This window comes from Delftia sp. Cs1-4, from assembly GCF_000214395.1.
In the GTDB taxonomy this organism is placed as follows: domain Bacteria; phylum Pseudomonadota; class Gammaproteobacteria; order Burkholderiales; family Burkholderiaceae_C; genus Comamonas; species Comamonas acidovorans.
The window spans coordinates 787,844-898,156 of sequence record NC_015563.1; the positions used below are offsets into that span (position 1 = coordinate 787,844).

Consider the following 110,313-nt stretch of genomic DNA (forward strand, 5'->3'; position numbering starts at 1 on the left):
CGTCTCGCCGGGCCGGCCGAACACGCCCTGGTGGAAGGCGGGCACCAGTGGCGCACCCTGGCCGCCCGCGGCCACATCGCGGCTGCGCAGGTCGGCCACCACGGCAACGCCGCTGAGCTCGGCCAGCAGGGCCGGGCTGTTGAGCTGCAAGGTGTAGCCCGTGCCGTCGAACATCTGCGGCCGGTGGCGCACGGTCTGGCCGTGGGCGCCAATGGCGGCGATCTGCGCGGGCGCCAGGCCCGTGGCCTGCAGCAGTTCCCGCACCACCTCGGCATAGCTGCGCGCCAGCGCATTGGCCGCCAGCGCCGCGCGGTGGAGCTCGTCGCGGCCATCGGGGGTGTTGAGGGCCAGCAGCTCGGCGCGCAGCGCGGCGTCGAACCCCCGGCTGGCATGCCACAGCACCTGCGTGCCTTCGGCAAAGTCCACAAGCACGCCGTCCACCCCGTCGAGCGAGGTGCCGGACATCAGGCCTATGCAGTAGCGGTGGGCGATGGGGGAGGGGATGGGCTGGTTCATGCCGGCAATGGTAGCCCTGCGGCCTGGGGACCGCGATCACAAAAGGATGCGCCTGAAACAACAAAGGCTGCCAGGGCAGCCTTTGCGGGATGGGAGCGCGGTGGCTCAGCGTTCGCTGGCCAGGGCCAGTGCTTCGTTCGATGCCTGCAGCTCGATGCGCATCTGCGCGGCCATCTTGTCGAAGGCGGCGCGGCCGGCCTTGGAGACGGGGCGGGCGGCATCGGTGGCCTGGACGATGGTCATGGGATCGCGGTGCTCGCCGTTGACGCGGAACTCGAAGTGCAGGTGCGGGCCGGTGGCCCAGCCCGTGGAGCCCACGTTGCCGATGATGTCGCCTTGCTCCACGCGCTGGCCGCGCGTGACGCCGATGTGGCTCAGGTGGGCGTAGACCGTGGTGTGGTTGTTGGCGTGGTCCACGAAGATCACGTTGCCATAGCCGTTCTGCACACCCGCGAAGGAGACGGTGCCGTCGCCCACGGTACGCACCTTGGTGCCCGTGGCAGCGGCGAAGTCCGTGCCCAGGTGGGCGCGCCAGGTCTTGTGGATGGGGTGCATGCGCATGGCAAAGCCGCTGCTGATGCGCGAGAACTCCACAGGCGAGGTCAGGTAGGCCTGGCGGCGGCTCTTGCCGTCCATGGTGTAGTAGTCGCCCTTGGCCTTGCCTTCGTCCTGGAACCACAGCGCCTGCACGACCTTGCCGTTGTTGTGGAATTCGGCGCTGAGCACGCGGCCCGCGCGCAGCGGCTCGCCATCGGCTTCCAGCGATTCGTAGACCACGGAGAAGCGGTCGCCCTTGCGCAGGCTGCGGCGGAAGTCCACGTCGCCCTGGAAGATGTCGGCCATCTGCATGGCCACGGCATCGGGGATGGAGGCCGCGTCGGTGGCGGCGAACAGCGAGCTGCGGATGATGCCGCCGGCCAGGCGGGGCGAGGCCGTCAGCTTGCCCGTCTCGATGCGGGTGCTCAGTTCATTGTTCTTGCGCTCGACCACGAGGCGGCGGAAGCTGCCGTCCTCGTCGGGCGCCCAGCGCACGGTCAGCTGCGACAGCTGGTGGTCAGGCGTGGTCTCGGCCGTCACCAGGCGGCCGGCGCGGCCCAGCACATGCTGGCGAACCTGGTCGTTGCCGCGCATGAAGGCGGCGGCGGCCGGATCGGCCACGCCCAGGCGCTGGAGCAGGGTTTCGGCCGTGTCGCTGCCGCGCGTGTATTCGGAACGGTACAGGGACATGCCCTGCACGCTGTCGGTCAGCTCGGCCAGGGTCTGGCCTTCGGCCAGCGATTCCACGGGCGTGGAGAGCATGCGCACCGGCAGGTCGGCAGGATCGGGTCCCAGGTTGGCCACGGCGAAGGCACCGCCGCCGCCCGTGAGCAAGATGGCTGCCAGTGCTGCGGTGACACGCTTGGGGTGTTGCTGGATCACGGAGGTCAGCCGCGCAACAAGAGCACCGCTGGCATGGTTCAAGCCATATTTCACAACATCAGATCCTTGGGTTGCGCGCATCCGGCCCTGCGGGGGACGGACAGCATCGCAGCGGCGGGATACGCTCTCCAGACGGGCAACAAGTCCGCGCTCTGCGGTGCGGATAGGCGGGCGTCTAGAATTCGCCGCAGCGGGAAAATCCCCGGAGTATACCGACGCAGTCCTACGCGGCCTGGCGAAAAACCCTTATGAATCAATCTGCTGTTACAACATACCCGGTCACCGACGGTGTAAGCCAAGCGCTTGAAACCACCCTGCGCGGCGTGGATGAGCTGCTGCCCCAGGCGGACTGGGTGCAAAAGCTGGCCCGTTCCGAGGCCACCGGCGTGCCGCTGCGCATCAAGCTGGGCCTGGACCCGACGGCGCCCGACATCCATCTGGGCCACACCGTGGTGCTCAACAAGATGCGCCAGCTGCAGGACCTGGGCCACCAGGTGATCTTCCTGATCGGCGACTTCACCACCCTGATCGGCGATCCTTCGGGCCGCAACAGCACGCGCCCGCCGCTGACGGCCGAGCAGATCAAGGTCAACGCCGAGACCTACTACACCCAGGCCGCCAAGGTGCTGGACCCCGCCCGCACCGAGGTGCGCTACAACAGCGAGTGGTGCGACAAGCTGGGCGCGCGCGGCATGATCGAGCTGTCGGCCAAGTACACCGTGGCCCGCATGATGGAGCGCAACGACTTCCACCAGCGCTTCACCGACGGCAGCTCCATCAGCCTGCACGAGTTCCTCTACCCGCTGCTGCAGGGCTATGACTCGGTGGCGCTGCGCGCCGACCTGGAAATGGGCGGCACGGACCAGAAGTTCAACCTGCTCATGGGCCGCCATCTGCAGCAGGAATACGGGCAGGACACGCAGTGCGTGCTCACCATGCCGCTGCTGGTGGGCCTGGACGGCGAGCACAAGATGTCCAAGTCCAAGAACAACTACATCGGCATCACCGAGGACGCCAACACCATGTTCGCCAAGGTGCTGAGCATCTCGGACACGCTGATGTGGAACTGGTACACCCTGCTGTCGTTCAAGAGCCTGGCCGAGATCGCCGCGCTCAAGGCCGAGGTGGAAGGCGGGCGCAATCCCAAGGACGCCAAGGTGCTGCTGGCCAAGGAAATCACGGCGCGCTTTCACAGCGCGGCGCTGGCCGATGCGGCCGAGCAGGATTTCAACAACCGCAGCAAGGGCGGCATTCCCGACCAGATCGACGAGGTCAGCCTGTCGGGTGCGCCGCTGGGCATCGGTGCCCTGCTCAAGCAGGCCAACCTGGCGCCTTCGACCAGCGAGGCCAACCGCCTGATCGACGGCGGCGGCGTGCGCGTGGACGGCACGGCCATCAGCGACCGGGGCCTCAAGCTCGAAGCCGGCACCTATGTGGTGCAGGTGGGCAAGCGCAAGTTTGCGCGCGTGACGCTGGGCTGATGACCGCGCCGGACCATGCGCCCGGCTGCACAGGAATGAAGGACGCCGGCATGCCCGCGTCCTTTTTTCATCGCCGGGCCGCCCCAAGGTGAAAACGGCCCCCTCGGGGGGCAGCGAACCTTGCACAGCAAGGGGCGCGTGGGGGGGCATTTTTCAAGCCGGGGGCGATTCGACGGTTTCGCGCGTGACCTCGGCCTGCTCCTGCAGCCACCGGCAGAAGGCGGCCACCTCGGGACGCGCTGCGCTGCGCGGGCCCACGATCAGCCAGTAGGCCAGCGGCGATTCCAGCCGGTGCGCGGGCAGCACCTCGACCAGGTCGCCAGCCGCCAGCGCATCGGCCACCAGCGGCAGCCGCGCAATCGCCAGGCCCTGGCCGGCCAGTGCGGCCTGCACGATCTGGTGGGCGTAGTTGAAGTACAGCCAGCGCGGCGGCTGCAGCTGGTCGCAGCCCTGCACGCCGAACCAGCGCTGCCAGCCCAGCCATTCCAGCTGGGGCATGCGGTGGGCGTCGCCGGTCTCGATCAGCGTGTAGCGCGCGGCATCGGCCGGCGTCCTGAGCGGCGGGCCGTCGGCCAGCAGGCGCGGGCTGGCCACCACGGCCAGCTGTTCGCCGAACAGGCGCTGCGCCTGGGGCCAGCCATCGCCCGCGCGGCCGTAGCGCAGGGCCAGGTCCACATCGGTGGTGTCCAGGTCCATCACGGTGTCGCTGGTGTCGATGCGGATGTCGATATCGGGCCAGGCGCGCTGGAAGGACTCCAGGCGCGGGATCAGCCACATGGCGGCAAAGCTGGCCCAGGTGGTGATGGCCACGCTCTTGCGGCCCACGGTCTGGCGGATCTGGCGCACCGAGGCGTCGATCTGCTCCAGCGCGGGCGCCACCGAGCGCAGCAGCTGGGCGCCGGCCCCGGTCAGCTCCACGGCGCGCGTATGGCGCAGGAACAGGGGCACGCCGACTTCATCCTCCAGCGACTGGATCTGGCGGCTCACGGCCGACTGCGTCAGCGACAGCTCGTCGGCTGCCGCGCGGAAATTCAGGTGCCGGGCCACGGCCAGGAAGGCACGCAGATGGCCGGCTCCGATGGCGCGTGTGCGCAGCAGGGGAACGGGGGCAGTGGTGGCATGGGGCATGGCGCCGCCAGCATACGTCAATCGTGTGACCGGCCGCAGCCCTTGGCGGGCAGATAATCGGCGGCGTTGCCGGCACAGGTTCTGGCGTTTTGGATGAATCACCTATGACAGCACCTCTGGATCTCGTCATCATGGCCGCGGGCAAGGGCACGCGCATGAAAAGCCGCCTTCCCAAAGTCCTGCAGCGCCTGGCGGGGCGCCCGTTGCTGGGCCATGTGCTGTCCACGGCGGCGCAGCTGGATGCGCGCTCGGCCGTGGTGGTCACGGGCCACGGCGCGGACCAGGTGGAGCCCGCCATGGCGGCGGCCTGCCAGGGCGGCTCCATGGCGCTGAAGTTCGTGCGCCAGGAGCCGCAGCTGGGCACGGGCCACGCGGTGCAGCAGGCCGTGCCCGCGCTGGCGGGCGATGGCATGGTCATCGTGCTCTCGGGCGATGTGCCGCTGACGCAGGCCGACACGCTGCGCGCCCTGGTCGATGCGGCCGATGGCCAGCGGCTGGCGCTGCTGACCGTGCGCCTGCCCGATCCCACAGGCTACGGCCGCATCGTGCGCGGCGAAGACGGCACGGTGCAGCGCATCGTCGAGCAAAAGGATGCCAATGACGCCCAGCGCGCCATCCAGGAAATCTACAGCGGCATCATGGCCGTGCCGGCCCGCCACCTGGCCGGCTGGCTGGCCCGCCTGACCAATGACAACGCCCAGGGCGAGTACTACCTGACCGATGTGGTCGCCATGGCCGTGGCCGACGGCGTGCCCGTGGTCGCGCACTGCATTGCCGACCCGGTGCAGGTGGCGGGCGTCAACAGCCCGCTGCAACTGGCCGAGCTGGAGCGCGCCCACCAGGGCGCCCAGGCCCGTGCGCTGATGGAGCAGGGCGTGCGCCTGGCCGACCCCGCGCGCTTTGACCTGCGCGACGACCCGCGCACGGGCCGCGCGGCACGCCTGGCCTGCGGGCAGGATGTGGAGATCGACGTGGGCTGCATCTTCAGCGGCCATGTGGAGATTGGCGAAGGCGCGCGCATCGGCGCCTATTGCAGCATTGCCAACGCCACGATTGCGGCGGGTGCCGTCATCCATCCGTACACGCATGTCGATGGCGAGAAGGCCGGCGTCAGCGTGGGCGAGGGCGCCCTGGTCGGCCCGTTTGCGCGCCTGCGCCCCGGAGCGCAACTGGGCCGCGAAGTGCACATCGGCAACTTCGTCGAGGTCAAGAACTCCGTGCTGGCCGATGGCGCCAAGGCCAACCACCTGGCCTACCTGGGCGATGCCACGGTGGGCGAGCGCGTCAACTACGGCGCCGGCTCCATCACGGCCAACTACGACGGCGTGAACAAGCACCGCACGGTGATCGAGGCCGACGTGCACATCGGCAGCAACTGCGTGCTGGTGGCGCCCGTCACCATTGGCGCGGGTGGCACGGTGGGCGGCGGCTCCACGGTCACCAAGAGCACCGAGCCCGGCGTGCTCACGGTATCGCGGGGCAGGCAGGTGAGCATCACCAGCTGGAAGCGCCCAGTCAAACTGCCCAAGTCCTGAGACTTCCGAGACACGTGGGCTCGAGGGCCCGCATCGCCGGCGGGTCCCGTACGGGGTACGCCGATTTGCCGAATCTCCTGACCCTGTCCATGCCATGACGGAACCTTTCGCACCCCATCCGCCCCCCGACCCCGCCGCCGACCTGCAGGGCCCTCCTCGCACGCTGCAGGATGCGCTGGAGCGCCTGGCCCAGCGCGAGCAGGAACTGCAGGCCCTGCGCGCCGCGCAGCAGGAATGGCTGCATGCGGTGTCGCACGACCTGCGCGCGCCGCTGCGCCATGTGCTGTCCTTCGGCCCCCTGGTCGATGAGCTGCTGTCGCAGGCCGCGCCTTCGCCGCAGGAGCTGCAGGAGGCGCGCGGCTTCCTGCAGACCATGGACCAGTCGGCGCGCCGCATGGGCGGCATGCTCGACGGCCTGCTGGCCCTGTCGCGCGCCGCGCGCACGCCCATGCAGTGGCAGCCCGTCGCCTTGCAGGAGCTGCTGGAGCAGGCGCGCACGGCCGTGCTGGCGCAGCCGCGCTGGGCGGCCTGCGGCGCGGCGGCGCGGCTGCAATGGAGCCTGCCGCAGCAAAGTCCCGCCGTGCGTGCCGACGCGGCCCTGCTGCGCCAGGTGCTGGAGGCGCTGCTGGACAACGCCGTCAAGTTCACCCGGCCCGTGGACCAGCCGCGCATTGCCATCGATGTGGAGCGCCATGCCGACGGCGGCATCACGCTCAGCGTGACGGACAACGGCGTGGGGTTCGATCCCTCGCGTGCGGGAGCGCTGTTCGGCATCTTCCAGCGCATGCACCGCGAATCCGAGTTCCCCGGCCTGGGCACGGGCCTGGCCCTGGTGCGTGGCGTCATGCGCCGCCACGGCGGCGAGGCCACCATCCGCGCCACGCCCGCGGGCGGCTGCTGCGTTTGCCTGAACTGGCCCGGCGGCGAAGTGCGGCGCGCCGATCGCGGGCTCTGAGACCGCCTGCCGCTGGCGCCTGCCCTCAGATCAGCGTGTCGTCCGGCTCGGGCTGGTGCGTGGGGCGGGAGTCCCTGGTGTCCGGGCCTATGTCGGAGCCAGTATCGGGGTCTGTGTCCGAGCCTGTTCCCGCTCGGGCAGGCGCGCTGCCGGCCATCAGCGGCGCGGCGGGAATCACCTGGTCGCGCCCGGCATCCTTGGCGCTGTAGAGCGCGCTGTCGGCCGCATTGATCCAGTCCTTGACCGACAGAAAGCTCGGGTCCGCCGCCGCCACGCCAATGCTGGCGCTCACGCGCAGCTGGGGATGCTCGCGCACGCGCAGCTGGCTCAACTGGTTGCGTATGCGCAGCGCCACCGCATAGGCGTCGTCCAGCTGGGTGTGCATGCACAGCACGGCGAACTCGTCACCGCCATAGCGGCCCGCCGCGTCGTGCGAGCGCAGGCAGTGCCGGATGGTCAGGCCTATGGCCTGCAGCACCTCGTCGCCCACGGTGTGGCCAAAGCTGTCGTTGATGCGCTTGAAGTGGTCTATGTCCACGATCAGCAGGCAGGCCGAGGCCTGCGTCTGCCGGTAGTCGCGCAGCGCGGCGCGGGCCTTTTGCCACCAGTAGTCCCGGCTGTACAGCGTGGTCAGCGGGTCGATGCGGCTGAGCACCTGCAGCTTCACGTTCTGGCGCGCCAGCTTGCGCACCAGCTGGCGCGTGGACCAGCTGGAGAACACGCTGTGCAGCAGGAGCAGGGGCAGCATGCTCAGCTGCACGGCCAGGCTGGCCTCCCAGTCGGGCACGGGTCGCAGCAGCAGGGCCACCAGCGCGGCGGCCAGCAAGGTGGCCACCAGCGATTGCAGCCAGCCGTCGCGCGTGGCCGTGTGGTTGCGGTCGGCAATGCTGATGGCCAGCAGCGCAATGCTGGGCAATGCGCAGAAATGCATCACGGGAATCCAGCTGCCGATGATCAGCGCGTCTATCTGCAGATTGGCGTGTTCGGCGCGGTGGCTGTCACGGCTGTGGCGGGCGTGCAAAAAGGCGATGTGCGGCCAGACCAGGGCGCTCACCAGCACAAAGCCCCAGACCGCCGGGCTGGCGCCCATCTCCGTCATGGCCGTGCCCACGACGAGGCCGCCCAATGCCATGCTGGAGACGCGCAAGGGGTAGGTTCGGCGATGGATGCGCTGGCGCAAGGACATGGCGGTGCGAGCCGAGTGCGCGCCGATTGCCTAGCGCGTCAGAAAGTGTTGTTGCATCAATTTGTATCATTGTCCCCGTGCGTGCGCAACGCCTTAAAGTTTAACGTTGCCCAAAGTTGGCGTTCGGGACACATTGCAGGCCTCTTGTCCTACGCGGACCGGATGCAGCGTAGCTTCCTGATGAGCACAAATACTCACAAAATCAAGGCTCCTGGCCTCATTCGGCGGCTGTTCCGGGATTTGTGGACGGCAGCGGCATGGCGGTGGAAAACTTGGCGCGCTTGACGCTGAAAAAACTCTTGACATTGCGCACGTTGGCGTCGCCCGTGAATAGCGCGCGGCTCAACTCCAGGTAGGCCGGCATGTCGGGCGCGGCCACCACAAGGATGAAATCAGGCCCGGCCGACACGCGCCAGCACTGCTGCACGGCGTCCAGCGCCACGGCGCGGCGCTCGAAGCTGTCCAGCGAATCACTGTCCTGGCGGTCCAGCGAGACTTCCACGATGGCCTGCAGCCCGTGGCCCAGGGCGGCGGCCAGGCGTTCCGGCTGGAGGATGGCCACCTGCCGCTCGATCAGCCCGGTCTCCTGCAACCGCCGCACGCGGCGCAGGCAGGTGGGCGGCGACAGCTGCAGCAGCGCGGCCAGGGCCTGGTTGCTGCGGCTGGCATCGACCTGCAGCAATTGCAGCAACCGCAGATCGGTGGCGTCCAGTTCTATGGAATTTTGTGTCATTGAATTCTATGAATTGAAATAATATTTCTTGTACTGGTTTTTATGAAATATTAGTTCAATAGACAAAGAAATTTGGTGAGAAATTTCTTTTCAACCTGCGTAGCATCCGTCGTCATCTCGAAACAAGGAGCTTGTCCATGTGTGGCATCGTCGCAGCGGTTTCCTTCCGCGATATCGTCCCCGTTCTCGTCCAGGGCCTGCAGCGCCTGGAATATCGCGGCTATGACTCCTGCGGCGTGGCCGTGCAGGCGCTGGACGCCCAGGGCGTGCACAGCCAGGGCCTGCAGCGCGCCCGTTCCACGGCGCGCGTGGCCGAACTCATGGCCCAGGTGCAGCAGGACAAGGTCATCGGCCACACCGGCATTGCCCACACGCGCTGGGCCACGCATGGCGAGCCGGCCGTGCGCAACGCCCATCCGCATTTCAGCCACGGCCCTGGCGTCTCGCCCGTGGCCGACACCGACCAGCCGGCCCGCGTGGCCCTGGTGCACAACGGCATCATCGAAAACTACGAAGCCCTGCGCGCCGAGCTGCAGTCCAAGGGCTATGTCTTCGCCAGCCAGACCGATACCGAGGTCATCGCCCACCTGGTGGACAGCCTCTACGGCGGCGACCTGTTCGAGGCCGTGCAGGCCGCCACGCAGCGGCTGCATGGTGCCTTCGCCATCGCCGTCATGCACAAGGATGAGCCGCAGCGCGTGGTCGGCTCGCGCGCCGGCTCACCGCTGATCCTGGGCGTGGGCCAGGACGGCGCCGAGCATTTCCTGGCCAGCGATGCCATGGCCCTGGCCGGCGTGACCGACCAGATCGTCTACCTGGAAGAGGGCGACATCGTGGACCTGCAGCCCGGCCGCTACTGGCTGGTGGGCAAGGGCGGCGAGCGCCTGGCGCCCGAGCAGCGCCCCGTGCGCACCGTGCACGCCCACAGCGGCGCGGCCGAGCTGGGCCCCTACCGCCACTACATGCAAAAGGAAATCTTCGAGCAGCCGCGCGCCATTGCCGACACGCTGGAAGGCGTGCAGGCCATCGTGCCCGAGCTGTTCGACGGCGCGGGCTCGGACGGCAAGGCCGGCACCTCGGCCTGGCGCGTGTTCAAGGAAATCGACCGCGTGCTCATCCTGGCCTGCGGCACCAGCTACTACAGCGGCTGCACGGCCAAGTACTGGATCGAAGCGCTGGCCGGCCTGCCCTGCAGCGTGGAAGTGGCCAGCGAGTACCGCTACCGCACCAGCGTTCCCCATCCCAAGACCCTGGTCGTCACCATCAGCCAGTCGGGCGAGACCGCCGACACCCTGGCCGCGCTGCGCCACGCGCAGAGCCTGGGCATGAAGCACACGCTGACCGTCTGCAACGTGGCCACCAGCGCCATGGTGCGCGAATGCGAGCTGGCCTACATCACGCGCGCCGGCGTGGAGATCGGCGTGGCCTCCACCAAGGCCTTCACCACCCAGCTGGCCGGCCTGTTCCTGCTGACCCTGGCCCTGGCGCAGTCGCAAGGGCGCCTGAGCGAGGAAAAGGAGCAGCAGTACCTGGCCGCCATGCGCCACCTGCCCGTGGCCCTGCAATCGGTGCTGGCGCTGGAGCCCCAGGTCATCAGCTGGTCCGAGGACTTCGCCAAGCGCGAGAACGCGCTCTTCCTGGGCCGTGGCATCCACTACCCGATTGCGCTGGAAGGCGCGCTCAAGCTCAAGGAAATCAGCTACATCCACGCCGAGGCCTATCCGGCGGGCGAGCTCAAGCACGGCCCGCTGGCCCTGGTGGACAGCGCCATGCCCGTGGTCACGGTCGCGCCCAATGACGAGCTGCTGGAAAAGCTCAAGAGCAACATGCAGGAAGTGCGCGCGCGCGGCGGCGTGCTCTATGTGCTGGCCGATGCCAAGACCAACATCGAGAGCAGCGAAGGCATGCACGTCATCCGCATGCCCGAGAACTACGGCGCCCTGAGCCCCATCCTGCACGTGGTCCCGCTGCAACTGCTGGCCTACCACACGGCCTGCGCACGCGGCACCGACGTGGACAAGCCGCGCAATCTGGCCAAGAGCGTGACGGTGGAGTGAGGCAGAGGGCCGGGGGCGGCAAGGCACAGGTCTTGACCTGCCCTGGTCCTTCGTTGCCCATGTGCGAAATGTCCGTCGGACACCCGGCGGCTGGCCTACCTGCGGTATCGCAACATGGGGCTGCGCACGCTCTGGCCGGTCCTACGGCTGAGCCGCATGCCTGGTCCCACACTGGTTACCAGCGCAGTGCATATCTGCGCTGCAGTCGGGCGCTTCGTTTGACGCGCCTCTTTGACCACCATGTGAAGGAGATACCCATGGCTCAGCAAAACGACCAGCAACAGCAGCAGCAAAACAACCCGCAGCAGCAGAACCCGAACCAGCAAAAACCGGGACAGCAGCAGCAGGACAACCCCCAGCACAAGCAACCTGGCCAGAACCAGCCAGGCCAGCAGCAGCCCAATCAGCCCCGCTGACGGGCTGGGCGGCGTTCCGTTTGACGTGAGGATGGAACCATGAAACAGCTTCTTCCCACGAGAGGCCCGCAGCATCCGGTCCATGTTCCCATGCAGATGGGGCAACCCATCACGGACAGGAACTACAGCCAGATGCAGTGCAAGGCGAACGTCCGCCAACAAGGGCAGCCTTTGCGCCAGCCACAGCAACGCTGATTGATCGCAGCCAGCGCTGGTGCAGCGCTCCCTGGAACCGGCCGCCTTCGGGCGGCTTTTCCGTGTCGAGGGCCTGCCCCCTGGCCGGGGCCGCCGGAGATCTCCCCGCAAAATGACGCCTTTCCAGCATCAACCCCCAAGGATTTCAACGATGACACTGCAGCGCCCCTGTTTCGTTTTGCCGACCCTGGTGCTCGCCCTGGGATTGTCAGGGTGTGCCGCGCCGCCTTCCAGCGGGCAACTCGAGAAGGAGGAAGCGGAGCAGGCAAAGACGCTGTGGGTGATCAGCGAAGCCTTGAAGGCCAACATGGCCGTGGTGCTGGTGGCTGATCTGACGCCGCACAAGTCGCTGGCCGACGCCGATGGCATGTCGAAGTGGACTCCCAACGTGGTCTGGACCCATGAGGACAAGCCGGAGATCGTGTTTGGCCGCAAGTTCCAGAACAACGCGCTGCAGCGCGACCCCAAGACCACCTATCTGTTCAAGGCCTTCGAGGTCCATGTGCTGCCGCCGGGCAAGTACCTGATGACGGGGGGTGACGACTACCGTCTCAATGCCCAGCTTGACCAGCTGGGCGCCAAGGCCGGGGCCACCGGCTCAGGCCGCGGCACCCTTGGAACGGCCACGTTGTCGCCGGAAACCTATCGCCAGTTCTATACCGAGATGAACTGGAAGGAAGGCACGACGCACTCGCAGAGCCGGATCGAGAAGTACTGCACCACGGTGCACCGCGCCTCGGGCAATTGCGTGGCCTGGGGCGAGCGCATGGTCACCGACAGCACGCCGGGCATGGCGGCGGGCTACTACCAGGACACGGATTCGCGCGACATTCCCGCACTCAAGGTCCAGGTGCGCGTGCCGCCCAGGCAGGCGCTGGCCAGCTTCACGCTGGAGGGCGGCCAACTGGTGCTGAGCCAGCGTTCGCACCTGAAGACGCCCAGCTACCAGTTCCGCCAGGCCGGCTGCCGCAAGGTGGCGGCCGAGAAGGTGGAATGCCCGCTGGAAGACTTCACCGTCCACACACTGCCGCCGCCCATGGAGTTCACGCGCAACTATCTGGCCACGCGCGCCAATCTCAACGACGAGCAGGAAAAGCTGATGGCACGCCTGGTGCCCATGCAGGTCACCACGCTGGGCCGCCAGGGCGCGGCCGACCCGGTCTGGGGCACGCCGATCTCGCTGCGCAAGGGGCCATGAAGCCGGGGCGCAGCCGGCGCCCGCCTATCGGCGCCGCCGGGTTGCGCACCTTTGCTGAAAGGCTCGCATGCTTGAAGGAGCCAGCCAGCCTCAGTACTTGAACCTGGCACTCACCATCAGCGTGCGCGGGCTGCCGAAGCTCAGCAGCTGCGCGTTCGGCGTTGTGCCCTGGACGTAGTCCTTGTCCAGCAGGTTTTTGATGGCCAGGCTCAGGCCCCATGACTTCGCTTCATAGCCCAGGTTCAGGTCGAGCAGGGTGTACTTGGCCAGGTTGACGAAGGCCGTGCCGCGCTGTGCCGTGCGGGCACCCTGCATGCGCAGGCCTGCGCCCATGTTCCAGCCCAGGCGGTCGGGGTTGAAGTAGTACTGCGTGAAGACGGAGCCTGCGTTCTTGGGCACATGGTTGATGCGCTTGCCGATTTCGCTGGCCGTCAGGCTTTGGGAGGTCCGGGCCGAGGGGATGTAGCTGTAGGCGGCCGAGACATTCCATTGCCGCGTCAGCGAGGCGACGACTTCCGCTTCGAAACCCTTGGTGGTCTGCTCGCCGGTCTGGACGGCGTAGCCCAGCGTGGCGTCGTTCTCGGTGACGTTCTTGCGCCGCAGGTCATACACCGCCAGATAGCCTTGCACGCGCCGGTCCAGGGCCTGGAATTTCACGCCCAGTTCGGTCTGCTTGCCCTCTTCGGGATTGAGCAGCGTGCCGTTGATGCCGGCATCCGTCACGGGCATGAAGGAGGTGGAGTAGCTGACGTAGGGTGCCAGGAACTCGCTGGCCTGGTACATCAGCGAGGCGCTGCCCGTGAAGGCGGTGTTGCTGTTGCTGACCGAGCCGCCGGCCAGCCTGTCCTGGATTTCCACGCGCGTCCAGTCATGGCGACCATTCAGGCCGGCGATCCATTTCTCATCGATCTTGATGGTGTTGCGCAGGTACAGGCCCACGTACTGGCTGTAGGTCAGGTTGTGGGAGGGCTTGCCCTCCTTGATGGACGTGACGCCATAGACCGGGTTGTCGGCGTTGAAGGGGTTGATGTTGTCCACGCGCTGGTAGTAGTCGCTGCGCTCTCGCATCATGTCGATGCCGGCGGTCAGCTCGTAGTTCACGCGATCAAACTTGAAGTTGCGCTGCAGGTAGTTGTCCAGGGCGATGTTGACGTCCTGCTTGTCCTGGTAGTTGATCTGGCGCGCGACCAGGGGGAACCTGGCATTGGCCGCCGCAAAGACCGAGTTGCTCAGGCTGCTGCCCTTGGTGAGCGCGAAGTTCTGGCGGAACACCCATTCGTTGTCGAAGTAGTGCGCGTAGTTGGCTCCCAGGCGGTAGGAGTCCACCTCGTAGCTGCGGTCGGGTTCGCCGATGAAGACATTGCGCCCGTACTTCTCGTAGTTCTGCGGAATGCCCTGGTTGCGGATGTAGTTGCGGTGCTGGTAGCTGGCGATGACGGACAGCTCGTTCCTGCCGTCCAGGTCGAAGTTGTACGAGCCCGCCAGGTACTGGTTCTTGAAGTAGACGTAGTCCGTGGGATCGTTCTGGTCGGATGCGCGGCCCACGATGCGAAAGGCGCCCTTGCGGCTTGCGTCGGGCGAGTAGTTCAGGTCGAAGTTGGCCTCCTTCAATCCATAGCTGCCCACGCTGATGCCGGCGCGCGAGAACGACTCGGCCTGCGGGCGCTTGGTGGTCAGGTTGACCAGGCCGCCCGGCAGGGCCAGGCCGAAGCCCACCGAGGTGGGGCCCTTGACCACTTCGATGGAGCCGATGCCGAAGATGTCCTCGGAGCGCAGCACGTTGGTGGAGGTCTGCGCCCGCAGTCCGTCCACATAGGTTTGCGCGCTGGAGATCTGGCCGCGGATGATGAAGTCATCCCAGCCGCGCCGGCCGTACGAGCCGGACGCAACGCCGGCCACGCTCTCCAGCGCCTCGGCCACGGACCTGACCTGTTTTTCCTCGATCTGCCGCTGGGTCACCACGCTGATGGACTGCGCGGTCTCGAACAGCGGCGCATCGGAGCGCAGCACGCCCGTGGTTTTGCGGGCGACGAAGTTGTCTTCGTTGTTCTGCTGCTTCTCGGCCTGGATCTGCACGGTTTCCAGTTGCGTGGACGGTGCGTCGGCGGCCTGGGAGAAGGCCATCACGGGGATGGCAGCCAGGGCAAGGCACAGGCAGGAGCGGGGCATGCCGGCAATGGGGGGGAGGGTGTGGAAGGAGGAAGGCATGCGCAATGGCCAGTCAATAGAGGAAAAAAGCGTTTGGCGGGGCGTTCGGCGAGGCGATAAGCGGGGAGATAAGTTCATGGAGGTGATGCGTGATGCGTGATGCGCGGCATCGCATGCGGCTGCGGGCCGGGACAGACACAGAAAAAGGAAAGGCCGGGGGCCGGGCTGGCGCCCGCTCAGAACTCGACCGTGGCGCGCAGCAGCACTTGGCGCGCGTCGCCCATCGAGATGAAGTAGGTGTTGGCGCTCGACGGGTAGTAGGTGCGGTCGAACAGGTTCTTCACGTTGAGCTGAAAGCGCGTCCTGTAGCCGTTGATCCGCGTGTCATACGTGGCAAAGGCATGGGCCACGGTGTAGCCCGGCAGCCAGAAGGAGTTGGCCGAGTCGCCGGGCCGCCTGCCCACGTACTGCAGGCCGCCGCCCACGCGCAGCCGGCCTTCGCCCAGCACATCGCCCAGGACACCGCCCAGCACTTGGCCAAAGTCGTACACGGCCGACAGCGAGGCCGTCTGCCGCGCCACGTTCCACAGCTGGTTGCCCTGGTAGAGCGGGTCCTGCGTGGTCTTGGCATCCACATAGGCAAAGGCCGCGATGGCGCTCCAGTGGCGGCCCAGCTCGCCGGCCACATCCACCTCCAGCCCGCGCGATCGCGCCGCGCCCGAGGTGCGCCAGTCGGTCAGCTTGGTGGCGTCGTTGAACTGCGAGACCAGCACGTTCTTCTTGCGGATGTCGAACAGCGCCAGCGTGCCGGTGAGCTGCCCTGGCAGGTCCAGCTTGGCGCCGGCTTCCCAGGACCGGGCCTCCTCGGGCGCCACGCCCGAGTCGATCACGGCGCCGCTGGCCAGCGGCGCGATGGTGGAGGTGGGCCTGAGCGATTGCGAGTAGTTGCCGTAGAGCGACAGGCCGCTGGCCAGTTGATAGACCAGGCCGGCGCGCGGCAGCCAGGCCGTGCCGTGGGCCTGGGTGTTGGCCTTGAACGGGCGGCCCCGGCCGGCGGTCTGGCGCCAGGTCTGGTAGCGCAGGCCGGTCGTCAGCACCCAGCGGTCGCCCAGGTGGATGGCGTCCTGCAGGAACAGCGACTGGTTGTGCAACTGGTCCCTCTGGTCGCTGTCGCTGGCCGAGACGGTGGCCGAGGGCTGCTCCAGCCCGTAGACGGGGTTGGTGTAGCTGAAGGTGGAGGTGACGGCCTGGCGCAGCAGGTCGGAGCGGTAGATCAGCCGGTACTCGGCATCGGCGCCGAACTGCAGGTCATGGCGCAGGCCCGCCAGCTGCACGCTGCCGTCCACATAGGCCGAGCCATAGCTGTCGGTGCTGAGTGCGCCGTGCGTGGCGTCGTTGCTGCGCTGCAGGGTGCCGCGCGCGGTGTTCACGCCGTTCACGCGCAGCTGGTTGGCGTCGTAGATCTCGCGGTTGTAGCTCAGGTTCAGGTGGGCGGCCCAGCCGCTGCCCAGGCGGTGGTCCACGGAGAGCTGGGCCAGGTGGGTCTCGCCCGTCATCTGGTTGAAGGGCTCGTCCAGCCGGCGCGTGGCCGGAAGGTCCAGCGGGCGCCGGGTGACCGGGTCCAGCGCCGTGCCGCGATCGAAGGGCGTCAGGTACTTGCGGTACTCGTACCAGAGCACGGCCTGCGTGTCGTCGCCATACCAGGCCAGCGACGGCGCCACCAGCGTCTCGCGGTGCTGGCCGAAGTTGCGCCAGTAGTCCTCGTCCACATGGTCGACGACCAGGCGGTAGGCCAGACCGTTCTCACCGATGGGGCCGGTGGTGTCCAGCGTGGCGCCCGTGCCGTTGCGCCCGCCCGCGTAGCCCGAACCCTGCAGCGACAGCGCCGTGCGCTGGCGCAGCTGCGGCTTCTTGCTGACCACGTTGATCACGCCGCCCGGGTCCATGAGGCCGTACAGCAGCGAGGACGGGCCCTTGATCACTTCCACGCTCTCGGCGGCGGCGTTCATGCCGCGCCCCTGCACCAGGGGCATGCCGTTGTGCATGACGGAGCCGTCGCGGTTGGTGCCGAAGCCGCGCTTCATGATGGTGTCCTGCGTGCTGGCCAGGGTGTTGCCCTGGGTGACGCCGCTGACATTGGACAGCGCCTCGTCCAGGTTGCGCGGGCGCTGGTCGCGGATCACCTGGGCCGGCACCACGTTGACCACCTGCGGGATCTCCAGCACGGGCGCCGTGGTGCGCAGGCTGGAGGCATCGGGCGTGGGCTGGTAGCGCTCGTCGGCATCGACCGGGGCAGGGGCCGCACGGGCCACGACGCGCACGGCGGGCAGCTCGGTGGCGTCGGCCGCTGCAGCGCCTGCCGTGGCGGGCATGGCCGCCTTGCGCACGATGAATTCACCCGCGCCGCCTTCCACCGCCTCCAGCCCGGAGCCCGCCAGGATGGCCGCAAAGCCCGCGCCCACGGTATAGCTGCCGCGCAGGCCGCCCGACTGCCGCTGGCGCGTGCTGGCCGGGTCATAGGACAGGGCCACGCCTGCGGCCGCCGCAAACTGGCCCAGCACCGAGGCCAGCGGGCCGGCCCCGATCTCATAGGCCCTGGCGGCCTGGCGGGTCTGCGCCAGGGGCTCGGCCGCATGGCCGGGGGGCGCACATGCCACCGCCGCAGCCAGCAGGCAGGTCAGCGCCGCGCGGGCGGGTGTCGGTGTGAAGGGCGTTTGCATTCGGGTTTCCTGGCCATGAACAGCGGTGAGACAAGGGCTTTCATGAAGGGAGCCGAACGAGATCGCAAAAGATGAAAATGGGCCGCGAAGTTTTTTGTGCGGCATGGGGAAATGGCTGGCCCTAGACGGGCACCAGGGTCAGCCAGTAGCGCGACAGGCCGGCCGCGCGCACCGGGAAGGCGCGGGTGATGACGGCCAGCGCCTTGTCCGTGTCGGCCAGGGGAAACACGCCGGACACGCGCAGGCCGGCCACGGCCGGGTCGCAGGCCAGGCGGCCGGGCCGGTAGCGTGCGAGTTCGCGCACCACGTCGTCCAGCCGCCAGCCGTCCACGATGAGGCTGCCGCCCACCCAGTTGACCAGGGCCGGGTCGGCGGCCTGGGCGGGCAGCATGCCGTTGCGGCTGAAGCTGGCCTGCTGGCCGGCCTGCAGCCGCAGACTGCGGCTGGGGTCCTGCAGGGGCTGGATTTCCACGGCGTCCTGCAGCACGCTCACCACGGTGTCACCGCCCTCGCCGCCCTCGCTGCGCACGGTGAAGCGCGTGCCCAGCGCCAGGATGCGGCCCTGCGGCGTGTGCACCATGAACGGGCGGCCATCCTTGGCGCCTGCGCCGGGTCCGGCCAGGGAATGGGCGGTCTGCACCAGGATCTCGCCCTCGCGCAGCACCAGCAGCCGGCGCGTGGGGTCCATGGACACATCCACCGAGGTCCGCGTGTTCAGCGTCAGCTCGGACCCGTCGGCCAGCGTGACGGTGCGGCGCTCGCCTGTGCCGGTGCGGTAGTCGGCCAGCCAGGAGCGCACGCCGCCCTGTCCGCCGGCCAGCTGCCATGACAGGCCCGCCACGGCCCCGCTGCCCACCAGTGCGCCGATGCCGCGCAGCACCCGGCGGCGGCTGCGCCGGCTGGCCTGCAGCGTGGAGGCGGCCAGATGGCCCGGCACGCGCTGCAGCATGGACTGCAGGGCGTCGAAATGCCGCCATGCGCGCTGGTGCTCGGGGTGGGACTCATGCCAGCGCTGCCAGGCGGCACGGTCGGCGTCGGTGGCATCGCCGGAGCAAAGTCGGGCGTACCAGGCAATCGCTTCCTGGCGGATGCGGGCCTGGGCCTGGGCTGGGGTGGGGGTGGGGGTGGGCGAATGTGCAGCCGCGTCCAGGGCGCTGTCGCTGTTCGAGGGCAAGGCCGTCATGCGCCGTCTGCCACGATGAGGTAGCAGTGCTCCAGCGCCTTGAGCATGTAGTTGTTGACGGTGCGCACGGTCACCTGCAGCCGCGCGGCGATCTGCGCATAGGTCAGGCCTTCGAGCTGGGAGAGGATGAAGGCCTGGCGCACGGCGGGCTTCATGCCGTCGAGCATGGCGTCGATGGCCACCAGGGCCTCCAGCACGATGGCCCGCGCCTCGGGCGAGGGCGCCTGCGGCTCGGGCAGGGCCGCCAGCGATTCCAGATAGGCCCGCTCCAGCGCCCGGCGCCGGTGGAAATCCACCACCAGGCCGTGGGCGATGGTGGCCAGGTAGGCGCGGGGGTCCACCGGGTCCGCCCGCTCCTTGCGGCCGAGCAGGCGCACGAAGGTGTCGTGGGCCAAGTCGGCGGCATGGTGGGAACAGCCCAGTTTTCTGCGCAGCCAATCGCGCAGCCATCGGTGATGGTCACGATAGAGCGACTGGACCTCGTTGTGCAGCGCGAATTCGCCGGATGACATGCTGACCCCCACCATCGCAAGGAGGATCCCCTTGGCATCAATGACTCAATGCGATTGGTTCTCATTCTATCCGCTGGCGTGCGCACTACCGAGGCGCCGGGGGCTATCCCCTTTTGCGATGTCGAAGGCCGCCTGCCACCAGGCCTGCAATGGCCAGGGACAGCAGCGCCAGTGAACCAGGTCCGGTGGCCGGCACGGTGGCCGGCGTGGCGGAGGCCGCGGGCACGGCAATCATGATCGGATCGTCGATGCTGCCGGGCGCGGGATCGTTGTCCCCGGTGGCCCGTGCGGTGGAGCTGCCATCGTTGTCGGTGACCGCAAACCCGATGCTCGCGCCGTTCACGCTCGCATCCCATGGCAGCCATTGCCCGTCCACCAGCTTGTAGAGCACGGCGCCCGGGGGCACTTGCCTGGGCAGCGTGAGCGCCACGCGGAGTGTTCCGCCGTTCGTGCAGCCGGTGGCCTTGAAGGCGATCTGGCCGTACGGAAAGCCGAAGCCCGGGGGGGCGCCGCTGGACGGCGCTGCCGCATTCGTCGGCATGCCATCGAAGCCGCAGTCCGCGCCGGACAGGTGCATCGCCACGGTCCCTGCGGCAAGCTGCAATGAGGCCGAGTCCGCCTGGTAGCTGAACTGTGCCGTCGCGCTTGCGGGGCTGGTGCCCTCGGGGGTCGTTACCGAAACCGCCACGGTGCCCAGGGAACCCGCGGGAGCGGTGGCCGTGATCCGGGTGGCGCTGTCCACCGTGAAGCCCGTGGCTTGGACCGCGCCAAACCGGACCTCGGTCGCTCCCGTGAAGTCGCTGCCGGACAGGATCACCGAACTGCCTCCCGAGGCTGGGCCGCGTTGCGTGGACAGGCCCGTGATGGCGGGAGCGCCCGCATAGCTGAACCGGGCCGAGCCCGTGACCGCAGAAGTGCCGCCGGGACTGGTCACCGTCAGATCGACGGTCCCGCTGCCGGGGGGTGAAATCGCGGTGAGCTGCGTATCGCTGAGCACCGAAACGCCGCTGGCGTATTGATGGCCGAATTTCACCGTGCTGGCGGCGCTCAGGTGGGTTCCGGTGAGGGTGACCTGTGTGCCTCCCGCGCTCGGGCCCGTCGCCGGGGCCAGCGAGGCGACGGTCGGTGCCTCGGCATAGGTGAAACGGTCTCCGGCGCTGGCGGCGGAGGTGCCGCCGATGGTGGCCACGGTGACATCGACGGTGCCGGCGGCGCCCGCAGGCGCCATGGCGGTGATCTGCGTGTCGCTGAGCACCGTGTAGGCGGCAGCGGCGGCGCCGAACCGCACGGCTCCCGTGGCCGGTGCTGCAGCGAATCCCGTGCCGATCAGGGTCACCGGGCTGCCCCCGGCGGTGGGGCCGGCCACGGGGCTGATGGCCGTGATGGCAGGGGCTGCCACATAGGTGAAGCTGCCGCTGATGGATGCGCCATTGGCGGCGGTCATGAGTTTGATGCCCACGGCACCCGGTGAATGAGCAGGTGATGTCGCCGTGATCTGCGTGTCGCTATCCACCTGGAAGTGAAGCGCGTCCGTATCGCCGAATTGGACGCCGGTGGCGTCCAGAAATCCTGTGCCATCGAGCCTGACCGGCGTGCTTCCTGTGGCCGGGCCGGCAGAGGGAAGAATCTGGTTGACGGTCGGCATGGCAATGGCATCCACCTTGACCGCGAATAGATAGCCGAAGGCACTGGAGGATGCCCCGGGAATGACCCTGGGTCCGAGATAGATGCCGTATCCGGCGCTGCCACTGCAATTGCAGTCGAAGATGATGCGCACAGATGTGTTGGCATACGCAGGGTAGGCACCTGTGAACCTGTAGGTATCGCCGATGGTTTCCTGGTAATCGAGCTGTTGGCAGTTGGCAGAGGCGCTGTCGCAAAGTTTCAGTCGCGGGAATCCGCCGCCAAATACTTCAAAAATGCGAACGGATACATCGGAGATGATGACATTGGTTTCACCCGTCCTGAATTCCTGGTATCTGGGATAGCTGCCGTTCGCCCAGACATTGCCTGTGGCCGCATCGAGAGTGGACAGCAGTGTCCTGATCGTGGCCGCATGGGCACCGGACGCCGATAGAAGGATGGCAAGCAGTACCCATGAGATGGGCAGCCAACGCAGCGCATGGATGGAAAGATGCCTTCTGTTTTTTTCTGGCATGGTGTTCTTGGCTGTTGGATGTCGGGTGGATTGGGGACGGCCGGGCGCGGCCGCCATGCAGGCTGCAAACCGGGCGCGGCTGCCTGCGGCTATCTTGCGGGAGGGGCGGCCCGAAGGCTTGACCGTGCGTTGGTCCGCCGCTTGACCCAGCATCCGGCGCTCAGGCCATGAGCCCGAGAAGCCAGTCTGCGTATTCCACCGATGCCGCCGTGCTGGCGGCGGACGGTGACATGCGCGCCGCGTGCGCCGCCTCGGCCATGGCCCGCACATCGCTGGGCGTGTGGCTGAACGCGGCACGGAAGGCGCGGCTGAAGTGCGCCTCGCTGGCAAAGCCCAGGCGTGCAGCCACCTCGGCAATGCGCAGGCGCCGGTAGGCGGGATTGGACAGCGTGTGGAAGGCCCGCTGCAGGCGGCGCTGCTGCACATAGCGCATCACGCCGCCCAGGGGCTCGAAGAGGTGGTAGAGCCGGTGGCGCGAAATGCCGAAGCAGCGGCACAGTGCCTCGGGCGAGAGCGGCGTGCCCAGGTTCCGCGCGATATGGCGCTGGATGCGCTCCAGCGTGGCGGCATGCACCTCGGCGCGGGCTTCGGCCAGGGTGCGCTGGCTGGGGCGCAGGCAGGCGGCCAGCATTTGCAGGGTGGCGTGCACCACGTCATCGGCCTGCGCCGGGCCGATGGAGGGCAGGCGCCGGTGCAGTGCGCCCAGGTGGTCTGCCAGCAGGCCGCCGAACAGACTGTCGGCGGCCAGCACGGTGCCGTGGGGGCCCGGGCCCGGGGACCCGCAGGCAGCCTCGCCCAGCCTGCGGGGAACGATCAGCGAGAGCACATGGGAATCCTGGGCCACGGTGTGCTGGGTGCGGGCCATGTCGAAGACGACCACGTCACCGGCGCGGACCCGCAGTTCGCTGCCGTCGCCATGCTGGCCCACGAAACCCCCTGCGCGGTACCACTGCACCAGGTAGTGGTCCAGGCCGTCGTGGGCGGCGCGTGCCTGGCCGCGCGAGAAGCGCTGCGCGCCGAAGCGCAGGTCGCCCAGCAGCAATTGGCCCAGGTGGACCGCATGCACCGAGGCATGGAAGCGCCCCGGCGACGCGCCGTGCTCCAGCGACGCCACGTCGAAAAGCACGGAGATGCTGCTGCGCCACGCCTCGAAGCGGTCTGCCTGCGCCAATTGGTCGGTGGCGAACGTCGTGCTGGGCAGGGCTGTGGCCGGGGGCTGCATTGCGAGGTATCAGCGCAGTAAAAGACAGGACCTGGCAGGACAATCCCGCACGGCGCGGGGTGTTGCCGTGGTCGCCAGGCCGCAACTATACAGGCGCCCCCGGCTGTGTTTCGCAGGAGTCGCGAAGGCGGCACGATGCGCAACAGGGAGCCCGCGGGGACCGGCTGCCGGCCATGCTGGAGCCGGGTAGACGCATCGCAGTTGTCGCTGCGCGCCCTAGGTCAATCCGTTGTCGCCAGCCCGTCGAAGGTCGTGCTCGTGACCCAGTCGATGATTTGCGCGTGCGTGTACTGGCCCGACTCCTTGAGCAGGGCCACCACAGGATCGCAGGCCCGCGCGAACAGCGTGTAGAGCACCAGCTCGGCCGGCAGCGCGGGCTGCAGCTGGCCGCTGGTCTGGGCCTCGGTGATCCAGATGCTCAGGCGGTTGCTCAGGGCGATCAGCCGGTCCATGTAGGCATCGTTGGATTGCAGGGAGGCGCTGAGGTTGGAGTTCTGCGCCGGCAGGGAGGGCATTTCGCCTTCCAGCTGGGTCTGCATGGCCCAGCACGTCACGGCCTTGAGCTGGTCCAGCGGGCGCACCGGCGTGCCGGCCTCGGCGGCCTGGGCCGCCGTGTCGCGCAGGCCGTCCACAAAGGCCAGGGCGCGGTCCAGCACGCCCACCATGGCGGCGCCCGCCAGTTCTTCCTTGGAGGTGAACAGCTTGTACAGGCTGGCCTTGGCCATGCCGGCCTCGGCCGCGACCTCGTCCACCGTCATGGCGTCGTAGCCCTTGGTGGCCAGCAGCCGGTTGACGGCCGCCACGATGGCCTGCTCGCGCACGCGCTGTATCTGTTCTTTGATGGAGGAGCGGCTAGTCATAGCGATATTTTAGACCTTGCAGGTCATATCTGATACCAAATAGTGCAAAGCGGGTATGTTTGGTTTATAGTTTGAACTCATCAGTTCACGATTTGGTCTTTGTGGTCTAGTCGGGCTGTTCAACCAAGAAGGGCGCCTCCATGCATCGCATTGCTGTCATCGGTTCGGGGATTGCGGGGCTGGCCGCAGCGAGCCGCCTGGCCGCAGCGAGCCGCCTGGCCGCGGCGCCGGGCGGGCCTGCCGTGACCTTGCTGGAGGCGGGCGGCCATTTCGGGGGGCACGCCAACACGGTGGACCTGACGCTGGGCGGCGTGAGCCAGGGCGTGGACACCGGCTTTCTGGTCTTCAACCACCGCACCTATCCGCTGCTGACACGTTTGTTCGAGCAGCTGCAGGTGCCCACGGCTGCCGCCGAGATGTCGTTTTCCGTGCAGGTGCCTGAGGCCGATGGCCGCGCGGGCCTGGAATGGAGCGGCAGTTCGCTGGGCGGCGTGTTCGCGCAGCGGGGCAATCTGCTGCGCCCGCGCTTTCTGAAAATGCTGGCCGAGATCCTGCGCTTCAACCGCCTGGCCACGCGCATCGCCCAGGAAGGCGATGAAGCGCGGCTGCGCAGCGCCATCGGCGATTTTCTGGACGACCACGGCTTTGGCGCCGCCTTCCGTCAGGACTACCTGCTGCCCATGATGGGCTGCATCTGGTCCTGCCCCACCGACCAGATGCTGCGCTTTCCCGTGGCCACGCTGATCCGCTTTTGCCACAACCATGGACTGATCCAGGTCACGGACCGGCCGCAGTGGCACACGGTGCGCGGCGGCTCGCGCCAGTACGTGCGGCGCATGGTGGCCGCGCTGCTGAAGGACGGCCGCCACGAGGCACGCCTGAATGCGCCCGTGCTGGGCCTGCGCCGCGCCGCGCACGGCGCGCTGCTGCAGACGGCGAACGGCACGGAGCCGTTCGACGCCGTGGTGCTGGCCTGCCACAGCGACCAGGCCCTGCGCCTGCTCGGCAGCGATGCCACGCCACAGGAGCGCAGCGTGCTGGGCGCCATCCGCTACCAGCCCAACCAGGCCGTTCTGCACACCGATGCCAGCGTGCTGCCGCGCAGGCAGGCGGCCTGGGCCGCCTGGAACTACGAACGCGCGGCCGACCCGGGACGGGACCAGGCCGGCGTCTGCCTGCACTACCTGCTCAATCGCCTGCAGCCCCTGCCGTGGCAGCAGCCCGTGATGGTTTCGCTGAACCCGGTGCGCCCGATCGATGAAGGCCAGGTCCATGCGCGCATCGAGTACAGCCACCCGGTGTTCGACCTGGCGGCCATCGAGGCCCAGGGCCGCGTGGCCGGCGTGCAGGGCCAGCGCCGGACCTGGTTCTGCGGCGCATGGTGCGGCTACGGCTTTCACGAAGACGGCCTGCGCTCGGGCCTGGACGCGGCCGATGGACTGCTGCGCGCCCTGCCGGCCTTGCCCGTCCTGCCCGCCAGCGCGGCCTTCGAGGGGATTGCATGACGGCCCGCCCCCTCATCGGCTTCGGCCATGTCTGGCACCGCCGCCTGCGGCCTGTCGAGCATGCCTTCCGCTATCCCGGCTATTTTCTGATGCTGCCGCTGCGCAGCCTGCGCACGCAGCCGGACGCCGCGCTGCGGCGCAACCGGCTGGGCTGGCTGAGCTTTCATGACAGCGACCACGGCGAGGGCGGCTGCGACGCACTGGCCTGGTTCGAGCAGTTGCTGCACAGCGAAGGCATAGCCGACGCCGATGGCGAGGTCTGGCTGCACACCTTCCCCCGCGTGCTGGGCTACGTGTTCAAGCCCGTGAGCTTTTGGTATGCGCACCGCGCCGACGGCTCGCTGGCCGCCGTGCTGGCCGAGGTCAACAACACCTTTGGCGAGCGCCACGCCTACCTGCTGGCGGGGCCGGACCTGGACTGGGGCCGCGAGCAGGTGGCGCGCAAGCAATTCCATGTCTCGCCGTTCTGCGAGGTGCGCGGCGAGTACCGCTTCCGCTTCGAGCGCGGCGAAGACCGCACCCTGGCGCGCGTGGACCTGCACGACGAGGACGGCCCGCTGCTGCAGACCAGCGTGGGCGGCGTGCTGCACCCGCTCGACGGTGCCACCGTGCGCCGCGCCTTCTTCGGCACGCCCCTGATGACGCTGGGCGTGGTCGCCCGCATCCACTGGCATGCGCTGCGCCTTTGGGCCAAGCGCGTGCCTTTCCATGGCAAACCCTCCGAGCCCAAGCGCTTCGTCACACGATGAACACTACCGCCGCCCCCTTGCTGAGCCCCTCCGCGGCCGCGCCGCGCCGCACGCCTGCACGGGCGCGCCGTGTGCTGAACCTGCTCGAACGCCTGCCCCACGGGCAGCTGGACCTGGAGCAGCCCGATGGCCGCCTGCTGCATCTGCCCCGCCCCCCGTCGGGAGCTGCCGATGCGCATTGCGTGCTGCACGACTGGCAGGCGCTGGAGCGCACACTCAAATCGGGCGACATCGGGCTGGCTGAAGGCTATATCGCCGGCGAATGGGACAGCCCCGACCTGGCCGCCCTGCTGCGGCTGTGCATGGCCAACCGCGACCATGTGCAAAGCCTGGTCTATGGCAGCTGGTGGGGCCGGCTGGGCTACCGCCTGCGCCATCTTCTGCAACGCAATACGCGGGCCGGCAGTGCCAGGAACATCCATGCCCATTACGACCTGGGCAATGATTTCTACCGCCTGTGGCTGGACCCGGGCATGAGCTACAGCGCGGCCTGGTTCCAGGGCCGCACGGGCCAAGCGCTGCGCAACGCGGACCTCCAGGAGGCCCAGCAGGCCAAGCTCAGGCGCACGCTGGACGAGGTGCGGCTACAGCCCGGCCAGCGCCTGCTGGAAATCGGCTGCGGCTGGGGCGGGCTGGCCGAGGCGGCGGCGCAGGAGTTCGGCGCCCGGGTCACGGGCGTGACCCTGTCGCGCGAGCAACTGGTCTGGGGGCAGCAGCGCATGCAGCAGGCGGGCCTGGCCGACGCGGTGGAGCTGCGCTACCAGGACTACCGCGACCTGCCCGCGCGCCATGCGGGCGAGCCCTTCGACGCCATCGTCTCCATCGAAATGTTCGAGGCCGTGGGCCGCGAATACTGGCGCGGCTACTTCCAGACGCTGCGCGACTGCCTCAAGCCCGGGGGCCTGGCCTGCATACAGACCATCACGCTGCGCGAGGATCTGTTCGCGCGCTATCTGCGCTCCACCGACTTCATCCAGCAGTACATCTTCCCGGGAGGCCTGCTGCCCAGCATCCCCGCCTTCGAGCAGGAGGCGCGCCGCGCCGGCCTGGTGGTGGAGCGCCGCATGGCCTTCGGCCGCGACTATGCGGAAACGCTGCGGCGCTGGCGCCAGTCCTTCGAGGAGCGCCTGGAGGCCGTGCGTGCCCAGGGCTTTGACGAACGCTTCGTGCGCATCTGGACCTTCTACCTGGCCTACTGCGAGGCGGCCTTCGACACCGGCAACACCGATGTCGTCCAGTTCACGCTGCGCAAGCCCCTGCCATGACAGCCCCGCAACCTCACGCGCGCCGCGCCCCCAGTGCACCCCGCGCCCCCCGCCGCAAGGCCCTGGCCTGGGGCGCCGCCTGCGTCCTTGCCCCTTCATTGATCACCATGTCCAACGCCCTGCACGCCATGACCCCGACCGCCGAACTTCCGGCCGAACTGCGCAGCGCCCTGCCGTCCGCGCGCCTGATGGGCACGGCCGTGCTGCGCTTTTTCGGCCTGCGCGTCTATGAGGCGCGGCTGTGGGCCGCGCCCGGACTGCTGCCCGAGGACTACGCCCGCCACCCGTTTGCGCTGGAGCTGGTCTACGACCGCAAGCTCGAAGGCGCGGCCATCGCCGAGCGCTCCATCGCCGAAATGCGCAGGGTCGGCAGCTTCACCGAAGAGCAGGCCCGCCAATGGCTGGACCTGATGAAGCAGGCCTTTCCCGATGTGGTGGCCAAGGACCGGCTGCTGGGCCTGAACGACGGCCAGGGCGATGTGCGCTTTTTCCACAACGGCCGGCAGACGGCGCAGCTGCGCGATGCCGACTATGCGCGCCTGTTCTTCGGCATCTGGCTGGCGCCGCAGACCTCGGCGCCTGCCATGCGCACCTCGCTGCTGGGCCAGGGCTGAACGCCAGCGGACCATGCCATGAACTCCGTCCCAGTCCCCGCTCCCGCCCCCGTGCTGCCCTGGCGCACAGGGCTGGCCTATGGCGGGCTGGCCGCGCCGCTGGCCTTTGTGTCCCTGCCCCTGTACGTGAACCTGCCCTACCACTACGCCAGCGTGGCCGGTGCGCCGCTGGCCGGGCTGGGCGCGGTGCTGCTGGCCACGCGGGCGCTCGATGCCGTGGTCGATCCGGCCATTGGCCGCCAGGCCGACAGGCTGCTGCGCGGCGGTGTGCGGCCGGCCTGGCGGGCGGCTGCGCTGGGCAGCCTGCTGATGGTGCTGGGTTTCGGGGCGCTGTGGCATCCGCCGCGCGGCGCCGAGGCCGCCATGCTGGGCTGGCTGGCCGGCAGCCTGCTGGTGTGCACGCTGGCCTACAGCTTCGTCACCATCCTCCACCAGGCCTGGGGCACCCGCTGGGGCGGCCAGCCCGCCTGGCGTGCCCGTGTGACGGCCTGGCGCGAGGGCGCCACGCTGGCGGGCGTGCTGCTGGCCAGCGTGCTGCCGGCCGTGATGGGCCTTGACGCCACCAGCGCCGTGCTGGCGCTGGGCCTGGTGCTGGGACTGATGGGGCTGTACCGGCTCCGGGCGCCCGTGGCTCCTGTGCCCCATGTGTCCCATGTGTCCCATGTGTCCCATGTGTCCTCTGCGCCCCGCATGCCGCAGCCAGAGTCCCCGGCCTCGGCCGCTCTGGCCTCTTCCACTTCTCCATGGGCGGATGCCGGGTTTCGCCGGCTGCTGGCCATCTTCATGCTCAATGGCGTGGCCGCGGCCGTTCCCGCCACCTTGCTGCCCTTCTTTGTGGCCGACAGGCTGCAGGCGCCTGCACTGCAGCCCCTGCTGCTGCTGTGCTTCTTTGGCGCGGCGGCCCTGGGCCTGCCGCTATGGGTGAAGGCCGTCTCGCGCTGGGGCCTGGCGCCCAGCTGGCGCGCGGGCATGCTGGCCAGCGTGCTGGCCTTCGGCTTCACGCCCTGGCTGGGCGCGGGCGACGCCATGGCCTTTGCCGTGATCTGCCTGGCCAGCGGGCTGGCCCTGGGCGCGGACCTGGCCTTGCCGGGCGCACTGCTCACGGGCGTGATCCACGAGTCCGGCCAGGGCGGCCGGGGCGAGGGCCGCTACCTGGGCTGGTGGACCTGCGCCACCAAGCTCAACCTGGCCCTGGCTGCAGGGCTGGCCCTGCCCCTGCTGTCCGCCGCGGGCTACCGCAGCGGCGGCACCGACCCGGCCGGGCTGCAGGCGCTGGCCTGGGCCTATGGCGGGCTGCCGTGCCTGCTCAAGCTGGCGGCGGCGCTGCTGCTTTGGCGCGCCGAGCGATTGCATTCTTCCTGGAGTCACACATGAGCCACATCACCCACTGCGCTTCGTTTTCGCCGCTGCGGCGCGTCTGCCTGGGGGCGGCCTTGGCACTGTCCCTGGCGGGCTGTGCCGGGCCTTCGGTCCAGGACTACGCCAAGGAGCAGCCGACGCTGGACCTGCGCCAGTATTTCAACGGGCCGCTGACGGCGCACGGCATGTTCACGGACCGATCGGGCAAGGTGGTCAAGCGATTCACCGTGCGCATGACGGGCCGCTGGAATGGCGACGAGGGCTCCCTGGAGGAGCACTTCGTCTACAGCGACGGCAGCACCCAGGAGCGGGTCTGGCATATCCGCCACCTGGGCGAGGGCCGCTACAGCGGCCGGGCCGACGACGTGGTGGGCGAGGCCCAGGGCCAGAGCGCGGGCAATGCCATCCGCTGGAGCTATGTGCTGGCCCTGCCCGTGAATGGGCGGGTCTGGAACGTCCACATGGATGACTGGATGTACCTCATGGACGGGCGCACCCTGCTCAACCGCACGGCCATGAGCAAGCTCGGCGTGCACCTGGGCGATGTGACGCTGTCCTTTGTCAAGGAGTGATGGCCATGCCGCTGTTCTCGCGCGGGCTGAACCCGCTGCTGGCTGACTGGAAGGGACGCTCGGCATGGGTGGTGGGCGCCTCCTCGGGCATAGGGCGTGCCACGGCGGAGGCGCTGCACCGGCAGGGCGCCCGGGTGATCGTCTCCGCACGGCACGGCGGCGCGCTGCAGGACTTCGTGCGCGGCCGCGAGGGCTGCCTGGCCCTGCCGCTGGACGTGACCGATGCCGCCGCCGTGGATGCGGCCGCCCAGGCCGTGCTGGCCCACGCGGGCGGGGCACCCGACCTGATCCTCTACTGCGCAGGCCACTACAGGCCCCTGCGCGCCACCGAGTTCGACCTGGCCGAGATGCAGCACCACCTGGCCGTGAACTATGGCGGCGTGCTGCACCTGCTCGATGCCGCGCTGCCCATGCTGCTCAAGGCTGGCCGGGGCCATCTGGCCCTGGTCGGCTCGGTGGCCGGCTACCGGGGGCTGCCCATGTCCCTGGCCTACGGCCCCACCAAGGCGGCGCTCAACAACCTGGCGGAAAACCTCTATCTGGACCTGCATGGCCTGGGCCTGGGCGTGTCCATCATCAATCCCGGCTTTGTCGATACGCCGCTGACGGCGCAAAACAGCTTCAGCATGCCGGCCCTGATCGGCGCCGACGAGGCGGCCCGGCATATGCTGCAGGGCTGGGCGCAGGGGCGTTTCGAGATGAATTTCCCGCGCCGCTTCACGCGCTGGGTGCGCCTGCTGCGCTGCCTGCCAGACGCCTGGTATTTCTCTGCGGTCCGCCGCTTCACCGGAGCATGAAACCCATGAGCAGCGGCATATCCGATCCGCGACTGGCCCGCTTGGCCCAGGCCTACGAGGCCCTGCGCCGCGACAACCTGCCGGCGCTGCTGTCCCTGTATGCCGAGCAGGCCCTGTTCAAGGACCCGTTCAACGAGGTGCGCGGCCACGCTGCGATCGAGCGCGTGTTTTCCCACATGTTCGAGCAGCTCGACCGGCCCCGCTTTGCCGTCAGCCACGGCGCGGTGCAGGGCGACAGCGGTTTTCTGCTGTGGGAGCTGGGCTTTGTGCGCTCATCCGGCCAGCCCATGCACATCTGCGGCACCAGCTACCTGCAGTTCGATGGCGACGGGCTGGTGGCGACGCACCGGGATTTCTGGGACCCGGTGGAGGAAATCTTCGCCAAGGTTCCCGTGCTGGGCGCCGTGGCCAGGGCGCTGCAGCACAAGCTCAGGGCGCCGCAGTAAGCAGCCGGGCCAACTGCGCCAGGGCGCCGTCCAGCGCGTCGAAACGCGGCGCACCCAGGCAGATGCGCAGCCCGCTGGCCTGCTCCTGCGGGTCCACCATGAGCGAGCCCGGATCGGTCAGCTTCAAGCCCAGCGCCGCTGCGGCCGATACCAGGCGGTCGGCGGCTTCGCGCTCCATGGGCAGCCATGCGTTGTAGGCCTCGGGGTGCAGCACCAGGCCGGAGCCACTCAGGTGCGGGGCGAGGTGTGATGCGGCCAGCCGGCAGCGCCGCTGTGCCTCATGGCGCAGGTCGGCCTGCAGGGAAGCGACCACGCCGTGCGACAGCCATTCATCGATCACGGCGCAGGAGAGGGCCGAAGGAGCCATGGACATCTCCTGCACAAGCTCCACAGCCGCGCCGCACAGCGAAGCGGGCAGCACCAGCATGCCCACCTGCAGCCCTGGGCCCAGCGACTTGGACAGCCCGTTCACATGCAGCGTGATTTCGGGCGCCAGCGTGGCCAGATGGGCCAAGGGTGCGTGATCGGGCAAGCAGGCGGCATACACGCCGTCCTCGATGATCCAGGCGCCTGCGCTGCGGCAGATGTCCACGATCGCCTGCCTGCGCTCCGCGCCCATGGTGGCCGTGGTCGGGTTGTGCAGCGTGGGGGTGAGGTAGACCACCTTGCCTTCGGCGGCGGGAATGCCCTCCAGCGCATCGGCCAGCGCCTGCGGCAGCAGGCCCTGCGCGTCGATGGCCAGGCCCTGCAGGGCGCAGCCCTTGCGCCGGGCCAGGGCAATGGCGCCGGGGTAGGTGATGCGCTCGGTCAGCAGCCGGCCCCGGGGCTGGCAGACCAGGTCAAGGGCCAGCGACAGCGCCTGGCGCGCGCTGCTGGTCAGCACCATGTGGTCGGGTTCCACGTTCAGGCCCAGCGTCTGCAGCCAGCGCACGAGCACGCGCCGATGCTCCAGGTGGCCCTGGGGCGGGGCATAGAAGTTGAAATGATCGGCATCGATGCTGCGCGCAATCCCGGTCAGCGTACGAGCCAGAACGCGCGCACTGATGGCGGCCGGCGGCGCGTTGGAAGACAGGTCGATGTCCTCGCCAGCCTGCGCCTGCTGTGACGCCACGAAGGTGCCCCGGCCCTTGACGCTGCGTGTCAGCCCCCGGCGCTCCAGCAGCGCATAGGCCCTGGTCACCGAGCCCAGGCCGATCTGCAGCCTGTCGGCCAGGTCCCTGTGGGCGGGCAGGCGGTCGCCGCCGGCCAGCCGGCCTTCGACGATATCGTCGGCCAGGGCACGCGCCAGCCGCTCGGCGGCACTGGCTTCAATGCGCGCAAGACGGGGCGTCCAGGGGGAGGGCAGGAGCATGGTCGGGGCAAGGAAAAAATGAGTGTGCCGTGACACTATTTCATTTGTCGATAGTGTAACGTTCGCTCCATGTTCAGCCACATCACCGTCGGCGCCCGTGATCTCGAGCGGGCCGGCCGCTTCTATGACGCGGTGCTTTTTCCGCTGGGACTGCAGCGCCGCGCCGTCCAGCCCGATGGCGGCCCGGCCGCGCTGTGCTGGGTGGCGCCGCCGGCGGCCTTGCCGCGCTTTTATGTCTACAGCCCCTTCAACGGCGAGCCGGCCACGGCGGGCAATGGCGCCATGGTGGCCTTTGTGGCCCCGTCGCCCGACGCGGTGGATGCGGCCCATGCCGCCGGCCTGGCCCGGGGCGGCAGCGACGAAGGCCCGCCCGGCCCGCGCCCGCACTACGGCGATGGCTACTACGGCGCCTACCTGCGCGATCCCGACGGCAACAAGGTCCATGTGGTGCATCGCGCCGATGTGCGGCCGTAGCGCGGCACGGGCCCGCCGCCCGTTTCCCTTTCTTTTCCTTTCCATGCAACAAGGACCGTCTTCATGAGCATTGCCGTTCATATGGTCGACGTTTTCGCCAGCGGCCCGCTGTCCGGCAATCCGCTGGCCGTGATCACCGGTGGGCAGGCGCTGACCACCGCACAGATGCAGCAGCTGACACGCTGGTTCAACCTCTCCGAAACCGCGTTCCTGCTGCCGCCCACGCAGGCGCAGGCCGACTACCGCGTGAGGATTTTCACGCTGGACCGGGAGATGCCTTTTGCCGGCCATCCCACGCTGGGCAGCTGCCATGCCTGGCTGTCCCAGCACGGTGCGCCCAGGAACGCAGGCCACGTCGTCCAGGAGTGCGGGGCGGGGCTGGTGCAGATACGGCAGGAGCATGGACGGCTGGCATTCGCCGCGCCGCCCATGCTGCGCTTTGGCGCGCCCACCGCCGATGAGCTGGATGCGGCGCTGCGCATGCTGGGCATCACTGCCGACGAGGTGCAGGCCGCCTCGTGGATAGACAACGGCCCCGGCTGGCTGGGCATCCGCCTGGCCTCGGCCGAGCAGGTGCTGGCGCTGAACCCGGCCCGGCAGTGGCCCACGCGCATGGACGTGGGCGTGGTGGGGCCCTATGCCAGGGGTGTCGGTGGTGCCAGCGGTGCCAGTCCTGCCGCCTGCGAGGTGCGCGCCTTCTTCTCCGATCACCAGGGCGCCATCGTCGAAGACCCCGTCACCGGCAGCCTCAACGCCTCGCTGGCGCAGTGGCTGTTTGCGACAGGGGTGATGGACAGCGACTACATTGCCGCCCAGGGCCGCTGCCTGGGCCGTGACGGCCGCATCTTCCTGACCCGTGACGGCACGGGCCAGGTCTGGGTGGGCGGCACGGCGCGCACCCATGTCGAAGGCGCACTGAGCGGCCTTTGATCCACACCGAAAGAACCCACGAATGACAGTGATCCAAGAGAGCCCGCGCGCTCCCGTCTCATCGGCCAGGGCCAACCTGAAAATGCTGGTGCGCTACAAGGCCTGGGCCAACGGCCTGACCTTCAAGAGCGTGATGGAGCTGCCCGAAGGCGAGGCTCTGAAGCAGCGGCCCACGAGCTTCGGCAACATGGTGCGCACGCTGAACCACGTCCTTGTGGTGGAGGACATCTTCAGGCACCACCTGCAGGGCCGCAAACATGGCTACACCATGCGCAACACCGACCACACGCCCACGCTGCAGGCGCTGTGGGAATCCGTGCAGGCAATGGACCGCTGGTATGTGGAGTTCGTCGATGCGTGCCCGGACGAGGAACTGGCGAAGGTCGTGCACTTCGAGTTCGTGGGCGGCGGGCAGGGCGCCATGACGCGCGAGCAGATCGTGCTGCACGTGGTGAACCACGGCAGCTACCACCGTGGCTTTGTCAGCGACATGATGTACCAGGTGCCCTTCGTGCCGCCGGCCAACGACCTGCCTGTGTTCCTCAGGGACTGCTACCGCGTGGACGAGCCGGCCTGCGGTTGAGGCAGGGCCAGGGCCTGCTGCGCCAGGGCGCCCTGGAGCACGGGCAGCTCAGGTGGCGTGTTGCCGGGCAGGGCCCATCCCTGGCGCAGCGCACCGGCAAAACCGTCGGCCACGCGCGAGTAGGCGCGGCCGCTGGTCATCACCCGGGGCCGCGCCGACCAGGCGATGCGGGCGCCGCCGGCCGCCAGGCGGTCCACCAGGTCCTGGTCCTCGCCGCAGGTGCGTGCGTCGAACCCGCCGGCCTGGCGGTAGTGCCAAGCTGAGATGCCCAGGTTGGCGCCGTGCACGTGGCGATGGCCGTCGCGGTCCGTGTAGGTGGTCTCGAAGTGCCGCCGCGCCGTGTCCGCCTGGACGCCGTGGGCCGACCAGTCGGCCACTTGCACCGTGCCGCAGACCACGTCGGACTGAAGCGCCAGCTGGTCGGCCAGCCAACTCTGGGAGACCGTGGTGTCGGCATCCGTGAAGGCCAGCCAGCGGGCGCCCAGCAGCAGCAGGTACTCCGACCCCAGGGCCCGCGCCTTGCCCACGTTGCGCGCGGCAATCGGCAACGGGATGGCGGGCCAGCGGCGCACGGCCGATTCGGTGGCGTCCTGGCAGCTGTCCAGCACCACGACGACGGCCACGGTCTCGCCCTGCAGGTCGGCATGGGCGGCCGCGCAAAACACGCTGTCCAGGCAGCGGCCTATGAGGTCTTCCTCGTCATGGGCTGGGATGCACACGCCGATCATCTGTCCGTCCTTTCAGGGGTTTTCTGCCAGATGTCCAGCTGGAAATCCGGCTCGCTGTGGCTCAGCAGCAAGTGCAGCTGCGCATGGGCCGACACGCTGTCATGCAGGGTGCGAGTGGTCTGCAGGTGATCGTGCGCCCCATGCCGCCAGTGGCACATAAGCCAGTGGCCGCCGCCCTGCAGCGAGGCCAGGCACTGGCGGTTGAAATGCGCCAGTGCCGCGTCGTCGAAGTAGTAGGCGAGCTCCGAGACCACGATGAGATCGAAGCCTTGCTGCGGCATCTGTGGCACCTGTGGCCATTGCCAGGGCAGGGGCAGAGCCTGCAGGTCCAGGCGTGCGCGGTCCTGCGGTGCAATCCGCTGGCGGCACAGATCCACGGCCCTGTCCGAGAAATCGACGGCGCACAGCCGGTCGCAGCGCTGCAGCAGGCGCTGCGTGGCCTCGCCATTGCCGCAGCCAGGCTCGAAGCCGTGGGCATAGCGCTCGCGCGGCAGGGCGGCCAGCAGCAGGTCGCGCTTGCGCCGCTCGTACCAGCGCGATGCGACCTGCCAGGGGTCGGGGTCGGCCTGGTACATCTGCTCGAAGTGCTGCCTGGCGCCGTTCATAGAAACACCACTTCAAACGGACGCAGCAGGCGCTGCGTGGCCCAGGACGGCAGGACGGCGTCGCGGCCCGTGGACGGGTCTGGCAGCAGCTGGCTGCGAAAGCACGACAGGGCCTTGCGCTTGAGCGCCAGCTCCTGCGGTGCCAGCGCAATGGCGGCGGCGCGGTGCCAGGGCACGCGTGCGTCGCCAGGCTCGGCCCAGTGCCAGGCCCAGATCGGCAGCTCGAAGAGCCGGCAGCCCGTGTGCCGGGCCGCCGCGGCGCAGGCCTGGCCGGTGGCCTCGTGGTCCGGGTGACCGTCTTCGCGCCAGGTGCACAGCAGCGCGTCCGAGGGCTGCAGCAACTGCTCCAGCCGCTGCAGCAACTGCGCTGCATGCTCGGCGATATGGCCGTCGGGCAAGCCCAGCCGCAGCACCTGCGCCTGCGGCGCAAGCAGGGCCAGGGCCTGGGTGCTCTCCTGCACGCGCTCGCGCACCAGACGCTGCGGCGGCCACAGCGTCGAGTCGGGGTGGCTGGCTCCGCCATCGGTCACGGAGACGATGAGGCAGGCCATGCCCCGCTCGGCACAGCGGTGCAGCAGGCCGGCGCAGCCCAGGATTTCGTCATCGGGGTGCGGCGCGACGATGACGGCGCGGCGCCGGCCCTCCAGGAGGTCGTCCATGGATACCTGCGCTGGCCGGCGTTGCGCAAACCAGGCCTGCCAGCGCGATTCGGGCGTGCCCCGGCCCTCGATGAGGCGCGGCTTCACAGCATCCATGCCGCGCCTCCCGGTGCCTGCGAGGCCTGTGCCTTCTCGGCCAGCAGGCGGCCCAGCGCCGCCTGGTCGCGCTCGGCATGGCTTTGGCGGATGAAGACGGGCAGGTCGGCCATCAGCTGCGCCAGGCCCCTGTTCTTGCACAGCGGGCCGGGACCGATGGCGCGCGGCACGCGCCGCAGCACCTCTTCGGCGGCGGCTTCCACGGCCAGGCGGGCGCGGCTCACGGCCAGCAGGCAGGGGTCCGAGGGCGTGGCATCGATGCAGGCCGCAGCGTCGCGCAGCAGGCCGGCCGCGCTGGCCAGGGCCACGTCCAGCGCGCCCAGGTGGGCCTGGCGGTGCGGGTCCTCTCCTTGACTGACGGCCTGCTGCAGATGGCTGGCGATGCGCGCTGCCGCGCCATGCCAGCAGGCCGCAACGCCGGCGCCGCCATGGTGAAAGCCGGGGCGGCTCAGGTACTGGCCCGGGGCCCCGACCAGCACGCCGGTGGCGCCGTCGAAATGCACATCGGCGCTGGCGCTGGCGGCCATGCCCACGGCCTGCCAGTGGCTGTCGTCCCTGCGGATGCCGGGCTGGTCCATGGTGACCGCGATCAGGCAGCGCTGGCCGTCTGCCAGCCAGCCGCTGACCAGGGCACGGTCCACGGCACGGGCGCCGGAGCACCAGGGCTTGTGGCCGGACAGGCGAACCGCCGAGCCTGCCTGCAGGGTCGTGCGTTGCGTGGCGTCGGGAGATGCCGCCGTGGCCTGCACGCGCTCGCCCGGCGGCTCGGCGCACCAGACGGCCCAGCGCAGTCCTTCGGTGGCCAGGTCGGCCTGCAGTTCGGACAGGATGGCCAGGGCATCGGTATGGCCTTCATAGAGCTTGGCCAGGCCCAGGCTGTGGGCAGCCACTTCGGCCAGTGTTCGCCAGCGCTGCAGCGTGTGGCCATGGCCCGGCAGCGGCAGGCGGTCGGCGCCCTGCGCTACCAGCAGGGCCAATTGGTCCGCCGGCGACAGGTCCCCATGGCCGCGCAAGGCCTGGGCCAGCGTGTCGCTGCATGTCCACGCATTGGCGTGCTCGTCGTTGTGCTGGGCCATCACCGCTCACCTTCCTTTTTCGTGCCTTGCGCAGCCTGGAAATGGGGGGGAGGCGCCAGGCGATGCCATCGTGCCGGGAGGATGAACGCGGCGCCGCAGGAGCAGGAAGGCATTACCTGTCGGAGATCACCGACCGGCAGGCGTCCCGTTCCACACCGTCGGCAGGGCAGGCGGCCAGTTCCAGGCGCAGCGGCGCCTGCTCCTGCCTGATCGAGGGAACGGGGATGCCGAAGCCTTCCCTTTCCCTGTGCTCCAGCGGCCTGGCCTCTTTCAAGGCAGACAGAAAGGCCTTGCGCCACCAGTGCACGTCCTGCTCGGCAATGCGCTGCAGCAGCCGCTGGTGCCGCTGGCGCCTTTCCTGCAGCGGCATCTGCAGGGCCTGCTGCACCACGGCGGCCGTGCCGTGCACGTCGTAGGGATTGACCAGCAGCGCCTCCTGCAGCTGCTCGGCAGCGCCTGCAAACCGCGACAGCACCAGCACGCCCGGGTCGGCCGGGTCCTGGGCCGCCACGTACTCCTTGGCCACGAGGTTCATGCCATCGCGCAGCGGGGTGACCAGGCCCACAGCCGCCGCGCGGCACAGGCCCGGAATGCCGTCGCGCGGCAGGGTCTGGTGGATGTAGCGCACGGGCATCCAGTCCAGCTCGCCGTAGTCGCCGTTGATGGCGCCGCACAGCGATTCGAGTTCACGCCGTATGTCGGCATACGCGTCCAGGCCCTCGCGCGTGGGCGATCCGATCTGGATCAGCGTGGCGCTGCGGCGCTGCTCGGGATGGCGGGCCAGCAGCTCCCGGAAGGCGCGCAGGCGCTGCGGCAGGCCCTTGGAGTAGTCCAGCCGGTCTATGCCCAGCAGCAGGCGGCGCTGGGCGTATTCGTGCTTCATGCGCTCGTACATGTCCCGCGAGGCGCCGCCCTGTGCAAGCGCCATGAAACCATCCACATCGATGCCTATGGGGAAGGCGCGGCACACCAGGCGCTGGCCATGGGCGCGGAATGCGCCGTCGCCCAGGGCCTGGCCGCCCGCCTCCTCGCAGACATAGCGCTCGAAGTGCTGCACGTCCTGGCGGGTCTGCAGGCCCACCAGGTCATAGGCGAACAGGCAGCGCATCAGCCATGCATGCTCGGGAATGGCCGCCAGCAGGGTCGGTGGCGGCAGCGGGATGTGCAGGAAAAAGCCGATGCGCTGGCGGCAGCCCAGGGCGCGCAGCTCGGCCGCCAGCGGGATCAGGTGGTAGTCATGCACCCAGAGGATGTCGTCCTCCGCCAGCAGGGGCAGCAGCCGGCGCGCAAGCAGCTGGTTCACGCGGCGGTAGCCGGCCGCAAGGCCCGTGTCGAAGTTCGCCAGGTCCAGCCGGCCATGGAAGACGGGCCACAGCACGCCATTGCTGTAGCCCGCGTAGTAGCTGTCGTGGTCTGCACGGTCCAGGTCCACCGTGGCCAGCGTGACCTTGCCGGCCTGGGAGCGGTGCACATGGCCGGCAGGCGCGGCCTGGGGACCGTCGTCGGTGACGGTCCCGCTCCAGCCGAACCATAGGCCGCCCGTCTGCCGCAGCGCATCGCCCATGGCCACGGCAAGGCCCCCGGCTGCGGTCCTGCCCGGATCGGCCACGCGGTTGGAGATCACCACCAGCCGGCTCATGGCAGGGCCTCCGCGCAGGTCTGTGCCGCCAGGTGCATGCATGCGGACTGCAGCCAGGCGTGCACGGCCTGCGGGCTGTCCAGCCGGTGGCGGGCCCCGCTTGCGCCTTCGCCCACCTTGATCGCTATCCCGCCGTGCGCCTGCACCGCGGCAAAGCCGCTTTCATCGGTGACATCGTCGCCCACGAAGACGGGGACGCGGCCAGCGAACGGGCTTTCGCGCAGGAAGGCCGCAATGGCGCTGCCCTTGCCGGTGCCCATGCCGGAGCCCATTGCCGCAGGCCTGACCTCCAGCACGCACTTGCCCTGCAGCAGCTCCAGCTGCGGCCAGCGCTGCAAGGCGCGGGTCAATGTATCCAGGCACAGCGCCGCCAGCTGTGGCGCGCGCCGGTAGTGCAGCGCGATGGACGAGGGCTTGCGCTCCACCAGCAAGGCCGGATGTTCCTGCGCCAGCGCATGGCACAGCTGCAGCACAGGCGCGGGCATGGCGCATGCCCGGCCGTGCAGCCGGCCGCTGCAGTCCCGCCGGCGCAGGCCGTGCTCGCCGGCGGCGGGCAGGCACAGCGGCGCCAGGTAGCGGTCCAGCACCTCGATCTGACGGCCTGTGACGATGGCCAGCGCGCCATCGAGCCGGCCCTGCAGGCCGGCCAGCAGCGGGAGCAGGGCGGGATCCGGCCGGATGGCGTCCGGTGTCTCGGCCAGGGGCACGAGCGTGCCATCGAAGTCGAGGAACAGCGCGGATCTGCAGGTGGGGAGCGGAGGTGTTTCCATGGAGAGACCAAGGTATCGAGTGCCGGGTCCATCGGCCGTCAGCCGAGCGCTTGTGCGGGGATCGGCCATGCGCCGCAGTCTCTCGATGAAAGCGGCCCCGTCAGCCCATGAGCGCCGGCACCAGGCGCAATATGGCCTCGCCCAGAATGCCCTGCAGGGCTGCGGCCTGCCAGAGCAGGCCCACGTTGTCCAGCGTGGCGCGCGCCCGGGGCTGCAGATGGCCGGACCATGATCGGGCCAGCAAAAAGCCGCCCAGCACCATCATCAGCACGCAGTGAAAGCCCTGGTAGGCCACGATGACGCCCACGGCCGCGCTCCAGCCGTCCGCACGCGGTGAAAGCCCCGCGTCCAGATGGCCTGCCAGCGACAGGCCAAAGGCCCCCACCGCGCACACCAGGGCCCCCAAGGCGCAGGCACGCAGCAGGCGCTGCCTGTGCGGCCCGTCTCCCAAAGGTGAGCGCGTGCAGTGCCGCAGCAGCAGGGCACTGGCGGCCAGCAGCAGCACGTTGGCCATGGCCCGGGAGGGCGCGGGCAGGGCCGCGCCCGGCGGAGGGCAGACCTCCAGCGCCATCGACAGGTGGATGTAGGCATAGGCGAAGGAGGCGAAGACCGTGAAGTCCACGGTGCACAGGATGAGCACGGCCCACCAGGAATGCGATCGCCTGCCGGCCGGCTGCACGGGCAGGAAGACGCCCGTGGCCACCTCGGCCCGGGGGGCCGGCGCAGTGCGGTCCAGCTGCCAGATCCAGGCCAGCATGGCGGCGATGGCGCCCAGGCCGCAGGCAAAGGCCAGCGCCACCCATTCCACGGTCAGCAGCAAAAAGAAGGCGGCCGTGCCCGCTGCGGCCAGCAGCGGCGGCCAGCCGTCGGTGGGCAGGCGCAGCAGTTGCACGGGCCGGGCGCTGCGCGCATCGGTGAGCAGGGTTTCCCGGCCGCCGAAGACGGTGCCGGGCAGCCAGTAGCGGCCTTGCTCCACTTCCTGCGCCAGCGATGGCCGGTCCCACAGCGGCTCGGTGCCGCGCACTTCGGGAATGCTGCGCACGCCGTACTCGCGCGGCGGCAGCCATTCCAGCGTGCCTGCGCGCCAGGGATTGCCATGGTCGCGGTCCGGCCGGCGCACGGCCCGGGCCACGTCGATGAACAGCAGCAGCACGCCCAGCGCAAAGATGAAGGCGCCCACGGTGGACAGCAGGTTCAGCCCGTTCCAGCCCAGCGCGTCCGCGTAGGTGTAGACACGGCGCGGCATGCCCAGCAGGCCTGTCAGGTGCATGGGGAAAAAGGCGATGTTGAAGCCGCCGAACAGCAGGGCGAATATCCAGCGTCCCAGCCGCTCGGACAGCGCCGCGCCGTTGAACACGGGCAGCCAGTAGTACAGGGCCGAGAACACGGGGAACACCATGCCGCCGATCAGCACGTAGTGCAGGTGGGCGACGATGAAGTAGCTGTCATGCGCCTGCCAGTCGAACGGAATCACGGCCACCATCACGCCCGTCAGCCCGCCCAGAACGAAGATGAAGTGAAAGCCCAGCAGGAACAGCGTGGGCGTGTCCATGCGCACGCGGCCCTGCCAGAAGGTGGCAATCCAGGCGAAGACCTGAAGCCCGCTCGGAATGGCCACCACGAAGCTGGCGATGGAAGTCAGCAGCAGCGCCGTCAGTCCCAGGCCGGCCGCGAACATGTGGTGTATCCACAGCAGCAGGCTGACCACGCCCACGCCGGCCAGCGCCCAGACCACGGCGCGCTGGCCCACCAGGGGCGTGCCTGCCATGGCGGGCACCATCATGGACACCATGCCGGCCGCAGGCAGGAAGATGATGTAGACCTCCGGGTGGCCGAAGAACCAGAAGAGATGCTGCCAGAGCACCGGGTCGCCGCCGGACTGCGGATTGAAGAAGGGCCAGTCGAAGGCGCGCTCCAGCTCCAGCAGCGTGGTGGCCGCGATCACGGCCGGGAAGGCGAACACGATCATCAGCGCGCTGACCAGGGTGGCCCAGGCGAACACCGGCATCCGGCCCAGCGTCATGCCCGGTGCGCGCGTGAAGAGGATGCCGACGATCAGCTCGATGGCGCCCGCAATCGCCGAGATCTCGATGAAGCCGATGCCCAGCAGCCAGAAGTCCGCGCCGATGCCGGGCGAGTACTGCTTGTTCGTGAGCGGCGGGTACATGAACCAGCCGCCATCGGGCGACACGCCCCAGAAGATGGTGCAGAAGAACGCCAGGCCGCCGATCGCATAGGCCCAGAAGGCATAGGCGGACAGCCGGGGAAAGGGCAGGTCCCGGGCGCCCAGCATGCCCGGCAGCAGAAAGACTGCAATCGCCTCCACCACGGGCACGGCGAACAGGAACATCATCACCGTGCCGTGCATGGTGAACATCTGGTTGTAGGTGGCAGCGTCCAGCAGGTCGTTGTCGGGCACGGCCAGCTGCACGCGCATCACCAGCGCCAGGATGCCGCCCAGCACGAAGAACAGCAGTGCCGTCACGATGTAGAAGGCGCCGATCTGCGTGTTGTTCACGGCGCTGAAAATGCGCCAGCCGCGCGGGCGTGCCCAGGCACGCTCCAGTGCTTCGCGCTCGCCGGCGGGGCGGGGCAGGGCGCTGGGAAAGCCGTGCGGCGGGGCAGCATCTATTTCAGGGTGCTCAGCCATGCGGCGATGTCTTCCAGTTCGTGGTCGGGCACACGCCCGGCGCCCGAGGGCATGCGCGCCCCGGCCTTGAGCTGCTGCGTATGGGTGATCCAGGAGCGAAGGTTCTGCGGCGTGTTGGGCAGGCTGGCGGCGGCCAGCGACAGGCGGCCGCCCACATGGGTCAGGTCCGGCCCCAGGCCGCGCGAGGCCTCGTCGGCCACGCCGCGCACGCGGTGGCAGAAGCTGCAGCGGTGCTTCTCGAAAGCCTGCAGCCCCGGGTGGTTCATGGCAACGGAGGCGGGCCGCGCCTGCGCGGCGGACCAGCGCTCGAACGCCTGGGGCGCCACCACCAGTACGTCGAGCGCCATGCGCGCATGCTGCTCGCCGCAATACTCGGCGCATTGCCCGCGCCAGCGGCCCTCGGTTGTGGGCTGTACCAGCAGGTGCTGCAGACGGCCCGGCACCATGTCCATTTTTCCGCCCAGTGCCGGCACCCAGAAGCTGTGGATCACATCGCCGCTGGCCAGCGCGAAGTACACGGGCCGGCCCACGGGCAGCCGGACCTCGTTGGCCGTCACGAACTCGGCGCCCGTGCGCGGATCGCTGTAGCGTATGTCCCACCACCACAGGTGTGCCGTCACGGTCACCACCAATGCGTCGGCCGGGGGCATGGGGCGCCAGTCGGGGCGGCGGCTTTCTCCGTAGAAGAACAGGGCTGTCAGCACGGCAACGGGCAGGGCGATGCCGCCACCCACCAGCCACAGGCGCACGCGCACCGGACGCGCGCGGCCCAGCGACAGGGCCAGCAGCAGCATCACGCCCAGCAGCAGCGCCGCCGCGCCCACGGACAGCACGGCACTGAGTTCTCCGAACGAGGCCGCCTGCACGCTGCCCGCATGCAGCGATGACTGGGGGGTGGCGGCCGCCGTGCCGCTCATTGGAGGCTGCCCAGATAGGCCGCCATGTCGCGCGCCTGCGCGGCCGATACGCCCAGCGACGGCATGGTGGTGGAGGGCACCAGTGCCTGCGGGTGCACGATCCAGGCGCTCAGGAGGTCCGGAAGGTTGGGCAGCCGCCCGGCGATATAGCTGCGCCGCCCGAAACCGTCCAGCGGCGTGGCGTCCCGTCCCCGGGCATCGGCCACCCCCGGAATGCTGTGGCAGCTGCCGCAGCGGTACTGGGCCAGCAGGAGCCTGCCGCGCTCGACCGACGCGCTTTCCTGGCCAGCTGCCGCACCGCCGCACGCAAGCCAGAAAGCGGCGCACAGGCTTGCGGCGACTCGCTGGCGCCGGTGCAGGAAGGAGGGGAGCGCCTCGGGCATGGGGAAATTATTCCGCGTCCCCAATCAGGATCTGCTGACATTCGCGCAGCAGGGCGGGTAGGACAATTTCTCATGGCCTCCACCAAGCTGCGCACCGTGGCACTCACGCTTTTGGCCGTTGCCTGCGCGGCAGCGGGGCTGGCTGCCGCCCTGGTGTCCAGCGGCGTCTACAACGTGGCCGCCAATCGCCAGCACCTGAAGCCGGTCTACCAGTTGCTGGACATTGCCATGCGCCAGTCCGTGCGCTACCACGCGCGGGGCCTGGAGCCGCCGCGCGCGGCGGACGAAGCCATGCTGGCGCGCGGTGCGCAGTGCTATCGCCAGCACTGCGTGCAGTGCCACGGCGGCCCCGGCGTGGCCCAGGGGGCGGCGGGCCAGGGCATGCAGCCGCTGCCCGGGCCCCTGATCGACGCCACGCAGCGATGGAACGCCGGCCAGTTGTATTGGCTCACGCGCAACGGGCTGAAGATGACGGGCATGCCTTCCTGGGAATTTCGCCTGTCGGAGGACGATCTCTGGGCGGTGGTCGCCTTCGTGCAGAAGATGCCGCAGCTGTCGCCACCGCAGTTCGCCGCGATGGCGGGGCAGGACTGGGTGGTGGGCTCCGCAGGACACGCGGGCCGGGACGATGCCTTCCAGCCGTGCAGGCCGCCCGTGCAGGCGCTGCGGCCCGGTGATGCCGTGCGCGGGCAGCGGGCCCTGTACCAGTACGCCTGTGTGGGCTGCCACACGGTGGCGGGCCAGGCCCAGGCCAGCCCGCAGGTGGGGCCGCCGCTGGACGGCATGGCGCGCCGCACCCGCATTGCCGGCGTGCTGGACAACACGCCCGACAACATGGTGCGCTGGCTGGTGCAGACCGACGCCGTCAAGCCGGGAACCGCCATGCCCGCCATGGGGGTCGCCGAGCAGGATGCACGGGACATTGCCGCCTACCTGGCCAGCTTGCGCTAGCGCTGGCTCAACGCTCGGCCTTGATGGAGCCGCGGATGTTGGTGATGGCCAGGCAGGCCTGCAGCGTCACCAGTGCCCAGGCGCCGGAGGACCATCCCCACAGCGCCCACAGCACATTGCTGAGCATCAGGATCCAGAAGCCCACATTGCGCCGCCCGGCGGAACGCGAGCCCACCCACCATGCGCCGATGAGGGAGGCCGCAAAGGCAGGCCACTGGAGCCAATCGGGAATGTCTGGCATGGGTTCTACCTGGATGGAGTGCAGTCAGGCCGCCTCAGTTGCCGGGCCGTGCCGGGTCGTCCTCGTCGATGGAGTGGCATTCCTTGCAGGCTCCGCTTTCGCGCGCGCGGGCGGCCAGGTTGACGTAGAAGGCCGCCACTTGCTGCAGCTGCTCCTCGTCCAGCCCCTCGATGCCGATCATGCGGTTGCTGGCAATCTTGTTGGCTGCCAGCAGTTCGTTGAGCTTCAGGTGCAGGGCCACGCTGTCCTTGTTCTGGCTTTGCTGGATGAGGAACACCATCAGAAAGGTCACGATGGTCGTGCCCGTGTTGATGACCAGCTGCCAGTTCTCCGAGAAGTGGAACATCGGCCCCGCCACGGCCCATACGGCCACGCAGATCAGGGCCACGCAAAACGCCATGGGCGTGCCGGCCCAGCGCGTCACCTTGCTGGCGAAATGATCGAAGGTCGACAGCAGGCGCGAGTGGTCGGCATACGAGGCACTGCTGGTCTCGGGCATGGAGCCCAGGGCGTCTCCCGGTGTGCGGCGGCTTGGTGTGGAACTTGTGCTTTGCATGGGGGAAAACCGTCCGGAAAAATCGATCAAGGCTGCTTGCGCACCATCTTCTTGCGCCGCTCGGCATCCAGTCCCGGCGTCTGCCGCATGTCGGTATCCACCTGGCCGGAAACAATGTCGTCATGGGCCTGGCGCATCACCGGATCGGGCGCATCGCTGGTGGCGTCCAGGCTCTGGTCGCGCTCGTGCGGAAGGCGCAGGCCTTGTTCGGATGCGTCGGCTGCATCGGATTCACCGGGCGCATGGGGCGCCTTGCCCACCTGGCCGGGCAGCTTGGTCTGGCCATCGCCCGACGGTTTCGCCTGTGTGGGTGCAGAGGACTTGGATGCGGATGGGGTCTTGTCTTTCATGGCGTCTTCCTTTCGTTCGCGGGCCTGCGCAGGCGGCGCTTGGGCCATGGTCTCTTCGCCCGTGCGCAGCCGCCGTGGGACCACGCCGAAAGCGCAGGAACGAAAAGATGCCTCGCGCATGAACGCCGTTCTCAGGCACGTCGTTTGCCCTGTGGGAGACGCCGCACGCCGGCGGGCGCCCATGGCCCGCTGCCTGGGCCTTGCGCGCTGCCTAGACTGGAAGTCCGGCCCTGCAGCGATGGGGCCCGGCACCCTAGACAAGGAGCGCGATATGAGCAGCGACAGACAGGAGCCCGGCAAGGGCAAGGTGGAGAACGATCACAACCGCCAGGGCGCGAAGCCGCCCACGCAAAGGAACGAAGGCCAGCGAACGCCCGAAAGCCGCCATGACCGCGAGGCCCATGTCGGCAGCGGCAACCAGGCCCAGACGCGCCAGAACAAGGGCGGCGGCCCAGGCGGTGACCGCGGCGCTGGATGAATTGCCGTTTCCTCGCGACAAGGGCACCCTCGGGTGCCCTTTTTTCATGGCTGCGAGGTTGCATCAACGCCCGTTCTTGCGGTCGCTGGGGCCATTGCGGTCGGACAGGATTTCGGCGGGCGGCCTGAGGCTGCCGCTGTCCGCGCCCTCGGCCTGCCAGGTGCCGCCTTCGCGCTGCGTGTTGCCGCGCGGGTGGCCCATGTCGGTTCCATCGTCGAAGTTCAGCGGGCCGTCCTGCGGCATGTCGTCGAAACGGTGCGCCGAGGCCTCGGCGATGGAATCGGCCACATCCTTTTCCGCGCTCAGGTGCTCGTTGATGTCCTTGCCTTCGGGCAGGTCGGCGCTTGCGTCTTCGCTGCGGTCGATCTGGGGAGTGTCGCTGCCGGTGGCAGCCGTGTTGTTCGGGGTGCGCATGGTGATCTCCAAGGGGGTCCGGCCACCGTGGCCGGGTCATGGACCAAGCCTGCCTGCGCGGGCTTGCAGCGGGGGTGGGCACAGCACTTTCCTGGAGGTAGGAGCGTGCCGATGCGCTCGGATGCAGTCCGATGCGGGAGGGCCGGCAGGCACGCCGATTGCCCTGTGTTTGCCCTGTGCGGCAGTGCGAAAAATGGCCACAGGCCGCTGGCGCGATGTCCGCAAGGGCAGGGCGCTGCGTTCCTACGGCACATGGCCGCAAGCGCGCACGCCGGACGGCCGCCGCGGCCATCAGCATAGGAATCACTTTCAACTGCCAAGGAGCACATTCCATGACGCAATCGAACCCCGCAAACCGTGACCCGCTGTCCGACGCACCCGGCGCGCACCCGGTGGGCACCGGCATAGGCGCAGCAGGCGGCGCCGTCACCGGCGCTGCATTCGGCGCAATGGGTGGCCCCATCGGCGCTGCCGTGGGCGGCGTGGCCGGTGCCGTGGTCGGCGGGCTGGCCGGCAAGGGTGCAGCCGAGGCCGTGAACCCCACGGTTGAAGATGCCTACTGGCGCGATGCCTATCAGAGCGAGCCCTATTACGTGGCTGGCCGCAGCTACGAGGAATACCGTCCCGCCTACGAGCTGGGCTGGAACGCTGCCGCCGCACGCCGCGATGCCGACTTCGATGCCTTCGATGCCGAATGGGAGCGTGAATGGACCACGCGCCGTGGCGCCAGCCATCTGGACTGGGACCAGGCCCGGCCCGCAGCCCGCGCCGCCTGGGCGCGCGCAGGCAGCCGTGATGTCCGTGACGAGACGGGCACCATCGTCGCCCCCGCCTATACGGGCGATATCGACAACGACGATGTGGTGGACGTGCTCAACGACCTGCTTGAATCCTGCCGCGATGGCGAGTACGGCTTCCGCACCTCCTCCGAGAACGCCGACTCGCCCGACCTCAAGGCCCTGTTCATGCGCCATTCCACCGAGTGCGGTGTTGCCGCGCGGGAGCTGGAAGCGGAAATCCGCAGGCTCGGCGGAGAGCCGGCATCGGGCGGCACGGTGGCCGGCGCGCTGCACCGGGGCTGGGTGTCCGTGAAGACGGCCCTGACCTCGCAGGACGACAAGGCGGTGCTGGAGGAATGCGAGCGCGGCGAGGACTCCGCCCTCGCCCAGTACCGCAAGGCGCTCAAGCAACCGCTGCCACCGGCCGTGCGCGTGGTGGTGGAGCGCCAGGCACAGGGTGCCCAGCGCAACCACGATGAAGTGCGCGACCTGCGCGACCGTTACCGCAGCGCAGCCTGACCGCGCATCCCGCGCACCGCGCGGGCCACGGAATCGTCAGCCGCCCACGCCATAGGGTGCAAAGCGGCTGGCGTTCTCATCCACATGCAGCGCCTTTCCCACATAGGGAAAGGCGCGCTGCGTGCACTGGTCGCGTTCGCAGACCTTGCAGCCCATGCCGATGGGCGTGGCCGATTCCGGGTCGCCCAGGTCCAGTCCCTTGGCATAGACCAGGCGCGCGGCATGGCGTATGTCGCAGCCCAGGCCGATGGAGAAGGTCTTGCGCGGCGAACCATAGCCGCGCTGCCCATGCGAGACCGAGCGTGCAATCCACAGGTAGCGCCGTCCATCGGGCATGCTGGCCAGCTGGCGCAGCACCTGGTCGGGCTGGCCGAAGGCCTCGTACACCGTCCACAGCGGGCAGGTGCCGCCCGTGCGGCTGAAATGGAAATGCGTGGCCGACTGGCGCTTGGAGATATTGCCCGCGCGGTCCACGCGCACGAAGAAGAAGGGCACGCCCGGTGCGCCCGGCCGCTGCAACGTGCTCAGGCGGTGGCAGACGGTTTCAAAGCCCACGCCAAAGCGCTGGCCCAGCAGGTCGATGTCGTAGCGCAGCTGCTCGGCCGTCTCCAGGAACAGGTCGTAGGGCAGCAGCAGCGCGCCCGCAAAGTAGTTGGCCAGGCCCACGCGGGCCAGCTTGCATGACGCCGGATCGCCCTGGAAGGCGGCGGTGGCGATCAGCCGGTCCAGCGTGTCGCCCATCTCCAGCAAGGCCAGCTGCGTGCCCAGCTGGAAGGCCTGTTGCGCAGGCTCCAGCGCCGAGGACAGCCACAGCGAGCGCGTGGCCGGGTCGAAGCGGCGCTGGCTTTGCCGGGAGTCTTCCGAGCGATGCACCTGAACACCGTGGCGCTGCTGCAGCCGCCGGACCAGCCAGTCCGCCAGATGGCCCGGGTCCGCACGCGCCTCGCCGGCCAGGGCCTGGGCCGCGCGGTCCACTTCATCGAAATAGTTCTGGTGCGCAAAGAAGAAATCGCGCACGGCCTCGAACGGCATGGTGCGCGCCACCGGCATGTCCGAGCGGTCATCGCCCAGCCTGAGCGACATGCTCTCGATGCGCTCCAGGGCTTCCAGATGGCGGCGGTGCAGCGCCATCACCGCACGCCCCAGGGCGGGCATCTGCGCGGCGACCTCCTGCAGCTCGGGCAGGGCAATGGATTCGGGCGCCTCGGCAAGGGCCTCGCGCAGGCCGGCGACCAGGCGCGCCTCCTCGTCCTCCGAGAACTGCTGGATATCGACGCCCAGCGCACGGTTGAGCTTGAGCAGCACCGACACCGTCAGCGGCCGCTGGTTCTGCTCCAGCTGGTTCAGGTAGCTGGGCGACAGGCCCAGCGCGTGGGCCAGGGCGATCTGGGACAGGCCGTGCTCCGCGCGCAGTTTGCGCAGCTTGACGCCCATGAATGTCTTCTTCATGCCTGTTTCCTCGGGTGGCTGTTATTCGCAGAATTCGCAATATCGTGGGTTTCGTTTCGCAAGAATTCGCCTTTTCAGTCCTATGTCTGAACCGCTATTTTGCGTAGATTGCGAAGCATGACAACACCTACTGGAACCGCCGAGTTGCGCGAACTGGTATTGCCCGCGCTGGCCAACCACCACGGCACGCTGTTCGCAGGCCAGGGCCTGCAGCTCATGGCCAAGGCCGCCTTTCTGGCAGCGCGCAGCCTGGCGCAGCGCGAGGTGGTGATGGCCGCCGTCACCGGCGTGGACTTCCTGGCGCCCGTGCCCGTGGGCCACGAGATCGTCCTGCGCGGCTGGGTCAGCCGCGTGGGGCGCAGCTCCATGACGGTCTGCGTCACCGCATCGGCCCAGGCGCCGGGCATTGCCTGCGAGGACGTGCTCAAGGGCCTGTTCGAGATGGTGGCTGTCGACCACAACGGCCTTCCTGCCGCCATTGCCCATTCCTATCTGAACCAGGAGACCCTTCCATGAGTACCACGATCATCGACGCGCCATCTGCGTCCGCATTCAAGCCCAAGAAGTCCGTGGCCCTGTCGGGCGTGACCGCCGGCAACACGGCGCTGTGCACCGTGGGCCGCTCGGGCAACGACCTGCACTATCGCGGCTACGACATCCTGGACATTGCCGAGGTCTGCGAGTTCGAGGAAATCGCCCATCTGCTGGTGCACGGCAAGCTGCCCACGCGCCCCGAACTGCAGGCCTACAAGACCAAATTGCAGGCGCTGCGCGGCCTGCCGGCCAGCGTCAGGCAGGCGCTGGAGCAACTGCCTGCCGGCGCCCACCCGATGGACGTGATGCGCACCGGCGTCTCGGCCCTGGGCTGCGTGCTGCCCGAAAAGGACGACCACAACCTGGCGGGTGCCCGCGACATTGCCGACCGGCTCATGGCCAGCCTGGGCTCCATGCTGCTGTACTGGTACCACTGGAGCAATTCGGGCCGGCGCATCGAGGTGGAGACCGACGACGACTCCATCGGCGGCCACTTCCTGCACCTGCTGCACGGCCACCGGCCGTCCGAAGGCTGGGTGCGCGCCATGCACACCTCGCTCAACCTCTATGCAGAGCATGAGTTCAACGCCTCCACCTTCACGGCGCGCGTGATCGCGGGCACGGGCAGCGATATGTATTCGTCCATCGCGGGCGCCATCGGCGCGCTGCGCGGGCCCAAGCATGGCGGCGCCAACGAGGTGGCCTTCGAGATCCAGAAGCGCTACGACACGCCCGACGAGGCCGAGGCCGACATCCGCCGCCGCGTCGATGCCAAGGAAGTGGTGATCGGCTTCGGCCACCCGGTCTACACCGTCAGCGACCCGCGCAACGTGGTCATCAAGGGCGTGGCCAAGCGCCTGTCCGACGAGGCCGGAACCACACGCATGTACGACATTGCCGACCGGCTGGAATCGGTGATGTGGGAGGTCAAGAAGATGTTCCCCAACCTGGACTGGTTCAGCGCCGTCAGCTACCACATGATGGGCGTGCCCACGGCCATGTTCACGCCGCTGTTCGTGATCGCGCGCACCAGCGGCTGGGCAGCGCACGTGATCGAGCAGCGCCAGGACAACAAGATCATCCGCCCCAGCGCCAACTACACGGGGCCGGAGGACCAGAAGTTCGTGCCCCTCGATGCGCGCGCCTGAGCCGCCGCTGTCCTGAACCTGGCGGGCGGGCTGCAGGCCCGCCCGCATTGCATCCGCCCCATGAACCACACCCACAAGAAACCCCTGCCCGGCACCACGCTGCACTACATCGACGCCCGCGCCGCCGTCGATGCCCTCTCGCCCGGCTCCTGGGCACGCCTGCCCTACACCGCCCGCGTCCACGCCGAGAACCTCGTGCGCCGCGCCGATCCCGCGCAGCTGGACGGCTACCTGCTGCAGCTCATCGAGCGCCGCCGCGACATCGACTTTCCCTGGTACCCCGTGCGCGTGGTCTGCCACGACATCCTGGGCCAGACCGCCCTGGTGGACCTGGCCGGCCTGCGCGACGCCATTGCGGCCGAAGGCGGCGACCCCGCCCAGGTCAACCCCGTCGTGCCCGTGCAGCTCATCGTGGACCACTCGCTGGCCGTGGAGTGCGGCGGCTTCGATCCCGACGCCTTTGCGAAGAACCGCGCCATCGAGGACCGCCGCAACGAGGACCGCTTCCACTTCATCGAGTGGACGAAGAAGGCCTTCGCCAACGTGGATGTGATCCCCGCGGGGAACGGGATCATGCACCAGATCAATCTGGAGAAGATGTCCCCCGTGGTCACTGTGCAGGATGGCCTGGCCTTCCCGGACACCTGTGTCGGCACCGACTCGCACACGCCCCATGTGGACGCGCTGGGCGTGATCGCCGTGGGCGTGGGCGGGTTGGAGGCCGAGAACGTCATGCTGGGCCGCGCCTGCTGGATGCGCCTGCCCGAGATCGTGGGCGTGCGCCTCACGGGCCGTCGCCAGGCGGGCATCACGGCCACCGACATCGTGCTGGCCCTGACCGAATTCCTGCGCCAGCAAAAGGTGGTGGGCGCCTATGTGGAATTCTTTGGCGAGGGCGCCGACAGCCTGAGCATTGGCGACCGCGCCACCATCTCCAACATGTGCCCTGAATACGGTGCCACGGCGGCCATGTTCTCCATTGACGACCAGACGCTGGCCTACCTGCGCCTGACCGGCCGCGACGAGGCCCAGGTGCGCCTGGTCGAGGCCTATGCGCGCATCGCGGGTTTCTGGAGCGACACCCTGGCCGATGCCCAGTACGAGCGCGTGCTGCAGTTCGACCTGTCCACCGTGGTGCGCAACATGGCCGGTCCCTCGAATCCGCACCGGCGCCTGCCCACCTCGGCCCTGGCCGAGCGCGGCATTGCCGATGCGGCCAAGCTGCAGGCCGCCCGCGCCCAGGAGGCGCAAGGCCTGATGCCCGATGGGGCCGTCATCATCGCGGCCATCACCAGCTGCACCAACACCAGCAACCCGCGCAATGTCATTGCCGCCGCCTTGCTGGCGCGCAACGCCAATCGCCTGGGTCTCAAGCGCAAGCCCTGGGTCAAGTCCTCGCTGGCGCCGGGCTCCAAGGCCGTGGAGCTGTATCTGAAAGAGGCCGGGCTGCTCACCGAGCTGGAGCAGCTGGGCTTTGGCATCGTCGCCTTTGCCTGCACCACCTGCAACGGCATGAGCGGCGCGCTGGACCCCGCCATCCAGCAGGAAATCATCGAGCGCGACCTCTACGCCACGGCCGTGCTCTCAGGCAACCGCAACTTCGACGGGCGCATCCATCCCCAGGCCAAACAAGCCTTCCTGGCCTCGCCGCCGCTGGTCGTGGCCTATGCGCTGGCGGGCACGGTGCGCTTTGACATCGAGCAGGACGTGCTGGGCGTGGTGGAAGGCCGCGAGATCCGCCTCAAGGATCTGTGGCCCGCCGACGAGGAGATCGACGCCATCGTCGAGCAATCGGTCAAACCTGCGCAATTCCGCGCCGTCTACGAACCCATGTTCGCCATCCGCAAGGACGATGGCGACAAGGCACGGCCCCAGTACGACTGGCGCCCCCAGTCCACCTACATCCGCCGCCCGCCCTACTGGGATACCGAAGGCGTGGGCGCGCTGGCGGCCTTCCCGCGCACGCTGCGCAACATGCGGCCGCTGGCCCTGCTGCCCGACAACATCACCACCGACCACCTGTCGCCCTCCAACGCCATCCTGGCCGACAGCGCCGCGGGCGAATACCTGGCGCGCATGGGCCTGCCCGAGGAAGACTTCAACTCCTACGCCACCCACCGCGGCGACCACCTCACCGCCATGCGCGCCACCTTTGCCAACCCGCAACTGGTCAACGAGATGGCCGTCATCGACGGCGTGCAGCACAAGGGCTCGCTGGCGCGCATCGAGCCCGAAGGCCGCGTGGTGCGCATGTGGGAGGCCATGGAAACCTACCTGAACCGCCGCCAGCCGCTGATCATCATCGCGGGCGCCGACTACGGCCAGGGCAGTTCACGCGACTGGGCGGCCAAGGGAGTGCGGCTGGCCGGAGTCGAGGTCGTGGTGGCCGAAGGCTTCGAGCGCATCCACCGCACCAACCTCATCGGCATGGGCGTGCTGCCGCTGCAGTTCCTGCCGGGCACCGACCGCAAGACTCTGGCCCTGGACGGAACGGAGATCTATGGCGTGGAAGGCGAGCGCACGCCGGGCACCCAACTCACTCTGGTGATTGAACGCAGAGACGGCCAGACGCTGCGCGTGCCCGTGATCTGCCGGCTGGACACGGCCGAGGAGGTATCGGTCTACGAGGCGGGCGGCGTGCTGCAGCGGTTTGCGCAGGACTTCCTGGCGCAGGCTCAGGCAGCCTGAGCAGGGGGCGTGCCAGCGGCCAGCGGCTTGCGCGCCAGCTCGATGAAGGCCTGCAGATAGTCGGTCTGCAGGTCCGCCACGCGCGCGCCCAGGAAGATCTGCTTGGCAATGCCCTTGGCGCCCAGGCGCACGGGCACCACGTCCAGCTTGCCCGCGTACTCCTGCACCAGCCAGCGCGGCAGGGCCGCCACGCCCCGGCCGCTGGCCACCATCTGCATCATGATGTCCGTGGTCTCTATGGCCTTCTGGCGGCGCGGCGTGATGCCGGCCGGCATGAGGAACTGGTTGTAGATGTCCAGCCGGTCCATGGGAACGGGATAGGTGATCAGCACCTCGGGCGCGAGCTGGGCGGCCTCCACGAAATCGGCCCCTGCCAGCGCATGCGCACTGGAGACCACCAGCACCTGCTCGTAGTCGAACACGGGCACGAACTCCAGGCCCGTCTTGAACAGCGGATCGGGCGTGACCAGCAGGTCGATCTCGTAGCCGAACAGCGCGCCGATGCCGCCGAACTGGAATTTCTGCTTCACATCCACATCCACATCGGGCCAGCTCGCCAGATAGGGCGCGACGATCTTGAGCAGCCACTGGTAGCAGGGATGGCACTCCATGCCGATGCGCAGCGCGCCGCGCTCGCCCTGGGCGAACTGGCGCAGCCGCTCCTCGGCCAGGTCCAGCTGGGGCAGCACGCGCTGGGCCACGGCCAGCAGGTACTGGCCGGCCTGCGTCAGGCGCAGGCTGCGGCCTTCGCGCAGCCAGATGTCCGTGCCCAGCTGCTGCTCCAGCTTCTTCATGCTGTGGCTCAACGCCGACTGCGTCACGCACAGCACGCCGGCCGCCGCCGTCAGCGAGCCCTGTTTTTCGACTTCACGGACGATGGCGAGGTGGGTGCGTTCCAACATGTTGGTGAGAAAAATTCATGGATTTTTGAACTAGAAAAATTCTAGTTCATTGATGCGAATCCATTCCATGGCTGCCTTCATCGATTGAAAGCAGTGCATGACCAACATTCATCACCTCGGTTTCCCCATCGGCGCCCGGCGCGCTACGCAGCCGGTGCGCCGGGCTGCAGGGCGCCGTGCAGGAAGGCCTGCTCCATCACGGCCGCCACGCTGGCCCGCGCAACACGGCCGCGCCGTTCCGCATCCAGCAGGCCCACGGCCATGGAAAGCCACAGCTCGGTCATCGCCGCTGCCGTGATGTCGATGCGGAACACGCCGGCCTGCTGGCCGCGCAGGAAAAAGGCATCCATGGCCGCCACCCATTCGCTCTCTATCTGGCCGACCACCGAGATGTCGGAGCGCCAGAAATACATCAGGAACAGCAGCAGCGTCTGGTGGTCCTGGCAGTGGGCGGTGAGGCGGCGCAGCGCCTCCAGCGGCGCGTGGCGCTCCAGCTCGGCCGCGTGCATGGCGCGCGACAGGGTGTCGGCCGCATGCCCGATGAGCCGGTCGATGAGCTGGTCGCGCGTGGGGCAGAAGCGGTAGAGCGTGGCCTTGCTGATGCCGATGGCGCGTGCCAGCTCCTGCAGATTGGCCTTGGGATCGTCCAGCAGCGCCAGTGCCAGTGCGCCCAGCAGCTTGCCTTCGTCCTCTTGCTTGGTGCTCGTCATCGCTTGTCATGCCTCCTTGGAAAGTGCATGGATTTTATCTGTTGATGTTTCAAAGCATCAAATGAATCGATGTTGACTCATTTGATTCTGATATGTACCATCGCGGCCTTCGTATCGAACTCAATCAGGTTGTGAACATGAGCATGCGTCTGAACAAGCGACGTGGCCTGCCGCTGGCGGCCCTGGTGCTGGCCGCCCTGGCCGCCCTGGCAGCGGGCTGCGGCCGCAACGAGGCTCCGGCCGCAGCGGGTGACGCGCTGCCCGTGGTGCAGGCCGTCACCGTGCAGCCCGCGCCGCTGGCCCTGTCCAGCGAGCTGCCGGGCCGTATCGAGCCCGTGCGCGTGGCCGAGGTGCGTGCTCGGGTGGCCGGCATCGTGCTGCGCCGCCATTTCGAGGAAGGTGCCGACGTCCGGGCCGGCCAGGTGCTGTTCCAGATCGACCCGGCGCCCCTGCGCGCCGCCCTGTCCCGCGCCCAGGGCCAGCTGGCCAGCGCCGAGGCGGCCCTGCTCGAAGCGCGTGCCGTGGTTGGCCGCAACGCGCCGCTGGTGGCGCAGGAGGCGGTCAGCCGCCAGGACTTCGAGGCCATGCAGGCCCGCCTGCAGGCGGCCCAGGCCGCGCGGCAGTCCGCCCAGGCCGAGGTGCAGGCGGCCGCCCTGAATCTGGAATACGCCACGGTCAGGGCGCCGATCGCGGGCCGCATCGGCCGTGCACTGGTCACCGAGGGCGCCCTGGTGGGCCAGGGCGAGGCCACACCCATGGCGCTGGTCCAGCAGCTCGACCCGGTCTATGCCGACTTCCAGCAGCCCGTGGCCGAAGCCCAGCGCCTGCGCGCGGCTCTGGCCGAGGGCCGCCTGGCACAGACAGCGGGCAAGGACGGCACGCCGGTCTCCCTGAAGGTGGACGGCACGGGCCTGCAGCGCACGGGGCGGCTGCTGTTCTCGGATGTGACGGTGGATCGCGGCACGGGCCAGATGGCGCTGCGCGGGCGCTTCGACAACCGCGACGGCATGCTGCTGCCCGGCATGTATGTGCGCGTGACCGTGGGCCAGGGCGTGGACCCTGCCGCCATCCTGGTGCCGCAGCGGGCCGTGCAGCGCAGCACCGACGGGCAGGCCCACGTGCTGGTGGTGGATGGCCAGGACACGCTGCAGATGCGCCCCGTGCAGACCGCGGCCATGCATGGCGCGCAGTGGCAGATCAGCGCAGGCCTCAAGGGCGGCGAGCGCGTGGTGGTGGGCCGCATGGCGGGCCTGCAGCCCGGGGCGCGGGTTCAGGTCACGGCCCTTTCCGATGCCGCGGCCTCCCCTACGGCGGGGCTGTCCGGCACCTTCAGCGCCTCCGGCAGCTCCGCCACGTCCAGCGACTGAGCCGGCGCCTGCCCAAGGAATAGACCATGTCCAAGTTCTTCATCAACCGCCCCAACTTCGCCTGGGTGGTGGCCATCTTCATCATGCTCGCCGGGTTGCTGGCCATACCGGCGCTGCCCGTCTCCCAGTTTCCCAACGTGGCGCCGCCGCAGATCTCGATCACCGCCAACTATCCGGGCGCCTCCGCCACCACGGTGATGGAGTCGGTGACCAGCGTCATCGAGGAGGAGCTCAACGGCACCAAGGGGCTGCTGTACTTCGACTCCTCCAGCGGCTCCACGGGCCTGGCCGAGATCACGGCCACCTTCGCCCCGGGCACCGAGCCCGCGCTGGCCCAGGTGGAGGTGCAAAACCGCATCAAGAAAGCCGAGGCGCGCCTGCCCGCGTCCGTGATGCAGATGGGCCTGCAGGTCGAGCAGGCCAGCGCCAACTTCCTGATGATCTACTCGCTGACCTACAAGGACGGCAGCGGCAACAGCGGCAACAGCGAGGTGGCCCTGTCCGACTACGCCGTGCGCAACATCAACAACGAGATCCGCCGCGTGCCCGGCGTGGGCAAGGTGCAGTTCTTCGCGGCCGATGTGGCCATGCGCGTGTGGGTCGATCCGAACAAGCTGCTGGGCTACGGCCTGTCGGTGGCGGACGTGAACGCGGCCATCGCCGCCCAGAACGCGCAGGTGCCGGCCGGCAGCTTTGGCGCCTCGCCCGCAGGGCCCGGCCAGGAGCTGAGCGCCACCATTGCCGTCAAGGGCACGCTGGCCTCGCCCGAGGAGTTCGGCCAGATCGTGCTGCGTGCCAGGGCCGATGGCTCGGCCGTGCGCCTGGCCGATGTGGCGCGGCTGGAGGTCGGCCAGCTGGACTACAGCTTTTCCTCGCGCGAGGACGGCCGCCAGGGCGTGGCCGCCGCCGTGCAGCTGGCGCCCGGGGCCAACGCCATGCAGACGGCCAAGGCCGTCAAGGCGCGCCTGGCCGAGCTGTCGCAGAACTTCCCCGCCGGCATCCAGTACGCCGTGCCCTATGACACCTCGCGCTTCGTGGAAGTGGCCATCGGCAAGGTCATCCAGACCCTGGTGGAGGCCGTGGCGCTGGTGTTCCTGGTGATGTGGCTGTTCCTGCAGAACCTGCGCTACACGCTGATTCCCACCATCGTCGTGCCCGTGTGCCTGGCCGGCACCCTGGGCGTGATGTATGCGCTGGGCTTTTCGGTGAACATGATGACCATGTTCGGCATGGTGCTGGCCATCGGCATCCTGGTGGACGACGCCATCGTGGTGGTGGAGAACGTGGAGCGCCTCATGGCCGAGGAGGGGCTGTCGCCGCTGGCCGCCACGGTCAAGGCCATGCAGCAGGTCTCGGGCGCCATCGTCGGCATCACCCTGGTGCTGGTGGCGGTGTTCCTGCCGCTGGCCTTCATGAGCGGCTCGGTGGGTGTGATCTACCGGCAGTTCTCGCTGTCGCTGGCCGTGTCCATCCTGTTCTCGGGGCTGCTGGCTCTGACCTTCACGCCGGCGCTGTGCGCCACGCTGCTCAAGCCCATTGCCAAGGGCCACCACGCCGAGCGCAAAGGCTTCTTCGGCTGGTTCAACCGCCGCTTCGCGGCGCTGACCGAGCGCTTCGACCTGCTCAACCAGCGGCTGGTGCGCCGCGCCGGGCGCTGCATGCTGGTGTATGCCGCCATCGTGGCCGGTCTGGGCGTGGCGTACACGCGCATGCCCGAATCCTTCGTGCCCTACGAGGACATGGGCTACTACATCGTCGGCGTGCAGCTGCCGCCGGGCGCCACCACGGAGCGCACCAAGGCCATGGTCAAGGACATGGAGGACTACATCCAGGGCCGCCCCGCCACGGCCCAGGCCGAGTTCCTGATGGGCTACAGCTTCTCGGGCATGGGGCAGAACGCGGCCCTGGCCTTCGTCACGCTCAAGGACTGGTCGGTGCGCGGCGCCGGGCAGGCGTCGTGGGACGAGGTGCAGGCCTTCAACCAGCGCTTTGCCCGCCTGTCCGACGGCACCGTCATGGCCGTGGACCCGCCGCCCATCGACGGCCTGGGCAACTCCGGCGGCTTTGCGCTGCGCCTGCAGGACCGCGCCAACCTGGGCCGCGAGGCGCTGATCGCCGCGCGCGACCAGCTGCTGGCCAAGGCCAATGCCTCGCCCATCATTGCCTACGCCATGATGGAAAACCTGGAGGATGCGCCGCAGCTGCGGCTGGACATCGACCGGCGCAAGGCGCAGGCCCAGGGCGTGGATTTCAGCGCCATCAACACGGCCCTGTCCACGGCCTACGGCTCGGCCGTGATCAACGAGTTTCCCAACGCGGGCCGCCTGCAGCGCGTGGTGGTGCAGGCCGATGCCCAGGCCCGCGCGCGGCCCGAGGACATCCTGCGCCTGCACGTGCCCAACGCCAGCGGGCAGCAGGTGCCGCTGTCGGCCTTTGCCTCGGTGCGCTGGGAAAGCGGGCCGGTGCAGATCTCGCGCTACAACGGCTATCCGGCCTTCCGCATCTCGGGCGACGCCAGGCCCGGCCACACCACGGGCGAGGCCATGGCCGAGCTGGAACGCATCATGGCCGAGATGCCGCGCGGCATCGGCTACGAGTGGACGGCCCTGTCCTTCCAGGAGAAAGCCGCCGGTGCCCAGGCGCCCAAGCTGTTCGCGCTGGCCATCGTGGTGGTGTTCCTGCTGCTGGTGGCCCTGTACGAGAGCTGGAGCATTCCCGCCGCCGTGATGCTGATCGTGCCCATAGGCGCGCTGGGATCGGTGCTTGCCACCTCGGCCGTGGGCCTGTCCAACGACGTGTACTTCAAGGTGGGCCTGATCACCATCATCGGCCTGGCGGCCAAGAACGCCATCCTGATCGTGGAGTTCGCCAAGGACCTGCATGCGCAGGGGTACAGCCTGGCCCAGGCCGCGCTGCAGGCGGCGCGGCTGCGCTTTCGGCCCATCGTCATGACCTCGCTGGCCTTCATCCTGGGCGTGGTGCCGCTGGCGCTGGCCTCGGGCGCGGGCGCCTCCAGCCAGGCCGCCATCGGCTTCGGCGTGATTGGCGGCATGCTGTCGGCCACGCTGCTGGGGGTGGTCTTCGTTCCCGTCTTCTTCGTCTGGGTGCTGTCCCTGTTCCGGCGCAAGGCGCCGGCCGGCACCCCGCCTGCCCTGCAGGCCCCGGCAACCCCCATCGAGTAAGCGCCATGTCCATGCACTTCTTCCCACGCGCCCTGTGTGCGCTGGCCGCCAGCCTGGTGCTGGCGGGCTGCTCCCTCGCCCCGGTCCACCAGCGTCCGCAGGCGCCCATTCCCACGCACTGGCCGCAGCAGGATGCGGCGCCCGTGCTGTCCTCGTCGGCGGCCACGCTGGACTGGAACAGCTTCATCGCCGACCGCCAGCTGCGCCAACTGGTGGACCTGGCCCAGGCCCACAACCGCGACCTGCGCCAGACCCTGCTTAACGTGGAGGCGGCACGCGCCCTGTACCAGGTGCAGCGCGCCGACCGGCTGCCGGGCGTGGGCCTGCAGGGCGGCGGCACGCGCCAGCGCCTGCCGGGCGACATGAATGCCACGAGCCAGCCGCAGGTGCAGGGCAGCTGGCAGGCCGGCCTGGGGCTGGCCGCGTTCGAGCTGGACCTGTTCGGCCGCGTGCGCAACCTGTCCGAAGCCGCCCTGGGCGAGTACCTGGCCACCGAAGAGGCCGCGCGCGCCGCCCGCATCAGCCTGGGTGCCGAAGTGGTGCAGGCCTACCTGTCCCGCGACGGGGCCCTGCGCCGCCTGCAACTGGCGCAGCGCACGCTGCAAAGCCGTGAATCCTCGCTGCGGCTGACCGCGCAGCGGCGCCAGGCGGGCACGGCCACGGCCCTGGATCACCAGGACGCCCTGGGCCTGGCCGCCCAGGCCCGCGCCGACGTGGAGCGCAGCGAACGCGAACTGCGCCAGGCCGGCAACGCCCTGCTGCTGCTGACGGGCGTGGAGGATCTGGGGCCGTACCTGTCCGCACAGTCCGCACGGTCTGCACAGGCCGCGGGGTCTGCACAGTCGGCAAAGTCGTCCGACGTACCCATGCTGCTGCAGGACCTGTCGGCCGGCACGCCTTCCGAACTGCTCATCCACCGCCCCGACATCCAGGCGGCCGAGCACCGGCTGCGCGCGCGCAGCGCGGACATTGGTGCGGCGCGCGCGGCCTTCTTCCCGCGCATCTCGCTCACCGGGTTCCTGGGATCGTCCAGCGCCGATCTGTCCGACCTGTTCCGCTCGGGCCAGCGCGCCTGGTCGTTCACTCCCCAGGTCACGCTGCCCCTCTTCGACGGGGGGCGCAACCGCGCCAACCTCGACCTGGCCGTGCTGCGCAAGGACATGGCCGTGGCCGCCTACGAGCAGGCCATCCAGACCGCCTTCCGCGAAGTGGCCGACGCCCTGGCCGCCACCGACACGCTGCGCCGCGAGGAAGCCGCGCGCCTGGCGCTGCGCGACAGCAGCCGCGAAAGCCTGCGGCTGGCGCAGGCCCGTTACCAGGCGGGGGTGGACGACCATCTGCGCTACCTGGACGCACAGCGCAACGCCTTCGCCAATGACAGCGCCTACATCGATACCGTGACCCAGCGGCAGTTGGCGCTGGCCCAGCTGTTCCGCGTGCTGGGGGGCAGCTGGACTGCGCCGCCGCCGCTACCACCGCAGTTCCAGCCTGTGGCGGCCGTCCAGCAGCCCTGAGCACCGAGCAGCCCTGAGCCCCGGCTACGCCGCCTCCACCCGCGCGTTGTAGGCCGCCAGGGTCCGCTGCCAGGCGGGCCGGGCCAGGCATCTGTCGCGGTAGGCCTCCACGGCGGGGCAGGGCGCGGTCAGCGTGCGGTCCGGGATGCAGGCGAGCACATGCGCCATCAGGATGTCGGCCACCGTGAATTCGTCGGTGGCAATGAAGCGGCGCCCGTCCAGCCAGCGCTCCAGGTTGCCCAGCATGCGATGCGCCCAGCCCACCAGGAATTCGCGGTGCTTGCCGCAGCTGCCATCGGCCGTCCAGTCCAGAACCATCAGGCTGAGCAGCGGCGGCTCCACCGTGTTCATGGCTGCAAAGCACCAGCGCAGCACCTGGGCCTCGCCGGTTGCATCGGAGGGCATCAGCCGGCCGCACTTTCTGGCCAGATGCAGCACGATGGCGGCCGACTCCGAAATCACCTGCCCGTCATCGTCCAGCGCAGGAATCTGCTCGAAGGGGCTGAGCCGGCGGTAGGCCTCGGTGTTCAGGTCGTGCGCGGGATGGTCCATGCCCGCGATCTCGAAGGGCAGCTGCATCTCTTCGAGTGCCCACAGCACGCGCAGATCGCGCGTGCGGCCGCGTGCGCCGGCATTGACCCTGGAAAAACCGTAGAGCTTGAGCATGGTGGCGTTCTCCGCAGTGGTGATCCTGCCGGCCATGCTACTCGTGGCTGCCGAGGTGTGGGCATCACCTGGCGTCCGGTTCACGGCAGCCCGTTCACAGCGCCCCGAACACCTCGGGCAGGGCCGCATCGCGCGGCATGCCGCCATAGCTCTTGGTGCCGCCCTGGCTGTCGATCACCACGATGCCCGGCGTGCCACGGAACCCCAGGGACATCATCAGCTTGCGGTGGGCCTCCAGCGTCTTGCGCACGTCGGGGCTGACGCTGAAGGCGGGCGCTATGCCGCCCTGGGCGGACTTCTTCTCGTGCTCCATCAGTGCGGCCGCGCGGTCCGGGGCCTGCAGGATGGCGGCGGCCTTGGCGGGGCTGTCGTCCCGGATCACGCCCACCAGGATGTGGCGCAGCTGCACCTTGCCTGCATCCACCCAGGGACGCGCGGCCTCCCAGAACTTGTGGCAGTACTTGCAGTTGGGGTCGGTGAAGGTATAGATCACGCGCGGCGCATCGGCCTTGCCGTCGGGTACCCAGGTGGAGGTCTCCAGCTGCGCCTGCACGGTGTCGCCCGCCGGCTTGGCGGCCTGGGCCTGGGCCTTGGCCTGGGGGGCCTGGGCCGTGGCAGGGCCTTCTGCGGCCGTGGCCCATCCCGCCGCCAGAAAGAGGCTGGCAGCCATGCCTGCAAAAAGGACGGTGCGTTGAAGATGCATGGGAACTCCTTGAAACGGTTGAATGAATGAGGGGGCGGCGCTGCGCGACAAGCGTGCAGCGCCTGGTGCTGTGGCAACAGCTGCGGACGGTGTGAGTCGGAGTGCATGCGCCGCGTTCCATCGGTCCAGGAAATCGCTTGCGGCAATCTCGCACACGACGGCCGACCGACCACGCGCCGCTGTCGCTGCGTTGCAGCCCATGGGCTTCGCACGCCGCTGATTGTCATTGACACCCTTGCAGATGCTGCGCATCGGCGCTGGGCAGTCGTCATTGCAGACAGCCAGGGCGAGCGGGGCCGGTCCCGCCTCCGTGCTCAGGGCGCAGCGGCAATCTCGGTCTGGCCATCGGGCCCGGCCACCAGAGTGACGGGCAGGATCTGGGCCAGCATGCGTGCGAACTCGGCGGGGCGGCTGGTCTGGTAGCTGCCGCCAATGCGCAGGGCCGCCACGGCCGGGTCGTGTACAACCAGGCCGGTCGGCCCGTAGCGCTCCAGCTCGGCCAGGGCGTCGGCCAGGGGCGTGTTCTCGAAGCGGATCAGTCCCTTGCGCCACAGCGCAATGCTGCCGGGCGCCACAGCCGACACCGGACCGATCACGCCTGCAGGCGACACGCTCAGGGCCTGGCCCGCGACCAGGTCGGCGGGCGCGGCGTCAGCGGCTGCAGTGCCTTGCGCGCCGGCCACGCGCACATGGCCTTCCTGCACGGCTACCTGCACGCTGCCCGCCTCCATGCCCGTGGCGCGATAGCGCACGGAAAACCGCGTGCCGCCCACGGTGACGCGCGCCGGGCCGGCCAGCACGTGAAAGGGCCTGGCGCTGTCGGGCGCCACGGCAAACAGGATCTGCCCTTGCGTGATGCGCACCTCGCGCCGGTCGCGGTACAGAGTTACCTGCGCCTGGGTATCGGAATCCAGGGACAGTGCGGTGCCATCCGGCAAGGTGATGGTCTTGGCCTGGCCGCGTGGGGTCAGGTGGCTGCTGGTGAAGGTGGGCTGCTGCTGCCACTGGTGCCAGCCCACGCCAACGGCCAGGGCCAGGGCCACCGTGCAGCACAGGGCCGCCAGGGCCGCCAGGGCAGGGCGCGGCAGCAGGCGGGACCAGCTCCAGCCTTGGCGCTCTTCGGAGGACGGGCGCTGCGGGGCCGGTTCCGGGTGTGCGTGAGGCGCCGACTGCGAGCGCCGGCGTGCCTGCTCCGCGCGCAGGCGCGCCACCTGTTCGGGGGGAGTGGACCGCGCTGCCGCCAGGCTCTGGCCCAGGTGGCGCAAGGCGGCCTCGTGCGCCGTGCTGGCTGCCAGCCATTCAGTGAATTCGGCTTCTTCCTCGGCGGTCAGGCCTTGCTCCATGCGCGTGTGCCAGTCGGCCGCAGCGAGGTCGATGGGGTTTTGCCCGCGGAAGAACTCTTCCAGTTCGCGCACCTGCGCAGCCTTGTCCAGGGGCGCGGTGCAGGAGCGGTAGCGGTGCATGCGTGCGGATTCCCTGCCTCAGAAGCTGGTCCAGTCCTGCGATTCGGCAGACGGTTTGGCCGCAGCGAGGCGTACAGGTCGTGCAGGGCGCGCACCGGCTGAGGGCTGTGCCGGTGCCGGCCTGGCCGGCGCCAGCGCAGATGCCGTGGCCGCGCGCGTGGGCACGGACGCCGGCAGCGGCGCCTGCAAACGCGGCTGCTGTGCCGCGCCGTCCTGGTCGCCCAGGCGGAAGATGGCCACGGCCTGCACCAGGCGCTGGGCCTGGGACTTGAGGCTGGAGGCCGCCGCCGCGCTTTCCTCCACCAGGGCGGCGTTTTGCTGCGTGACCTGGTCCATCTGGCTCATGGCCTGCCCGACCTGGGCCACGCCGGCGCTTTGCTCGTCGCTGGCATTGCTGATCTCGCCCATGAGGTCGGTCACGCGCTGTATGGATTGCAGCACCTCGGCCATGGTGGCGCCGGCCTGGTCGGCCAGCTCCGTGCCCTGGCTGACGCGCGTGGCGCTGTCAGTGATGAGCTGCTTGATCTCGCGGGCGGCCTGCGCGCTGCGCTGGGCCAGGGTGCGTACCTCGGCGGCCACCACGGCAAAGCCCTTGCCCTGCTCGCCGGCACGCGCGGCCTCGACGGCGGCGTTCAGGGCCAGGATGTTGGTCTGGAAGGCGATGGAGTCGATCACGCCCACGATGTCGCCGATCTGGCGCGAGCTGGCATGGATGTCCTGCATGGCGCCCACGACTTCCTGCACCACGGTGCCGCCCTTGGCCGCGATCTGGCTGGCGCCGCGTGCGAGCTGGTTGACCTGGCGTGCGTTGTCCGCGTTCTGCTGCACGGTGGAAGACAGCTCGTCCATGGAGGCTGCGGTTTCCTGCAGCGCGCTGGCCTGCTGCTCGGTGCGGCGGCTCAGGTCGGCATTGCCCTTGGCGATCTGCTCGCTGGCCACGGCCACGCTGTCGGCGTTGTTGCGCACATCGCTGACCACGCTGGCCAGGCTCTGGTGCATGGCGTTGAGCGAGGCCTGCACGCTGCCTGCGGGCGCTTCGCTGCGCACCAGTCCGGGGTCGAGGTTGCCGTCGGCGATCTGGCGGGCGACTTCACCGAGCTGGGCAGGCTCGGCCCCCAGCGCGCGTGTCAGGCCGCGTGCGATCAGCCGGCCCATGAGCAGGGCCAGCACGAATGCGACCGCGCTCACGCCGATCTGCATGTTGCGTTGCTGCACATAGGACTGCGTGGCCAGCTCCACCATGACCTGGGCGTGCTGGCGCGTGAGCTGGCTGTACTCGTCGGTGGCCGCGATCAGCTGGGCCAGCAGCGGCCGGCACTCGCTGTTCATCTTGGCAATGGCCTCGTCCCTTTGCTGGCGCAGCGCCAGCGAAACGATGTCCAGCGCCACCGGGCCGTAGCGCTGCTCTATCTGGTCAATGCGGGCGACCAGGGCGCGAGCCTCCTCGCCCACCCCGGGCAAGGCCACCAGGGCCTTGAGCTGGTCCAGGTGGGACTTGACCGCGGCATGGGCGGCGTACACGGCCGTTTTTTCCATGTCCAGATCGGCTGGCGTGTTCACCAGCACCAGGTTGCGCGCCGCGATGGCGCGGCTGTCCACGGCCGCGCGCACCTGTTCGGCCAGATGGGCGCGGGCGTTCACGCCGTCGACGAACTGCGTCAGGTTGCGGTCGGAACCGTCCAGCGCATGAAGGGCAGATACGGAAACCAGTGCGACCAGTAAAGCCAGGGCGGTAAAGGCGGCGTAGAGCTTGGTCTTGACGGTCCAGGTGCGGAGATTCATGGCGCTTTCCAGGTAGGTGGTGCAAGTATCAGTTTCTATCAAAAATAAATGATCAATTTGATAAAACCCTAAGGGTGAATTGTTAAATTTCAACTTGAATTGACAAATTCAGGCTAGGTGGGGGCCAGGCGTCACCAGCCCGCTTCCCAGGCGGGCTGGATCAAGAAAGCCCGCATTTCATGAACGCATGCGGGTCTTGCACCTGGGATGCCGGGTGCGCCGGCGCTACAGTCGGGGCCCCTACCCCATGCATACCCCTCCCCACATCCAAGGCTGGTGCCCCGGCGCCTGGCAGCCCATGGCCTCCGGCGATGGGCTGGTGCTGCGCGTGCGCCCGCCGCTGGGCCGCCTGACGGTGGCCCAGGCGCGGCGGCTGGCGCGCCTGGCCTGGGTGCATGGCAACGGCGCGCTGGAGCTGTCCAGCCGCGCCAATGTGCAGTTGCGCGGCATTGCGCCCGGGCGGCACGCCGCCGTGCTGCGCGCCCTGGCGGCCGTGGGCCTGCTCGATGCCGATGCAGGCCGCGAGCGCCGCCGCAATCTGGTGATCGACCCGCTGTGCCGGCCGCAGGAGGCCGTCCATGCGCTGGGCCAGGCCCTGCAGCAGGCACTGGATGCGGCCGAGGATCTGGCCGGCTTGCCGGCCAAGTTCGGCTGGTCGGTGGAAGGCGCGCCGGGCCGGCTGGCCGGCGTGTCCGCCGATATCCGCCTGCAGCGCACAGCCACCGGCTGGCTGGTGCAGCCCGATGGACGGCAGCAGGCGCTGGCCGTGGCCGATGCCAGCCAGGCCGTGGCCGCAGGCCTGGCGCTGGCGCGCTGGTTTGCCGGTCAGGCCTCCCTTCGCCGCGCCCAGGGCTTGCGGCCCGGACGCATGGCCGCGGTGGCGGCGCAACTGCAGCCGCCCCCCGGACTGGACTGGGTGGAGACAGAAACCCCGGCGCACGGCGAAGGACCGGCGCCCGGTGCCGTGCCCGGCGTGGGCTGGCTGCTGGGCGCGCCGCTGGGCCGCTTGCCGGCCGTGGCGCTGGCGCGGCTGGTGCGCGCCTTGCCTGAGCAGGCCTTTTTGCGTGTGACACCCTGGCGCATGCTGCTGGTGGAAGACGCCGGAGCCGGCGCGGCGCTGCCCCGCTGGTGGGCTGCGGCGGGGCTGGACAACGCCGCTGACTGGATCACCCACGTCCATGACCCGCGCCTGCGCGTATCCGCCTGTACCGGCGCGCCGGGCTGCACCCAGGCCCTGGGTCCCACGCAGGCCCTGGCGCTGGAGCTGGCGCCGCAGGTGCCCCACGGCGCGCACCTGCATGTGACCGGATGCGCCAAGGGCTGCGCGCGGCAGGCGCCGGCCACGGTGGTGCTGCGGGCAGAAGGTGAAGACGAGGGCGAAGGCCCTGTCTATTCCGTAGTGCGCCACGGCCGTGCCGGGGATAGGGCGCAGGAGCAGCGGACCCTGGCCTCGGTGCGAGACAATCCGGGATTGCTGTTTTCAAAAGAATAATGCTGCACCGCTACGAAACCGATGGCGCCGAGATCTACCGGCAGTCCTTTGCCACCATCCGCCGCGAGGCGGCGCTGGAACGCTTCACGCCTGTCGAGGAACGCGTGGTGGTGCGCATGATCCACGCCGCCGGCCTGGTGGAGCTGGCCCCGCACGTGGCCTTCTCCCCCGGCATGGCCGAGGCCGCCGCGCAGGCCCTGCAAAACGGCGCGCCCGTGCTGTGCGACGTGCGCATGGTCAGCGAGGGCATCACTCGCTCGCGCCTGCCCGCCGCCAACCCCATCATCTGCACGCTGCAGGACGAGCGCGTGCCCGCGCTGGCCCGTGACATGGGCAACACGCGCAGCGCCGCCGCGCTGGAGCTGTGGCGCCCGCACCTGGCCGGGGCCGTGGTGGCCATCGGCAATGCGCCCACGGCCTTGTTCCACCTGCTCAACATGCTGCAGGACCCGGCCTGCCCCCGGCCGGCCGCCATCATCGGCTGCCCCGTGGGCTTTGTGGGCGCCATGGAATCCAAGCAGGCGCTGATGCAGGACCTGCCCGTTCCCTGCATGGCCGTGCACGGCCGCCTGGGCGGCTCGGCCATCACCGTGGCCGCCATCAACGCACTGGCCAGCCATGTCGAGTAGGCAGCCGCGTCCCAGCCAGGGCGGGCCCGGCATTGTCTGCGTGGGCCTGGGCCCGGGCGACCCCGAACTCATGAGCGTCAAGGCCGACCGCCTGGTGCGCGGCGCCCGCCAGGTGGCGTTCTTCCGCAAGAAGGGCCGGCCCGGCAAGGCTCGCCAGCTGGTGGACGGCCTGCTGGCCCAAGGCGCTGCCGAGCACGCCATGGAGTACCCGGTGACCACCGAGCTGCCCGTGGACAGCCCCGCCTATGTGGACCTGCTGGCGCGCTTCTACGACGACTGGTGCCTGCGCCTGGAAGCGCTGGCGCAGACCGGGCAGGTGGTGGTGCTGTGCGAGGGCGACCCCTTCCTCTACGGCTCCTTCATGCATCTGTACACCCGGCTGCGCGAACGCGGCCAGGTGCCGCTGGACGTGGTGCCCGGCATCCCCGGCATGGTGGGCTGCTGGCACGCCACGGGCGAGCCCATCACCTGGGGCGACGACGTGCTCAGCGTGATGACCGGCACCCTGTCCGAAGACGAGCTGGTGCGCCGCATGCAGACGGCCGAGGCCCTGGTCGTCATGAAGGTCGGCCGCAACCTGCCGCGCATTCGCCGCGCCCTGCAGCGCACGGGCCGGCTTGACGCCGCCTGGCTGGTGCAGAACGGCACCACGGACAGCGAGCAGGTCGCGCGCCTGGGCGATGTGTCCGACGACGCCTGCCCCTATTTCGCCATCGTGCTCGTGCACGGCCAGGGCCGCCGGCCGGAGGCCGCATGGTGAGCGCCGGCCGCCTGACGGTGGTGGGGCTGGGCCCGGGCGCACTGGACCAGATCACGCCCGAAGCCGCAGCCGCCTTGCACGCGGCCGACGATGTGGTCGGCTACCTGCCCTATGTGTCCCGCGCGCAGGCCCTGCTGGCGCAGGCGGGTCAGGGCCAGGCCGTGGCCTGGCATGCCTCCGACAACCGCGTGGAGCTGGAGCGCGCGCGCCAGGCGCTGGCGCTGGCCGCGCAGGGCCGGCAGGTGGTCGTGGTGTCCTCGGGCGACCCGGGCGTGTTCGCCATGGCGTCGGCCGTGTTCGAGGCCATGGAATCGGCCGATGCGGCGCAGGCCGCCGCCTGGCAGGCGCTCGATATCCAGGTGCTGCCCGGCATCACCGCCATGCTGGCCGCCGCCGCGCGGGCCGGCGCGCCGCTGGGCCATGACTTTTGCTGCATCAATCTCTCGGACAACCTCAAGCCCTGGCCGGTGATCGCGCGGCGCGTGGAACTGGCGGCCGAGGCCGACTTCGCCATGGCCTTCTACAACCCGCGCTCCAAGAGCCGGCCCGAAGGCTTTGTGCGCCTGCTGCAGCTGCTGCGCACCCGCTGCGAGCCGCAGCGCCTGCTGGTGTTCGCGCGCGCCGTGTCCACGCCCGAGGAACACTTGCACGTATGCACGCTGGCCGAGGCCACGCCCGAGATGGCCGACATGCGCACCGTGGTCCTGGTGGGCAACAGCGCCACGCGCCGCGTGGGCCGCTGGGTCTACACGCCACGCCACTACGGCATGGATGGCGGTGCGGGCGGTGCGGGCTGCGCTGTCGGCAGCACGCCATGAGCAATCCAGTGCAGCACCGCAGCCACCGACCCGGTGCGCTGGCGCTGCGGCAGCGCCGGGCGCTGCACCATCACCACGGGCAGGCCCAGGGCGCGTGCGGCATCGAGCTTGCCGCGCGTGGCCTCGCCGCCTGCGTTCTTGGCCACCAGCCATTCGATGCCGTGCGTGCGCAGCAAGGCTTCATCGTCGTCCGCGCTGAAAGGACCGCGCCCCAGAACCACCGTGGTGTGGGGCAGGGGCAGGCTGCCGGGCTCGGGCGCATCGACCAGGCGCAGCAGATAGTGGTGCTGCGGCTGGCCCGCAAAGGCCGCAAGCTGCTTGCGGCCCACGGCCAGAAACACCCGGGTGGCTGCCTGGGGCAGGGCGGCAGCGGCGGCTTGCATGTCGGGCACGTCGATCCAGGCATCGCCGGCACTGGCCTGCCAGGGCTCGCGCTCCAGCGCCAGCAGCGGCGTGCCGGTGGCGGCGCAGGCCTCGCAGGCATTGCGGCTCATCTGTGCGGCAAACGGGTGGGTGGCATCGACCACATGGCTGATGGCCTGCCCGCGCAGGAATTGCGCCAGGCCCTGGGCACCGCCAAATCCGCCCACGCGCGTGGGCAGGGGCTGGGCCACGGGCGACTGCGTGACGCCCGCATACGAGAACACGGCGGCAATGCCGGCGCGGTGCAGGGCCTGGGCCAGCTGGCTGGCGCCGCTGGTGCCGCCCAGCAGGAGAACATGGGGCATGACTGATCCCTGGTTGACATTGGTGGGCCTGAACGAAGACGGCCTGGACGGCCTCGCACCCGCCGCGCTGCGCGCGCTGGACGCGGCCGAGACCGTTTTTGGCGGGCCGCGCCATCTGGCGCTGGCCCAGGCCGGCGAGCGGGGCCGTCCCTGGCCCGTGCCCTTTGACGTGGCGCCCGTGCTGGCCTGCCGTGGCCGGCCCACGGTGGTGCTGGCGTCGGGCGATCCGTTCTGGTTCGGGGCGGGCGGCAGCCTGGCGGCGCATCTGGCGCCGCAGGAGTGGCGCTGCCACGCCCAACCCTCGACATTTTCGCTGCTGGCGTCCCGCCTGGGCTGGAAGCTGGAAGACACGGTCTGCCTGGGCCTGCACGCCGGCCACGTGGAGCAGCTGCTGCCGCACCTGTCGCCAGGCCGCCAGTCGCTGGTGCTGCTGCGCGATGGCGCCGCCGTGGCCGCACTGGTGGACTGGCTGGTGCAGGAAGGCTGGGGCGACAGCCGCCTGGAGGTCATGGAATCCGTGGGCGGCCCGCGCGAGCGCCGCCGCGCATGGCGCGCCGCCGAAGCCGCCCAGGCCCTGGCCGCCGACCCTGCCCGCGCACCCGTGGCCGTGGCCGTGCTCGCCCAGGGCGGCGCGGCCCTGCCGCTGGTGCCGGGCCGGCCCAATCACTGGTACGCCAACGACGGCCAGATCACCAAGGCCCCGGCCCGCGCGCTGACCCTGGCGGCTCTTGCGCCGCGCCACGGCGAATGCCTGTGGGATGTGGGCGGCGGCTCGGGCTCGGTGGCCGTGGAGTGGTGCCTGGCCGGTGGCTCGGCCATCAGCCTGGAGCAGCATGCGACGCGTGCGGACAACATCCACCACAACGCCCGGCGCTTCGGCCTGCAGGCGCGCCTGCGCGTGGTGCAGGGCGTGGCGCCCGAGGCGCTGGCCGGGCTGCAGGCGCTGGCCCGGCCCCAAGCCGTGTTCGTGGGCGGGGGCTTTGACGTGGCCCTGTTCGAATGCCTGCAGGCCCTCATGCCCGCAGGCTGCCGCCTGGTGGTCAATGCCGTGACGCTGGAGACCGAGGCCCTGCTGGTGCAACTGCAGGCCGAGCACGGCGGCCAGCTGCTGCGGCTGGAGATTTCCAGCGCCGAGCCGCTGGGCCGCATGCGCAGCTGGAAGGCTGCGCGGCCGCTGGTGCAGTGGAGCTGGCAGCGGTGAACCCGGACCAAGCCATCCCCCACCGCTGCGGCGTGCTGGGCCTGGGCCTGCACACGGACGCACTGCCCCATGCGCTGCAGGCGCTGTGGCAGCGTGCGCAGGCGCAGCTGCCGGAAAGCGCAGACGCAGGCGCCTGCGCGCCCCAGCCCATCTGCGCCGTGGCCGTGCTGGACACCAAGGCCAGCCATCCGGCGCTGGCCGCCTGGATGGCGGCTGTCGTGCCCACGGCCGTTCTGGTGCGCGTGCCGCCAGGGCAACTGCCTGGGCAGCCCGTGGTCACGCAGTCGCCGCGCATGCTGGCGCGCTATGGCACGGGCAGCGTGGCCGAGGCGGCGGCGCTGGCCGCCGCAGGCCAGCACTCCGCCCTGAGCGTGACCCGCCTGGTCGCGGACGACGGCAGCGCCACCCTGGCCCTGGCCGTGGGCCAGGGCGGACCTCTGAACTGTTGCCTGGCCCACGCCAGCCAGGCCAAGAACCAAGGAGCAACGGCATGACCGTGCATTTCATCGGCGCCGGCCCCGGCGCCGCCGACCTGATCACCGTGCGCGGGCGCGACCTCATGGCGGCCTGCCCGGTCTGCCTGTACGCGGGCTCGCTGATACCGCGCGAGCTGCTGGCGCACTGCCCGCCGGGCGCGCGCATCGTCAACACCGCATCCATGAGCCTGGACGACATCGTGGCCGAGATCCAGGCCGCCGAGGCGCGTGGCGAAGACGTGGCGCGCCTGCACTCGGGCGACCTGTCCGTCTGGTCGGCCATGGGCGAGCAACTGCGCCGCCTGCGCGAGGCCGGCATTGCCTACACCGTCACGCCCGGCGTGCCCTCGTTCGCGGCCGCCGCCGCCACGCTGGGCGCGGAGCTGACCCTGCCCGGCCTGTGCCAGTCCGTGGTGCTGACGCGCACCTCGGGCCGCGCCACGGCCATGCCCGAGGGCGAGAACCTGGCCGCCTTCGCGGCCACGGGCGCCGTGCTGGCCATCCATCTGTCCATCCATGTGGCCGCCAAGGTGCAGTCCGAGCTGCTGCCGCACTACGGCGCCGACTGCCCCGTGGCCATCGTCTGGCGCGCCAGCTGGCCTGACGAAACCGTGGTGCGCACCACGGTCGGCGGCCTGACCGAGGCCGTGGCCACCCACATGGAGCGCACGGCCCTGATCCTGGTGGGCCGCAGCCTGCAGGCCGAGGACTTCGGCGAAAGCCGCCTCTACGCGGCCGACTACGACCGCCGCTACCGCCCGCTGGGCACCGAGCCGCGCTTTCCCGCCACCGATGTGCATGCGAATGCCGCGCTGGATACCGCGAGGGATACCTTGAGGGACACCGTGAGCGACACCGTGAGCGACGTGCCCCTCGGGAACCCCGCCCCATGAGCGCGGCCCTGCCGCCCGTGGCGCTGAGCCTGATCGGCATCGGCACGGGCAACCCCGACCACCTCACGCGCGGAGCCCAGGCCGCCATGCAGGCCGCCGACCTGATCCTGCTGCCGCACAAGGGCGAGGACAAGGCCGAACTCGCCGCCCTGCGCCGCGACCTGTGCGATGCCGTGCTCACTGCGCCCGGCCCGCGCATCGAAGGCTTCGACATGCCCGTGCGCCGCAGCGCGGGCGACGACTACCTGGCCCAGGTCGATGAATGGCATGCGGCCATCACGCGCTGCTGGCAGGCGGCCATCGCCCGGTCCCTGGACGAGGGGCTGCAGCCGCGCACCCCCGGCCAGCCCTTGCAGGTCGCGCTGCTGGTCTGGGGCGACCCGGCGCTGTACGACAGCACCCTGCGCATTGCCGCGCGCATGCAGCCGGCGCCGCACAGCGTGCGCGTGGTGGCGGGCATCAGCTCCATGCAGGTGCTGTGCGCCGCGCATGCGATCGCGCTCAACGGCATAGGCCAGCCCTTCGTGGTGACCACGGGCCGCCAGCTGCGTGAACAGGGCTGGCCGCCCGGCGTGGACACGGCCGTGGTCATGCTGGACGGGCAATGCAGCTTCACCGAGCTGCTGGACTCGGACGGCAGCGACATGGACGCCGGCCTGCACATCTGGTGGGGCGCCTACCTGGGCATGGACCGCCAGATGCTGGACAGCGGCCCGCTGGCCGAGGCGGCACCGCGCATCGTGCAGGCCCGCGCCGCAGCGCGCGAGCGGCATGGCTGGATCATGGATATCTACCTGCTGCGGCGCGGGGGCTGAGGCCGAGGCTGCTGCCGACGCCGGCCCCCACGCTGTGCACCCCCTTCATCAAGGAATCCCGCCATGCAGATGGACAACATCCCCTTCAACACCACCGACTGGGCCGCCGTGGCGCCCACCGAGCATTCGGCCGAGGCCGGCCAGGCGTTCTGGCGCACGCAGAACTTCGGCAACATCCGCGTGCGCACGGTGGAGTACACGCCCGGCTATGTCTCCGACCACTGGTGCACCAAGGGCCATGTGCTGCTGTGCCTGGAAGGCGAGCTGGAGACCGAGCTGGCGGACGGCCGCCGCTTCACGCTGACGCCCGGCATGAGCTACCAGGTGGCGGACAACGCCGAGCCGCACCGCTCGCGCTCGCCCAAGGGCGCCAGGCTCTTCGTGGTGGACTGAACCGCCCGACACCGTCGCCACGGCCACTGCAGCGCGCTGCAGTGGCGCACGGCGCGGGATACCAGGGGCTCATGCCTGGACGGCGGAATGCCTGACGGACGCATGGCTCTCGAAGTACGCCGCCATGGTCTTGAGCAGGCCCGTGATGTCCTGGCGCACGGCCTCGAAGCCGGCGTTGCGCTCGCGCGTGTCCTCATCCATGTAGATGGGCCGGCGGATCTCGATCTGCATGCTGTGCCGCTGCAGCGCGGGCTGGCCGATCCTGGCGATCAGCTGTACGCCCTTGTAGGGATCGTTGCGCGCCACGGTGTAGCCGCAGCCGCGCAGGTATTCCTCCACCAGGGCGACGAAGGCGGGCTCGCAGGTGCTGCCGTCGCGGTCGCCCAGCACGAAGTCGGCCAGCGGCCGCTCGCTGCGGATCTGTAGCCGCTCATAGGCGTTGTTGGGCATGGAGTGCAGGTTCAGGTGCCAGACCGCGCCAAAGCGCCGGTGCGTGTCCTCCACAGCCTGGGCCAGCGCCTGGTGGTAGGGCTGGTAGCAGCGCGCAATGCGCTGCTGCACCTCGTCCACGGGCAGCAGGCGGTCATAGATGGGCTGGTTCTTCACGGTGCGCCAGATCAGGCCCGAGCCGATGCGCGTCTTCTCCCCGGGCGACAGCGGCGTGGGCCAGGGCGTGGCCAGCAGGGCCGGGTCTATGTCGTCGAGCGTGCGGTTCAGGTCCAGGTAGCTGCGCGGGAACAGCGCCTCCACCAAGGTGGCGCCGACTGCGGGCGCGGCGCCCCACAGGGCCTCGACATGGGTGTCCTCGGCCGCACGCAGCACGGAGCGCGGCACGGCGTGCCCGAAATCGCCGGGGTAGCGCACACCGCTGTGCGGCGAATCGCACACCAGCGGTATGGCGGCGCCCTCGGGCGGGTGCAGCACGTACAGGGCCTGGTCCTGGAGGGTGTCCTGCATCTTCATCTCACTCCGCGCTGATCTTGGCGACCTTGGCCACGGCGGCGTAGCGCGCCACGGCCTGCTCGATCTGGGTCTGGAACTGTTGCGGCGTGTTGGGGATGAGGGTGGCACCCGCGTCCTCCATCTTCTTGATGAAGTCCGGCTGCTTCATGGCCGCATGGATGGCCTGGTTGAGCCGGCGCACCACCGGCGCCGGCGTGCCTGCCGGCGCGACGATGCCGAACCAGCCGCCATTGCCCATCTGTGGAAAGCCGAGCTCGCCGTAGGTGGGCACGTCGGGCAGGGCGGGGGAGCGCTTGTCCGAGAGCACGGCCAGGGCGCGCAGCCGCCCGGCCTGGATGTGGGTGAGGGCCGAGGGCAGGTTGTCCGTGATCGCATCCACCTGGCCGGCCACGGCGTCGTTGAGCGCCATGCCCGATCCCTTGTAGGGCACGTGCAGCAGCTCGATCTTCGCCAGGCTGGAGAAATACTCCACGTTGGCATGGCCCAGCGAGCCCATGCCGGGCGAGGCGAAGGTGATCTTGCCCGGCTCCTTCCTGGCCATGGCCAGCAGCTCGGCCATGGTCCTGGCGGGGAACTTGGCGTTGACGGCCAGCACGCTGGGCACGGTCGCCACATTGCTGACGGGGGCGAAGTCCTTGACCGGGTCGTACTTGAGGCGGGCGCCGTAGGCGGCGGCGTTGGAGCCGTGCGTGCTCATGGTGGCCATGCCCAGGGTGTAGCCGTCGGGGCGCGACTTGGCCACCTGCTCCATGCCCAGCGAGCCGCCTGCACCGGCGCGGTTTTCCACCACGATGGCCTGGCCCAGCTCGCGGGCCGCATATTCGCCGATCAGGCGTGCGGCCAGGTCGGTCGAGCCGCTGGCCGCAAAGGGCACGATGAGGCGGATGGGCCGGTCGGGAAACTCGGCACGGGCCGCCGTGGCGCCCAGCAGGGCGATGCCGGCGATGGCGCCAAGGGCGAGGACGGTGCTGCGGCGTGCACGAAGCGGTGCGCCAAGCGGTGAGCGAAGGGATGTGGGCGTGTTCATGACGACAAAGTGTCGGTGGCATGGCCCGTGCTTCCAAACGACAATTTGGCCGCTAGCATGACTGTTGCGCATGCTCGCACCGGCTTCGGGCGCGCCGTTGTGCTGTCCGCCAATGCCTGTTCAGGGTCTGTATTCCATGCGTCTGCACTCGCCTTCGATGTCCGAGCTTCATGCCTTCGCCACGGCGGCGCGGCTGGGCAGTTTTTCGCGCGCGGCGGCCGAGCTGTGCGTCACCCAGAGCGCGGTCAGCCGTGCCGTGGCGCGGCTGGAGCAGCACTACGGCCTGGCGCTGATCAAGCGCAATGCGCATTCCCTGCACCTCACGCCCGTGGGCCGAGAACTGCTGGACGCCGTGCGCGAGCCGCTGGCCGCCATCGAGGAAACCAGCGCCCGCCTGCGCCTGGGCGCGGCCGACAGGCCGCTGAACCTGGCGGTGGTGCCCACCTTGGCCAGCGCCTGGCTGATTCCGCGCCTGCGCGCCTTCCAGCAGCTGCACCCCGGCATCCGCGTGAACTTCGTGCCCTACCGCAAGAGCGAGGATTTCACCGGCCCCACGCCCGACGCCGCCGTGCTCACCGGCCTGGGCCCCGAGGACTGGCCGCACTGCAGCTGCGACTACGTCATCGGCCGCGAGATGGTGCCCATCTGCCACCCGGCGCGCATGGCCCAGCGGCTGGCCCAGGGCGCCTGGCGCAAGCCCGGCGATCTGGCCACCGAGCCGCTGCTCTATCACACCACCGCTCCGGGCAACTGGACGCAGTGGCTGCGCGCGGCCGGCGCCGGCCGCAAGGCGCCCAACCTCGCCACGGCGTTCGATCAGGTGTCCATCCTGATCCAGGCCGTGATTGCGGACATGGGCCTGGCCCTGGTGCAGCGCTGCCTGGTGCGCGAGGAACTGCGGGCCGGCACCGTCGTGGTGCCTTTTGACCTGCCGGTCACGCTGCAGCGCGGCTATTTCCTGTGCGTGCCCGGCGACCGGCGGCCCCGGCCCGGCTTTGCCGAGTTCCGCCGCTGGCTGCTGGACACGGCGGCGGCCGATATCGCCGCCATGGGCATCCACCCGGCCGCCGCCTGACACCCGTCACGACGTCATTGCCAGCGTGGCGTTGTCGATCACGAAGCGGTACTTCACATCGCCCTGCAGCATGCGCTCGTAGGCGGCGTTGATCTCGTCGGCGCGGATCATCTCGATATCGGCGACGATGCCGTGCTCGGCGCAGAAATCCAGCATCTCCTGCGTTTCGGGAATGCCGCCGATCATGGAACCGGCCAGGCTGCGGCGCTTCATGATCAGGTTGAAAACCTGGGGCGAGGGATGGGGCGTGGCCGGCGCGCCCACCAGGGCCATGGTGCCGTCGCGCTTGAGCAGGGTGAAGAAGGCATCCAGGTCATGCGGCGCGGCCACGGTGTTGAGGATGAAGTCCAGGCTCTTGGTGTGCGCCGCCATCTCGGCCGCGTTGCGCGAGACCACCACTTCGTCGGCGCCCAGGGCGCGCGCCGCCTCACGCTTGGACTCGGAGGTGGTGAAGGCCACCACATGCGCGCCCATGGCGTGGGCCAGCTTGATGCCCATGTGGCCCAGGCCGCCAATGCCCACCACGCCCACCTTGTGGCCCGGCCCCACGCCCCAGTGGCGCAGCGGCGACCAGGTGGTGATGCCCGCGCACAGCAGCGGCGCCACGGCGGCCAGCTGTTCCTCGGGGTGGCGGATGTGCAGCACATAGCGCTCATGCACGACGATGCTCTGCGCGTAGCCGCCCAGCGTGTGGCCGGGCGCATCGGGCGTGGGGCCGTTGTAGGTGCCGACCATGTGGTCGCAATAGTTCTCCAGGCCCTCGTCGCAGTCCGCGCAATGGCGGCAGCTGTCCACGATGCAGCCCACGCCGACCAGATCGCCGGCCTTCACGCCCGAGACATGGGCGCCCACGGCCGAGACGCGGCCCACGATCTCGTGGCCCGGCACGCAGGGGTAGAGCGTGCCCGCCCATTCCGAGCGTACCTGGTGGATGTCGGAGTGGCAGACGCCGCAGAAGGCGATCTCGATCTGCACATCGTGGGCGCCCGGTGCGCGGCGCGTGATGTTCAGGGATTGCAGGGGCAGGTCGCCCGCATGGGCTCCATAGGCTTTGACGGTCATGGGATGTTCCTCGTGGGAGGCCTGGTGGGTGTGGAAAGGGATGCGGGCATTCTTGCCGCCGCCTGCCCTGCTGACTAGCTAATCAATGCTTAATGGGCTTATCAGCACAGCTAATCAATGGATGGCGCTAGGCTTGCGGCCATGGCAAGACGCAACCTCAATGACCTGCTGGCCTTCGTCACCGTGGCGCGCGAGGGCAGCTTCACGCGCGCGGCGGCTGCGCTGGGCGTCACCCAGTCGGCGCTGAGCCAGACCGTGCGCGCGCTGGAGGAGCGGCTGCAGATCCGCCTGCTCACGCGCACCACGCGCAGCGTCTCGCCCACGGCGGCGGGCGAGCGGCTGATGCAGGCCATAGGCCACCGCTTCGACGAGATCGAGGCCGAACTCGACGCTCTGACCGCGCTGCGCGACAAGCCCGGCGGCACGGTGCGCATCACCTGCGGCGACTACATGCTGCAAAGCACCCTGCTGCCCCGGCTGGCGCCGCTGCTGCTCGCCTATCCGGACATCTGCATGGAGTTCGACGTGTACTACGGATTCCGCGACATCGTGGCCGAGCGCTTCGACGCCGGCGTGCGCCTGGGCAGCACCATCGACAAGGACATGATCGCCGTGCCCATCGGCCCGCCGCTGCGCATGGCCGTGGTGTCCTCGCCCGGGTATTTCGCGGAGCACGGCATTCCGAAGAATCCGCAGGACCTGATGGCGCACCGCTGCATCAACCAGCGCATGGTGACCTCGGGCGGCCTGTATGTGTGGGAGTTCGAGCGCCGGGGCCGCAAGATGAATGTGCGCGTGGACGGGCCGCTGATCTTCAACACTACCCAGCCCCAGATCGATGCGTCCCTAGCCGGGCTGGGCATCACGCTGCTGCCCGAGGACGAGGTCATGCCCTGGATCCAGAGCGGCCAGCTGCAGCGCGTGTTGGAGGACTGGTGCCCAAGATTCGACGGCCACCACCTGTACTACCCCAGCCGCAGGCAGCCCTCGCCCGCGTTCTCGCTGGTGGTCGATGCGCTGCGCTGGCGCGGCTGAGGCGCCTGGCCATCAACGCAGCGGCGAAGTAGGCATTGCCGCCGGCGACATACGCGGCAGGTCAGCTTGGGCACAATGAACGGCTTTCGCCCAGCCTCTTTCGCGGTCCTTGGACGCGACTCCTTCACGCGATTTCCTTACGCGATTTCCTTACGCGATCTCTTCACGCGATGCAGCAAGAACCCGACTTCCTCCACAACCTGAACCAGGAATTCCGGGACGGCAGGCGCTGGCTGGACCGCACCATCGTGCTGGCCTATGCGGCGGCCGCCGGGCTGTGCGTGGTGGCCTTCACGCTGATGGCCGACGCGGGCTTTGAACTCTTCGAGAGCATCTACCACTGGCAGGGCGGCTGGGCCGTTCTGCTGTGGATGCCTGCCGTCACGGCGGGCGCCGTGTGGCTCACGCGGCGCTGGGCGCCGGGCGCGGCGGGGTCGGGCATTCCGCAGGTGATCGCCACGCTGGACCCGGCGCTGGACCCCGCGCAGCGCGGGCGCTTCGTGTCGCTGTGGCTGTCCTTCGCCAAGATGGTCCTGGCCAGCGCGGGCTTTGTGGCGGGGCTGTCGATCGGGCGCGAGGGGCCTTCGGTGCAGGTGGCCGCCGGTGTCATGCACCATGCGCGGCGCTGGTTCGGGCCGCATTCGGGCATCAGCCACCATGCGCTGCTGGTGGCCGGCGGCGCGGCCGGCATTGCGGCGGCCTTCAACGCGCCGCTGGCGGGCGTGGTCTTCGCCATCGAGGAGCTGTCGCGCAAGCTGGAGTCGCGCTCCAGCGGCCTGATCATCGCGGCCATCGTGCTGGCCGGCCTGATGGGCGTGTCGGCCTTCGGCAACCTCAGCTATTTCGGGCGCATCCAGGTGCCCCACCTGACCTGGGACGCGCTGCTGCCCGGCCTGTGCGTGACCCTGGCCTGCGGCGTGCTGGGAGGCCTCTTCGCCAAGCTGCTGGCCGCTTCGCTGACCCGCACGCCCGAGCGGCTCAACCAGCTGCGTGCGCGCTTTCCCATCCGCTTCGCGGCGGCGATCGCGCTGGTGATCGCCGTCATCGGCATGGTCACGGGCGGCGCCACCTTCGGCGCGGGCTCGGAGGCCGTCAAGCACATGCTGGCGGGCCAGGCCGACGTGCCCTCGTTCTACGTCACCCTGAAGTTCATCGCCACCTGGCTGTCGGCCTGGGTGGGCGTGCCGGGCGGCATCTTCGCGCCCTCGCTGTCGATTGGCGCGGGCGTGGGCCACAACGTGGCCGGCCTGATGGGCGCAGACATCGCGCCCGCCCTCATCGCCATGGGCATGGCCGCCTTCCTGGCCGCCGTGACACAGGCGCCGCTGACGGCCTTCATCATCGTGATGGAGATGGTGGACGGCCACTCCATGGTGCTCAGCCTCATGGCCGCTGCCATGCTGGCCAGCCTGGTTTCGCGCATGCTGGCCCGGCCGCTGTACGAGACGCTGGCCCAGCACATGCTGAGTCTGGTGCCTGCTCCTGCTCCCGAGCCTGCACCTGCAACAGAGCCTGCACCGGCCGCCGCGCCGGAACCGGAGCCCGCCAGCGCACCTGCCAGCACCGCAGAGCCGGCTGTACCGCCCAAGGACCAGGACAAGCCCGCAGGCGCCTGAGCCGGGCGCGCTTGGCTGACAGGCAATGGCGAAGGGCGATGGCCTGGGCGCGCTGCACGCCACGCCATGCTCGCTTCTTGAGTCCTGACGCACAACCCGAGGAAAGGAACGCGCCATGTGGGAGGAAGTAACCAGCACCCTGGCCGAGGAATTCTCCAGCCTGCCCGATGCAGCCGAGGTCACGCGCGTCATGGTGCGCCTGCTGCTGGCGGCCCTGCTGGGCGGCATCGTCGGCTACGAGCGAGAACACAAGGGCAAGGCCGCCGGCCTGCGCACCCACATGCTGGTGGCCATGGGCGCGGCGCTGTTCGTGCTGGTGCCCGAGCGCGGAGGCATGGGCATTGCCGACATGAGCCGCGTGATCCAGGGCGTGGTGGCCGGCGTGGGCTTCCTGGGCGCGGGCGCCATCATCAAGCGCCACTCCGAGGAACAGGTGCAGGGCCTGACCACGGCCGCCGGCATCTGGATGACGGCCGCCATCGGCGTGGCCTGCGGCCTGGGGCGCGAAGCCATCGCGCTGCTGGCCACGCTGCTGGCCATCGTCATCCTCGTGATGCTGCCGCACGTGGTCAGTGCGCCGCCCCCGCAGGCTGACGCGGAGCCGGATACCAAGCCGCGGGAGACTTGAGGGCGGGCGGCCGCCTAAAGCCTGGTATTCCGGCTTTGTTCGCTTTTTCCTGATGTTCGTGCCACGTGAACATGGCAAACATCACGAACGCAGCCAGTGAGGCTTGCGAGGCACTCGCCAACTCCCGATAGGCAGTCACCTGCGTGCATGGCATCTCTAGCCATGCACGCATGCCTTTAGAAATCCACACTCGCACTCAGCGAGAACGTGCGCGGACCGCCCACCGTCAGGTAGCCCGAACCCGGGTAGCCGCCCACGGAGGCCCAGTAGTTGCGGTCCGTCGCGTTGTCCACGCGCAGGCGCAGCGTGAGCAGCTTGCCCTGCACTTCGGTCATGTAGCGCACGCCCAGGTCCAGGCGGTTCCATCCGGCCACGCGCAGGGTGTTGACGTCGTTGGCGTAGCTGGCGCCGGTGTGCACCAGGCGGCCGTCCAGCGCCAGGCCGTTGATGCCCGGCACATCCCATTCCACGCCCGCCGTGGCCTGGAAGCGCGGCACGCCGATGACGCGCTTGCCGTCGGTGGTGGCTCGGCCCGTGCTCTGCTGCCTGGCGTCCAGCCAGGTGGCGCCGCCCAGCAGGCGCAGGCCGCGCATGGGTTCGCCGAAGACGTTGAATTCCACGCCCTGGTGACGGTCCTTGCCGGCCGAGGTGAACAGGTTGCCGTCGATCAGCGAGCGCGGCTTGTCGGTGGAGAAGAAGGCCAGGCCGCCGCCCAGCTTGCCGCCGTCGTACTTGACGCCCACTTCCTTTTGCTTGGTCACGTAGGGCGACATCTGCTGGCCCGCGTTGGCGATGATGGTGTCGCCCGACTTGGCTGGCGCCGTGTCGCCCTGGGCCAGTCCCTCGATGTAGTTGCCGTACAGCGATACCTGGGGCGTGAGCTTGAACACCGCTCCCAGCACCGGGCTGGTGCGGCTCTGGTCGTAGGCCGTGCGCACGCCGCCCTGGCTGGTGACCGCGCCGTTGCTGACGAGGCGGTAGCTCACCGAGTCGGTCTCTATCGTCTGGCGGCGCACGCCGGCCGTCACCAGCATGCGGCCGTCCATCAGCGACAGCGTGTCGCCCAGCGCAAAGCTGTTCAGGCGCGTGCCCCGGTTGTAGGCGGGGTTGGACAGGTCGTTGCCCAGGTAGTTGAGCGGCGTGATCGCGTAGTAGCTGGGGTTGTAGAGGTTGGTGTTCAGCACATTGCCCTGGACCGCAGACGTGCTCATGCCATAGGCGTTGTAGACCTTGAGGTCAAAAGCCGAGTAGCTGGCCACGATCTCATGGCCCACGCTGCCCGTATTCAGGCGTGCGCGCACGCCCAGCTCGCCCGTGCTCACGCGATCCTTGCGCGCGTTGTCGAAGCGGCTGGTGGTGGCCGCGCCATTGCCGGCCGCCGCCAGCGTGATGTTGGCCAGCGAGTTGTTCTCGGAGCTGCGGCGCAGGCCGTAGGCGGCCCAGGCCGTCACGTTGCTGTTGATGTCCCATTCGCCGCGCAGCGTGCCGAACAGGTCGCGCTCGTCGGAATAGGTCCAGGGCTGGGCCCAGTTGGAGGACGCATCGGGCGCCGCAGGAATGGCCGCCAGCCCTGCGCCCGGCGTGACATTGGTGCGCGTGCGCTTGAGGCGGTTGTCCTGCCAGCCGATGTCGCCCGACAGGCGCACATTGCGGCTGCGCCAGTCCATGCCCACGGACAACAGATCGAGCTTGGAGCTTTCTTGGTCGATGGCGGTATCGCCGCCCCGGTGCGCGGCGTTCAGGCGGATGCCCGTGGCCTGTTCGGGGCCGAAGCGCCGGCTCACGTCGGCCGCCACAAAGGCCTGGCCGCCGCTGGCAATGCCTGCCGTCGCGCGCGACAGCGGATCGGTGCCCGCGCGCTTGGGCAGCAGGTTGATGTTGCCGCCCAGGCCGCCGCCATTGGGGCTGGCGCCCATCAGAAAGGCCGATGCGCCGCGCAGCAGCTCCACGCGCTCGAACAGCTCGGTGGCGATGTACTGGCGCGGCAGCAGGGCGTAGAGGCCGTTGTAGGCCACGTCGTCCGAGCCCAGCACGAAGCCGCGCACGAAGTAGGACTCCTGGAAATTGCCGAAGCCGCGCGCCACGCGCACGGAAGGATCGTTCTGCAGTACATCGCCCACGCTCTTGGCCTGGCGGTCCTGGATCAGCTCGTTGGTGTAGCTGGTGATGGAGAACGGCGTCTCCATGTTGTCGCGCGTGCCCAGAATCCCGGCCCGCCCGCCGCGCGCCACCTGGCCGCCCGCGTAGGGCTTGGACAGCCCTTCAGCCGACGCATCGGCGCTGGCCTCGACGGTGACGGTGCCCAACTCGGGCGCGGCCGTTGCCGTGGAAGGGGCAGGTTGGGCCCATGCGGCGCCAGCAGACAAAAGAAGGGCCAGGGCCCCGGCGATCGGGGTCAGCGTGTAGAGGGGGGAGTGCATGGAGAAAACGGGATGAGAATGATTCCCAATAATTTTATCGATGCGACTCCCCCGTATGGAGCTTGTAGGGAGATGTGTCTGTTTGTGCCCACATCCCTGCCAGCGCATCGCTGCCGAAGCTGCGCTTGTGTCGGCTGTGGAAACTTGCCTATCATCCGGTCGGCCCCCTGTTCCGGGGCTGGTGCGTAAGAACACCAATACACAGCGGTTGAGCCTCCCCGAAAGCGAGTTCTGTCCCTTACCGGAGCACGGAACGATGATCACCGTTTCTCACCCCTTGGTCTGCGCCCAGTTCACTGGTATCGCAGGCTTTTTCATGACCGCAGTCACTTCGGCCGGTCTTTTCCATACCTTGTCACCCCTTCAACTGGGGCACTCTTTGCGCCACTTCGCACGGAGGGCGCAGCCATGAAGCAGACCAAGGAACAGGCCAAGACCTCGGCCGCCAGGATCGAGCGGCTGACGCGCGATATCTCCGAGATCCACAAGCTGGTGGATGAGGGCTGCGCCGAGATCTCGGCCACGGCGCAGATGGCCTTGAAGTGGCTGGAGACGCCGGAGGGCTGCCAGCGGCTGGACGTGGTGGCCGAGGCCTTGAAGACGATTCGCCACAGCGCCCTGTTCACGGGCGACTGCTCCAGAAGCAAGGCGATCACGGCTGGCAGCACCTACCGCAATCTGGCCCAACGGCGGCTGCGCGAGGCCGAGAAGGCAGCCGATGAGGCGCGCGTGGCGCAGGCCTTGCGGGATTCGGCGGCTTAGCGCCGCAGCGTGCGGCGTGCACCGGGCCAGGTGCGCGCCGAGGGGACCGGCGCCTGCTCAGGCGCCGGCCAGCAGCTCCCGCGAACACGCCTGCGCCTCATCCTCCCCCTGCACGAACGCAACCCGCATGCCCAGCGCCTTGCCCATGCCTTGCACGGCCAGGCGCAGGGCGGCGGGCACGGCGCGGTCGCCCGTGATGACGACCATGCCCCGGCACAGCTGGCGCATGCGTTCGCGGTTGCGCTTGAAGAACAGGGCGCGCTGCTTGCGTTCTTCGTGGCTTTCCTCGGGGTGGTCGCCGGGCAGGTGGTCGGTGAGCAGCACGAAGTGCCGGCCCTGGTCGAGCAGGGATTCGATCCGGGCCTCGGCCGATGCGTCATTGCCGTTGCCTGCGTCTGCAGGTGCCTGCGCTTCGGGTTCGCGCAGGTAGACCAGGGGAAAGCGGGAGGTATCGATCAGCATGTCATGGTTCCTGGGAAAAAGCAGGGCATCAGTACAGGTCGTGCCTGACCGCATGGGCGTAGTGGGCGTTGGCCTGCTCCTGTTGCGCTGCATCCATGGCGGGCGCCGTGGCATCGGCCAACTGCGTGAGGGCGGCCATCATCTGGCCCACGGAGGGCAGGGCGGTGCGGTCCAGTTGGCTTGACGGGTTCCACAGGCCGGAGCGGTGGATGGCCTTGCCGCAGTGCAGCAGCACCTCGTCGACCAGCACCACGGTGGCGGTATTGGGCGTGCCCCGGCCTTCGCTCAGTTCCTGCAGCAGATGGGGGTCGGTGGAGATGCGGCCGCGCCCGTTGATGCGCAGGAAGATGTCCAGTCCCGGGAACAGGAAGAGCATGGCCAGGCGGTCATCGGCCTGCAGGTTGCGCAGGGATTCGATGCGGTTGTTGCCGGGCCAGTCGGCAAAGGCCACGGTGCGCTCGTCCAGCACCTGCACAAAGCCGGGCGGCCCGCCGCGCGGCGAGGCGTCCAGGCCGCGTTCGCCGGCCGTGGCCAGGCAAAAGAAGCTGGCCTGGCGCAGATAGGCCTCGTGGAAGTCGGACAGGCGGTCGCGCACGGCCTTCTGGATTCTTTCTGCCGGGGCGGCGTAGAGCGAGTCCAGGTCGATGGCCGGGCCTGGCAGCTCTGCAAGGGCGGTGTTGTCTGTGTGCATGGCACAAGCGTAAGAACAAAGGCGTTGGCGGCTGTAGACTGGATCAGCCAACAAATAGCTCAAAGACGCCATGCCCGATGCCATTCTTGAACTGGTCAGCCATGTGAACCGTGCCGATGGCCCCGTGCTGATCGCAGCCGTGGGCAATCAGGACGAGGAACTGGCCTCCGAGCCGCACCGCCACGCGCGCGGCCAGCTGTTCGGCTCGCTGCGCGGGCTGCTGTCGGTGGGCGTGGAAGACGCGGTCTGGGTGGTGCCCGCCATCCATGCCGTGTGGCTGCCGCCGCACCAGCTGCATTCGGGCCGCTCCCATGGTCCCTTCCACGGCTGGAGCGTCTACGTGGCGGAGCCGGCCTGCGCCGACCTGCCGCAGCGGCCCTGCGCCATCCGCACCTCGGGCCTGCTGCGTGAGGCCGTGCTGCGCGCCGCCGGCTGGGGATGGCAGCAAGGCGTGCCCACAACGCAGCCCGTGCAACCAGGCCCTTCGGCGGACCAGGCCCGCGCCCATGTGATGGCGGTGATCCTGGACGAGATCCGCACCCTGCCCGTGGAGCCCCTGGGCCTGCCCCTGCCCGCCGACCCGCGCCTGCAGCGCATCGCCCGCGCACTGATCGCCGACCCGGCCGATGCCCGCGACCTGGAGGCCTGGGCACGCTGGGCCGCCGTCAGCTCGCGGACGCTGAGCCGGCGCTTTGTCTCGGAAACCGGCTTCAGCTTCACCGCCTGGCGCCAGCGCGCACGGCTGATGCGCTCGCTGGAGATGCTGGCCGCCGGCGCGCCGGTGACGAACATCGCGCTGGACCTGGGCTACGCCACGGCCAGCGCCTTCATCGGGCTGTTCCGGCGCACGTTCGGGGAGACGCCTGCGGCGTACCGGGGGAGGCTGGGGGCTGCGCGGGACTGAGGGGCTGCGGTGCCCTTGTGGCTAACGGCTTCGCCTACAACCGCTGCAACTGCGCATTCAGATACGCATCGCGCGAGGGCAGCAGGTGCTCGGCGCACAGGCGCACCAGTGCGTCGCGGTCCTGGGCGCGCAGGGCTTCGATCATTTGCCAGTGTTCCTGGCGTGCGCGCTCGCGGTAGTCGGCCGAGACCAGGGAGGCGAAGCGGATGGGGTGGGTCTGGCGCGCGTATTCGGTGATGGCCTTGTGCAGCGTGTCGTTGCCCGCCAGCGCAAACAGTTCCTGGTGAAAGGCCAGGTTGATGCGGAACACCAGGCGCGCGTTGCCTTCGGCCACGGCGGCGTCGTGCTGCTGCTGGATGGAGGTCAGGCGTTCGAGCCTCTCGGCCGGCACGGGCAGGGGGATCTTGCGCGCGGCCTCGACTTCGAGCATGCCGCGCAGCTCGTACAGTTCCTGCACTTCCTGGGTGGAGAACGAGCGCACCAGGGCGCCGACGTTCTTGCGGCGCTCAATGAGGCCCATGCGGTCCAGCGCGGCCAGGGCCTCGCGGGCGATGTGGCGCTTGACGTCGAAGCGGGCCATGAGGTCGTCTTCGACCAGGCGCTCGCGCGGGTGCAGCCGGCCGAAGACCACGTCCTCTTCCAGCGCGGCCACCATGGCGCCCAGGGCGTCCGGTGCCGGCGCGGGTTCTGCATCCAGGGAAATCGGCAATGGGGCGGCAACGACCATCAATACAAGCGGTTGGGACAAAGACGCCATTTTGTCCGAATTGACCGCCTGCGCCGACTATTCACGCGGGCCGGGAATGGTGCCGCGTTCGGTGGCGCAGCGCAGGAAGTCGAAGTCCACGCCCTGGTCGGCCTGGTTCACGGTGGTGAGAAAGAGCTTGCGGTAGCCGCGCTCGGCCGTGGGCTCGGTCACGGGGCTGAGCCGGGCGCGGCGGGCCAGTTCCTCGTCGCTGACCTGCAGCGTGAGCTCGCGCCGCGCCACCGACAGAGTGATGCGGTCGCCGTTGTGCACATGGGCCAGCGGGCCGCCCACGGCCGACTCCGGCGTGACGTGCAGCACGATGGTGCCGAAGGCCGTGCCGCTCATGCGCCCGTCGGAGATGCGCACGATGTCCTTGACGCCGGCCCGCGCCAGCTTGCGCGGGATGGGGATGTAGCCCGCCTCGGGCATGCCGGGCGCGCCCTTGGGGCCGATGTTCTTGAGCACGAGGATGTCGTCGGCGGTCACGTCCAGATCGTCGCTGTCGATGCGGTGGGCCAGGTCGGCCGCGTTCTCGAAGACCACGGCGCGGCCTTCGTGCTCCATGAGCCCGGGATGGGCGGCCGACTGCTTGATGATGGCGCCGCCCGGCGCCAGGTTGCCCTGCAGCACGGCGATGCCGCCCTGCGGGTAGATGGGGTTGGAGCGCGGGCGCACCACATCCTGCGCAAAGCCGGGGCCGGCGCGGTCGATCTCTTCGCCCAGCGTGCGGCCGGTGACGGTGAGGGCGTCCAGGTTCAGCAGGGGCTTGAGCTCGCGCAGCAGCGTGGCCATGCCGCCCGCGTGGTGGAAGTCTTCCATGTAGTGATCGCCCGAGGGCTTGAGGTCCAGCAGCACGGGCGTGTCGCGTCCCATGCGGTCCAGGGCCTTGAGGTCGATGTCATAGCCCATGCGCCCCGCGATGGCGGCCAGGTGGACGATGCCGTTGGTGGAGCCGCCAATGGCCAGCAGCACGCGCATGGCGTTTTCGAAGGCGGCGGGCGTGAGGATTTTGTCGATGGTCAGGCGCTCGCGTGCCATGCGCACGGCCTCGGTGCCGGTCTGCTCGGCGATGCGGATGCGGTCGGCCGTGACGGCGGGGGGCGAGGCGCCGCCGGGCACGGTCATGCCCAGAGCCTCGGCAATGCAGGCCATGGTGCTGGCCGTGCCCATGACCGAGCAGGTGCCCACGCTGGCCACCAGCTGGTTGTTCACGTCGGCGATCTCTTCGGCGTCGATCTCTTCGGCGCGGAACTTGCCCCAGTAGCGGCGGCAGTCCGTGCAGGCGCCCACGCGCTCGCTGCGGTGCGAGCCGGTGAGCATCGACCCGGTGATCAGCTGGATGGCCGGGATGCCGGCCGAGGCCGCGCCCATCAACTGGGCCGGCACCGTCTTGTCGCAGCCGCCGATGAGCACGACGGCATCCATGGGCTGGGCGCGGATCATCTCCTCGGTGTCCATGGACATGAGGTTGCGCAGGTACATGCTGGTCGGCGCCGAGAAGCTTTCGTGCACCGAGATGGTGGGGAAGTCCATGGGCAGGCCGCCCGCCAGCATGACGCCGCGCTTGACGGCCTCGATCAACTGGGGCGCGTTGCCGTGGCAGGGGTTGTAGCTGCTGCCCGTGTTGGCAATGCCGATGACGGGGCGCTGCAGCGCCGAGTCCGTATAGCCCGCGCCCTTGATGAAGGCCTTGCGCAGGAATAGCGAAAAGCCGCGGTCGCCGTAGTTGGTCAGGCCCTTGGAGATGCCCGTGGCCGCATCGGCGGGGGCGATGTCATGGCCTGGAGCGCCATCGGGAGTCTTGGGGTCGGTCATGGGTGGGGTGCTTTGCAGAGGGTCTTGGCGGGGTCGGAAGGCAGGCGCTGCCTTGTCGAGGGGCAGGATAGCGGCGGACGCCGCAGATTATTATCGTCGTTATCACCTATATTATTAATAATCTATCCGACCAACCATGCAGCCGTGCCCGGCGTGCGTGCCGGGCATGTTTTTCCGACACAAGACAAAAGGAGGAGACACCCATGGTTGTTGCTGCATCCCGCATCCGTCGCATTCATGCGCCCAACCGGCGCGCCGCCCTGGCTGCGGCGCTGCTGGCCTCGCTGGTGCTGGGCCCAGGCCTGGCCACGCCCGCGCTGGCCGACGGCGCCTATCCGGCCCGGCCCATCAAGCTGGTCGTTCCCTACACGCCCGGGGGCGCCACCGACGTGATCGGGCGCGTGGTGGGGCAAAGGCTCTCGCTGGCGCTGGGCCAGCCGGTGGTGGTGGAGAACCGGGCGGGCGCGGCCGGCAACCTGGGCGCCGCCGCCGTGGCCAAGGAAAAGCCCGATGGCTACACCCTGCTGCTGGGCGCGCTGACCAGCCATTCCATCAACAGCGTGCTCATGGCGTCCACGGCAGGCTTCACCATGGACAAGAGCTTTGCGCCCATTGGCGTGGTGGGCCGCGTGCCGCTGGTGGTGACCGTGGGCCCGTCGGTGAAGTCGGCCAATCTCGCGGAGCTCATCGCGCTGGCCAAAACCAGGCCGGCCGGGCTGAACTACGGCTCCTCGGGCAATGGCTCGCCCCAGCACCTGGCGGCCGAGCTGTTCAAGCGGCAGGCGGGCGTGCCGCTGACCCATGTGCCCTACAAGGGCAGCACGCCGGCGCTCAACGATCTGATGGGCGGCCAGGTGGATGTGGTGTTCGACACCCTGCCCGCCACGCAGGGCTTCATCAAGGGCGGCCGCCTGCGCGCGCTGGCCGTGACCACGGCGCAGCGCGTGCCCTCCATTGCCGACATTCCCACCACGGCCGAGGCCGGGCTGTCGGGCTTCGAGGTGACGTCGATGTTCGGCCTGCTGGCGCCTGCGGGCACGCCCGCGCCCATCGTCGCCCGGCTCAGCGGCGCGCTCAAGGAGGTGATGGGGCAGCAGGAAGTGAAGGACGCCCTGGTCGCCCAGGGCGCCATGCCCACCTTCACCACGCCTGCCGAGGCGCGTGCCCAGATCGCCGAGGAAGTGGCGCGCTGGTCCGCCGTGATCCGGCAGGCGGGCATACAGCCGGATTGAGGCTGCGCCTCAGCGCCGCCGGGCCCGCGTTTCCGGCAGAAAGGCCGTTGCCAGCCCCAGCAGCGGCAGGTAGGCCACCAGGCCGTACACCCAGACGATGCCGTGGGTGTCGGCCAGGTTGCCCATGCCGGCAGCCCCCAGGCCGCCGATGCCGAACATGAGTCCGAACATCAGCCCCGAGACCAGGCCCACGCGGCCGGGCACGGCCTCCTGGGCGTAGACCACCAGCGCCGCAAAGGCCGAGGACATGACCAGGCCGATGACGATGGACAGCACGGCCGTCCAGAACAGGTCGGCATGCGGCAGCAGCAGCGCAAACGGCGCCACGCCCAGGAAGGACACCCAGATCACGGCCTTGCGCCCTATGCGGTCGCCCACCGGGCCGCCCGCGAAGGTGCCCGCCGCCACGGCCGCCAGGAAGGCGAACAGGTACAGCTGCGACTGCTGCACGGGCAGGGCAAAGCGCTCGATCAGATAGAAGGTGAAGTAGTTGGCAAAGGCCGCGATGTAGACGAACTTGGCGAACATCAGCACGCAGATCACGGTCACCGCGCGGATGACCTGCGAGCGGTTCAGCACCGTCAGCGCATGCTGGCCGGCCGCCACCACCTTGGCCGGCGCGTGGTGCAGGCGCCAGTGCGTGATGCGCAGCAGCACCCAGATGGCCAGCAGCGCCACCAGCATGAACCAGGCGATCGCATGCTGGCCAAACGGAATGACGATGGCCGCCACCATCAGCGGGCCGATGGCCGAGCCCGTGTTGCCGCCCACCTGGAAGGTCGATTGCGCCGTGCCGAAGCGCCCGCCCGAGGCCAGCCGCGCCACGCGCGAGGCCTCGGGGTGGAAGGTGGACGAGCCCACGCCGATCAGCGACGCGGCGGCCAGCAGCATGGGGTAGCTGGTGGACAGGGCCAGCAAGCCCACGCCCACCAGCGTCACCACCATGCCCAGCGGCAGCAGGTAGGGCTTGGGATGCTTGTCGGTGTACAGGCCGATCCAGGGCTGCAGCAGCGAGGCCGTGACCTGGTAGACCAGGGAGATCCAGCCGATCTGCGCGAAGCTCAGCGAGAACTCCGTCTTGAGCATGGGATAGACGGCCGGCAGCACGGCCTGGATCAGGTCGTTGAGCAGGTGGGCAAAGGCGGCGGCGCCGACGATGCGCAGCAAAAATCCCTGCGCGGCATGGCTGGGTGCTGGATGGGCGGGCGCCGTATGGGCATGCGTTGCAGGCGCGCCCAGCTCGCCCGGGGCGCCAAGAGTGGTGGTGTTGCTTGTCATGGAGGAAAGGGCCCCGCAGGGCGGCACGGTCAGGGTCCGGCGTTGACGAAGGTCAATGGGCCGTGGGACCGAAGATAGGCGTTTGGTGCCCGTCTGTCTCTCTCTATACTGACTTCAATTGTCGAGATCAGGACAGAGAGCCGCATAGAACCGCACAGGACGGGAAGCCCCATGGCCGCAGAACTGCCGCGCATATACCTCAAGTACCACCAGACCGGGCGCCCCATGGCCGCCATGGAGGCCAACTGGGCGCATGGCACCAGCACGGGCTGGCACTCCCACCCGCGCGGCCAGCTGCTGTATGCGATCGAAGGCGTGATGTCCGTGCAGCTGCATTCCGGCTCCTGGCTGGTGCCGCCCAACCGGGGGCTGTGGATAGAGGCCGACGCCGAGCACGATGTGCGCATGTCGGGCGACGTGAAGATGCGCACGGCCTACATCGACGCCTCGGCCTTTGCGGACCTGCCCGCGCGCACCTGCGTGGTCAATGTGTCGCCCCTGCTGCGCGAGCTGGTGGTGGCCGCCGTCGGCGTGCCGCTGGACTATGCCGAAGGCAGCCGCGACGAGCGCCTGATGCACCTGCTGGTCGATGAACTGCGCGCCGCCGAGGTCCTGCCCCTGCACCTGCCCCTGTCCGCCGATGCGCGGCTGCGCCAGGTCTGCGAGGCCCTGATGCGCGAGCCTGCCGACACCGCCACCGCTGAACACTGGGCGCAGCGCCTGGGCGTGAGCGCCAAGACGCTGCAGCGCCTGTTCGTGAAGGAAACCGGCATGCCCTTCGCCCAGTGGCGCGAGCAGGCGCGGCTGATGTTCGCGCTGGGCCGCATTGCGGCGGGCGAGCGCATCATCGACATCGCCCTCGATTGCGGCTACGCCAGCCAGAGCGCGTTCACGGCCATGTTCAAAAGGCATTTCGGGGTGCCGCCTTCGGGCTTCCAGCGCTGAGGCACGACCGGACCAAGGTCGGGCCGGGCGGACTTGGATGCAGATCCAGATATCGATTGCGGCACAAGCATATGCCCAAAGATTCGTTCCCCCGCGCCTGCATCGTGGCGATACTGGCCGGCCGCATTCCATCCACTGCCTGGCCTGTACCACCGTGCTACCCGACCCAGTCCCCGACAGCGCGGCCGAAGCGCAGGTCGATCGCGTCATCGACGGCCTGCTCAACGGCCTGCAATGGCGCGCCAGCGTGTTCCACGTGGGGCAGTACTGCGGGCGCTGGCGGGCCTCCACGGCGGGGCGCGCGCGGGCCAGCTTTCACCTGATCCTGGACGGGCGCTGCTGGCTGCACCTGCCGGGCCAGCCTTCGGTGGAGCTGCAGCCGCGCGACGGCGTGTTCCTCTCGCGCGATGTGCCGCATTTCATCTCGCCCTATGCCGACCCGGACATGGCCTGCGCCCCGCAGGCCATGCGCGCCGTCACTGGCGATGCCGGCATCGGAGAGACGGCGCTGGCCTGCGGCTTCTTCACCTTCGAGGGGCCCATGCGCGGCCTGCTGGTCGATGCCTTCCCCGACCACCTGGTGCTGCGCGGCGACGACCATGCGATGAGCGGCGCCTCCATGCTGTTCGACCTGATGCGCGCCGAGGCGCTGCGCACGGGCACCGAGCCCTCGGCCGTGATGGACCGGCTGGTGGGCCTGCTGTTCTTCTACGGCCTGCGCCAGCTCGCGCATGGCGATGCGCGGGCGCGCGGCATCTGGAGCCTGCTGCGCCGGCCGGGCTTTGCGCCGCTGGTGGCCGAGCTGCTGCGCGAGCCGGCCCGCAACTGGAGCGTGGCCGACATGGCCGCGCGCGTGTGCCTGTCGCGCGCCACGTTCTTTCGGCAGTTTGCCGAGGCCTGCGGCCAGCCGCCCCAGCAATTCCTGCTGCTGCTGCGCATGCAGCTGGCCGCGCGCCGGCTGGCCCAGGGCGAGGCCATAGGCCAGGTGGCCGAGGCCGTGGGCTACGAGTCCTATGCGGCTTTCTCGCGTGCCTTCAAGCGCGTGATGGGCGAGCAGCCCGGCGCCTGGCAGCGCGCGCAGGCACGCTGCTGCTGAGCCGCCATCCGAGCCCGCCGCATCTGCCTGCGGGTTGACACGTTCGGGCATAAATCCGCGACGCGGCGGCATTGATGGCAAGGAGGGCGCGGCCGATCATGAAGGCATTCCTTCATTCCTGCAAAGCACCATGGCACGCCTGACCCTGCACACCCCGCAAACCGCTCCTGAAGCCAGCCGCCCCTTCGTGGAGCGCGCCCTGGCCGGCAACGGATTCCTGCCCAACCTGATCGCCATCCTGGCCAACTCGCCCCAGGCGCTGGAGACCTATGTGACCGTGGGCCAGATCAACGCGCGCGCCCAGCTCACGCTGGCCGAGCGCGAGGTGGTGCAGATCACGGCGGCGCGCATCCATGGCTGCGACTTCTGCGTGGCCGGCCACACCAAGCTGGCCTTCAAGCAGGCCGGCCTGACCCAGACCGAAGTGGTGGCGCTGCAGGACGGCCGCGACACCGGCCAGCCGCGCCTGGACGCCGTGCGCCGCTTTGCCGAAGCCGTGATCGCCACGCGCGGCGCCGTCGCCGACGAGGCCCTGGCCGCCTTCCATGCAGCAGGCCTGAGCGAGCAGCAGGCGCTGGAGGTGGTGCTGGGCATCAGCCTGGCCACGCTGTGCAACTTTGCCAACAGCCTGGCGCAAAGCCCCGTCAACCCGCAGCTGCAGCCCTATCTGCCCGAACAGTTCCGACAACCGCAGGAGAACGCACATGCTGGCTGATTCGCTGCGGCAGTGGCTGGACGCCCATGCCGACTCCCTGGACGAAGGCCCCGCGCATGCGCACGAAGTGCTGCCCCGGCTGGCGCAGCACGGCCTGTTCGGCCTGGGCGTGCCCGTGGCCGAGGGCGGGCAGGGCGGCAGCCTGGGCGATGCGCTGGAGGCCATTGCCGGCGTGGCCGGGCATTCGCTGACGGCGGGCTTCGTGTTCTGGGCGCAGCGCGCCTTTGTCGAATACCTGCTGCAGTCGCCCAACGCGGCGCTGCGCCAGCGCTGGCTGCCGGGCCTGCTGCAGGGAACGCAGGCGGGTGCCACGGGCCTGTCCAACGCCATGAAGTACCTGGGCGGCATCGAGGCCCTGCAGGTCGAGGCCACGCCCGTCGGCGCTGTCGGCGCCGACAGCGCCGACGGCCTTGCACTGCGCGGGCGCGTGCCCTGGGCCACCAACCTGGTGCCGCCGGGTCGCTTCGTGGTGGCCGTTGCCGTCTCGCGCAGCGACGGTGCAAAGCCCTTCGTGGCCGCGCTGCCCGGCGATGCGGCGGGCCTGCAGCGCAGCGCCGACCTGGACCTGATCGCGCTGCGCGGCAGCCATACGGCGGCGCTGTCCATCGAGGGGCTGCAGATCGGTCCGGCCGATGTGATCCATGCCGACGCCAACCATTTCCTGCCGCGCGTGCGGCCCGCCTTCATGGGTCTGCAGCTGGGGCTGTGCATCGGGCTGGCGCGCGCCTCGCTGGCGGCGGCCTCGGCCCGTGCCGGCGCCGGGCGCGATGTGCTGGGCGGCCCGCTGCAGCAGCAGCGCCACGCGCTGGAACTGGCCACGGCCACGCTGCATGCCGGTCTGTCCGACGGGCGTTTTCTTGACCGACCTCAAGCCCTGTTCCGCCTGCGCCTGGAATTGAACGACATCGTGCAGCAGTCCCTGCAGCTGGAGCTGCACGCCAGCGGCGGGCGCGCTTATCATCGCGACCAGCCGCTGGGATTTGCGCGCCGTTGGCGCGAGGCGGCCTTCATCCCCATCGTGACGCCCAGCGTCACGCAGCTACAGGGCGCGCTGGCTGGCGCAGCCCTGGCAACCACCAGTTCATGACCCAGACGGAAGCTTTCTCCCCTGACGCTCCCGCGCCCGTGCTGCAGGCACGCGGCGCGGGCTTTGGCTATGCGCCCGGCAAGGCCGTGTTCGAGGACATCTCCCTGAGCATTGCCCCGCGCGAAATCGTCTGCCTGCTCGGCGGCAGCGGCTGCGGCAAGTCCTCGCTGCTGCGCGTGCTCGGCGGCCTCGAATCGCCGGACGGCGGCGCCTGGAGCCGGGGCGAGCTCCAGTTCCTCGGCCAGCCGCTGACCGCGCCGCACCCGCGCGCGGGCTTCGTGTTCCAGCAGCCCAGCCTGCTGCCCTGGCTGGACGCGCGGCGCAACGTGGGCTTCGGCCTGGACTTCGAGCGCCAGCCGAAGCTGGAGGCCGAGGCCCGCCGCCAGCGCGTGGAGCAGGCGCTGCAGGCCGTGGGCCTGGGCGGCAGCGGCGCGCTCTACCCCTCGCAGCTGTCGGGCGGCATGGCCCAGCGCGTGGCCCTGGCGCGCGCCCTGGCGCGCGAGCCGCAGCTGCTGCTGGCCGACGAGCCGTTCTCGGCCCTGGACGCCATCACGCGCGCCGAGATGCAGGAGCTGATGGTGGACGTGGTCCACCGCTGGCACACGGCCGCGCTGCTGGTCACGCATGACATCGACGAGGCCATCCTCGTGGGCGACCGCATCCTGCTGATGGGCGGGCGGCCCGGCCACATCGTGCGCGAATGGCGCGTGGACATAGCGCGCCCGCGCGAGGACCAGGCCGCCGCCGTGACCGCGCTGCGGCTGGACATCCTCTCGGCCCTGCACGGCGTGCGCCATGCGGCCCAGGCCTGATCTCCCTCGCCTGCTTGCCTGCCTGCCCGCCTGCCGATCCGCCATTTCTTCGACTTCAACCATGCTCTTCTGAAAGGTCTTTCGCATGAGCTTCCAGGACCACCCTTCCTACACCCACATCTGCGCCTCGTCGGACTGCGGCTGCGGCCTCACGCGGCGCGACATGCTGCGCCTGGGCGCACTGGCCACGGCCTCGGTGGCCGCGCCGCTGCTGGCCGCAGGCGATGCGCGCGCCCAGGCCTTCAAGGGCGATGACCAGCCCGTGAAGATCGGCTACCTGCCCATCACCGACGCCACGCCGCTGCTGGTGGCCCACGGCAACGGCCTGTTCGAGGCCGAAGGCCTCAAGGCCGAGGCGCCGCGCCTGTTCCGCTCCTGGGCCCAGATCGTCGAGGCCTTCGTCTCGGGCCAGGTCAACGTCATCCATCTGCTCACGCCCTCCACGCTGTGGGTGCGCTACGGCGCCAAGTTCCCCGCCAAGATCGTGGCCTGGAACCACGTCAACGGCTCGGGCCTGACCGTGCTGCCCGAGATCCAGAAGGTGCAGGACCTGGGCGGCAAGACCGTGGCGATCCCGTTCTGGTACTCCATCCACAACATCCTGCTGCAGGACGTGCTGCGCAAGGCCGGCCTCACGGCCGTGACCCGCGCGCGCGGCGGCGCCATCGCGGCCAACGAGGTCAACCTCGTCGTGCTGGCACCGGCCGAAATGGTCTCGGCACTGGCCGGCAAGTCGATTGCGGGCTTCATCGTGGCCGAGCCCTTCAATGCCGCCGCCGAGATCGCGGGCGTGGGCAAGATGCTGCGCTTCTCGGGCGATGTCTGGAAGGACCACGCCTGCTGCGTCACCTTCCTGGCCGAGCGCGATATCGTCGACAAGCCCGAATGGGCGCAGCGCGTGACCAATGCCGTGGTCAAGGCCCAGCTGTGGACGCGCGACAACCGCCTGGCCGCCGCGCGCCTGCTGTCGAGCACCGGCGAGCGCCGCTACACGCCCCATCCGCAGCAGACGCTGTCCAAGGTGCTGGCCGCCACCGACTACGCCAGCTACGAGGCCAGCGGCGTGGTCGTCAACAAGGGCTGGCACCAGCGGCGCATCGACTTCCAGCCCTATCCCTATCCCTCGTACACCGAGCAGCTGGTGCGCGCCATCAAGGCCACCAAGGTCGAGGGCGACACGCGCTTCCTCGACAAGCTGGAGCCCAAGTTTGCGGCCACCGACCTGGTGGACGACCGCTTCGTGCGCAAGGCCATCCAGGCCGTGGGCGGCCCGCAGGTCTTCGGCATTCCGGCCGATTTCTCGCGCCGCGAAACCATCGTGGTGTGATCCAGGTGTTGCGACGTATTGGATTGCCGCTGCTGGGCGCGGCCCTGGTCCTGGCCCTGTGGTGGGTGGGCGGCGCGCTGCTGGCGCGCAGCACGCCCGTGGCTGCGGCCTTTGCGCCCTGGCCTTCCCTGCAGGCGCTGGGCCAGCTGCTGACGGGCGCCGACATCTGGATGCACACCCTGCTGAGCCTGCAGCGCGTGGCCGTGGGCCTGCTGCTGGCCTTCGTGGTCGGCGTGCCGCTGGGCGTGCTGGTGGGCCTGTCGCGCGGGTTCTCGCAGGCGTTCTCGCCCGTGTTCCAGTTCCTGCGCATGATCTCGCCGCTGTCGTGGATGCCCATTGCCGTGATGGTGCTGGGCGTGGGCGACGCGCCCGTGTACTTCCTGCTGGCCTTCGCCGCCGTCTGGCCCATCTTGCTGAGCACGGCGGCCGGCGTGGCCCAGCTGGACCGCAACTGGCTGCTGCTGGCGCGCAGCCTGTCGGCCACGCGCACCGAGACCGTGCTGCGCGTGGTGCTGCCCGGCATCACGGCCCAGATCCTCACGGGCGTGCGCCTGGCCATCGGCATCATCTGGATCGTGCTGGTGCCCGCGGAAATGCTGGGCGTATCGGCCGGGCTGGGCTACTTCATCCTCGACACGCGCGACCGCCTCGCGTATTCGGAGCTGATGGCCGCCGTGGTGCTGATCGGCGCCCTGGGCTATGCGCTGGACCATGCGGCGCGGTGGCTGCACCAGCGCTGGATGCACTGAGCGGCCGGCATCACCGGGGCATCAGGCCTTCGGCATGTCGTCCACCGGGGCGGCATGCCCGGTGGCCACGATGGCCTGGACCAGCAGGGCGATCAGCGTGTCCTGCAGGGGCGACGGCACCGCCGCCTCCAGCGAGGCAATGGCCAGCTGGTAGCGGATGCGCGGCCTGAACGGGCGGCTGGACAGGGCGCCGGGCTGGCAGTAGCTGGCCAGCAGGCCGTTGACCATGGACACGCCCAGGCCCTGCGCCACATGGGCGCAGGCCTCGCCCACGGAATGCACCTCCACGGCCACGCGCGGCTGCACACGCGCATGGCGAAAGGCCATGTCTATCTCCTGGCGGATCTCGCGCTGGCGGCCCAGCAGGATCAGCGGGGCGTCCACCAGATCTGACGGCGTCACCTCGTCCAGCGCCTGCAGCGCATGGCCTCTGGGCATGATGCAGACGGCCTCGGACTCCAGGCAGGCCCGCGTGCGCAGGCCGGGCATGGTCATGGGCAGGCGCACCAGGCCGATGTCGGCGTCGCGGCTCAGCAGGGCCCGCTCGGTCTCGGTATAGGAGCCCGACAGCACTTCCAGCACCACGTCGGGATGCGCCTGCATGAACTGGTGCGCAATGGCCGGCATCAGCGAGGTGGCCAGGGTGCCGGGCACGGCCACCTTGAGCAGCCGGCGCTTGAAGCCGCCCAGCCGCAACTGCTCGGCATGGCGGCGAAAGCACTGGGCCGAATCCATGAGCACCTGGGCGTCGTGCAGCAGGGCCTCGGCCTCCTGCGTGGGCACCAGGCGGCCTTTTTCGCGGATGAAAAGCCGCAGGCCCAGGTCCTGCTCCAGTTGGGCCAGCAGGCGGCTGATGCCGGGCTGGGACAGCCCCAGGCGCTCGGCCGCACCCGTGGTGGAGCCGCTGAGCATGATGGCCTGGAAGGCTTCGAGTTGCTTGAAATTCATGGGTTGTACAGGCGGTGCTTGCATGATGGCAGCGCGGCCGGGGGCGCGCACGGCGCATCACGAATCGCATAGGGTAATACGCGTCCGTCATACCGTTGTGGTGGATGCGGGGGCTCCTGAGAATCGGCGGCGTCAGAACACGCACAACACAAGGAGCAAGATTCCATGAAGGCCCTGCCAAGCATTGCCGCCGTCTGCAGCCTGTCCATCGCGGCCCTGGGCCACTCGATTGCGCATGCGCAGGACATGCAGGTCTACGGCCAGATCCGGCTGACCGTGAACCACCTCAAGACCGGCAATGCCGGCTCCACCATGGAAGAGCGCGACAACGCCTCGCGCCTGGGCTTTCGCGGCAAGGAGGAGCTGGGCGGCGGCCTGCAGGCGCTGTTCGGCATGGAGATGGGGCTGGATGCGGACACGGGCTCGCTGACCACGCCGGCCTTTCGCAACAGCTATGTGGCGCTGCGCGGCGGCCTGGGCACGGTGGCCCTGGGCCGGCTGGACTCGGCCAATCCCACGGGCTCGCCGCTGTACTCGCAGGTCACAGGCATCACCTCGTTCGCGGCCAATGACGCCGGGGCCACGGCCATCGGCACCTCCATGCTCAATGCGCGCAACCGCACCTCCAATTCGCTGGGCTACCAAAGCCCGTCATGGGGCGGCACGGTGTTCCGTGCGCGCTACTACCTGCGCGGCGATGCCAAGGCCCCAGGGCTGGAGGACGACGCCAGATCGCTGGACCTGGGCCTGAGCTACGCCGCAGGCCCGTGGACGGCCGGCCTGGGCTACGCCAAGGACACGCGCGCCGGGGGCCTGCTGGCCAACGAGTTCGACAGCAAATGGCAGATGGGCCTGCGCTACAGCTTTGGTGCCATCGAGCCCTATGTGCTGCTGGGCCGCGACCGCTTCAACCACAAGCCCGGCGTCTCGCGCGCCGACGTGGACTACTGGATGCTTGGCACGCGGCTGCGCCATGGCGCACATGCCGTGGTGCTCAACCTGATGCAGCGCGACGTGCAGACCTCGCTGACCGGCAAGCGCAGGCGCCAGCAGCTGGCCTATACCTATGCGCTGTCCAAGCGCACCGAACTGCAGGCCTTCGTGGACCACGACGGCGTGGACTCCAGCCGCCCCAACGTGGCCGTGCGCGCCATCGGCGCGGGCGTGCGCCATGACTTCTGACCGTCCTGCACACCCGCATCAAGAATGGAGATTCCCATGACCCACTTCCAACGCTTCCTGTCCTTGGCTTTCCTGGCACTGGGCCTTGCGCTGGGCCTGGCGCCCTTGCCCGGCCATGCGGCCGAATTCCCGGAAAAGCCCGTGCGCATCGTCGTGCCGTTCCCCGCCGGTGCCGCGGCCGATGCCGCCATGCGCGTGGTCGCCCGCAAGATGTCCGAGCTGTGGCGCCAGCCCGTGGTCATCGACAACCGCCCCGGCGTGCATGGCTTCCAGCTGGTGTCTTCCGCGCCGGCCGATGGCTACACCCTGCTGCTGGGCGCGGGCTCGGGCATGGTGACGGCGCCCCTGCTGTCCAGCAAGCTGTCCTACAACCCCTCGCGCGACTTCGTGCCCGTGGGGCGAGTGCTGATCAACGTGCCCATCCTCACCACGCACCCCAGCCTCAATGTGAGCACCGTGCAGGAGCTGGTGGCGCTGGCGCGCAAGAACCCCGGTGCGCTGAACTACAGCTCCAGCGGCAACGGCACGCCAGGCCATCTGTCCATGGAAATGTTCCAGGCCGCCACGGGCACGCGCATGCTGCAGATTCCCTACAAGGGCGGCGCGCCCGCCGTCAACGAACTGGTGGGCGGCCATGTGCAGCTGGGCATCAATGCCGTGCCCAGCGTGGTGCTGCAGATCAAGGCCGGCAAGCTCACGCCGCTGGCCGTGGCCAGCGCCACGCGCTCGCGCGCCCTGCCGCAGGTGCCCACCATGGCCGAGGCGGGCGTCAAGGACTTCGAATACGACATCTGGTATGCGCTGTTCGCGCCCACCGGCACGCCGCCTGCGGTGGTGGCCAAGGTCAATGCCGCGCTGGTGCGCTCGCTGCAGGACCGTGAAGTGGCCAGGTTGCTGGAGGCGCAGGGCGCCGAGCCCGCGCCCACCACGCCCCAGGAGCTGGCGCGCTTCATGCAGGAAGACACGGCGCGCTGGGCCAAGCTGGTCAAGGAACGCAACCTCAAGCTCGACTAAGCGCCAGCAGCATGAGCAACACATCAATCACCCACCTGGGCGGCGTGGTCCGCCACAGCCTCGCCGTGCCCATGCGCGACGGCGTGCGCCTGGCCACCGATCTGTATCTGCCCGAGAACCTCGGCCCCCACCATCCCGGCCCGCTGCCCGTGCTGCTGGAGCGCACGCCCTACGGCAAGAACGAGGAAACGCGCCGCGAGCGCAGCGCGGCCAACCCCCTTCCCATGCGCCGGGGCGAGGTGGCGGCCCGCTTTGCGCGCGAAGGCTATGCCGTGGTCGTGCAGGACTGCCGGGGCCGCTTCGGCTCCGAAGGCCAGTTCACCAAATACCTGGGAGAGGCCCACGATGGCGCCGACACCCTGCAATGGATCATTGAGCAGCCCTGGTGCAACGGCAGCGTGGGCACCTACGGCCTGTCCTACGCCGCGCACACGCAGACTGCGCTGGCCACGCAAAGGCCGCCGGGCCTCAAGGCCATGTTCCTGGAATGCGGCGGCTTTGCGAATGCCTACCGGGGCGGCATACGCCATGGCGGTGCCTTCGAGCTGAAGCAGGCCGTCTGGGCCCTGCGCAATGCGCGCAGCGGCAGCAACCACCTGGAGCCCGCAGCGCGCCAGGCGCTGGAGCAGGCCGACATCGGCCAGTGGTGCCTGCGCCTGCCCTGGTCGCGCGGCGACTCTCCGCTGCAGTGGGCGCCCGAGTACGAGGACTACCTGTTCAGCCAGTGGGAGCGCGGCAGCTTTGACGACTACTGGCGCCAGCCCGAGCTGTACGCCGCCGGCCACTACGGCGCCTTCGACGGCCTGGCCGTGATGCTGATGTGCGGCTGGTGGGACCCGTATGCGCAGACCACCACGGACAACTACATGGGCCTGTCGCGCGGCGATGGCCGGGTCCGCATGGTGCTGGGCCCCTGGACCCATGGCGAGCGCAGCGTCCCGCATGCGGGCGATGTGGATTTCGGGCCCGATGCCGTGCTCGACGGCGCACTGGCCGATGACTACGTGGCCATGCGCCTGGCCTGGTTCGACCACTGGCTCAAGGGCCGGCCCATGCCCGCGCGCCAGCAAGCCGCCGTGCGCTACTTCCGCATGGGCGGCGGATCGGGCGCGCGCACGGCCCAGGGCCGGCTGGACCACGGCGGGGCCTGGCGCAGCGCCGACCACTGGCCCGTGCCCGGCACGCAGCCGACGGCCTGGCACCTGCACGCCGACGGCAGGCTGGCCCGCGAGCCCGCGCCGCAACCGGGCGTGCGCAGCTACCGCTTCGACCCGGCCTGCCCCGTGCCCACCCTGGGCGGCTCCATCACTTCGGGCGAGCCGCTGATGTTCGCAGGCGCCTACGACCAGGTCACGCACGAGAGCACCTTCGCCGCCCGCCCGCCCTACGGCCCGCTGTCCGAGCGCGGCGACGTGCTGGTGTTCCAGACCGAGCCGCTGCAGCAAGACCTGGAGGTCACCGGCACCATCACCATCGAGCTGCAGGTGTCCTCGTCCGCGCCCGACACGGACTTCACCGCCAAGCTCATCGACCAGTACCCGCCCAGCGCCGACCATCCGCAGGGCTATGCGATGAACATCACCGACGGCATCCTGCGCTGCCGCTACCGCAACTCTTGGGAGCAGCCCGAGCTGATGACGCCCGGCGAGGTGGTGGCCATCACCATCGAGCCCATGCCCACCTCCAACCTGTTCCGCAAGGGCCACCGCATCCGCCTGGACATCTCCAGCAGCAACTTCCCGCGTTTCGACGTGAACCCCAACACCGGCGCGCCCGAGGGCAGTGCGGGGCCCAGGCAGGTGGCGGTCAACAGCGTGCACCTGGGCGGCTGCCATGCCTCGCGCATCGTGCTGCCGGTGGTGGCGGTCTAGGCGGAGAGCACACGCGTTTGGCTGTCTGGCATGTTTCGCAATTTGGTTGTACCATGCAACCAAATTGCGAAGGAACATCGCCATGGACATGCAGCAGCGTCAGTTGGAACTGGCCGGCCCCCTGCCGGCCCTTGCACCATCGGGGCGGCTCCGGGGGCGTGTCTGCCTGGTGGTGGGCGCCACCAGCGGCATAGGCCGGGCCACCGCCCTGCGCATGGCCGAGGAGGGCGCTGCGGCCGTGGTGGTCACGGGGCGCCGCCGTGAGCTGGGCCTGGAGCTGGAGCAGGAAATCCGGCAGCGGGGGGCAGACGGCCTTTTCCTGGCCTGCGATGCAACGCGGCAGGAGGACATGGCGGCGGTGGTGGAGCAGGCCGTGGCGCGCTTCGGGCGGCTGGACGCGGCCTTCAACAATGCGGGCTTCCAGGAGCGGCGCGCCGTGCTGGCCGAGCAGGATGACGCGGTCTTCTCGCAGGTCTTCGATACGAATGTGCGTGCGGTCTTCCACGCCATGCGCCATGAACTGGCGGCCATGCTGGCCACGGGCGGCGGCACCATCGTGAACAACACCAGCGTCAGCGGCATACGCAATCCCAACCCGGGCCTGTCGCTGTACGGCGCCTCCAAGGCTGCGGCCCTGTCGCTGACCCGCGCCGCCGCCATGGAGTACGCGCCGCGCGGCATCCGCATCAATGCCGTTGCCCCTGGCCGCGTGGTCACGGACATGATGCTGGGCTCGGGCATTGCCGACATGCATGCCGTGGCGGCGGGTCTGCCGCTGCGGCGCATGGGCCATCCGCAGGAGGTGGCCACGGCCGTCGTCTGGCTGATGTCGGACGAGGCGGCCTTTGTGGTCGGTCACTGCCTGGCGACCGATGGCGGCTTCCTGGCCGGATGAGCCTGCCCGGGGCAAGTCCGTTGCGCGAAGTGAGCACTACCGGGTTTGATATGATGACTGTATAAAGATACAGTTTTCGAGCGGCCTGGCTGCCCGATCTGCCAGGCCCATGCTCCCTCCCCACCGCTTCTACTACCTGCACAACTTCCAGCGCGCGCTGGACTGGATTGGCCAGCGTTACGGCGATCTGCTGGACGCGCCCGAGCAGGCATTCCTCACCCGTTTCACGCAGCTGCCCCAGCCCTCGCAGGCGCTGATGGTGCGTTTGCTGATGCGGCGCGGGCCGTGGTTTCGGGCCGGCAAGCTGGTGTATGAAGAGATTCCCGGAATTGCAGAGGCGGCCGCGCCCCTGCTGGAGCTGGGCTGGCTGGACGCGGGCCACCCCATGGCGCTGGAGGAGCTGTTTGCGCTGCACACCAAGCCCGAGCTGCTGCAGCTGTTCGCAGGCGCACCCGTTCACTCAGGCCTGCGCAAGGCCGAGCTTTTGCAGGCCCTGCAGCCCTTGCATGGGGCGCCCAGGCCCTATGCGCAGTGGCAGCCCCCGGACGTCGGAGCCGGCGAAGCCGCCTGGCGCGTGATGGTGGGTGCGCTGTGCGAGCGCTTTCGGCTGATGTTCTTCGGCAATCTCTACCAGGACTGGTCGGAATTCGTGCTGGCCGACCTGGGCGTGTTCCGCTACGAGGCCGTGGCCTTCGATGCGGCGTCGCGGGCCTTCCAGTCGCGTGCCGATGTCGATGGCTACCTGGCCCTGCAGGCCTGCCGCGCGGCGCTGGATGAGGGCGTGGAGATCGATGCGCTGCTGCAGCAGGTGGCCGGCTGCGCCAGCGGCAATGCCTGGCTGGAGCAGCGCCGCGCCAAGGTGCTGCTGCGCATAGGCCAGGCCTGCGAGCGCATGCAGGACTGGGAGCGTGCCGAGCAGGCCTATGCGCAAAGCCGCTACCCCGGCGCCCGCCACCGGCGCATGCGTGTGTACGAGCGCATGGAGCGCTTTGCCGATGCCATGGCTCTGGCCCAGGCCGCCCAGGCCCAGCCCGAGAGCGACGAGGAGCTGCAGCGCGTGGCGCGCATGCTGCCGCGCCTGCGCCGCAGCCTGGGGCAGGGCGCGCGCGGGCGTGTGGCGGCGCTGGCGCCCGTGGTGGCGCAGATGCGCATGGACGTGGAGCTGGAGCTGCCGGCGCGGCCCAGCTCCGTCGAGTACGTGCTGCGCGACCACTGGCACAGCGACGCCGCGCCGGTGTTCTATGTGGAGAACGCGCTCATCAACTCGCTGTTCGGCCTGCTGTGCTGGCCGGCCATCTTCGCGCCGCTGCCGGGAGCCTTCTTCCACCCCTTCCAGAGCGGCCCGGCCGACCTGTCCGCGCCCGACTTCGTGCAGCGCCGCGCAGCTTTGTTCGAGGAATGCCTGGCGCATCTGGACGATGGCAGCTGGCGCGAGGTCATCGTGCAGCGCCATGCCGACAAGCAGGGCCTGCAGTCGCCCTTCGTGTTCTGGGGCACGCTGAGCGCGCCGCTGCTGGCGCTGGCGCTGGACTGCATTCCGGCCGCCCACCTCAAGCTGTTCTTTGCGCGGCTGCTGCGCGACGTGCAGGCCAACCGCACGGGCTTTCCCGATCTGGTGCGTTTCTGGCCGGCCGAGCGCCGCTACGAACTGGTCGAGGCCAAGGCCCCCGGCGACAAGCTGCAGGACAACCAGATCCGCTGGCTGCAGTACTGTGCCGAGCACGGCATTCCCGTGCGCGTGTGCCATGTGCAGTGGCGCGGCCAGCCGCTGGGAGAGGCCGCGTGAGCTACACCGTGGCCGTGCGCGCGCTGTGCGAGTTCACGGCGCGCGCGGGCGACCTGGACCTGCGCTTCACGCCCGCGCCCAGCGCGCTGGAGGGCATGGCCGGCCACAGCCTGGTGCAGTCGCGCAGGGGCAAGGACTACGAGACCGAGATCAGCCTGGCCGGTGAATACGGCGACCTGCGCGTGCGCGGCCGCGCCGACGGCTTCGACGCCGGAGTTGGCCAGCTCGAGGAAATAAAGACCTACCGGGGCCAGATCGAGGGCGTGCGCGCCCATCACCGGGCACTGCACTGGGCCCAGGCGCGCATCTACGCCCATCTGCTGTGCCAGGCGCGCGGCCTGCAGCGGCTGCGCGTGGCCCTGGTGTATTTCAACGTGGGCAACTCGGAGGAAACCGTGCTGGTGCAGGAGGAAGACGCGGCCACGCTGCGCGCCTTCTTCGAGCAGCAGTGCGCGCTGTTCCTGGACTGGGCGCGCAGCGAGGCCGCCCACCGCGCGGCGCGCGAGGCGGCGCTGGCCGCGCTGCGCTTTCCCATGCAGGGCTTTCGCGCGGGCCAGCGCGAGCTGGCCGTGGCCGTCTACCGCGTGGCGCGCGCGCAGCAGGGCGGCCAGTGCCTGATGGCGCAGGCGCCCACGGGCATTGGCAAGACGCTGGGCACCATCTTCCCCATGCTCAAGGCCATGCCCGACCAGGGCCTGGACCGCCTGTTCTTCCTCACGGCCAAGGGCACGGGCCATGGCCTGGCGCTGCAGGCGCTGGCCAGCGTGAACCGGCAGATCGCCGAGCAGCACCAGCCACCGCCGCAGGAACCGGCTGCGCCGCAGCCGCTGCCCTCGCCACCCCCCAGGCTGCGCGTACTCGCCATCCTGGCGCGCGACAAGGCCTGCGAGCACCTCGACAAGGCCTGCCACGGCGACTCCTGCCCGCTGGCGCGCGGCTTCTTCGACCGCCTGCCCGCCGCGCGCGCCGCCGCGCTGCAGCAGGCGCCCTGGGACCCGCCTGCCGTGCGTGCCGTCGCCCTGGCGCATGACATCTGCCCCTACTACCTGGCCCAGGAACTGGTGCGCTGGAGCGACGTGGTCGTGGCCGACTACCACTACTTCTACGACAGCGCCGCCATGCTGTACGCGCTCACCCAGGCCCAGCAATGGAAGGTGGGCGTGCTGGTGGACGAGGCCCACAACCTGCTCGAGCGCGCGCGCCGCATGTACACGGCCGAGCTGTCGCAGTTCGCACTGGCCGCCGCCCGCAAGTCGGCCACCGGTGCCGTGCGCAAGGCGCTGGACCGGCTCAGCCGCAGCTGGAGCGCGCTGAACAGGGAGCAGACCGCCAGCTACCAGGCCCATGAGGAAGTGCCCGCAGGCCTGCTGGGCGCCGTGCAGCGCGCCGTGGCCGCCATCGCCGACGCCAATGCCGACAGCCCCATGCTGCCCGGCGACCCGGTGCTGGATTTCTACTGGGAGGCGCTGCAGTTCATGGCGCTGGCCGAGCAGTTCGGCGGCCATGCGCTGTTCGATGTCCACCTGCTGCCCGGGCGCTCAGGTCCCCGTCGCACGCCGGCCTCCACGCTGTGCATACGCTGCGTGGTGCCCGCGCCCCACCTGGCGGCACGCCATGCGGCGGCCCATGCCTCGGTGCTGTTCTCGGGCACGCTGAGCCCGCCGCACTTCTACCGCGACATCCTGGGCCTGCCCGAAGGCACGCACTGGCTGGAGGCCGACTCGCCCTTCCAGGCCGACCAGCTCGATGTGCAGGTGGCCGGCCACATCTCCACGCGCTACCGGGACCGCGACCGTTCGCTGCGGCCCATCGCCGACCTCGTGGCCGCGCAGTACGCGCGCCGGCCCGGCAACTACCTGTGCTTTTTCAGCAGCTTCGACTACCTGCAGCGCGTGGCCGAATGCCTGCAGCGCACCCATCCCGATCTGCCGGTCTGGCTGCAGACCCCGTCCATGGACGAAGAGGGTCGCGCGGCCTTCCTGGCCCGCTTCACCGAAGCCGGTCAGGGCGTGGGCTTTGCCGTGCTGGGCGGGGCGTTCTCCGAGGGCGTGGACCTGCCCGGCGAGCGCCTCATCGGCGCCTTCGTGGCCACGCTGGGCCTGCCCCAGGTCAATCCCGTGAACGAAGAGATGAAGCGCGCCATGGACCGCCAGTTCGGCGCGGACAAGGGCTATGACTACAGCTACCTCTACCCGGGGCTGCGCAAGGTGGTCCAGGCCGCAGGCCGCGTCATCCGCAGCGAGCGCGACCGCGGCGTGGTCTTTCTCATCGACGACCGCTATCGGCGCGGCGAGGTGCAGGCGCTGCTGCCGCGCTGGTGGCGGGTGGAGGGCATGCGATGATCCGGGGCCGCACCAGTCCACGACTGCTATCCCATACCCATCCAGTCCCCCATCCCGTCCCCATCCAGGAGCCTTCCGAATGCCCCGCATGCGCTGCGCCATCCTTGCATTGACCCTGGGCCTGCTGGCCGGCGGCCCGGCTGCGGCAGGCGTGGTGCAGCCTGTGCCTGACAGGCAGGCCAGCGAGAACAAGATGCCGGCCTATCCCAAGGAAGCCAGGCGGCTGGAGCAGGAAGGCAAGGTGGTGCTGCGGGTTCTGGTGGGCGCCAGCGGAAAGGCACTGGCCGTGGATGTGGCAGACAGCAGCGGCTATCCTCTGCTCGACCAGGAGGCGCTGGACGCCGTGCGGACGTGGCGCTTTGTCCCCGGCACGCGCGACGGCGTGCCGGACAGCATGTGGACGCGCGTGCCCGTCGTCTTCAGGCTGAAATAGCGGGCCTGCCGGTGGTGGCAGGTGTGTATCCGGTGCAGCCTGGTGCGGGCCCAGTGCGTGCCCTGCGCAGCGACACAAGGAGCATTCCATGAAGATCGTCATCACCAGCGTGCTCGTCGACGACCAGGACAAGGCCCTGGTCTTCTACCGCGACGTGCTCGGCTTCGTTCTCAAGCACGACATTCCCATGGGCGGCGATGCGCGCTGGCTCACCCTGACATCGCCCGGTGATGCCGATGGCGTGGAGCTGCTGCTGGAGCCCGACATGCACCCGGCCGCCAGGCCGTTCAAGACCGCCCTGCATGCCGACGGCGTGCCGGCCACCTTCTTCGGCGTGGACGACGTGCAGGCCGAGTACGAGCGCCTGAGCGCGGCCGGCGTGCGCTTCACCAGGCCGCCGACGCATCTGGGGCCGGTCACGATTGCCGTGTTCGACGACACCTGCGGCAATCTCATACAGATCAACCAGCGGCATTGAGCGGGGCCTGCGGCCCTTGCGGCCCTTTCGCGCTCAGTCCCTGGCGGTGGGCTTGTCGTGCCGGGGCGGATCGATGCGCTCGATGTTGCCCAGCAGCAGTGCGCGCCCCGCAAAGTTGCCGCCGGCGGTCTCCAGCGCAAAGCGCTCGGTGTCGCGGCCGCGCACTTCGGCCTCCAGCGTCTGGGCCTCGTCCTCGGTGGCGCCCAGGGCCAGCACGGCATGGCGGCCCATGAGCAGGGCGGACTCGAAGCTTTCGCGCACGACATGGTCGGCGTCCTTCTGGATGAGCTCCAGCGCGTGCTCGCGGTCATAGGCGCGCACGATGAGGCGGGCGTGCGGGCATTCGTGGCGCACGTTCTCCACGATGCGCGTGGCGGCGGCCTTGCTGTCCACGCAGACCAGGATGGCGCTGGCATGGCTGGCGCCGGCCGCATGCAGGATGTCGGCGCGCGCGCCGTCGCCGAAGTAGACCTTGAAGCCGTAGGGCTCGGCGTTGCGGATCACGTCGGGGTCGTTGTCGATGA

Annotated in this window: 102 protein-coding genes (2 of these 102 only partly in view); 56 read left to right on the plus strand and 46 right to left on the minus strand. The window is 69.5% G+C overall.

Annotation, left to right across the window (positions count from 1 at the left end; all coding sequences use genetic code 11):
- Together DELCS14_RS03465 and DELCS14_RS03470 are read right to left on the minus strand one after the other, a co-directional pair.
- On the minus strand, positions 1–516 hold the 5' portion of the coding sequence (locus DELCS14_RS03465) for an anhydro-N-acetylmuramic acid kinase (RefSeq protein WP_013800454.1). Its footprint begins 633 nt before the window's first position; only the first 516 of its 1,149 coding nucleotides appear in the window; the start codon lies at positions 514–516; its stop codon lies off the left edge, out of view.
- A 105-nt stretch (positions 517–621) separates the two neighbouring features.
- The gene (locus tag DELCS14_RS03470) at positions 622–2,016 is read right to left on the minus strand and encodes a peptidoglycan DD-metalloendopeptidase family protein (RefSeq protein ID WP_012207703.1); all 1,395 of its coding nucleotides are present in this window, start codon (positions 2,014–2,016) and stop codon (positions 622–624) included.
- A 167-nt stretch (positions 2,017–2,183) separates the two neighbouring features.
- On the opposite strand from DELCS14_RS03470, the gene tyrS reads away from it, so the two are divergent.
- Positions 2,184–3,416, plus strand: coding sequence for a tyrosine--tRNA ligase (gene tyrS, locus DELCS14_RS03475; protein ID WP_012207702.1), 1,233 nt, complete (start codon positions 2,184–2,186; stop codon positions 3,414–3,416).
- 153 nt (positions 3,417–3,569) lie between these two features.
- Here tyrS and DELCS14_RS03480 read toward each other — a convergent pair whose 3' ends face one another.
- Positions 3,570–4,544: a LysR substrate-binding domain-containing protein gene (locus tag DELCS14_RS03480; RefSeq protein WP_013800455.1), complete on the minus strand. Its 975-nt coding sequence runs from the start codon at positions 4,542–4,544 to the stop codon at positions 3,570–3,572.
- Positions 4,545–4,648: 104 nt separating this feature from the next.
- Between DELCS14_RS03480 and glmU the strand changes: the two genes are divergently transcribed.
- Positions 4,649–6,079 carry a bifunctional UDP-N-acetylglucosamine diphosphorylase/glucosamine-1-phosphate N-acetyltransferase GlmU gene (gene glmU / locus DELCS14_RS03485; protein ID WP_013800456.1) on the plus strand — a complete coding sequence of 477 codons (1,431 nt, stop codon included), beginning with the start codon at positions 4,649–4,651 and terminating at the stop codon, positions 6,077–6,079.
- 94 nt (positions 6,080–6,173) lie between these two features.
- On the plus strand, positions 6,174–7,034 hold the full coding sequence (locus DELCS14_RS03490) for an ATP-binding protein (RefSeq protein ID WP_012207699.1): 861 nt from the start codon (positions 6,174–6,176) through the stop codon (positions 7,032–7,034).
- A 25-nt stretch (positions 7,035–7,059) separates the two neighbouring features.
- Here DELCS14_RS03490 and DELCS14_RS03495 read toward each other — a convergent pair whose 3' ends face one another.
- Together DELCS14_RS03495 and DELCS14_RS03500 are read right to left on the minus strand one after the other, a co-directional pair.
- Positions 7,060–8,220 carry a sensor domain-containing diguanylate cyclase gene (locus DELCS14_RS03495; RefSeq protein ID WP_013800457.1) on the minus strand — a complete coding sequence of 387 codons (1,161 nt, stop codon included), beginning with the start codon at positions 8,218–8,220 and terminating at the stop codon, positions 7,060–7,062.
- 217 nt (positions 8,221–8,437) lie between these two features.
- Entirely contained in the window at positions 8,438–8,953 is a 516-nt protein-coding gene (locus DELCS14_RS03500; protein WP_012207697.1) for an Lrp/AsnC family transcriptional regulator, read from the minus strand.
- A 137-nt stretch (positions 8,954–9,090) separates the two neighbouring features.
- On the opposite strand from DELCS14_RS03500, the gene glmS reads away from it, so the two are divergent.
- Complete coding sequence (glmS, locus tag DELCS14_RS03505; RefSeq protein WP_013800458.1) at positions 9,091–11,010, plus strand: glutamine--fructose-6-phosphate transaminase (isomerizing); 1,920 nt, start codon at positions 9,091–9,093, stop codon at positions 11,008–11,010.
- Between the two features lie 95 nt (positions 11,011–11,105).
- On the opposite strand, the gene DELCS14_RS30950 is transcribed toward glmS, so the two are convergent.
- Positions 11,106–11,510: a hypothetical protein gene (locus DELCS14_RS30950; RefSeq protein WP_172642943.1), complete on the minus strand. Its 405-nt coding sequence runs from the start codon at positions 11,508–11,510 to the stop codon at positions 11,106–11,108.
- A 262-nt stretch (positions 11,511–11,772) separates the two neighbouring features.
- Here DELCS14_RS30950 and DELCS14_RS03515 point away from each other — a divergent pair, with 262 nt between their 5' ends.
- Complete coding sequence (locus DELCS14_RS03515; RefSeq protein WP_013800460.1) at positions 11,773–12,819, plus strand: hypothetical protein; 1,047 nt, start codon at positions 11,773–11,775, stop codon at positions 12,817–12,819.
- Between the two features lie 90 nt (positions 12,820–12,909).
- On the opposite strand, the gene DELCS14_RS03520 is transcribed toward DELCS14_RS03515, so the two are convergent.
- The 7 genes from DELCS14_RS03520 to DELCS14_RS03550 all read right to left on the minus strand — a co-directional run bounded on the left by DELCS14_RS03520 (position 12,910) and on the right by DELCS14_RS03550 (position 23,622).
- Positions 12,910–15,027, minus strand: coding sequence for a TonB-dependent siderophore receptor (locus tag DELCS14_RS03520; RefSeq protein ID WP_013800461.1), 2,118 nt, complete (start codon positions 15,025–15,027; stop codon positions 12,910–12,912).
- A 176-nt stretch (positions 15,028–15,203) separates the two neighbouring features.
- A complete protein-coding gene (locus DELCS14_RS03525; RefSeq protein ID WP_013800462.1) occupies positions 15,204–17,687 on the minus strand; it encodes a TonB-dependent receptor in 2,484 nt (827 codons plus the stop codon).
- Positions 17,688–17,808: 121 nt separating this feature from the next.
- Positions 17,809–18,870: a FecR domain-containing protein gene (locus DELCS14_RS03530; protein ID WP_013800463.1), complete on the minus strand. Its 1,062-nt coding sequence runs from the start codon at positions 18,868–18,870 to the stop codon at positions 17,809–17,811.
- Entirely contained in the window at positions 18,867–19,382 is a 516-nt protein-coding gene (locus tag DELCS14_RS03535) for a sigma-70 family RNA polymerase sigma factor (RefSeq protein WP_043796562.1), read from the minus strand. Before DELCS14_RS03535 ends, DELCS14_RS03530 begins: the two co-directional genes overlap by 4 nt.
- A 103-nt stretch (positions 19,383–19,485) precedes the next feature.
- Entirely contained in the window at positions 19,486–21,597 is a 2,112-nt protein-coding gene (locus DELCS14_RS29425) for an IPT/TIG domain-containing protein (protein ID WP_216595207.1), read from the minus strand.
- A gap of 103 nt (positions 21,598–21,700) precedes the next feature.
- A complete protein-coding gene (locus DELCS14_RS03545; RefSeq protein WP_013800466.1) occupies positions 21,701–22,762 on the minus strand; it encodes a helix-turn-helix domain-containing protein in 1,062 nt (353 codons plus the stop codon).
- 221 nt (positions 22,763–22,983) lie between these two features.
- Positions 22,984–23,622, minus strand: coding sequence for a helix-turn-helix domain-containing protein (locus DELCS14_RS03550; RefSeq protein ID WP_013800467.1), 639 nt, complete (start codon positions 23,620–23,622; stop codon positions 22,984–22,986).
- Positions 23,623–23,762: 140 nt separating this feature from the next.
- Here DELCS14_RS03550 and DELCS14_RS03555 point away from each other — a divergent pair, with 140 nt between their 5' ends.
- Genes DELCS14_RS03555 through DELCS14_RS03590 form a run of 8 tightly spaced genes read left to right on the plus strand, consistent with a single transcriptional unit; the run spans position 23,763 to position 30,929 of the window.
- Positions 23,763–25,127 carry an NAD/FAD-binding protein gene (locus DELCS14_RS03555; protein WP_013800468.1) on the plus strand — a complete coding sequence of 455 codons (1,365 nt, stop codon included), beginning with the start codon at positions 23,763–23,765 and terminating at the stop codon, positions 25,125–25,127.
- Complete coding sequence (locus tag DELCS14_RS03560) at positions 25,124–25,876, plus strand: DUF1365 domain-containing protein (protein ID WP_013800469.1); 753 nt, start codon at positions 25,124–25,126, stop codon at positions 25,874–25,876. Before DELCS14_RS03555 ends, DELCS14_RS03560 begins: the two co-directional genes overlap by 4 nt.
- A complete protein-coding gene (locus DELCS14_RS03565; RefSeq protein ID WP_013800470.1) occupies positions 25,873–27,141 on the plus strand; it encodes a cyclopropane-fatty-acyl-phospholipid synthase family protein in 1,269 nt (422 codons plus the stop codon). Before DELCS14_RS03560 ends, DELCS14_RS03565 begins: the two co-directional genes overlap by 4 nt.
- Positions 27,138–27,755 carry a hypothetical protein gene (locus tag DELCS14_RS03570; RefSeq protein WP_013800471.1) on the plus strand — a complete coding sequence of 206 codons (618 nt, stop codon included), beginning with the start codon at positions 27,138–27,140 and terminating at the stop codon, positions 27,753–27,755. The genes DELCS14_RS03565 and DELCS14_RS03570 overlap by 4 nt, the downstream gene beginning before the upstream one ends.
- Before the next feature lie 18 nt (positions 27,756–27,773).
- Complete coding sequence (locus DELCS14_RS03575) at positions 27,774–29,129, plus strand: MFS transporter (protein WP_013800472.1); 1,356 nt, start codon at positions 27,774–27,776, stop codon at positions 29,127–29,129.
- Positions 29,126–29,686 carry a DUF3833 domain-containing protein gene (locus tag DELCS14_RS03580; RefSeq protein ID WP_013800473.1) on the plus strand — a complete coding sequence of 187 codons (561 nt, stop codon included), beginning with the start codon at positions 29,126–29,128 and terminating at the stop codon, positions 29,684–29,686. The genes DELCS14_RS03575 and DELCS14_RS03580 overlap by 4 nt, the downstream gene beginning before the upstream one ends.
- A 5-nt stretch (positions 29,687–29,691) precedes the next feature.
- Positions 29,692–30,483, plus strand: a complete 792-nt coding sequence (locus tag DELCS14_RS03585) for an SDR family NAD(P)-dependent oxidoreductase (RefSeq protein WP_012207677.1) — start codon at positions 29,692–29,694, stop codon at positions 30,481–30,483.
- Between the two features lie 5 nt (positions 30,484–30,488).
- On the plus strand, positions 30,489–30,929 hold the full coding sequence (locus DELCS14_RS03590; RefSeq protein WP_013800474.1) for a nuclear transport factor 2 family protein: 441 nt from the start codon (positions 30,489–30,491) through the stop codon (positions 30,927–30,929).
- Here the strand turns inward: DELCS14_RS03590 and DELCS14_RS03595 are convergent.
- A complete protein-coding gene (locus tag DELCS14_RS03595; protein ID WP_013800475.1) occupies positions 30,913–32,280 on the minus strand; it encodes a PLP-dependent aminotransferase family protein in 1,368 nt (455 codons plus the stop codon). The two genes, DELCS14_RS03590 and DELCS14_RS03595, sit on opposite strands and share 17 nt — an antisense overlap.
- Before the next feature lie 69 nt (positions 32,281–32,349).
- Between DELCS14_RS03595 and DELCS14_RS03600 the strand changes: the two genes are divergently transcribed.
- From DELCS14_RS03600 to DELCS14_RS03610, 3 genes are all read left to right on the plus strand, one after another.
- Positions 32,350–32,754 carry a VOC family protein gene (locus DELCS14_RS03600; protein ID WP_012207674.1) on the plus strand — a complete coding sequence of 135 codons (405 nt, stop codon included), beginning with the start codon at positions 32,350–32,352 and terminating at the stop codon, positions 32,752–32,754.
- Between the two features lie 63 nt (positions 32,755–32,817).
- Entirely contained in the window at positions 32,818–33,684 is an 867-nt protein-coding gene (locus DELCS14_RS03605; RefSeq protein ID WP_013800476.1) for a PhzF family phenazine biosynthesis protein, read from the plus strand.
- A 22-nt stretch (positions 33,685–33,706) separates the two neighbouring features.
- On the plus strand, positions 33,707–34,267 hold the full coding sequence (locus DELCS14_RS03610; protein ID WP_013800477.1) for a DinB family protein: 561 nt from the start codon (positions 33,707–33,709) through the stop codon (positions 34,265–34,267).
- On the opposite strand, the gene DELCS14_RS03615 is transcribed toward DELCS14_RS03610, so the two are convergent.
- The 9 genes from DELCS14_RS03615 to DELCS14_RS03655 all read right to left on the minus strand — a co-directional run bounded on the left by DELCS14_RS03615 (position 34,237) and on the right by DELCS14_RS03655 (position 43,790).
- The gene (locus DELCS14_RS03615; protein WP_013800478.1) at positions 34,237–34,995 is read right to left on the minus strand and encodes a glycosyltransferase family 2 protein; all 759 of its coding nucleotides are present in this window, start codon (positions 34,993–34,995) and stop codon (positions 34,237–34,239) included. The genes DELCS14_RS03610 and DELCS14_RS03615 overlap by 31 nt on opposite strands.
- Positions 34,992–35,600 (minus strand): class I SAM-dependent methyltransferase, encoded by a 609-nt coding sequence (locus tag DELCS14_RS03620; protein WP_013800479.1) that lies wholly within the window; start codon positions 35,598–35,600, stop codon positions 34,992–34,994. Before DELCS14_RS03620 ends, DELCS14_RS03615 begins: the two co-directional genes overlap by 4 nt.
- Positions 35,597–36,355, minus strand: coding sequence for a PIG-L family deacetylase (locus DELCS14_RS03625; RefSeq protein ID WP_013800480.1), 759 nt, complete (start codon positions 36,353–36,355; stop codon positions 35,597–35,599). Before DELCS14_RS03625 ends, DELCS14_RS03620 begins: the two co-directional genes overlap by 4 nt.
- Positions 36,343–37,431, minus strand: coding sequence for an acyl-CoA dehydrogenase family protein (locus DELCS14_RS03630; protein WP_013800481.1), 1,089 nt, complete (start codon positions 37,429–37,431; stop codon positions 36,343–36,345). The genes DELCS14_RS03625 and DELCS14_RS03630 overlap by 13 nt, the downstream gene beginning before the upstream one ends.
- Positions 37,432–37,543: 112 nt before the next feature.
- Positions 37,544–39,070, minus strand: coding sequence for a trehalose-6-phosphate synthase (locus tag DELCS14_RS03635; RefSeq protein ID WP_013800482.1), 1,527 nt, complete (start codon positions 39,068–39,070; stop codon positions 37,544–37,546).
- A complete protein-coding gene (gene otsB / locus DELCS14_RS03640) occupies positions 39,067–39,840 on the minus strand; it encodes a trehalose-phosphatase (protein ID WP_013800483.1) in 774 nt (257 codons plus the stop codon). The genes DELCS14_RS03635 and otsB overlap by 4 nt, the downstream gene beginning before the upstream one ends.
- Positions 39,841–39,940: 100 nt before the next feature.
- On the minus strand, positions 39,941–42,490 hold the full coding sequence (locus DELCS14_RS03645; protein ID WP_013800484.1) for a cbb3-type cytochrome c oxidase subunit I: 2,550 nt from the start codon (positions 42,488–42,490) through the stop codon (positions 39,941–39,943).
- Complete coding sequence (locus DELCS14_RS03650; protein WP_013800485.1) at positions 42,469–43,407, minus strand: c-type cytochrome; 939 nt, start codon at positions 43,405–43,407, stop codon at positions 42,469–42,471. Before DELCS14_RS03650 ends, DELCS14_RS03645 begins: the two co-directional genes overlap by 22 nt.
- Positions 43,404–43,790 carry a c-type cytochrome gene (locus DELCS14_RS03655; RefSeq protein WP_013800486.1) on the minus strand — a complete coding sequence of 129 codons (387 nt, stop codon included), beginning with the start codon at positions 43,788–43,790 and terminating at the stop codon, positions 43,404–43,406. Before DELCS14_RS03655 ends, DELCS14_RS03650 begins: the two co-directional genes overlap by 4 nt.
- Before the next feature lie 72 nt (positions 43,791–43,862).
- On the opposite strand from DELCS14_RS03655, the gene DELCS14_RS03660 reads away from it, so the two are divergent.
- A complete protein-coding gene (locus DELCS14_RS03660; RefSeq protein ID WP_013800487.1) occupies positions 43,863–44,741 on the plus strand; it encodes a c-type cytochrome in 879 nt (292 codons plus the stop codon).
- Between the two features lie 7 nt (positions 44,742–44,748).
- On the opposite strand, the gene DELCS14_RS03665 is transcribed toward DELCS14_RS03660, so the two are convergent.
- From DELCS14_RS03665 to DELCS14_RS03675, 3 genes are read right to left on the minus strand one after another with little or no spacing between them, the layout of a single operon-like run.
- A complete protein-coding gene (locus DELCS14_RS03665) occupies positions 44,749–44,982 on the minus strand; it encodes a hypothetical protein (protein WP_013800488.1) in 234 nt (77 codons plus the stop codon).
- 34 nt (positions 44,983–45,016) lie between these two features.
- Positions 45,017–45,538: a low affinity iron permease family protein gene (locus DELCS14_RS03670; RefSeq protein WP_013800489.1), complete on the minus strand. Its 522-nt coding sequence runs from the start codon at positions 45,536–45,538 to the stop codon at positions 45,017–45,019.
- Positions 45,539–45,564: 26 nt separating this feature from the next.
- A complete protein-coding gene (locus DELCS14_RS03675) occupies positions 45,565–45,888 on the minus strand; it encodes a hypothetical protein (RefSeq protein WP_013800490.1) in 324 nt (107 codons plus the stop codon).
- Between the two features lie 271 nt (positions 45,889–46,159).
- Between DELCS14_RS03675 and DELCS14_RS03680 the strand changes: the two genes are divergently transcribed.
- On the plus strand, positions 46,160–46,366 hold the full coding sequence (locus DELCS14_RS03680) for a hypothetical protein (RefSeq protein ID WP_013800491.1): 207 nt from the start codon (positions 46,160–46,162) through the stop codon (positions 46,364–46,366).
- Positions 46,367–46,429: 63 nt separating this feature from the next.
- Here the strand turns inward: DELCS14_RS03680 and DELCS14_RS03685 are convergent, their stop codons facing one another.
- Entirely contained in the window at positions 46,430–46,780 is a 351-nt protein-coding gene (locus tag DELCS14_RS03685) for a hypothetical protein (RefSeq protein ID WP_013800492.1), read from the minus strand.
- A 332-nt stretch (positions 46,781–47,112) separates the two neighbouring features.
- Between DELCS14_RS03685 and DELCS14_RS03690 the strand changes: the two genes are divergently transcribed.
- Positions 47,113–48,078 (plus strand): PA2169 family four-helix-bundle protein, encoded by a 966-nt coding sequence (locus tag DELCS14_RS03690; protein ID WP_012207662.1) that lies wholly within the window; start codon positions 47,113–47,115, stop codon positions 48,076–48,078.
- A 36-nt stretch (positions 48,079–48,114) separates the two neighbouring features.
- Here the strand turns inward: DELCS14_RS03690 and DELCS14_RS03695 are convergent, their stop codons facing one another.
- On the minus strand, positions 48,115–49,527 hold the full coding sequence (locus DELCS14_RS03695; protein WP_013800493.1) for a short-chain fatty acyl-CoA regulator family protein: 1,413 nt from the start codon (positions 49,525–49,527) through the stop codon (positions 48,115–48,117).
- Positions 49,528–49,644: 117 nt separating this feature from the next.
- Between DELCS14_RS03695 and DELCS14_RS03700 the strand changes: the two genes are divergently transcribed.
- Genes DELCS14_RS03700 through acnD form a run of 3 tightly spaced genes read left to right on the plus strand, consistent with a single transcriptional unit; the run spans position 49,645 to position 53,897 of the window.
- A complete protein-coding gene (locus tag DELCS14_RS03700; RefSeq protein WP_013800494.1) occupies positions 49,645–50,043 on the plus strand; it encodes an acyl-CoA thioesterase in 399 nt (132 codons plus the stop codon).
- Positions 50,040–51,209: a 2-methylcitrate synthase gene (gene prpC, locus DELCS14_RS03705; RefSeq protein WP_013800495.1), complete on the plus strand. Its 1,170-nt coding sequence runs from the start codon at positions 50,040–50,042 to the stop codon at positions 51,207–51,209. The genes DELCS14_RS03700 and prpC overlap by 4 nt, the downstream gene beginning before the upstream one ends.
- Before the next feature lie 60 nt (positions 51,210–51,269).
- Positions 51,270–53,897 carry a Fe/S-dependent 2-methylisocitrate dehydratase AcnD gene (acnD, locus tag DELCS14_RS03710; protein ID WP_013800496.1) on the plus strand — a complete coding sequence of 876 codons (2,628 nt, stop codon included), beginning with the start codon at positions 51,270–51,272 and terminating at the stop codon, positions 53,895–53,897.
- Here acnD and DELCS14_RS03715 read toward each other — a convergent pair.
- The gene (locus DELCS14_RS03715; protein ID WP_013800497.1) at positions 53,885–54,799 is read right to left on the minus strand and encodes a LysR family transcriptional regulator; all 915 of its coding nucleotides are present in this window, start codon (positions 54,797–54,799) and stop codon (positions 53,885–53,887) included. The genes acnD and DELCS14_RS03715 overlap by 13 nt on opposite strands.
- Positions 54,800–54,942: 143 nt before the next feature.
- Complete coding sequence (locus DELCS14_RS03720; RefSeq protein WP_013800498.1) at positions 54,943–55,509, minus strand: TetR/AcrR family transcriptional regulator; 567 nt, start codon at positions 55,507–55,509, stop codon at positions 54,943–54,945.
- Between the two features lie 137 nt (positions 55,510–55,646).
- Here DELCS14_RS03720 and DELCS14_RS03725 point away from each other — a divergent pair, with 137 nt between their 5' ends.
- Genes DELCS14_RS03725 through DELCS14_RS03735 form a run of 3 tightly spaced genes read left to right on the plus strand, consistent with a single transcriptional unit; the run spans position 55,647 to position 61,572 of the window.
- A complete protein-coding gene (locus DELCS14_RS03725; protein WP_013800499.1) occupies positions 55,647–56,876 on the plus strand; it encodes an efflux RND transporter periplasmic adaptor subunit in 1,230 nt (409 codons plus the stop codon).
- Positions 56,877–56,902: 26 nt separating this feature from the next.
- Positions 56,903–60,058 (plus strand): multidrug efflux RND transporter permease subunit, encoded by a 3,156-nt coding sequence (locus DELCS14_RS03730; protein ID WP_013800500.1) that lies wholly within the window; start codon positions 56,903–56,905, stop codon positions 60,056–60,058.
- A 5-nt stretch (positions 60,059–60,063) separates the two neighbouring features.
- Positions 60,064–61,572, plus strand: a complete 1,509-nt coding sequence (locus tag DELCS14_RS03735) for an efflux transporter outer membrane subunit (RefSeq protein WP_013800501.1) — start codon at positions 60,064–60,066, stop codon at positions 61,570–61,572.
- A 24-nt stretch (positions 61,573–61,596) separates the two neighbouring features.
- On the opposite strand, the gene DELCS14_RS03740 is transcribed toward DELCS14_RS03735, so the two are convergent.
- From DELCS14_RS03740 to DELCS14_RS03755, 4 genes are all read right to left on the minus strand, one after another.
- The gene (locus DELCS14_RS03740; RefSeq protein WP_228676846.1) at positions 61,597–62,274 is read right to left on the minus strand and encodes a glutathione S-transferase family protein; all 678 of its coding nucleotides are present in this window, start codon (positions 62,272–62,274) and stop codon (positions 61,597–61,599) included.
- A gap of 58 nt (positions 62,275–62,332) precedes the next feature.
- Positions 62,333–62,941, minus strand: a complete 609-nt coding sequence (gene dsbG, locus DELCS14_RS03745; RefSeq protein ID WP_013800503.1) for a thiol:disulfide interchange protein DsbG — start codon at positions 62,939–62,941, stop codon at positions 62,333–62,335.
- 314 nt (positions 62,942–63,255) lie between these two features.
- Complete coding sequence (locus tag DELCS14_RS03750; protein ID WP_013800504.1) at positions 63,256–64,404, minus strand: FecR domain-containing protein; 1,149 nt, start codon at positions 64,402–64,404, stop codon at positions 63,256–63,258.
- Between the two features lie 18 nt (positions 64,405–64,422).
- Positions 64,423–66,186 carry a methyl-accepting chemotaxis protein gene (locus DELCS14_RS03755; protein WP_013800505.1) on the minus strand — a complete coding sequence of 588 codons (1,764 nt, stop codon included), beginning with the start codon at positions 66,184–66,186 and terminating at the stop codon, positions 64,423–64,425.
- A 247-nt stretch (positions 66,187–66,433) separates the two neighbouring features.
- Between DELCS14_RS03755 and DELCS14_RS03760 the strand changes: the two genes are divergently transcribed.
- From DELCS14_RS03760 to cobJ, 4 genes are read left to right on the plus strand one after another with little or no spacing between them, the layout of a single operon-like run.
- A complete protein-coding gene (locus DELCS14_RS03760) occupies positions 66,434–67,678 on the plus strand; it encodes a precorrin-3B synthase (protein ID WP_043795676.1) in 1,245 nt (414 codons plus the stop codon).
- Positions 67,678–68,307 (plus strand): precorrin-8X methylmutase, encoded by a 630-nt coding sequence (locus DELCS14_RS03765; protein ID WP_013800507.1) that lies wholly within the window; start codon positions 67,678–67,680, stop codon positions 68,305–68,307. Before DELCS14_RS03760 ends, DELCS14_RS03765 begins: the two co-directional genes overlap by 1 nt.
- Complete coding sequence (gene cobI, locus DELCS14_RS03770; protein ID WP_013800508.1) at positions 68,297–69,067, plus strand: precorrin-2 C(20)-methyltransferase; 771 nt, start codon at positions 68,297–68,299, stop codon at positions 69,065–69,067. The genes DELCS14_RS03765 and cobI overlap by 11 nt, the downstream gene beginning before the upstream one ends.
- On the plus strand, positions 69,061–69,885 hold the full coding sequence (gene cobJ / locus DELCS14_RS03775) for a precorrin-3B C(17)-methyltransferase (protein WP_013800509.1): 825 nt from the start codon (positions 69,061–69,063) through the stop codon (positions 69,883–69,885). The genes cobI and cobJ overlap by 7 nt, the downstream gene beginning before the upstream one ends.
- On the opposite strand, the gene DELCS14_RS03780 is transcribed toward cobJ, so the two are convergent.
- On the minus strand, positions 69,828–70,613 hold the full coding sequence (locus DELCS14_RS03780; RefSeq protein WP_013800510.1) for a cobalt-precorrin-6A reductase: 786 nt from the start codon (positions 70,611–70,613) through the stop codon (positions 69,828–69,830). The genes cobJ and DELCS14_RS03780 overlap by 58 nt on opposite strands.
- Between DELCS14_RS03780 and cbiE the strand changes: the two genes are divergently transcribed.
- From cbiE to DELCS14_RS03805, 5 genes are all read left to right on the plus strand, one after another.
- Positions 70,612–71,814: a precorrin-6y C5,15-methyltransferase (decarboxylating) subunit CbiE gene (gene cbiE, locus DELCS14_RS03785; protein WP_043795677.1), complete on the plus strand. Its 1,203-nt coding sequence runs from the start codon at positions 70,612–70,614 to the stop codon at positions 71,812–71,814. The two genes, DELCS14_RS03780 and cbiE, sit on opposite strands and share 2 nt — an antisense overlap.
- Complete coding sequence (locus DELCS14_RS03790; RefSeq protein ID WP_013800512.1) at positions 71,811–72,308, plus strand: cobalamin biosynthesis protein; 498 nt, start codon at positions 71,811–71,813, stop codon at positions 72,306–72,308. The genes cbiE and DELCS14_RS03790 overlap by 4 nt, the downstream gene beginning before the upstream one ends.
- On the plus strand, positions 72,305–73,183 hold the full coding sequence (cobM, locus tag DELCS14_RS03795; protein ID WP_013800513.1) for a precorrin-4 C(11)-methyltransferase: 879 nt from the start codon (positions 72,305–72,307) through the stop codon (positions 73,181–73,183). The genes DELCS14_RS03790 and cobM overlap by 4 nt, the downstream gene beginning before the upstream one ends.
- Complete coding sequence (cobF, locus tag DELCS14_RS03800) at positions 73,180–73,998, plus strand: precorrin-6A synthase (deacetylating) (protein WP_013800514.1); 819 nt, start codon at positions 73,180–73,182, stop codon at positions 73,996–73,998. Before cobM ends, cobF begins: the two co-directional genes overlap by 4 nt.
- Before the next feature lie 63 nt (positions 73,999–74,061).
- Positions 74,062–74,391, plus strand: a complete 330-nt coding sequence (locus DELCS14_RS03805) for a DHCW motif cupin fold protein (protein WP_013800515.1) — start codon at positions 74,062–74,064, stop codon at positions 74,389–74,391.
- 69 nt (positions 74,392–74,460) lie between these two features.
- Here DELCS14_RS03805 and DELCS14_RS03810 read toward each other — a convergent pair whose 3' ends face one another.
- Together DELCS14_RS03810 and DELCS14_RS03815 are read right to left on the minus strand one after the other, a co-directional pair.
- Complete coding sequence (locus DELCS14_RS03810; protein ID WP_013800516.1) at positions 74,461–75,348, minus strand: N-formylglutamate amidohydrolase; 888 nt, start codon at positions 75,346–75,348, stop codon at positions 74,461–74,463.
- Between the two features lie 7 nt (positions 75,349–75,355).
- On the minus strand, positions 75,356–76,381 hold the full coding sequence (locus tag DELCS14_RS03815) for a tripartite tricarboxylate transporter substrate binding protein BugE (protein WP_013800517.1): 1,026 nt from the start codon (positions 76,379–76,381) through the stop codon (positions 75,356–75,358).
- 157 nt (positions 76,382–76,538) lie between these two features.
- On the opposite strand from DELCS14_RS03815, the gene DELCS14_RS03820 reads away from it, so the two are divergent.
- Positions 76,539–77,456 carry a LysR substrate-binding domain-containing protein gene (locus DELCS14_RS03820; RefSeq protein WP_228676847.1) on the plus strand — a complete coding sequence of 306 codons (918 nt, stop codon included), beginning with the start codon at positions 76,539–76,541 and terminating at the stop codon, positions 77,454–77,456.
- A gap of 6 nt (positions 77,457–77,462) precedes the next feature.
- Here DELCS14_RS03820 and DELCS14_RS03825 read toward each other — a convergent pair whose 3' ends face one another.
- Positions 77,463–78,518, minus strand: a complete 1,056-nt coding sequence (locus DELCS14_RS03825; RefSeq protein ID WP_013800519.1) for an NAD(P)-dependent alcohol dehydrogenase — start codon at positions 78,516–78,518, stop codon at positions 77,463–77,465.
- A gap of 141 nt (positions 78,519–78,659) precedes the next feature.
- Between DELCS14_RS03825 and DELCS14_RS03830 the strand changes: the two genes are divergently transcribed.
- The 3 genes from DELCS14_RS03830 to DELCS14_RS03840 all read left to right on the plus strand — a co-directional run bounded on the left by DELCS14_RS03830 (position 78,660) and on the right by DELCS14_RS03840 (position 81,797).
- Positions 78,660–79,553 (plus strand): LysR family transcriptional regulator, encoded by an 894-nt coding sequence (locus DELCS14_RS03830; protein ID WP_013800520.1) that lies wholly within the window; start codon positions 78,660–78,662, stop codon positions 79,551–79,553.
- 170 nt (positions 79,554–79,723) lie between these two features.
- Positions 79,724–81,169, plus strand: coding sequence for a chloride channel protein (locus DELCS14_RS03835; RefSeq protein WP_013800521.1), 1,446 nt, complete (start codon positions 79,724–79,726; stop codon positions 81,167–81,169).
- Positions 81,170–81,284: 115 nt separating this feature from the next.
- Complete coding sequence (locus DELCS14_RS03840; RefSeq protein ID WP_012207634.1) at positions 81,285–81,797, plus strand: MgtC/SapB family protein; 513 nt, start codon at positions 81,285–81,287, stop codon at positions 81,795–81,797.
- 176 nt (positions 81,798–81,973) lie between these two features.
- On the opposite strand, the gene DELCS14_RS03845 is transcribed toward DELCS14_RS03840, so the two are convergent.
- Complete coding sequence (locus DELCS14_RS03845; protein WP_013800522.1) at positions 81,974–84,217, minus strand: TonB-dependent receptor; 2,244 nt, start codon at positions 84,215–84,217, stop codon at positions 81,974–81,976.
- Between the two features lie 408 nt (positions 84,218–84,625).
- Here DELCS14_RS03845 and DELCS14_RS03850 point away from each other — a divergent pair, with 408 nt between their 5' ends.
- A complete protein-coding gene (locus tag DELCS14_RS03850; protein WP_013800523.1) occupies positions 84,626–84,979 on the plus strand; it encodes a hypothetical protein in 354 nt (117 codons plus the stop codon).
- A gap of 57 nt (positions 84,980–85,036) precedes the next feature.
- On the opposite strand, the gene DELCS14_RS03855 is transcribed toward DELCS14_RS03850, so the two are convergent.
- Together DELCS14_RS03855 and DELCS14_RS03860 are read right to left on the minus strand one after the other, a co-directional pair.
- Positions 85,037–85,441, minus strand: coding sequence for a hypothetical protein (locus DELCS14_RS03855; RefSeq protein ID WP_013800524.1), 405 nt, complete (start codon positions 85,439–85,441; stop codon positions 85,037–85,039).
- Positions 85,442–85,469: 28 nt separating this feature from the next.
- A complete protein-coding gene (locus DELCS14_RS03860) occupies positions 85,470–86,132 on the minus strand; it encodes an MSMEG_1061 family FMN-dependent PPOX-type flavoprotein (protein ID WP_013800525.1) in 663 nt (220 codons plus the stop codon).
- Positions 86,133–86,202: 70 nt separating this feature from the next.
- Here DELCS14_RS03860 and DELCS14_RS03865 point away from each other — a divergent pair, with 70 nt between their 5' ends.
- Entirely contained in the window at positions 86,203–87,036 is an 834-nt protein-coding gene (locus DELCS14_RS03865) for a helix-turn-helix transcriptional regulator (RefSeq protein WP_013800526.1), read from the plus strand.
- A gap of 34 nt (positions 87,037–87,070) precedes the next feature.
- Here DELCS14_RS03865 and DELCS14_RS03870 read toward each other — a convergent pair whose 3' ends face one another.
- On the minus strand, positions 87,071–87,763 hold the full coding sequence (locus DELCS14_RS03870) for a GntR family transcriptional regulator (RefSeq protein WP_013800527.1): 693 nt from the start codon (positions 87,761–87,763) through the stop codon (positions 87,071–87,073).
- A gap of 57 nt (positions 87,764–87,820) precedes the next feature.
- Positions 87,821–89,599: an IlvD/Edd family dehydratase gene (locus tag DELCS14_RS03875; protein WP_013800528.1), complete on the minus strand. Its 1,779-nt coding sequence runs from the start codon at positions 89,597–89,599 to the stop codon at positions 87,821–87,823.
- A 203-nt stretch (positions 89,600–89,802) separates the two neighbouring features.
- Here DELCS14_RS03875 and DELCS14_RS03880 point away from each other — a divergent pair, with 203 nt between their 5' ends.
- Positions 89,803–90,831 (plus strand): tripartite tricarboxylate transporter substrate-binding protein, encoded by a 1,029-nt coding sequence (locus DELCS14_RS03880; protein ID WP_013800529.1) that lies wholly within the window; start codon positions 89,803–89,805, stop codon positions 90,829–90,831.
- Positions 90,832–90,840: 9 nt separating this feature from the next.
- Here the strand turns inward: DELCS14_RS03880 and DELCS14_RS03885 are convergent, their stop codons facing one another.
- Complete coding sequence (locus tag DELCS14_RS03885; protein ID WP_013800530.1) at positions 90,841–92,109, minus strand: MFS transporter; 1,269 nt, start codon at positions 92,107–92,109, stop codon at positions 90,841–90,843.
- 171 nt (positions 92,110–92,280) lie between these two features.
- On the opposite strand from DELCS14_RS03885, the gene DELCS14_RS03890 reads away from it, so the two are divergent.
- The 7 genes from DELCS14_RS03890 to DELCS14_RS03920 all read left to right on the plus strand — a co-directional run bounded on the left by DELCS14_RS03890 (position 92,281) and on the right by DELCS14_RS03920 (position 98,840).
- Positions 92,281–93,054 (plus strand): helix-turn-helix transcriptional regulator, encoded by a 774-nt coding sequence (locus tag DELCS14_RS03890; protein WP_013800531.1) that lies wholly within the window; start codon positions 92,281–92,283, stop codon positions 93,052–93,054.
- 154 nt (positions 93,055–93,208) lie between these two features.
- On the plus strand, positions 93,209–94,150 hold the full coding sequence (locus DELCS14_RS03895; RefSeq protein WP_043795679.1) for an AraC family transcriptional regulator: 942 nt from the start codon (positions 93,209–93,211) through the stop codon (positions 94,148–94,150).
- Between the two features lie 130 nt (positions 94,151–94,280).
- Positions 94,281–94,865, plus strand: a complete 585-nt coding sequence (locus DELCS14_RS03900; RefSeq protein ID WP_013800533.1) for a carboxymuconolactone decarboxylase family protein — start codon at positions 94,281–94,283, stop codon at positions 94,863–94,865.
- Positions 94,855–95,952 carry an acyl-CoA dehydrogenase family protein gene (locus tag DELCS14_RS03905; protein WP_013800534.1) on the plus strand — a complete coding sequence of 366 codons (1,098 nt, stop codon included), beginning with the start codon at positions 94,855–94,857 and terminating at the stop codon, positions 95,950–95,952. Before DELCS14_RS03900 ends, DELCS14_RS03905 begins: the two co-directional genes overlap by 11 nt.
- Positions 95,949–96,764 (plus strand): ABC transporter ATP-binding protein, encoded by an 816-nt coding sequence (locus DELCS14_RS03910; protein ID WP_013800535.1) that lies wholly within the window; start codon positions 95,949–95,951, stop codon positions 96,762–96,764. The genes DELCS14_RS03905 and DELCS14_RS03910 overlap by 4 nt, the downstream gene beginning before the upstream one ends.
- 85 nt (positions 96,765–96,849) lie before the next feature.
- Positions 96,850–98,091: an ABC transporter substrate-binding protein gene (locus tag DELCS14_RS03915; RefSeq protein WP_013800536.1), complete on the plus strand. Its 1,242-nt coding sequence runs from the start codon at positions 96,850–96,852 to the stop codon at positions 98,089–98,091.
- A complete protein-coding gene (locus DELCS14_RS03920) occupies positions 98,088–98,840 on the plus strand; it encodes an ABC transporter permease (RefSeq protein ID WP_013800537.1) in 753 nt (250 codons plus the stop codon). Before DELCS14_RS03915 ends, DELCS14_RS03920 begins: the two co-directional genes overlap by 4 nt.
- A gap of 21 nt (positions 98,841–98,861) precedes the next feature.
- On the opposite strand, the gene DELCS14_RS03925 is transcribed toward DELCS14_RS03920, so the two are convergent.
- Positions 98,862–99,788 carry a LysR family transcriptional regulator gene (locus DELCS14_RS03925; protein ID WP_013800538.1) on the minus strand — a complete coding sequence of 309 codons (927 nt, stop codon included), beginning with the start codon at positions 99,786–99,788 and terminating at the stop codon, positions 98,862–98,864.
- Between the two features lie 165 nt (positions 99,789–99,953).
- Here DELCS14_RS03925 and DELCS14_RS03930 point away from each other — a divergent pair, with 165 nt between their 5' ends.
- From DELCS14_RS03930 to DELCS14_RS03965, 8 genes are all read left to right on the plus strand, one after another.
- Positions 99,954–100,970, plus strand: a complete 1,017-nt coding sequence (locus DELCS14_RS03930; RefSeq protein WP_013800539.1) for a porin — start codon at positions 99,954–99,956, stop codon at positions 100,968–100,970.
- A gap of 36 nt (positions 100,971–101,006) precedes the next feature.
- Complete coding sequence (locus tag DELCS14_RS03935) at positions 101,007–101,984, plus strand: tripartite tricarboxylate transporter substrate binding protein (RefSeq protein ID WP_013800540.1); 978 nt, start codon at positions 101,007–101,009, stop codon at positions 101,982–101,984.
- Positions 101,985–101,995: 11 nt separating this feature from the next.
- Complete coding sequence (locus DELCS14_RS03940) at positions 101,996–103,855, plus strand: CocE/NonD family hydrolase (protein WP_013800541.1); 1,860 nt, start codon at positions 101,996–101,998, stop codon at positions 103,853–103,855.
- Between the two features lie 82 nt (positions 103,856–103,937).
- Complete coding sequence (locus DELCS14_RS03945; RefSeq protein WP_013800542.1) at positions 103,938–104,750, plus strand: glucose 1-dehydrogenase; 813 nt, start codon at positions 103,938–103,940, stop codon at positions 104,748–104,750.
- A 109-nt stretch (positions 104,751–104,859) separates the two neighbouring features.
- The gene (locus DELCS14_RS03950; protein WP_013800543.1) at positions 104,860–106,536 is read left to right on the plus strand and encodes a VRR-NUC domain-containing protein; all 1,677 of its coding nucleotides are present in this window, start codon (positions 104,860–104,862) and stop codon (positions 106,534–106,536) included.
- Positions 106,533–108,878 (plus strand): helicase C-terminal domain-containing protein, encoded by a 2,346-nt coding sequence (locus tag DELCS14_RS03955; protein WP_013800544.1) that lies wholly within the window; start codon positions 106,533–106,535, stop codon positions 108,876–108,878. The genes DELCS14_RS03950 and DELCS14_RS03955 overlap by 4 nt, the downstream gene beginning before the upstream one ends.
- A gap of 79 nt (positions 108,879–108,957) precedes the next feature.
- Entirely contained in the window at positions 108,958–109,311 is a 354-nt protein-coding gene (locus DELCS14_RS03960) for an energy transducer TonB (RefSeq protein ID WP_013800545.1), read from the plus strand.
- Positions 109,312–109,399: 88 nt separating this feature from the next.
- The gene (locus DELCS14_RS03965; RefSeq protein WP_013800546.1) at positions 109,400–109,789 is read left to right on the plus strand and encodes a VOC family protein; all 390 of its coding nucleotides are present in this window, start codon (positions 109,400–109,402) and stop codon (positions 109,787–109,789) included.
- 33 nt (positions 109,790–109,822) lie between these two features.
- On the opposite strand, the gene DELCS14_RS03970 is transcribed toward DELCS14_RS03965, so the two are convergent.
- Positions 109,823–110,313, minus strand: the 3' end of a protein-coding gene (locus DELCS14_RS03970) for a monovalent cation:proton antiporter-2 (CPA2) family protein (RefSeq protein WP_013800547.1). Its footprint extends 1,294 nt past the window's final position; only the last 491 of its 1,785 coding nucleotides appear in the window; the start codon falls outside the window, past its right edge; the stop codon is at positions 109,823–109,825.

What these genes read in the sequence shown, in the direction of transcription:
- otsB (WP_013800483.1), bottom strand. Translation starts at nt 39,840, where the DNA reads ATGGAAACACCTCCGCTCCCCACCTGCAGATCCGCGCTGTTCCTCGAC.
- DELCS14_RS03515 (WP_013800460.1), top strand. Translation starts at nt 11,773, where the DNA reads ATGACACTGCAGCGCCCCTGTTTCGTTTTGCCGACCCTGGTGCTCGCC.
- DELCS14_RS03870 (WP_013800527.1), bottom strand. Translation starts at nt 87,763, where the DNA reads ATGGTCGTTGCCGCCCCATTGCCGATTTCCCTGGATGCAGAACCCGCG.
- DELCS14_RS03840 (WP_012207634.1), top strand. Translation starts at nt 81,285, where the DNA reads ATGTGGGAGGAAGTAACCAGCACCCTGGCCGAGGAATTCTCCAGCCTG.
- cobI (WP_013800508.1), top strand. Translation starts at nt 68,297, where the DNA reads ATGTCGAGTAGGCAGCCGCGTCCCAGCCAGGGCGGGCCCGGCATTGTC.
- cobM (WP_013800513.1), top strand. Translation starts at nt 72,305, where the DNA reads ATGACCGTGCATTTCATCGGCGCCGGCCCCGGCGCCGCCGACCTGATC.
- DELCS14_RS03665 (WP_013800488.1), bottom strand. Translation starts at nt 44,982, where the DNA reads ATGCCAGACATTCCCGATTGGCTCCAGTGGCCTGCCTTTGCGGCCTCC.
- DELCS14_RS03855 (WP_013800524.1), bottom strand. Translation starts at nt 85,441, where the DNA reads ATGCTGATCGATACCTCCCGCTTTCCCCTGGTCTACCTGCGCGAACCC.
- DELCS14_RS03660 (WP_013800487.1), top strand. Translation starts at nt 43,863, where the DNA reads ATGGCCTCCACCAAGCTGCGCACCGTGGCACTCACGCTTTTGGCCGTT.
- cbiE (WP_043795677.1), top strand. Translation starts at nt 70,612, where the DNA reads ATGACTGATCCCTGGTTGACATTGGTGGGCCTGAACGAAGACGGCCTG.
- DELCS14_RS03520 (WP_013800461.1), bottom strand. Translation starts at nt 15,027, where the DNA reads ATGCCTTCCTCCTTCCACACCCTCCCCCCCATTGCCGGCATGCCCCGC.
- DELCS14_RS03845 (WP_013800522.1), bottom strand. Translation starts at nt 84,217, where the DNA reads ATGCACTCCCCCCTCTACACGCTGACCCCGATCGCCGGGGCCCTGGCC.
- DELCS14_RS03565 (WP_013800470.1), top strand. Translation starts at nt 25,873, where the DNA reads ATGAACACTACCGCCGCCCCCTTGCTGAGCCCCTCCGCGGCCGCGCCG.
- DELCS14_RS03735 (WP_013800501.1), top strand. Translation starts at nt 60,064, where the DNA reads ATGTCCATGCACTTCTTCCCACGCGCCCTGTGTGCGCTGGCCGCCAGC.
- DELCS14_RS03750 (WP_013800504.1), bottom strand. Translation starts at nt 64,404, where the DNA reads ATGCACCGCTACCGCTCCTGCACCGCGCCCCTGGACAAGGCTGCGCAG.
- DELCS14_RS03550 (WP_013800467.1), bottom strand. Translation starts at nt 23,622, where the DNA reads ATGACTAGCCGCTCCTCCATCAAAGAACAGATACAGCGCGTGCGCGAG.
- DELCS14_RS29425 (WP_216595207.1), bottom strand. Translation starts at nt 21,597, where the DNA reads ATGGCGGCCGCGCCCGGCCGTCCCCAATCCACCCGACATCCAACAGCC.
- DELCS14_RS03495 (WP_013800457.1), bottom strand. Translation starts at nt 8,220, where the DNA reads ATGTCCTTGCGCCAGCGCATCCATCGCCGAACCTACCCCTTGCGCGTC.
- DELCS14_RS03880 (WP_013800529.1), top strand. Translation starts at nt 89,803, where the DNA reads ATGGTTGTTGCTGCATCCCGCATCCGTCGCATTCATGCGCCCAACCGG.
- DELCS14_RS03890 (WP_013800531.1), top strand. Translation starts at nt 92,281, where the DNA reads ATGGCCGCAGAACTGCCGCGCATATACCTCAAGTACCACCAGACCGGG.
- DELCS14_RS03875 (WP_013800528.1), bottom strand. Translation starts at nt 89,599, where the DNA reads ATGACCGACCCCAAGACTCCCGATGGCGCTCCAGGCCATGACATCGCC.
- DELCS14_RS03555 (WP_013800468.1), top strand. Translation starts at nt 23,763, where the DNA reads ATGCATCGCATTGCTGTCATCGGTTCGGGGATTGCGGGGCTGGCCGCA.
- DELCS14_RS03675 (WP_013800490.1), bottom strand. Translation starts at nt 45,888, where the DNA reads ATGAAAGACAAGACCCCATCCGCATCCAAGTCCTCTGCACCCACACAG.
- DELCS14_RS03830 (WP_013800520.1), top strand. Translation starts at nt 78,660, where the DNA reads ATGGCAAGACGCAACCTCAATGACCTGCTGGCCTTCGTCACCGTGGCG.
- DELCS14_RS03670 (WP_013800489.1), bottom strand. Translation starts at nt 45,538, where the DNA reads ATGCAAAGCACAAGTTCCACACCAAGCCGCCGCACACCGGGAGACGCC.
- DELCS14_RS03630 (WP_013800481.1), bottom strand. Translation starts at nt 37,431, where the DNA reads ATGGCCCAGCACAACGACGAGCACGCCAATGCGTGGACATGCAGCGAC.
- DELCS14_RS03860 (WP_013800525.1), bottom strand. Translation starts at nt 86,132, where the DNA reads ATGCACACAGACAACACCGCCCTTGCAGAGCTGCCAGGCCCGGCCATC.
- DELCS14_RS03500 (WP_012207697.1), bottom strand. Translation starts at nt 8,953, where the DNA reads ATGACACAAAATTCCATAGAACTGGACGCCACCGATCTGCGGTTGCTG.
- DELCS14_RS03610 (WP_013800477.1), top strand. Translation starts at nt 33,707, where the DNA reads ATGACAGTGATCCAAGAGAGCCCGCGCGCTCCCGTCTCATCGGCCAGG.
- DELCS14_RS03960 (WP_013800545.1), top strand. Translation starts at nt 108,958, where the DNA reads ATGCCCCGCATGCGCTGCGCCATCCTTGCATTGACCCTGGGCCTGCTG.
- DELCS14_RS03760 (WP_043795676.1), top strand. Translation starts at nt 66,434, where the DNA reads ATGCATACCCCTCCCCACATCCAAGGCTGGTGCCCCGGCGCCTGGCAG.
- DELCS14_RS03600 (WP_012207674.1), top strand. Translation starts at nt 32,350, where the DNA reads ATGTTCAGCCACATCACCGTCGGCGCCCGTGATCTCGAGCGGGCCGGC.
- DELCS14_RS03930 (WP_013800539.1), top strand. Translation starts at nt 99,954, where the DNA reads ATGAAGGCCCTGCCAAGCATTGCCGCCGTCTGCAGCCTGTCCATCGCG.
- DELCS14_RS03695 (WP_013800493.1), bottom strand. Translation starts at nt 49,527, where the DNA reads ATGAAGAAGACATTCATGGGCGTCAAGCTGCGCAAACTGCGCGCGGAG.
- DELCS14_RS03950 (WP_013800543.1), top strand. Translation starts at nt 104,860, where the DNA reads ATGCTCCCTCCCCACCGCTTCTACTACCTGCACAACTTCCAGCGCGCG.
- prpC (WP_013800495.1), top strand. Translation starts at nt 50,040, where the DNA reads ATGAGTACCACGATCATCGACGCGCCATCTGCGTCCGCATTCAAGCCC.
- DELCS14_RS03740 (WP_228676846.1), bottom strand. Translation starts at nt 62,274, where the DNA reads ATGGCCGGCAGGATCACCACTGCGGAGAACGCCACCATGCTCAAGCTC.
- DELCS14_RS03690 (WP_012207662.1), top strand. Translation starts at nt 47,113, where the DNA reads ATGACGCAATCGAACCCCGCAAACCGTGACCCGCTGTCCGACGCACCC.
- DELCS14_RS03480 (WP_013800455.1), bottom strand. Translation starts at nt 4,544, where the DNA reads ATGCCCCATGCCACCACTGCCCCCGTTCCCCTGCTGCGCACACGCGCC.
- DELCS14_RS03560 (WP_013800469.1), top strand. Translation starts at nt 25,124, where the DNA reads ATGACGGCCCGCCCCCTCATCGGCTTCGGCCATGTCTGGCACCGCCGC.
- DELCS14_RS03715 (WP_013800497.1), bottom strand. Translation starts at nt 54,799, where the DNA reads ATGTTGGAACGCACCCACCTCGCCATCGTCCGTGAAGTCGAAAAACAG.
- DELCS14_RS03575 (WP_013800472.1), top strand. Translation starts at nt 27,774, where the DNA reads ATGAACTCCGTCCCAGTCCCCGCTCCCGCCCCCGTGCTGCCCTGGCGC.
- DELCS14_RS03545 (WP_013800466.1), bottom strand. Translation starts at nt 22,762, where the DNA reads ATGCAGCCCCCGGCCACAGCCCTGCCCAGCACGACGTTCGCCACCGAC.
- acnD (WP_013800496.1), top strand. Translation starts at nt 51,270, where the DNA reads ATGAACCACACCCACAAGAAACCCCTGCCCGGCACCACGCTGCACTAC.
- DELCS14_RS30950 (WP_172642943.1), bottom strand. Translation starts at nt 11,510, where the DNA reads ATGGACCGGATGCTGCGGGCCTCTCGTGGGAAGAAGCTGTTTCATGGT.
- DELCS14_RS03615 (WP_013800478.1), bottom strand. Translation starts at nt 34,995, where the DNA reads ATGATCGGCGTGTGCATCCCAGCCCATGACGAGGAAGACCTCATAGGC.
- DELCS14_RS03965 (WP_013800546.1), top strand. Translation starts at nt 109,400, where the DNA reads ATGAAGATCGTCATCACCAGCGTGCTCGTCGACGACCAGGACAAGGCC.
- DELCS14_RS03605 (WP_013800476.1), top strand. Translation starts at nt 32,818, where the DNA reads ATGAGCATTGCCGTTCATATGGTCGACGTTTTCGCCAGCGGCCCGCTG.
- DELCS14_RS03945 (WP_013800542.1), top strand. Translation starts at nt 103,938, where the DNA reads ATGGACATGCAGCAGCGTCAGTTGGAACTGGCCGGCCCCCTGCCGGCC.
- DELCS14_RS03525 (WP_013800462.1), bottom strand. Translation starts at nt 17,687, where the DNA reads ATGCAAACGCCCTTCACACCGACACCCGCCCGCGCGGCGCTGACCTGC.
- tyrS (WP_012207702.1), top strand. Translation starts at nt 2,184, where the DNA reads ATGAATCAATCTGCTGTTACAACATACCCGGTCACCGACGGTGTAAGC.
- DELCS14_RS03815 (WP_013800517.1), bottom strand. Translation starts at nt 76,381, where the DNA reads ATGAACACGCCCACATCCCTTCGCTCACCGCTTGGCGCACCGCTTCGT.
- DELCS14_RS03905 (WP_013800534.1), top strand. Translation starts at nt 94,855, where the DNA reads ATGCTGGCTGATTCGCTGCGGCAGTGGCTGGACGCCCATGCCGACTCC.
- DELCS14_RS03805 (WP_013800515.1), top strand. Translation starts at nt 74,062, where the DNA reads ATGCAGATGGACAACATCCCCTTCAACACCACCGACTGGGCCGCCGTG.
- DELCS14_RS03635 (WP_013800482.1), bottom strand. Translation starts at nt 39,070, where the DNA reads ATGAGCCGGCTGGTGGTGATCTCCAACCGCGTGGCCGATCCGGGCAGG.
- DELCS14_RS03725 (WP_013800499.1), top strand. Translation starts at nt 55,647, where the DNA reads ATGAGCATGCGTCTGAACAAGCGACGTGGCCTGCCGCTGGCGGCCCTG.
- DELCS14_RS03535 (WP_043796562.1), bottom strand. Translation starts at nt 19,382, where the DNA reads ATGTCATCCGGCGAATTCGCGCTGCACAACGAGGTCCAGTCGCTCTAT.
- glmS (WP_013800458.1), top strand. Translation starts at nt 9,091, where the DNA reads ATGTGTGGCATCGTCGCAGCGGTTTCCTTCCGCGATATCGTCCCCGTT.
- DELCS14_RS03915 (WP_013800536.1), top strand. Translation starts at nt 96,850, where the DNA reads ATGAGCTTCCAGGACCACCCTTCCTACACCCACATCTGCGCCTCGTCG.
- DELCS14_RS03700 (WP_013800494.1), top strand. Translation starts at nt 49,645, where the DNA reads ATGACAACACCTACTGGAACCGCCGAGTTGCGCGAACTGGTATTGCCC.
- DELCS14_RS03625 (WP_013800480.1), bottom strand. Translation starts at nt 36,355, where the DNA reads ATGGATGCTGTGAAGCCGCGCCTCATCGAGGGCCGGGGCACGCCCGAA.
- DELCS14_RS03835 (WP_013800521.1), top strand. Translation starts at nt 79,724, where the DNA reads ATGCAGCAAGAACCCGACTTCCTCCACAACCTGAACCAGGAATTCCGG.
- DELCS14_RS03645 (WP_013800484.1), bottom strand. Translation starts at nt 42,490, where the DNA reads ATGGCTGAGCACCCTGAAATAGATGCTGCCCCGCCGCACGGCTTTCCC.
- DELCS14_RS03730 (WP_013800500.1), top strand. Translation starts at nt 56,903, where the DNA reads ATGTCCAAGTTCTTCATCAACCGCCCCAACTTCGCCTGGGTGGTGGCC.
- DELCS14_RS03655 (WP_013800486.1), bottom strand. Translation starts at nt 43,790, where the DNA reads ATGCCCGAGGCGCTCCCCTCCTTCCTGCACCGGCGCCAGCGAGTCGCC.
- dsbG (WP_013800503.1), bottom strand. Translation starts at nt 62,941, where the DNA reads ATGCATCTTCAACGCACCGTCCTTTTTGCAGGCATGGCTGCCAGCCTC.
- DELCS14_RS03685 (WP_013800492.1), bottom strand. Translation starts at nt 46,780, where the DNA reads ATGCGCACCCCGAACAACACGGCTGCCACCGGCAGCGACACTCCCCAG.
- DELCS14_RS03810 (WP_013800516.1), bottom strand. Translation starts at nt 75,348, where the DNA reads ATGCAGGACACCCTCCAGGACCAGGCCCTGTACGTGCTGCACCCGCCC.
- DELCS14_RS03935 (WP_013800540.1), top strand. Translation starts at nt 101,007, where the DNA reads ATGACCCACTTCCAACGCTTCCTGTCCTTGGCTTTCCTGGCACTGGGC.
- DELCS14_RS03940 (WP_013800541.1), top strand. Translation starts at nt 101,996, where the DNA reads ATGAGCAACACATCAATCACCCACCTGGGCGGCGTGGTCCGCCACAGC.
- DELCS14_RS03755 (WP_013800505.1), bottom strand. Translation starts at nt 66,186, where the DNA reads ATGAATCTCCGCACCTGGACCGTCAAGACCAAGCTCTACGCCGCCTTT.
- DELCS14_RS03650 (WP_013800485.1), bottom strand. Translation starts at nt 43,407, where the DNA reads ATGAGCGGCACGGCGGCCGCCACCCCCCAGTCATCGCTGCATGCGGGC.
- DELCS14_RS03910 (WP_013800535.1), top strand. Translation starts at nt 95,949, where the DNA reads ATGACCCAGACGGAAGCTTTCTCCCCTGACGCTCCCGCGCCCGTGCTG.
- DELCS14_RS03900 (WP_013800533.1), top strand. Translation starts at nt 94,281, where the DNA reads ATGGCACGCCTGACCCTGCACACCCCGCAAACCGCTCCTGAAGCCAGC.
- DELCS14_RS03530 (WP_013800463.1), bottom strand. Translation starts at nt 18,870, where the DNA reads ATGACGGCCTTGCCCTCGAACAGCGACAGCGCCCTGGACGCGGCTGCA.
- DELCS14_RS03490 (WP_012207699.1), top strand. Translation starts at nt 6,174, where the DNA reads ATGACGGAACCTTTCGCACCCCATCCGCCCCCCGACCCCGCCGCCGAC.
- DELCS14_RS03780 (WP_013800510.1), bottom strand. Translation starts at nt 70,613, where the DNA reads ATGCCCCATGTTCTCCTGCTGGGCGGCACCAGCGGCGCCAGCCAGCTG.
- DELCS14_RS03580 (WP_013800473.1), top strand. Translation starts at nt 29,126, where the DNA reads ATGAGCCACATCACCCACTGCGCTTCGTTTTCGCCGCTGCGGCGCGTC.
- DELCS14_RS03825 (WP_013800519.1), bottom strand. Translation starts at nt 78,518, where the DNA reads ATGACCGTCAAAGCCTATGGAGCCCATGCGGGCGACCTGCCCCTGCAA.
- DELCS14_RS03865 (WP_013800526.1), top strand. Translation starts at nt 86,203, where the DNA reads ATGCCCGATGCCATTCTTGAACTGGTCAGCCATGTGAACCGTGCCGAT.
- DELCS14_RS03585 (WP_012207677.1), top strand. Translation starts at nt 29,692, where the DNA reads ATGCCGCTGTTCTCGCGCGGGCTGAACCCGCTGCTGGCTGACTGGAAG.
- DELCS14_RS03765 (WP_013800507.1), top strand. Translation starts at nt 67,678, where the DNA reads ATGCTGCACCGCTACGAAACCGATGGCGCCGAGATCTACCGGCAGTCC.
- DELCS14_RS03595 (WP_013800475.1), bottom strand. Translation starts at nt 32,280, where the DNA reads ATGCTCCTGCCCTCCCCCTGGACGCCCCGTCTTGCGCGCATTGAAGCC.
- DELCS14_RS03470 (WP_012207703.1), bottom strand. Translation starts at nt 2,016, where the DNA reads ATGCGCGCAACCCAAGGATCTGATGTTGTGAAATATGGCTTGAACCAT.
- DELCS14_RS03820 (WP_228676847.1), top strand. Translation starts at nt 76,539, where the DNA reads ATGTCCGAGCTTCATGCCTTCGCCACGGCGGCGCGGCTGGGCAGTTTT.
- cobF (WP_013800514.1), top strand. Translation starts at nt 73,180, where the DNA reads ATGAGCGCGGCCCTGCCGCCCGTGGCGCTGAGCCTGATCGGCATCGGC.
- DELCS14_RS03720 (WP_013800498.1), bottom strand. Translation starts at nt 55,509, where the DNA reads ATGACGAGCACCAAGCAAGAGGACGAAGGCAAGCTGCTGGGCGCACTG.
- DELCS14_RS03590 (WP_013800474.1), top strand. Translation starts at nt 30,489, where the DNA reads ATGAGCAGCGGCATATCCGATCCGCGACTGGCCCGCTTGGCCCAGGCC.
- DELCS14_RS03570 (WP_013800471.1), top strand. Translation starts at nt 27,138, where the DNA reads ATGACAGCCCCGCAACCTCACGCGCGCCGCGCCCCCAGTGCACCCCGC.
- DELCS14_RS03680 (WP_013800491.1), top strand. Translation starts at nt 46,160, where the DNA reads ATGAGCAGCGACAGACAGGAGCCCGGCAAGGGCAAGGTGGAGAACGAT.
- glmU (WP_013800456.1), top strand. Translation starts at nt 4,649, where the DNA reads ATGACAGCACCTCTGGATCTCGTCATCATGGCCGCGGGCAAGGGCACG.
- DELCS14_RS03850 (WP_013800523.1), top strand. Translation starts at nt 84,626, where the DNA reads ATGAAGCAGACCAAGGAACAGGCCAAGACCTCGGCCGCCAGGATCGAG.
- cobJ (WP_013800509.1), top strand. Translation starts at nt 69,061, where the DNA reads ATGGTGAGCGCCGGCCGCCTGACGGTGGTGGGGCTGGGCCCGGGCGCA.
- DELCS14_RS03620 (WP_013800479.1), bottom strand. Translation starts at nt 35,600, where the DNA reads ATGAACGGCGCCAGGCAGCACTTCGAGCAGATGTACCAGGCCGACCCC.
- DELCS14_RS03885 (WP_013800530.1), bottom strand. Translation starts at nt 92,109, where the DNA reads ATGACAAGCAACACCACCACTCTTGGCGCCCCGGGCGAGCTGGGCGCG.
- DELCS14_RS03925 (WP_013800538.1), bottom strand. Translation starts at nt 99,788, where the DNA reads ATGAATTTCAAGCAACTCGAAGCCTTCCAGGCCATCATGCTCAGCGGC.